The organism is Paenibacillus silvestris, from assembly GCF_009882985.1.
GTDB lineage: Bacteria > Bacillota > Bacilli > Paenibacillales > NBRC-103111 > Paenibacillus_E > Paenibacillus_E silvestris.
The window spans coordinates 1-107,853 of sequence record NZ_WTUZ01000017.1; the positions used below are offsets into that span (position 1 = coordinate 1).

The following is a 107,853-nucleotide window of genomic DNA, read 5'->3' on the forward strand; positions in this document are numbered from 1 at the left end:
CGATACATAGATTATTACAATCACAAACGTATCAAATCAAAACTAAAAGGCATGAGCCCGGTACAGTACCGAGCTCATGCCCAACAGGTTGCATAAAACATTTGTCTAACTTTAAGGGGTCACTTCAGTGTCCGGCTGCCGCGTTATTTCTATTTAGCTCTATTGTGTCCCGGATAACAAGCTTACTTCGACATCTCCTTGATTGCGGATGTACTACGCTGGAAAGAAAAATTCGGCAGCTTTAGTAGACCAGCGACCAGCAATAATAGGCATCCGTTGATGACAAACACGATGGGAATTGACAATTGGGTTGCGAGAAAGCCTCCAATTAGCGGACCCAGTAGCAGGCCCATTTGATTGGCCGACTGATTGAGGCTGAACGCACGGCTGCGAAAGCCCGGTTCCGTATGGGTAGCAATGAAAGCATTAAGCGCCGGGAATACGGCTGCGAAAAAGAGGCCGTAAACAAATCGCAGCGTTCCGAAACCGATCAGATCGTGAAACAATATTTGCAGTAAATTCCCGATCCCTCCGCCGATAAGACCGATGAACAGCACCTTTTCGTAGCCCACTTTTATGCCGATTTTGCCCCAGCGAGGTGCTGCAATCAAAGTAGCGACTCCTACCGCAGAGAAAATGATCCCCGCATGAAGTGATGCGGACGACTGACTGGAACCCAGCTTCAGCACATAGATCGTTAACAGCGGCTCCAAAATCATGATCGAGGTCGATGTAATAAAAACAATGAACAGCGCGGATACAAGCGTTCGATTGGCCGCCGCTTCCTTAAGGTCATTAAGAACTGCGGACCGCTTCGCTTCTGATTTAACGAAAGAAGGTTCCTTTACCCAAACCCATGCGATAACGAAGGCAATTAGCACCATCACGCCCGCCAGCAAAAAGGTTTCACGCGTGCCGATGAGGTGGCTTACTACCCCTCCCAGAAGTGGACCTAATATGGAAGCAGCTGCGCTGGAAGTGGAGATAATTCCGAGTGCATAACCGACGTGCTTCTCTGGCGTATTGGTTGCTACCAAAGCGATGGCTGACGGGATATATCCCGCGAGCAATCCTTCCATAATTCTAACGAGTATAAGCTCGTATGGATTTTGCACGATGAAGTATAGAAAATACGCGATCGACAGACAAATCGCGGCGCGAAGCATCATAGGCTTCCGGCCATACTTATCGGCCATGGATCCCCAGAACGGAGCGATTAAAGCTGCAGCAAGAAATGTAATGGCGAATACAACACCCGTCCATAATTCGAGATGGCTTTGTACACCGAGATCATTCTGCAAAAAGAGAGACATAAACGGGATCGATACCGTATAGGCCATACTAACAAGGAAAGTCCCTACCCACAGTACGAAAAGATTACGTTTCCAAGAATTATCTCCCAAGGAAGCACTCCCTTTTCTTCATTTGACTCCTATCATACCATTGATATGACATGGCTTTTGATAAAACGTTTTTTTGGGGTTGATAAAATGTTGTAATGAATGCTACGCTTGCGAGATCTTTTGCTCATAAAAAAACTGATATCTAAATCCTTTTCTTATTGGATTACTTTGTGCTACAAACCCTCTACTATTTTAATAGCGCGAATTATCATTTCAGAAGTGATAGGAAAGTTCATATTCCCCATTGTGCTTTCTGGAAGAAGCGATATCCTCGAAATTTCATTCAATTCTTCCTGAGATAGTTCGCGATTGATACCAAGCTGATTTAGCTTAAGTGGCAGCCCGATCAATCTGTAAAAATCACAAAGTTCCTTAATCTCTTCCTGCGGGCGATCTTCAAGAACTAATTGAACGAGGATTCCGTAAGCTACTTTTTCTCCATGATAAGCTTTGTGTGTTTCCGGGATGACCGTTAGACCGTTATGAATGGCATGTGCCGCCGCAGAACGGCAATTATCCTCCCCGAGTCCACCGACCATTCCGCTGAATAGTAGGTTTGCATCGATAACACGCTGCAACGCTTCGCTCGATATGCCTCTTTCGGCATCCTTCACTGCTTGTTCGCTATATTCTATTAATGTGTCATAACAGAGTTTAGCCATTTGCAGCCCGCCAAGTGTTGCTAGATTTTGCTTTTTCCCGGATGCGGACATTGGTGCCTCGATCCATTTCGCAAGTGTATCTGCGATTCCAGCTGCCAAGAAACGAACTGGAGCTTTGGCAATAACCTCGGTGTCGACTAGACAAAGCAGCGTTCCGCGTACAAAAACGGGAAAATTAATGTAAACGCCTTCTTCCGTATACATAATCGATAAATTAGCCACAGCTGCGCATGTTGCAGCAAGTGTTGGTATGGCAACAAAGGGCTTATTAAGCTCATTCGCAAGAGCTTTAGCGGTATCCATCACTTTCCCGCCACCGACACCACAAATCAATTCAGTTTCTGTTGGTGTGAGATTTTTCAATTGGGAAACTTCCTCGTATGAGCACTCCCCTCGATATGTATGTACATCGTAATGAATACCAGTTTCATCTAAACTCTCTGTTAATTGATGACCGCAGCTATTCCACGAATTTGTTCCTGTAACGATAAAGACGGATTTGCCATACTTGGCGATCCACTCTCCTGCTTTACGCATGATTCCCGCTTCCTGAATATAGGCATTCGGCGACCCCAGCACAAAATGTACACCATCCATAGGTAACACTCTCCTATATTAATTTCTTAATCATTTCACACTCGGTAAATTTTAATTCAGTGATGTAATTGAATCGACTTCGAGCTTGACGGTTGCGTAGTACTTTAAATTGCCGGAGAAGACACATTCCAATGAAAAAGGTATCCCTTTACTAGGATTGTCTGCATCGGTAATCACTTCAAGAGGGACTGTTCCCATCACTTGACCCTTGCGATCCGTGAAAGTGATTCTTCCTTTCACTTGATGTGCTCCCTTCGCATCAAGCTCAAACTGCCCATTGATAATGCTGAATTCTCCATCCTGTCTCACACTCACATTTCCAATTCGAAATTTGGGCTGCTCAGGATCGACGATGTCCATTGGTGCAGAAGCATCAAGTTCAGGGGTCTTTTTATCGTTCAGCCTAACAATCTGTACCGTTGAGTAAACATATCTTTGATCCAAGCTGCCATCCACCAATAAATCAACAGAGTTCTTCTCAGCACCGTTTAGCTCAACGCGACCTGTTCTAGAGGCGGCGACTTGCTCACCTTTTTCATTATACCAATTGAACTTGAAATCGACAGTCGTAGCTTCCTTGACTTCACGCCACTTCGGTCCAAGCTTTACGTCTACAGAGATATGTGTCAGCTTAGGATCTTTTTCATCTATGTGCCTATAGCCAAAGTTTACCTCCAGAATGTGGCGTGCATCTACCGCCTCCGCCTCGTACAGCTTAAACCAGACAGGCCCTAGCCAGGAATCGATTTGATGCCAATTTCTCCATACTTCTTTAACCTCAACAGATTGCGCTGATAGACTGGAACCTGTTTCCAAACCATAAGGATGTCGCATCAGTGGTGTGAGATTTAACAATTCCACTTCCTCCTGAACTTCTCTTATCCCTTCTAAAAAAGGATATATAGGACGAATCCATTTGTCCCCAGATCTCGTTTCTATTAAATAATGATGATCCCATTTTGCTTTCGTGGTCACAATTTGAGGCGCCAATTGCCCGCCTGTTGGCTCTGACAGCTGAGGATCATTATAAAGTGATTCGATCCCACTGAGATCGAGCTTCTTTACGAATGGCTGCGGATTCCCCAGCAGAGAACGGTTAGGAGCAATCCATCGATCACCAAGCCATGTGGAGACTAAGTAAAGTGGTCTTTTGTAGCCTTCCCCATGTCCCCATCGAGCCTCTCGCGTCTCTAGAATTTTCAACGTCTGTGGCCCCAGCACCCCTATCTCCTTCAGTTGATCACCGTAAACAGAAGTATTCTCCAGTAAAGTGATCGTATCCTCACCTGGATGAGGAAGCTCTAAACTAGCCTCCGCCCGACACCGGTCATCCAACATAACGAAACTGCAAACTAATAGCATCACAGCAATCCATCGATTTCTCATGATCTTTGCCTCCATCTCGAAATTCCTTCTAAGTCTTTAGACTATGGAAATCAAGAGAAGTTGTCATTATTTCCCAAAAAAGTTGTTCAATGCTGACAGCCTTTGGCAATGGAGTTGAAGACGGATGGCTTAATTTACATCCCCTTGCCCTATGTATGCGTGAGCTTCACTTCATCCAAAGCTCTCTGTGCCAATCCGTTAACCACGATGTCGTCCATCGGCGGATTATGCAGTCCTGCCCGCACGTCGCGGTACATCCGCTCCAATGGCAAACTGCGTGACAAACTCGCAGCACCGACGATACGCATCGCAATATCTACAATCGAGATAGCTTGATTCGTGGCCACATGTTTGGCCAAGCCCAGCTCCGGCTTTAGCGCTTTGCGCCGCTCAGGCTCCCTGTCCCAGCGATCGGCAACTGAGTAAAGCACCGTACGCGCCGTTACAAGCGCGATTTCCATTTCGCCGATTTGACGTCGAATATTCGGTAACTCAGCGATCGGTGTGGTCAAGCTGTTTGGTCGATACTGCTGCGCGAAGTTAATCGCAAAGCTCCTAGCCGCATGCGCAATCCCGATATAACAAGCGGGAATATGCAATAGCCAGCCTCCTTCATCGGGCCTGCGCTCCTCGCGTGGTGCTCCCGAACGATGAACAAGCTGATCATCTGGGACGAAGACGTCTTCAAGTACCACATCGTGGCTCCCCGTAGCGCGCATACCAAGTGTGTTCCATGTTTCTTCTACACGTACGCCAGATCCGGAACGCACAAAAAACTCCCCGGTTTCCTCCGTGCCCTCAATCGCCGCCGAAACCGTAAAACATGTGAGTATCGGACTCAGCGTACTGTAAGTTTTGCGTCCACTCAGCAGCCATCCGCCCTCTGTGGCAACGGCCTTCGTTTCCGGTCTTCCCCCCCGACTCGGGCTCCCTGTTGCCCGCTCCGTCGCAAAATGATTAATCAACGCACCTGTTTCCACTGTCTCACGGCAAAAACGTGCGTACAATGATTCCGGCCAAGCATTCGTATAGCGCAGCTGATGCAGCAAACCAACGCTCCAGCCCACCGCAAGCGCTGTAGAACCATCGCCTCGCGCGAGTCGTTCCTGGGCAAGTACCAATTCGTATAGCGACGCTTCCTCTCCGCCGTAAGCTCGCGGCACTGTCAACTTCAAGTAGCCTGCTTCACGAAGATCCGCGAAATTAGCGAACGGAAAGCTTCCCTCTGTATCGTGATGCGCCGAACGATCTGCGAAACGAGCGGCTAATCGATCAGAACGTTGCGCAATCTCTGCCTCTCGTTCATTACGAACATATATATCTGTTCCTATGCTATCAGTCATTTCTTTCTCTCCTCTGCGTGTAAATATAGTAAAATACTCTGAATTAAATCGAGAATGCTACCACTATACTCTAAAAAAAAAGATATCCATATATTCTGCCCGCTTTTTTCCGGACTCATGTTGTCTTTTTTACACTATCAAACCGAAGCCGTAAAGATTATATTCGTGAAGTGATTGTACTATCCTGCCAATTTCCTCAGTTAACATAAAGAAGGCAAACCTACATCTTTTTAAGAATGTAGGTTTGCCTTGTAGATTCCTTTTGTTCCGTTAATTTGAGTTCTATTACATTCCTGGATAACGTCCACCGAAAGCTTCTGGGCTAATAGCATCAATATGTGCCAGATCTTCGGAAGTAAGTTCAATATCGACGGCAGCAATATTTTCTTCAAGATACTTGCGGCGTTTTGTTCCCGGAATCGGCAATGCGCCTTTTGCTATTGTCCAAGCTATTGCCAGTTGAACCATGGAGCAGTTCTTTTCTTTGGCGATTTCGTTTAGTTTATCGACGATATCAACGTTTTTCTGGAAATTCTCCCCTTGGAAACGCGGTAGATTTCTGCGAATATCATCAGCTTTCAAATCCTCGAATTTACGAAGTTCACCAGTAATAAAGCCTCTGCTTAGAGGGCTATACGCCACAAACGTGATTCCCAGTTCGTTGACTGTAGGAATGATTTCTTCTTCAACATCACGGCTCCAAAGAGAGTATTCCGTTTGTAGAGCGGTGATTGGATGTACGGCATGCGCCTTGCGAATGTTCGGAGCATCTGCTTCGGATAAACCAAGATAACGTACCTTACCAGCCTTAACGAGGTCAGCCATTGCCCCCACTGTCTCTTCAATGGGTACATTCGGATCAACGCGGTGCTGGTAGTAAAGATCAATATAATCAAGATTAAGGCGACGGAGGCTCTCATCAATTGCTTTCTTAACATAATCCGGATGCCCACCGATGAACTCCCAGTTCGGCCCAAAAGTGAACTTCGTTGCAACAATCGCTTGTTCCCTGCGACCCTTGAGCGCTTTGCCGAGAAGTTCCTCATTATGTCCATTTCCATACGTATCGGCGGTATCTAGCAGTGTCACACCAAGATCCAGCGCGCGATGAATGGTCTTGATGGATTCTTCATCATCAATCGTGCCATAAATACCAGGTGACATCCCCATCAAGCCTAAGCCGATAGAAGAAACGTCAAGTCCAGTATGACCAAGCTTTCTTGTTTTCATTGTAGATAACCTCTCTTTCGTTAAATAGCCTTCGCTGAGCATCATAACACATCAAACTAACAAGGTAAACAAAAAATGCATTTTATGTCTACTTTGTAATTGATGTATGATGTTTTACGCATAACAGGTATAATAGATGCGAGGGGGTAATGTTTTGAACACAGATAAAAAACAAGAGATCCGAGCTAAGCTCGTTATGAAATTGATTCCCTATTTGCGAAAGAATGGACTTCAATCCATACGGATGGAGGAAATCGCCAAAGTAATGGAGGTTAGCAGGGCGACTTTATACAAGTATTTCTCGACGAAAGAAGAAATAATCGGTTTCATCGTAGCCGGTTTTATTGAATATATGAATGAACTAACCAACTCCCACTTTGATACGGATCAAAGTTTCGGTACCCGATTTCAGTTAATATTCGAGCAGTCCGTTTCACTTGTCGAATATTTCACGGATATCTTTATAAAGGAACTCGAAACCAGTTATCCCGAATGGTACGATCGATTTAATGAAGGCATGAAGAAGCGAGAACAGTATCTATTGGCTTTCTACGCAGAAGGCATTCAAAAAGGGATTTTCAATCCAATTAGCGGCAGGTTGCTTATCGCACAAGATGAAATTCTTCGTGGTATGTTCAACGTGAAATACCTCATGACGAATCAATTAACAGTTCAGCAGATATTGACTGATTATTATCAATTAAAGAAAATTCAGCTGTTTAAGCCTGATAAGCTAACGGTAATTGACGATGCCGTCATTGAACAGAGAATTGCCTATTTGACTCAAAAGATCACCAAAAATCTGTATTAACGACAAAACAAACAAAAGAGGCTCCTAGAGCCTCTTTTGTTTGTTCCTGCCAAGTTTAGCCGTTCGAGCTTACTACCAGATAGCACCCAGAGCTCATTCATGTTGGGACATTACATTTATTAAGAATTAAAAGCATAGAATGCTGATAGGTCTTTTGACGGTGTAACGGTGTAACGGTGTAACTCTAATCACCTAGTCAAGTAATATATAGCTCATAAATCAATAATTACAATTGGAGGAGTAATAAATGGGAAAGCGCAAGAGAAATTCATCTGTAGTGGTGTCCCGAACAAAAGCAGCGAAAAAAGTAAAAATTAGTTCCACGCCTAATGCTTCAATTAGAGAAGGAGCCTCTGGATCTTACAGTAACAGCGCAATTGCAATGATGCCGCCCGGTCAACCGGTCCCTGCATCGAAACAGGAACAAGCCCTTGCTATTAAAATTACGAGGGCGATGCTCTCCGGTCCACGGCACATCACCAAAGATGCAACCGTTGCAGAAATGTGTGAAGATGGGAGACTACTCATCCTACGCCAAGGCAGCAACAATTGGATATGCTTTCCTGGGGATGAGAATCAGATCGGCAATCCCCCAATGTGCGCCGATCCGATGGGACTGCAATGGATGATGGATCTCTTGGCCAAGAAACCGAGACCCACGAATACAACGCCAGGCCTCATCTACATGCTGTGCGGAGCCACGCAGCATAGCAACACCGATCCGTTCGATACGACAAGCCCGGCAATACCGATTGGTCCGCACTGGATGATCATTTGGCCTTTCGACGCCATGAAGTCCGGACTGCCCAGTACAGTCAGAGATGCAGGTGCCTGGGTGATGTTCGATGGCACACCTTACGCATATCTGCACATCTGCGGCACACCTTGGGTCGGCAATGTGTACAATGAGAAGAACCCGGGCGATCAGATCCCAATCTGGACCATGGAATATGGCTTACGATCATAGCCTTATATAAAAACTATACTCCGTTTCGTACAACAGGCAGCCAGTAACGCCGGCTGCCTGTTGATTTTGTCCAGCATCCATCAAATAACACCAAATTTAGTAAGGGCATCGTATATGCCATCTTCACTTGCTTTTTTGGTAACGAAATCTGCTTTTTGCTTAAGATGTTCCTCACCGTTGCCCATGGCAATACCGAGGCCTACGTACTCCAACATATCTAAATCATTGCTGCCGTCACCGAAAGCGATAGAATTGCTAGCGGCAATGTTGTAATAATCCAATACTTTTTTGATTGCGTCCGATTTAGAGACCACTTGTTTCTCAAGAATGTTTATTACATAACTATGGAAACGAACAAACCGCAGATGCGGAAAGTTTTTAATAAACTTTTGAGCTTCACTCTTATCAGCGTACAAACACATACAGTAAATCTCTTCAAAGAGTGTGTCTAATTTTTTGGGATAATAGTTAAGACCTAGGGTCTCTAATAGTGCCCTTCTAACTCGTGTTTCCTCTACTCCTATTCCGTTCATTGCAATCGTATCAGTAAAATAGGACAGACTGTGACCATTTAACTCCGCAAAACTTGAGAGTTCGTGAACCGTTTTTGCGGAAATCGCTGACTTATAAATAACATTATTTTTTGCTTTGATAAGTGCTCCATTTGCTGATATTAAAGTATCAATGCCGAGTGCAATTAGTTCATGACACAAATTATGTGGCCTCCCCGTTGCAACAACGACCCTAACACCTCTATCTCGAAGCCTTGTAATAGCCAATTTTGTGCTTTCAGGTATTCTTCTATCCACTTCACTTAATAGGGTCCCGTCAACATCAAAAAACACGATCTCGTACACTGAATTATCCTCCCCATTACTTTAAATCCGAAATCACATTGTTGTTTAATTATATGTCATATGAACCAGTTACATAAGTGCTGTGAGAGGATCAGGCAATCATTTGGGAGGAATGGGATAACGATCGTTTTGTCATTTGTTGCATAATAAGGTTATTCCCCATTAACAAAGGAGCATATCGACAATGAAATATGTGAAACTTGGAAATACTGGCTTGGATGTGTCCCAGCTTTGCCTTGGCTGTATGAGTTTTGGAGTAGCAGAGCGGTGGCATCATCCATGGATACTTGATGAGGAGCGTAGTCGTCCTATTATAAAAAAAGCCCTCGAAGTAGGTATTAATTTTTTCGATACGGCAAATGTGTATGCAGATGGAACCAGTGAGGAAATTATTGGGCGAGCTCTAAAGGATTATGCCAGTCGAGATGAAATTGTTCTTGCAACAAAAGTGCACGGACGTATGCAACAAGGTCCGAATGGCGCAGGACTCTCTCGAAAGGCAATCATTAGTGAGATTGATAAGAGCCTCAAAAGACTGGGTACCGATTACGTAAATCTTTATCAAATCCACCGCTGGGATTACACCACTCCTATTGAAGAAACGATGGAAGCTTTGCATGATGTTGTGAAGGCTGGTAAGGCCAGATATATTGGGGCTTCTGCGATGTATGCCTGGCAATTTCTTAAAGCGATACATGTAGCCGAGAAACATGGATGGACCCGGTTTGTATCGATGCAGAATCATTTAAATCTCATCTATCGTGAAGAGGAGCGGGAGATGATGCCACTGTGCAAGGAAGAAAAAATCGGGGTCATTCCGTATAGCCCGCTTGCATCAGGAAGATTGTTGCGTGATTGCTCGGAAACAACACTGCGTTCAGAAACGGATTATATGCAAAAAAAGAAATACGACGCTACAGCCGATATCGACCAATTGGTCGTTGAGCGAGTTGCTGCCATTGCAGATAAGCACGGTATTCCCCGAATCCATATTGCGCTAGCTTGGTTGCTTCAGAAAGAATCGGTCTCTGCTCCAATAATCGGGGCTACGAATGTCGATCAGCTCCAAGAAGCCATTGGGGCGCTGTCGTTCACGCTATCACCTGAAGAAATTGTGTCACTGGAGGAGCTTTATGTCCCCCATCACGTAGTTGGTGCGGTTTAATAAGGTAATGATTGCAAAAAGCAGAAACAGGCTGCCAGCACATCGGCAGCCTGTTCAGATCAATTCAAAGCTGAATAATCAATTCTTCGATCTTTGAAGTAATACGCCTTATCGTGATCAGAAACTTCTCGCAGCACCTTACATGGATTCCCCACAGCGATTACGTTAGATGGAAGATCTTTGGTCACAATGCTTCCTGCTCCGATAATGGTATTTTCACCAATCGTAACATCTGGAAGCAAAATGGCACCAGCGCCTAACCAGCAATTTCTCCCAATCGTAACAGGCGCATTATATTGATATCCTTTTTCTCGCAGCTCAGGTAGAATCGGATGCCCTGCAGTGGCCACCGTAACATTCGGCCCAAACATGGTATAATCTCCAACATAGATGTGCGTATCGTCAACCAACGTTAGATTAAAATTTGCATAAATGTTTTTGCCAAAATGAACATGCTTGCCACCCCAGTTGGAATGAAACGGAGGTTCGATATAACACCCCTCGCCAATCTCAGCAAACATTTCTTTCATTAATGCTATTCTTTTTTCATAATCCAGCGGGCGTGTATGGTTAAAATCATATAGCCGATTAAGACAAAGCGTTTGTTCCTTTGCCAGTTCTTCATTACCAGGCAAATACAAACTGCCGTTGTGAAGTTTTTCTTTAATGCTCATTTTCACACTTCATGCCGATCATGTCGACAACCTCCATTAGTTGTTCTTACTAAACTATAGTTTCTCGGAGCTTAGGATCAATGGATAGCATGGTTAATTTAGAACCTGCCCGATTTAAATATCGAAAATAGCAGCCAGAGACTCATTAATGATGCCAATACGAATCCAACTTCGATGGTTGGCACGTTCAGCAAGAAATAATGCTTCCGGCCAACAATCGAAGAACCTATGATGAGTCCCATCATGATGAGGCTGAAAGATAAGAGAACGATGCCGAACGTGATTCTATTGCCAATGCGATCTAGCTTGCGCAGGAAATCGTAGGCATCAGGGACGCTTATATTCATATGCAGCTTCCCTTTTTTCATCAGTGAAAAGAACTCTCGGGACTGTCTTGGAAAATCAATTAGCAAGTGCCCATAATCCGTGACATCTTTGAGTAAACTTGATGTCAGATTTTTCGGGCGTAGTCGTTCCAACAGTAGTTGGAGACCGAATGGTTCTGCTATTTTTACGATACTGATCGTAGGATCTAGCTTTGTGACAACCCCTTCAATCGTTATAAACGTTTTTCCTAATAAGATGAAATCCGCCGGAATGCGAATATGGTACTTGTACGCCACCTCGAACAGATCGTTGACGACTCCCCCCAAGCTTACACGACTAAGAGGCACTCTGAAATATCGCTCTCTAAGCTCCTCAATATCAAAACGCAGCTCCGCCATATCGAGTTCCTCGTCAATAAGCCCGATCCGATAGATCGCCTTAATCACTCCATCGGTGTTCTGACGCATAAGAGCAATAATCAGTGAGGAAAAATGAAATTTTGACTCCACCGTGAGTCGGCCTACCATGCCAAAATCAAGTAAAGCGATAACTTCGCCCGGCTGTATGACGATGTTCCCAGGATGTGGATCTGCATGAAACAAACCTTCAACGAATATCTGATGAAACAAGGCTTGAATGAGCCGATTGGCAATTCGGGCTCGGTCGTACCCATATGCGTTGAGTTGATCCTCTTGGTACAGTCGAACCCCTTCGATATACTGCATCGTCATAACTTTTTTCGAGCTGTAATCGCTATAAATCAGCGGCACATAGATATGGGCGACATCCTTGAACTGCTCAGCTATCTTCTCCGCATTCCTAGCTTCTTTGGTATAATCCAGCTCATTTAAGAGCGATTTACCAAATTCCGCAATGAGGACCTCCATTTGAATCCGCCGCGCCCATGCAAAGCGTCGCTCGGCTATCGCAGCCAAGTCCGCTAGAATCTCGAGATCGATCCGGATTGATTCTGCAGCTTGAGGTCGTTGGATTTTGATAGCCACACGTTCTCCGGTGTGGAGCACACCAAGGTGCACTTGCCCGATGGATGCCGCGGCATGTGACTGCTCCTCGAAGCGCTCATAAACCGTCGCGATACTTTGTCCTAGTTCAGCCTCAACGATTTCCTCTACCTGTTTGTACGGGATGGGCTTCACATCATCCTGAAGTTTCTCCAACTCCTTAACAATGTCTTCCGGCAGGAGATCACTTCGGGTGCTGGCGATCTGTCCCAATTTAATGAAGGTTGGTCCGAGCTCTTCAACGACATCCCTAATTCGCAGTCCAATCGATTTACGGTCTGTATCGTCATCCACCTGAAATCTTCGAATTGGAATACGAAGACGCTGCAGCAGATCTGACTCTTCTACCAAGAAGCCGAAACCATGGCGAACCAAAGCAATAACAATATCGCGGTATCGTTGTAACTGCCGTATCCTTTTCCTCATAATCGACTATGCCTGCAGCTTGTGTTCCATTTGGTCGATGCGCTGATCTAGCCGTTTAATATCTTCCTCTGTCGCCAGGTGTAATTCAACCAGCATCTTCTGTAGCTGTACGCGTACGATTTCTTTAAGAGCGTCCTGCTGCTCCTCCCCCTTCTTGATCAACTTTGCCACCAGCGCCTTCGACTCTTCAGGGGCAACTTCTCCCTTTGCCACAAGCTCCTTGACGTAGTTTTCCAGTTTTTCTTTGGTCGCAATCGTAATTCCCAGACCGAGCGAAACTGCATTCTTGATCAAATCACTCATCTCTAACACTCCTCTACAAACAATAATTAGGCATTATGATTTCCAATAGGTGCCAATGGTATGTACGCGGAGCAGAAATCAATGATAAAATGATGAATTGTTATTTTTGATGAGGCCTAGTATCGTTAACAAGCGGCCGCTTATCCGTGCAATGTTTTCCCGAGAAGAAAAAAAGGTTGCCCTACAGATCAACTTTTTGACCTTAAGTGACAACCTTTTCTAGATTAAATTAGTTTGGGTAGACTATCTTTCCGCCAGGAAAACTCTCGTTATTAATGCACGCCGCCGGATGCGCTGATTCTTTCACCCGTTAGCCAAGCGGCGTCATCTGAGGCAAGGAAAACCACGGTCGGGGTTATATCTTCCGGTTTCCCAAAACGGCCACCCAGCGGCGTAGCCGCAGCAAGAGCCTTTCCAGCCTCACTGGTGACGAAACCGGCGTTGCCCTCCGTATCCGTAAAGCCTGGAGCAACAGTATTGACGCGAATATTCCGCGGAGCGAGCTCCTTCGCGAGTGCCAGCGTCATCGTATCTACCGCACCTTTACTCGAAGCGTAAAGCATAGTAGTCGGAACCGGGTTTTTAGTCGCAATCGTGCCGATATTGATAATGCTTCCGCCTTCTGTAGGGAAATGTTTCAATGCTTGCTGCGTGGTCAGAATTGGTCCAAGCACGTTAATGTTATACTGGCGGTGGAACAACTCCTCCGTCACTTCCTCTAATGGCTGGAATTCGAAGATGCCGGCATTGTTGACCAGGATGTTCGGCGTACCAAGTGCACTTTTCGTCTCCTCGAACAGTCGTTCAACGTCCGCGGCTTTGGACATATCGCCCTGAACTGCGATTGCTCTGCCCCCTCTTTCGGTAATTTCTGTTACAACACGATCCGCCCCTTGTCTGCTGGAGGAATAATTAACGACAACGGCCGCACCGGCCTCTGCCAATCCTTTTGCTATGCCAGCACCGATTCCCTTCGACGCGCCTGTTACTATTGCCACTTTACCTGTTAAATTTGCCATGATATATATTCCCCTTTTCATAATTAAAATAATATATTTTTTGAACTTTTCTGTTATTAAAATGATGCCTAATTATCCAGTAATACGAGTTGTTCCTCGTAAAATGCAAGATTATTGTGTTAATACTCTTTTATATGTGGATAAGATTCCGGCATGCAATCCTTCATGGTACAGGTTGTAACGCAGAGATTGCTCAGGAGTTACCATAAGGAGTCCCGTGGAAGTATTAATCGCGTCTACACTTTCGTTCAAGCGATCCATTGGATACTGCTTGCGGATTCTATCTAGTTGTTCTGTCAATAGGATTTTCAGCTCTGGCAATGTCGGTTTTGGAAGGGAATCAGGGTAATCCAACGGTCCCTTACCTGATCCAAACCGTTCAACAAACCCTTCCGGCAGATTCATCGCAAGTTTCAGCTGCGACAGCGTCAAGTGCTCTGTAACGAAATAGATATGACCAAGTTGCCAACGGATATTATTGCGGCAACCAGGGGGAATACGATCTATGAGTTCCTCAGTCAGGCCTTCCATTGCTAATAGAGTTTGTGCTCTAATTATGCCCATGTCTTCGAAAATCGTTGTTTTCATTGTATCGCTCCATTATGTTTATTAACTATCTATTTTAATTCACAACGGACTGCATGTAGCTTTCTTAAGCACGTTTTGGATATTATTGCGATTTGTGATATGTCTGAAATCCGATTTTGCCGCGACAACCTAATTAGGTTATCACATACGACCATAATACCCCGTTACATACTTTGAATTGATTAGCTTCATCTTGGGTAACCTACGTCTCCTTCTACCGCAGTACCTCAAGTCTGCCGTATTCATGCAATCGTGTGGCCTTCATTGAATCTCTATATATCTTGCTTTCTCCTTACATGCAGATGAGTTATACTTACCTGAGCAGTGTTCCACATAAAAGGATCACTGTTCCGTTTATGATTATACGGAGCACCGCTCCAGTTGTCAAGGAGGGAAAATATGCGAGCCGATGCGAAGAAAAACTATGAACACATACTGGCAGTCGCAAGCGTAGTTGTAACCCAACATGGCGCCGATGCATCCATGCGTGATATCGCTCGTAGGGCTGGCGTCGGGCTAGGCACATTGTATCGTCACTTCCCGACCAGAGAGGCGCTGCTAGATACATTGCTCCGCGCAGGCTTCGATGAGCTCACGGCAAAGGCATGTGAGCTCGAAACTGCGAGTTCACCAGATGATGCACTTGTGTCGTGGCTACATGACGTCGTTACATTCACGGGTAACTATCAAGGGGTTGTGGCAGCAATGATTGCAGCCATCGAGGATACCGATTCCGCACTCCATGCTTCGTGCGTCACATTGCGAACGGCAGGCGCTCGGCTTCTCACTCGCACTCAGGCTGCGGGACTTGCGCGTAGCGACATGAATGGTGATGACTTGTTCTCGCTAGCTGCTGCTCTCGCTTGGCTAGGTGACCAGCCCTCATCCGCACCACGAGCTGAGCGTCTCTTCCGTATTATCGCGAGTGCGATCATAACGAATAGACCAAGCAATCTATCGCTCCCCGCCGATTTTCAGATGAATCAGAATCCATAGAAGTACATCCCAAGTCCGCTCCCGCCGCTAGGTGGGGGCTATTTGACGTCGACCATTTGCGACGACTTCTAAACATATTGTCATTTATTGGCGGATAATTTTAACAATGGACAACAAGAAGCCGGCATCTTTTGAAGATACCGGCCTTTAAATTATTTTAAAAATAATTAATCAAATTTAGATTTCAATCATCTCGACTATCTCCCACTCACACATTTCTCCCATCCCGATGAAATCATGTAGACTTAACGCAGGACTCGCTCGATGATGAAGCCGATCGCATCATTTAAATCTAACGGATGACGCAGAATAATACTTAGCCACAAAACGGCACCTATAGTTGTGATTGAAAGGAAAACTGTAGTCTCTTTACCGTTATATCTGCCGAATTTTCGCATCGCATATCCGACTCCGATAGTTAGGGCATAGACGGCGACCAAAATCGTCATGCAGATCCGTCCTTCTTCATCCGACGCCCGTTATTTCTCCATTTGGCCGAGACGATGAAGAGGATGGGAAGGAGTACGGCGAATAAGAAGTAGTATTCGAACAAATATTTTTTTATCCAATCGAGATTCTCGACGTTATTCATAAACAGCATCGAATACGCAGATATGACCCAAATCATCGGATAAATCACGCTGGTTCGCTTCTCAATTTTGAGCAGCTGGCAGACTCCCAAAACTGCGCAATAGAATAGTATGCACAGTTTAATAAATACTACCAGCACAATATTCACAGCAAGAATCGCTTCCAAATGCTCGATGAAACCGGTAAATCTCATTTCGCGGAACATCGAAAAGATTGGGTAAACCAATTGTTGGCCGCGATACACACCAAGAACCCCAATCGAAATAAAGACGCAAGCGGTCAACATTGCGCCTGCGACAGCAATTCCCGAAATAAACGAGATATTCACTTTCCTCTGCACGAATGGAATAAGCATCAAGAACGCCACCGTCTCCATAAAGGGAAACGCCAGTACGAATCGGGTTTGAATTACGACATCACTCAGCTGAAAAGGGTAGGCGACGTGAAAATAACGCCACTTCCACTCCCGTAGCATGATGGCAATCGGAACCCAGAATGCTGAATAAAGGTAAGGCACCAATAGTTCGTTCACCAAAGCAATTGATTCGATCCCCTTCGACACGGCATACGCACTGACGAGCAATATCATGATATGGAATATAGAAATTGGTGTGAGTGGCATGAGGTTAATATGCATGAAATCGCCAAGATTGTGTGTTACCCAGGATGCGATCTGGATGAAAAAGACGATATATAGTAAAGAGACGAGACCACCGGCCCACTTGCCGAATGCCTGCAAGGCGATCTCGATGAGTGTCTTTCCTGGATACAGCTTTGCAAGGTACAAGTAGCCGAAAGCAAGCACCAGTCCATACAAGGTCGCCCAAATGACGACAATCCAACCATATTGTTTTGCACTCGCGATGATCGGGCCGGGAAGTAAAATAAACGCAGTACCGATGACATAGATTTGCGTCAACAAGTGAAACTGCCACGCGCTCAGCCGGACGGAATCCATATGCGCTTTACCCCTCCTTGCCTTCCATGGTATAGGGATCCCTCTTGTTGCCGGTCGTCGTAACGTCAGATGTGACCGAGAAATTTACTGACGTCCCCCGCCATGAATCCGAAGTAGCACCTTCATCCTGCAAGCCCAATAGATCCCAGTTCTTTAGTCTTCCCAACTCAAGCATCTTCTCTGCTTTGTCCGCTACGACGTTATTAAACGCCTTTTCGATCATATGTACGTTATGCAACGTTAATTTGCTATCTTGTTGGTTGTTCAATATGCGGAGATCAGCATGAATAAGGATGTTGAGACGATTGGCCGATCGATCCCATTTCCGTTTCACTTGGACATTATTCGTCTCTACGTCGACGTAACTTCCGCCTACTTTAACCGTTTCTGTGAATTTACGATATCTCGTATTCAAGATGTGATAATAGTATTTATTCTGACTGTCCAAGCGTCCTTCCATGCGTCCTTTGAAGAACACCGCGCTGTCATCAAAAAAGGATGGCGCTTGTTTGCTGGCGTCAATCTGCTCCAATCTCTCAGTAGTTTCCGCCGGTTTACCGCGGTAGTGGATCATCGGTATAAGTGTCGGCAATTGGAATTCCATACCTGTCACGACGTCTTTGACACGGATTGGCTCTACGCCCCCCGCAAAGGACCCCCGCGAAAGAACGCGAACAAGCGAAGTGGCATGGCGACCGGGCATCTTTTCAAGTGTCGTAAAGCTGTTCATTACAGTCTGTAGAGGGGAATCCGTCACAAACAGATAAGCGTTCATGCGCCATTCCGGAGTCGTTTCCAAGTAGTTGAGAATATCAATGATTCCATGACGGGCCACCTCTTCGGATAAGATATAGCAATGCAAATGTGAGGTGAAAAGCAAACGCGGCATCATCGTGCTCGATTTTTGAATAAACCGGCCCAGGCTATATTCCTTAAAACGATACGTGTATACCGATGCTTTAGATCCACCACCTTGCCTCGAGGAGAGGGCCGGTGGGTTGATCACTTGGTAATAAGCAATATACATGCCAGTCGATGGTTCCCGGTCGATGCCGATTGAGGTGACAATTGCCAGTTCATTGATTTCCTTCTTGTCCCAGCAACCTGAACAGAAAAGTAATGCGACTAGTAAGCTCAAGAGCCATAATTTTCGCAATGTTCGCCCCCCTATTTCTTCCTAGAGAACATCTGAGGTTTTCGATTCATCCAGAACCGAGGTACACGCAGGATAGTGTCTTTGAAGTCAGACAGTATCAAAGGCGCTATGGGAGACATGTACTTCACACCGAAAGAACGCAATGAGACTAGATGGATCAAAACAAACAGTGTTCCGCACAGAATACCGTATAATCCCATAAAGCCGGCCAGGAACATGAACACGAATTGTAGGACCCGCTGGGCAATACCAAAGCCGTAAACTGGCGACACGAAATTGGAGATTGCCGTTATTGAAACTACGATTACCATAGCCGCTGAAACGAGTCCTGCTTCGACCGTTGTCATGCCAAGTACTAGCGCACCGACGATGGAGATCGATTGACCTGCAATCCGAGGCATCCGCAAACCGGCTTCACGTAAAATCTCGAAAGTAACCATCATAATCATTGCTTCCAGGAACGCCGGGAAAGGTACAGCTTCCCTTTGCGCAGCTAGGTTAATCAAGAGCGAAGTCGGTAGTAACTCCTGATGAAATGTGACCACTGCTATATATAAAGGAGGGATAAAGATCGAGAGCATAAAAGCGAACATTCGCAACCATCGCGATAGTGTAGCGATATCCGGCCTTTGGTAATAATCTTCTGGTGAAGAGAAGAGTTGAAAAAAAGTCACTGGACCTATCAATGCAATCGGAGTGCCGTCGGTGAGAAGCGCTACTTGCCCATCCAACAGTTTGCCAGTCACCGCGTCCGGCCGTTCTGTCCCGATGAGTTGCGGGAACGGTGAAAACGTCTTGTCTTGAATCCAATCTTCCAAATAAGAACTTTCCAGAATGCTGTCAGCATGGATGGATTGCAGTCGACGACGGAATTCTTCTACGACTTCAATGGGGGCTACGTCGGGCAAATAGGTCAAATAGACTGTGGTTTGTGTTTTAGTTCCTATGGTCATTTGTTCAAAAACTAAATGTTCACTTTTGAGCCGTTTACGGATGAGCGCCACGTTCCGACCGATGTCCTCGACGAAACCTTCCCGTGGTCCGCGTACTGTGGCTTCCGACTGTGGCTCGGTTATACTGCGATAGTCACTACGTTTGACGTCAAAGCTTAGGAAATGGTTAACGTGCGTTGGTATCAGCAGGCACTGGCCCTCCAGCAGCAGGCGCACACCCTCATCGGCATCAGTCCATTCCTTGTTTTGGACAAAGGGAATGTGGCGATGAAACCAATCCAGATCGTTCAGATCGTATTCCTCTTCCTCTTCGATTGGAACAGCGGCAAGCATGGGTTTAACGACAAACTCATCAACGAGAGCCGATTCCACAATCGAGGATAGATAGAGGCAAGTGAATGACGAAGATCCACGGAAAGGGAACGGCCGAATAACGAAGTCAATAGCCCCCTTCATACGATTTTGGATTTGATCCTGCATCGGCTCGGTAACGGATAGTTTATGCACTGTTGCCCCCCCATCATTGAGTTATTGTTTACAACCATTAGTAAAATATACCAATGAAGCTAGCCCAGCTCTTATTCCAGTTTTAGTTATTGTGTATAAACATTAGAAAAATATACCACTGAAGCGAGCCCATATCGTATTAGCGCTACGGATCCAAGTCACCAATGCAAAAGCAAAAGGGTACAAATTCCTTGAAATAGAGAATCTCAAGAATTTGTACCCTTTGCATTGAGATGGTAGGTTCCTTCCCACCTCTTATCAAGGTATTATTTAAATTTGCGCAGCTCCCTGAGTCCATTTCGTAATTCATCCACAAAGAGCATCGGCTGTTCCCACGCCGCGAAGTGTCCTCCTTTGTCGAGGTTATTGAAATAAATAAGATTCGGATACGCCTTTTGTGTCCAGTTCTTCGGAGCTTCATAGACCTCGTCGGGAAATACGCTCACAGCAACGGGAAGTTTGACACCCTTAATGCCAAAGAACGGATATTTATTCTCCCAGTATAGGCGAGCTGCAGAAATAGGCGTATTGGTTAACCAGTAGAGCGTAATGTTGTCGAGAACATCGTCTCGTGAAAGGCCTCCAGGTTGTCCATTAAATGCCTGTGAGATCAGCGAAAGGCTTTTCGCGTCATGGTCCAGCATGAATGCCGCCAAACCTACAGGTGAATCCGCGAGTCCCATAAGCGTCTGCGGGCGAGTTCCCATAATCTGCGCGTATGCAACACGCTTGTAGAAGAAGTCCAGCTGCTCGCATGCGCGTTTTTCATCACCTGTAAGACCAGGCGGACAACCCTTCCCAGCCTGAATAGCCTTCTCGAGATCGGACGGAACTACAAAGGGCAAGTTAGTGTGAATGCCGATTAGTCCACTAGGCTGTTGGACACCCATTACGTCTGCAATAATGGCTCCCCAGTCGCCGCCTTGCGCCACATACTTCTTGTACCCGAGACGAGTCATCAGCTCTCCATAAGCACGAGCAATGCGGTCAGGGCCCCATCCGGTCGTGGTCGGCTTGCCCGAAAACCCATAACCAGGCATTGACGGAATAACGACATCGAAGGCGTCCGATGCCTTCCCACCATAGGCTGTGGGATTGGTCAATGGGTCGATTAGCTTCAGCTTCTCGACAATCGAGCCGGGCCAGCCGTGCATAAGGATGACTGGCAGCGCATCTTTATGCTTCGATCGAACGTGAATAAAGTGAATGTCCTCTCCATCGATATTAGTGACGTACATCGGCAAAGCGTTCAACTTGGCCTCAAATTTTCGCCAGTCGTAATTGTTCGCCCAATAATGTGCTAGGTTTTTCATCGTTGCAAGCTGCGTGCCTTGCGCTTGATCCAACACCGTTTCTTTGTCCGGCCATCTAGTCGCAAGTATACGCCTCCGCAAATCGGTAAGCTCCGACTCCGGAATATGTACCTGAAACGGTCGAATGGCTTTCGACTCTATTTTGGATTCAAGCGGAACTCTATATGAATTAGCGCTAGTTTTCTGTGCAATCGTGCCGAATGTTGTCAATTCCAAGGATAAGACCACAATCATAGTCAAACGAAACCAGAACTTACGGCTAGATAAATTCAATTGCAATAACTCTCCTTTCTTAAAGTACAAAGGATCAAATACACCATAACTTCTACGCCAATGGCATCTTCCTCTTATCCACCGCGCCATTTAGCTCTTCGATTTCGTAGTTCTTGAAGCTTTGCCCATACTTGTTGGTAGATCTGACCTGTGCTGCTTCCGCGTTTACAAGTTTTTCACTTGGTACAAGCATTCTTAGCAGACCCACGAACCCCCGAATTGTAAGTAAGGTGAAACTGATGCACGCAAAAGTATGCAGGATCGTCCATGACTTCCACTCAAATAACTTCGTTTTCTTTTCTAGCGCCCACTGCAGCACCGTCATCGGCACGCTGAAAAATAAACTTCGGATCAAAAGTTCTGCAGGCTTGCTGTTGTAGCTCATTCTTACCCATACCACACTCAGCAGCGGGTAAAACAATAAGTCGAATAAGATGTTCGTTTCAAACGTCTTGGAAAAAGGTCTCACTGGATAAGAAATCATCTTTCTTTTAATAAAAAATGAATCCATGAGTGTACAAATCACACCTTTTGCAAAAAATACGGTTAAGAGCATAAGCAAGTTTTTTCGTTTCAAAACATACGGGGTTGAGGCCACGGAAACCAGAAGCAGCACCCTTAGCAGCAGTTTTTCCAACATAATTTCCTCCTCGATAGGAAAATCTCTTACCCATATTGTGCTTTCAAATGCTTTCATATATGAAGGATGATATTTCCTGCTTTCAATTATTTTCCTAACATAAAAAGCCGTATTGACAAGGTTTTGTCAGTACGGCTTACTTTTTAAATGACGGAGTGAAAGCAAAATCTTCTGGAAGAAAATACTTTAATTCTCGTCCGGATATGTGGGAATGCTTCAATCATAGCTGCGTTTTTCGACGGTAACCCTCATCTAGGATTTGTTTTAAACCCTCAGCTCTTTTATTCATATATGTGGTCCAAAATAACCTTCCTTTTTCAGCAAGTTCTTCCTGTGAATATTTTCCCACCTCAAATTTCCCCCAACAACCATCTTGAGTTAGTTTATCCCAACCTATGTAATCCGCATAAAGACGGTTTTCCAGTGGTACGTCTGATCCCATTGAGCATGATTTAACCAGTTCAGGACAAAGCCACATTGCCGTGCAAACAGACAATAATCCACCGTGTATTTCGTTTAAGCCTTGTAAACCTGACGTTTTAAGTGCTTCTTCCCAAGCGATATGATTGTTATGATTTGCTGTGATTAAGATAATTTGAGGGTACTTGTAATTAATATGTTTGACGAAAGCCCCCTCCCAATAAGAGCCTCCATGTCCACTGCAGACCAAGAACTTTTTGAAACCTTGTTTGATCAGGTTAGTAATGACTTCTTCCAACAAGGATGTTAATATATTGGGGCTTACAGTAACAGTTCCCTTGAAATTGGCATGCTCCTCGGAGGTATTAAACGGAATTGTAGGTAAAATGTAAGCATTTAATTCTCTTCCATAAGTTTCAGCGAATAGCTCTGCGATAAGCGTATCTAAATGCATGGGTAAGTACGGTCCGAACTGTTCCGTTGCTCCTACCGATAGAATAACTGTATCAATGCCGCTATTTGAAATTTCCGTTGTTGTGTTCTTAAAACTTAGCATAATAACACTCCCTAAATACGTACAGTTTTTCATACCATAACAAACTATATTACTCGCATGGTGTTGACAAATAAGCCTACTAATTGCTTAAGATCCCTTTAAAAGCGTAAAGCTAGCTTTTTTGTTCAAGTAGCCAACTATACAGCTCTTGATTGCTCAATGCTGCACGCATTATGTCATGTCCTTGATCTGGATATATAGTAAGTCTAGCTCTCCCTTGATGTTGCTCTATAGCGTTTATCATGTTTGTCATGTGTTCTACTGGTACTATATTATCTTTCGCCCCATGAAATGCCCAAATTGATGTGTTTTGGAGTTGCTCTGCTTTTGAAATTTGGCCGCCTGAACTAAGGGGCACAATTGCAGCAAACTTTTTTGGATGATGGATAGCTAAATCCCAAACTCCATATCCTCCCATACTATATCCAATCAAATATATACGTTTTCGATCTACGCGATGATCAGCTACAACCTCGTCTATCAGAGCTGTAACCGCATCACGCTCCATATTCCAATAAGACTCATATGGACATTGAGGAACTACAACTATGAAAGGTAGTGATAATTCACCCTCGTTCATTATTTCAAGTAGTCCATAATTCGATAATTGGGATATGTCTTCACCCCTCATATCCATTCCATGTAAAAAAATAATGAGTCCCCACTCACAATTTAAGTCTGCATATCCCTCTGGATGAGAAATGAGATAATCAATCTGTACTTTTTTTGTAATTTCCACGCATAGCTTACTAGGTTGTATTGTCATTCATATATTCCTTTCATTTAGTAAACGTTTCTCTAACGCCTAACATTGGGAATGAAACCACGCTTAATTACATGCTTTTTCATATTTGCATCATAGACTTGTGAAATCCAAGTCAATATAAGGAATATCATTTTCTAAATTATTAATATAAAAAGTTAGTGCTTCCTTATTCCAATCACTCCAATTATCAAAGTTATCCATATCAGCACTGCGGTGTATAAGACCAATAACGATAGCTTGTCTTAAATTAATAAATAAAGGAATGGCATCTATTGCACTACGACTTAGTGTATTTTCTTTAGAGTATCCTTGAAAAAAATTCGAGAAAAATCGTTTTGTTATTGTCTTTCGTTTATTCACATCTGTAATAATAAATGGTATTGGAGTTTCATGAAATATCGATGTTGCAATTTCAGAAGCAAACCAACTGTACTCGCATTGATCAAAGTCAATGATGCTCGGGTGATCTTCATGATTCAGGTAATTTCCCGGACTAATGTCTCCATGAATAAGCCCAAACGAATCTCTGTCTCTGGATAATGATTGAATTTGACTTATTATCAACTCAAGTTTGTGTTGGAGCATCTCATTAGGTACATAATTTTGAAATTTTGTAACAGCTGCATTGTCAGTCCAATCGTATCTTTTTTGAATAGGTGAAAACTCTTTTGATAACTTATGCATTTTTCCAGTAAACCTACCAATTCGTTCATAAAAGATATCACTTTCGACGCAAATTTCAGCCCTTCTGCCGGGAGCGAACTCAAAAACAGTTGCAATAAAACAGTTATCAACTAGTTCAATAACTTCAACATATTCACCTCGATTAGAAAGTAAGGCTTTAGATACAGTCATTCCGGAATCGGCTAGATAAGAAATAAACTCGATCTCAGCAAGCGTCATATCCTTACTCCTGTGTGAGCTATGAGCAATCCTTAATATCACATTTTTTGATTCACGCTTCCCTAAAAACACAAAATTTTGAAAACCGTCAAGTTTTATAGTATCTGCAAAGTTAATTCCAAATCGGCTCGCAGCCTCTAAAAAAATTTCTTTTTTAAATTTGTCTTTAATAGAACTTTCGATATAAATCTCCTCCAATTAAAAGCAGCGATTAGAATCCACATTTTTTAATTCCCTTATTAAAAATAATAAGTAATTAATAATAAATTGGTAGATAATAATTGATTATTGTTAAATTATCCCTTTCTCCGTTAGTCCGTTGCTACGCCCTTTCCTCTCGAATGGGATGAAACTGCTAGCCAACCAATAATGTAGCTCGATGCATTTGATGAGGAAAACAATACTCCACCAAGTAAGTTTGACCCCGGTGAACCATCATTCTCTCGTACACAAAACGCTATACCTCGATTAACATTTTTCTCTAAAGCTTTCATAAAACTTGGGTCATCCACCATTGGACCAAAAAGGTATTCTACCTCAGTCTCTAGTTTCAACCATCCCATTATGTTTTCATTTGTTGCGTTTACGACATTCGTCATTCAGCTTCCCCCCAAGAATCAATTACCTCCTAAACTTACCGCAGTATACTGTCCGTTAACGAATTGAAGGTCTACCAAGTGGTAGACCTTCAGATATTTCCCCTAGTGTAGTCCGATGGAGCTTAACAAAACATCTTCCTTGAGGAGGCTAAAAATGGTAATACTCTTTTCACCTTCGTTATCACATTGATTAAGTATATACACATAATGTTCTTTCGTCTCATCCATGCTAATTCTCTTACATCTGTAAACCTGTTTACCATGCTCAGANCATTCCATCCCTGGTATTATCAATGGTCCAAGTGACTTCCCTGCCGTTTGAATGAACATCATGTATAGAGTAACCACCGTCGATAATCGGTGGAATGAGCATGAGATAGTCACCTTTTCCTTCTTTATGGCGCTGAACCATCTCATTTAAACGGTCTACATCCAACATATTGAAATTGTGAAGGATTATGCTTTTTCTGTCTGTTGCAAAATTTAAAACTAAGATCATTACCAACACTCCGATAATACCTAGTAGTATTCCAATAGTTACCTTTATTCGAATAATGAATAGACCCCATTTCCTAACACATTAGATGTACGCAAACTCTATCTCGTAATGTATTTTTAACAAGCTACCCCTTAGCCCAATCGTTTTTACTAAGCTTGTAATAATTGTATCTTTCGTTATTTAATTCGATAACACCTTGATAAATGAACCCGCTTTTTTGTATCACCCTATTGGAAGGTACGTTCGGTATTAGAGCAATTGCATTAATCACTTCAACGTTTGTATTCTCAAATAAATACTTCGTTAACCCTTCTGTAGCTTGCGTGGTATAACCTTTACCTCTATGATCCTTTGAGATTGCAAACATGATCTCTCGGTTTGGAGTCGGCAATTCCTCTTTTATACCTGTACAGCACCAACCAATAAATTCTCCCGAAGCTTTCAATATGATACCTAACCGAAGTCGAAGTTCACCTATGACCCCACCTTTAGATACGGCATTTATAAATTGTTTGTTTCCAGGTATTTCATAATTCTTTAACCACTCTTCCCTCTGTTCTCTAGATACGTTCCAACCAGGCAGATAGTCATAAATTTCAGGTTGCATTGTTAGAGAGTGAAATTCATCCAAATCATCAAGTAAGTACTCTCTAAGGTAGACATCCTTACAATCAATACCAAAGATATTCTTTTCGCTCAATGTTTCCACCCCATTTTCTGGTGTTACCCATCATCTGATGTATGGTCTTACATTCGTGTTTTTTCATTAAGATTCAATATAAAGGTATAAATAGATTCTTCCATTATTTTTCTTTACTACATTCACTGAACTTAGATCTAGATCTCGAAGATCGTGCCCCCAGATGCCATATTTACCGTTGGTTTCATTCCTGTTTTTAAGTTTACTTCTCTCTATTTCTGGAATTGTTTTAATGCTGGATGTTTCTTCTTCTTCTTGATACACAGTATGATAAATTTTACTAATCTCATTGATTAAGTCTGATCTTACTATTCTAGAATTTTTTATTTCAAAAACTTTCGGCTTTTTTAATGGGTAGTTTACGACCACATGAATGCTATTATAATTTAAAACAACTTCGCTCTTTTTTCTCAATCGTGTCAATTCATCTTCTGGTGATTCTAAACTGATCCAAGGGATTATTCCGTTAGGGAAAACATGCAAATCATCTTTTTTCGCTTTGACCTCGAATGTAATCTCTTTTAATAATTCTCCTTTATTTTCGTCGAGTTCATCAGAAATACTTATGTAAGAACCACTTAATATAGCTTTAAAATTCTTAAAGTATTCAAATAATTTCATTAGGTTCTTCTCCTATTTTTTCTTCTTTAGTACCATAATCAAACCGGAATATTCAACCTGACAATTGAACTCTCACTCTGAGATAACTTAAAATCTAAAACTCTGGCATTGATCAAAAACTCTTTTGCTGGAATGCGCCTTTCACAACCTTCTATGTTTAAAAAGCTAACCTTTCGTGTAAATCCCCCAAATACAGTTTGAAAATTCTCCAGCTGCAAAGAGAATTACTTCGCCATTATCTTTTTGAACTGACCAAACGGTAAAATACTTCTTAACTTTATATATCGGGTCTATCACGGTAGCTATCTCACTCGTGTATTCCCATTTTTTCTTAAAGATATCTATCCCATTTAGCAAAAATGATTCATTAGCGGTACTTCCGATAAAGACCCAATCCATTGGTGCCCTCCTCAAATTGTTCTAAGTGCAAAAGATTTAACTTCATTTCCATCTCGTAACAAAAGGATATATTCATCCTCAGCCGGTCCCTTCCCTAAACGGAAAGTAACCGTTCCAATTTTTTGTATCGTGACCGATGTGATTTGTTGAATTTCATCAACATTGAATTCACAGCTCTTGCAGAAAAAAATATATTTTGCTACCAGTCCACCATTTAATGTCCAGTAATACCCCTTCATGTAAAACATGCTAATAATAAAGAACACCACGAAGAAGATTAAAATAGGTTTGTTGATGCCAATCATTACATGAACAATTATCAAGAAAATTAGAAACACAAACGGATATATGATAAGAATCTTCTTGAAACTAAATTCCAACTTGGAATCCCTCAACCTCATTCGTTCAGTCCCTATTCCAAATCTATGCAATATCCATATGTTACCACATTTATTCGCTGAAGTTGCCCTAAATTAGAACAGGCTGCCGATTATTCCGGCAGCCTGTTCTAATTGTTAAAAAGCTTAACTATCCCTAAACCCCACTCTATTACGCAATTACTCCAATATCTTCATCGCAACTGCTGTTAAATCATCGATGTCTATTAAACCGTCTTTACTCACGTCACCGGCTTTAAATTGATTCCAGTCACTGTCCGTCGACTTTTTGCCATACCCCGCTGCTACAATCGCCAAATCTCCGATGGTTACTTTAACGTCACCGTTAACATCTGTGGAAATTCTGGATGATTCGAAGGCGGTAATGGCCAATGTTAAGTTGGTCACTGCTTGATCGATCTGCTGTTGAGTTACCAATGCTTGATTGACAACCGTTTGGGCTTGATTAATCACCGTCTGCAGTATAGCCTTCGATCCGGCTACATATTGACCATCGGCCTTGCCTTCTACTGCGGCATTAACTTTGGATTGCGCTAAGCTAATTAATGTCTGAAGAGCAGCCGTATCGACTGGTTGATTCTGTACGTTGAACGAGAAGGAGGATCCCGGTACATGTAATTCCTGACCCATACTGTTGGCAATGATTACATTCCCAACTGCCACTTCAGCTTTAACTGGACCAGCGTTAGGTTTGGCAACGAATGTAAAACTTACGAAATTGCCATTGGGCGGAGTCACTTGGTCTTTAACAAGCGCAGCTGTCAGGAATCTGATATTCCCCGGCGATAGCTCTTTCGACTCAATAACTTCTAAACCTTCCGTCAGTGCTTTTGCTTTTACGAACGTCAGTACATTAGGATCGAACTGTATCGTCAGATCTTGCGCATATACTTCTTGATAAACGCTTTCGGACACTGCACTGATATTGAAGTTTAAATCAAATGGTGTACCTGGTACAACGGAAGCCGGACCGGTTAAAGAAGCTGCTGCCGTTTCAGTCCCTGCTTCGTAAACAGCGATGGAATCCAAGTAAGTCGTCATAACTTGACCTGTAGTATCCTCACTCAGAATGACTACGTCAAGGAAAGCGATCGTGCCATCATTCTTTGTGGGATCGTAAACAAATTCCAAGGATTGCTCAGCACTAGTAGCTTTATTCTTGTAGGTGACGGTTATCTTCTTAGCTGTCTTATCCACAAGTACGGTTACCGTATACCAGGCGAGTTTATCGCTGAATGTAGTATTTTTAACACTGGTATAATTATTTTTTGGACGGTTGAGTTGCGTGTACGCTCCCAGATTGGTGTTGTGCCTGTTTGTTAGTGCAACCAATATGTCGCCGTTGCCGTCCAATAAACGCAGTTCGGCACTTTTGGCAGCACTATTGTTTCTTGGCGGAGCGGGATACCAGTCAAATACGACCATCATTTTGTCATTATCGACAGGTTTAGGTAATGCCTTCCGCATGGCAAGGTTAACTACGTTATTCGCATAAAGCTGAAACTTTTTGTTAGTGTTCCCGTCTATATCGACATTATCGACCTGCGCGAAGATATGTCCCGGTTCCGTTCTATCAAATCCCCAGAGCGAGTCGTCCTCAAAGTCGGTATAATAAAGTCCTTTATAGCCCTCAACTGGAGGTACGGCACGGGAGAGATGGTCCATTGCCTGCTGCAGATTGTTCCTGGCTGCATAAACCGTATTCTGAGTGGCACCAGTATTAGCCATGACTGCATTAGCTGCGCTCAGAGCCTTTGTAAAACTATCCCAGTTCTCTGAATTGTAATCGCTTTCGTCGAATGAACTAGCCGTCGAGACTAACTCTTTAAGCGTCGTTTTGTTGATGCCCGAGCCATTCGCCACATTTCTAGCGCTGATGGTCAGCAATTCTTTATAGTCGCTTCCTACATTTTGTGTATCCAGCAGCGATATAAAGCCGGCAAGCGCACTGCTGAAGTTAGCGGCGTTAGTATCAAGATAGTTATGAAGCGCAGTAACAGCGGTAGCTGTAATATCGCCCGCACCCTTTCCGCTATTAACAAGTTGCTTCAGCGAATCAATATTGCCCTGTTCGTCTGTGGTCAACATGATGGTATCATACATAACCGAACCGCGGTAGAATGGCGGTGGATTCGTGTCAATAATAAGGTCTCTCGACTTATTCGTAATGGTTATCGTGTTTGTGCCATTTGTAAGCAAGCTCGCGTCAAATATGATATCCTCGCTGAGGTAGCGTCCGCTGCGGTTCGCACTGCGATATATGGTCTGGTCGTTTTTACCTACATAATTCAGCACTTTAACAACGGTTCCGTTGACCTTTATTTCCAGTATGGGCTGATTAGACACCGCCGCAAAGGCGATACGCAGGTGTGCGTCACCCGTATATGCTTTAGTTGAATTAAAATCAATCTTCCATGCACCGGTTTCGGCCCATGGACCGGTGCCGGGCCATGCTCCAAAAGCGTTTGCAGTCGATGTCCATATATTGGGACTGGAGCCGACGGTTTCGGTTTTTACCTGAGCGTAATACCAATCTTTTGTAACACTGGTGTTCACGTTATAGGTTAAGTTCGCAGGTGCGTCGCGCATAAGAGAGTAGTTTCTCTTTTCGTCGCTGCCTCGGAAGCCTACCGTGGAATGGCTGGCCTTGCCGATTTGGAACAAATAGTTGTTGTCTATCGTAGGAGACCAGGATAAGGTTCCGAGTTCTTTTTTTATTCCTCCATCCGAAGCTGTAATATTTACGCCTTCATGCTCAAGCTGCCCTATTATGGAACCGTGCTGTGGGAACACATACAATGTATAGTCTCCAGGTCGCACATTAGGAATACTGAAATTACCGTCCGCGTCGGCGTAAGCATAGAAGTAATATCCATTGACCTGGCGAATTACTTCTACACCTGGCTCGGAAAGGATCACCATGGCGCCTCCCAAGTCCCTGCCGTCAGAAGTTTCGAGCTTACCTGTAACGGTTGCTCTCTCGTCCGCCTTAGGATACAGTCCCGGTGTATTAGAAGTATCGGTTACGAAATTATAAGGCCACTTCGCTTTTTCCTCAGCCGCTTGCCTCTTAGCGTCGGCAATAAGGTCGCCACCGTCAACGGATGCTGCATCATTAAAATAAATCAGCCAAGGGCCGTGAATCTTCTGCCAGCCGTTAGGCGGGTCCATATTAGCGCCCCCCATGTGGCCGCCTGTAAAGTAGTTAAGGATCAATGCGTCATCTCCGTGTACCAGCAATTCCTGTTTTAACGGACCGCCTGAGAAGTACTCAGAGCTGGCGTTAATCATCCAGGCACCGTAATTGTCGCCATAATGGCCTACAAGGGGATTCTCTGCGTGATAACCTACAAAATCGTATTTGGAGTAAATAGTGTCTGAATTAGGATCCTTCCATGTGGTATCCTGAACTACCGGCTTCCAGAGCGGTATCTCTTGGTTCATTTCGCTATTATAGCCATTGGGAAGGAGATCGTGTTTAAAACCATACAGCGTTCGAACTTCCGCAGCTCCGCCCCTTTGTTCCGGTGTTGACAATATGACATAGTCATATAGACCATTGACACCCCTGCGCATGACAAAATGACGCTCCGCTTTGAACCTTTGAGTGGCAGTCGTATAGGCATATGTCAAAGCGATATGTACCTCGTCCGCCGTATCGAGAACATCTGTCACTTTTGTTACGGTAAAACTGTCTATGTTATTAGTAATCGTGAACGGATAACTAGGCGCCGATAGTGATGCACTTCCGTTGATTTTAACATTGCTTATTTGTCCGTTAGTAGTCGATATATCCATTGATAATGTACCGTTGCTTAACCTCCAAGTGTTGGCAATGCCTGGACTTTTATTCAGCACGACATCATTACTCAAAACAGTCGCAACCGTTTCATCAGCCTCTCCATCTGCCGCCAATGCCGAAAGCTGAACGAGGGCAAATGATAAAATAAGCGCCAATAGTAGTGCGAAAGACAGCTTCAACTTAACCATATTTTCTATCCTCCCAAAACTTTAATATACTGCAAGATCTCTCAGCTCAGCGATATGTGGGTGTACAGACTCATTAAAACGGGAGGCTGCCCTTGAAATACCTGCATTGGCCTGGAACTCCATCGTGTAAACGTTTCCAATTCATTCTAGTATTCAACAAACGTTTTCCCTTCGAGCTCACCACAGAAAAACTAGAAAAGCGACAATCGAAGCCATCTCGACCTTGGCCTCTATTTTCCAAAGCCTCCTCCTCCTCCTCTGATTCAATAATCAAACGAATGGCTCATACCTCTACACTTAACGATACGTTATGTATCGATGTAAAGCTAGTTTAAAAAACATAGCTTTTTGTTCAAAAATCAGTGGTGCCGCTAGAAAAGGGCCGATAACTCTGCCCCTCCTCCTTTTAGACGGAGCATAAAAATAAAAAACAGCGAGAGTCATGGACTAGGAATATAGTCCTTGACTCTCGCTGTTTTCTTAAGCTGTTCCTGACTATTAATCATTACTTATTTATTACCGAGTTTCTCCGCCAAACCGACTAGAAGTCCTTCACTTCCGCGAATGTAGCAGAGCCGGTACGAGTCCTGGTACTGAACCACTTCACCAACGAGCTGAGCACCATGCTTAATGAGTCTGGCTACCATTTCGTCAAGGTCTTCAACGGCGAACATAGCGCGTAGATAACCCAGGGCATTTACAGGAGCAGTTCGGTGATCTGATATCGTAGGCGGTGTGAGAAATCGTGAAAGTTCAATTCGGCTGTGGCCATCTGGGGTAACCATCATCGCAATTTCTACAGACTGTGAACCTAGCCCAGTTACGCGACCAGCCCATTCACCTTCGACAGTAGCTCGTCCTTCGAGCTTCAAGCCAATCTCCTCGAAGAAAGCAATAGCGTCATCAAGAGATTCTACAACGATGCCAACATTGTCCATTCTTAGTAAATTATTTTTCTCCATAGTTTCATCTCCTTATATGTTCAGATTACTTACCTGACCATCTTCAGATTTATTCTATCAACAATTACTGATTTCTTCCAAACAGTTAAAAAAAAGAAACCCGCTTTTTAGCGCGGATTTCTCTATTTGAAGTTCACTTATACAGCCATTCTTCTAACTATTAACCTAAATGTATACCGATCGAAGCATTATCTTCAGGCGTTCCAAGCCAATAGCCATATGCAATCGCTACTTTAACAAAATGTTGTAATACTTCTAGCGCAGGCGGGCCTGGTGGAACAGTATCAGCGGGACGACCAATTTCATTAAAAAATTCACCCATTTTCACTGTCGATACTACCAGTAGTTTTACTGTCTCGCTAGAGGAATTTCTCCAAGCGTGCTTTACATGTCCTGGAATATCAACTGTTTCACCAGCCCTAACGGTTTTCCAGCTGTCTTCCGTGAAAGCTTCAAGCTCCCCTGAGAGAACTACAAAAGTCTCACGGTCATCATGACTATGCACAGGAACGATAACACCTGCTGGAACTTCAGCTTTCATAAGGGAATAATCTTTATTTACCGTTAAATCAGTAACGAGTTGAATACGTGGACCCATAACATCTAATACGTTTGACATCTATTTTTCCTCCTGATTTATAATGTTATTCAATGATTGCAGCAACAGCGGCTAGTAGACAATCTCTCCTTGTCTGCTCCCCTAGTATAGAGCTAACCGTTCATTCTATTCTGTAATCTATCTTACAGGAAACTAAGTTCTGTCTATCTCGAATCAGTTGTTACTTCACGTTTAAATTATGTAAGTTTTAATCGTTCTTCCGCCATCTCTAGCTGAACCATGATTGATTTTCTACCAGTAATAATAACGCCTTCATTGGAAAATTCTTGTAAAATAAGTGACACTGATTCTCTAGTAGCACCAATCATGTTTGCCAGTTCCTGATGGGTTAGGGGAATTTCTATTCTTTGGTACCCATTTTCTTCTACGCCGAACTTTTTAGCTAGTTTAGTCAGAAAAAAAAGAACTTTACCGCGAAGATCACTTAACGCCAGACGCTCCAATACTTCGTCCCTGTCTCGTAATCGATTACTGAGCTCCTCTAACAGCTTTAAAGCGAGTTCTGGACGCATGCTCAAAAAGTGGTCGAATTTTTCTTGATTAATAGAACAAATAGTTGTATCCACCATGGCTTCCATATAATTACCATTCGTTCCAAATGAGTATGATTTGCTTTCGCCATACATCCCACCTGTCCCTAGTATACCTACGGTATATTGCTTTCCATCAGCATTTGTTTTGAACAATCGAAGTCTTCCTTCAACAACAATAGACAAACCTTTACTATTAACTTCTGGTGTTTGAATTAGAGTACCTTTTGGGATAGACGTGAAATTTGTACTGGGCGCCATTTGATCAATGTGCTCTAAATCTTCCATTGGCAGAGTTTCAAATAATTTGAACTCCGACAAACTCCATGGTTTTTTAGTGTCCTTCATTAAGCATCTCCTTCATTCTAATCTAAACAGAAGACCACTAAATTAAAGTATCCCCTGTTTTTAGATTAGCATTAGAACATTTTTACTAAGTAACACAAACTAATCATTCCTACGATTTGAGGGCAACCTAAAATTGTCTATACATTTACTTTAAGGAGATCATTGACATGAACAAATCCAGAGCATTAGAGATAGCCGCATCCCCAGAAATGGCGCATGTGACTTATAATGAAATTCCAATTTACATTCAAACGGTTGATGAAAAAAATGATACGGCCATGGTCTACACGCTCGATCAGCCAGAACTTGAGCAAGAAGTACCTCTAATCAATTTAATTGAGCACTAAAAAAAGAGGATCCCCTCAGTCAACTTTATGACCTTTGGGGCATCCTCTACTTGACCTACCTAGTTAAATGGTTTCACCTAGCAAGTTGTTTCATTTCATGTAGCGATATTCAAGAAGATTCTTCAAATTTGAAATTTTCTGCAGCATCTTCTCCCCGACATTGGTTTCTCTCACGAGCTTCCGCTCCAGTTCTTTGTCCACCAGCCTTTTTACAGACAAGACATCCGTTCCGTTACATAACACATCTTCTTTGGAATTAAATTTCTGATGAGCAACGAGCTGCATCCCAAAGGAATTATACAACAAGGTATATCCAGCGATGCCTGTTGTAGATTGATAGGCTTTGGAAAAACCACCGTCAATAACAACCAATTTCCCGTTAGCTTTAACGGGGTTTTCTCCACGAATTTCTTTAACTGGCGTATGGCCGTTAATGATATGTCCATGATCTGGATTCATATCAAATTCCAGCAGGATTTTCCTGCAGATCTCCTCATTTTCACGCAAATGGTAATAAGGGTTCTTTCTCTCTTTATAGGCATCTTTATCTTGGATAAAGTATCGTTCAAAGGTGGTCATTTCCCTCTTTCCAAAGAGCGAGGAACATTCCCCTGTCCAGATGTACCATACCATATCCGTAGCAAGATCATCCGTCTCTTCCGGATGCGCAAAGGCGTAACGTAAATAGTATTCAAAAACATCGAGCAGCTTACGGCCCGAATACACTTTGTCTTCAATCTGCATTTCTTCCATGTTTCCTTCTTCATCTAAAGGAATACAGCCGTGAAATAACAAATTCCCGTTGTATTTCAGATAAAGGCAGCCTTGTTTCATAAAAAAATTCATGTGTCGAGCCAGCTTTTCGGAATGCTGAACGGAGAACAGCAGCTTTTCCATTACCTGCTGTTCTTCTTCCAGCAATTCTTCAGGCCGCTGCGGATTTACGGTTGAAAAACAAATGTTTTCCAACGGGTACGTTTTTTCGCCGATCTTGATTTCAGTTTTGTCGTAATCGATTTGCTCAAGCAAAAGTCTTTCAGACATATTAAAGTATGGACGTCTCTTGATAATAGGGATTTCAAGCTTAAACTGGATCATTGTAATGGCTTGATGAATTTTGGTAATCTGCAGGATTTCCTCTTCCGAACCGTTATGGTCGGTCTGCAGTTTCGGTCTAAAGGCCGGATTGTCCTCATAATATTTCTCCGCTAAGTTCAGCAGTGGGCGAAGATTGATTCCATATACGTCTTCGATGATGTCTAGATTGTCGTATCTGGCACAGATGCGGATAATATTCGCAAGGCAGACCAGAGAACCCGCATAGGCGCCTATCCACAGGACATCGTGGTTCCCCCACTGAATATCTACAGAATGGTAGTTGATTAGCGTGTCCATGATTTTATCGGGCTCAGGCCCGCGGTCATAGATATCTCCAACCACATGAAGATGGTCAACCACCAAACGCTGGGTCGTGTAAGCAAGGCCGGTAATGAGCTTGTCCGCTTGGCCTAAGGAAATAATTTGTCGGTATATTTCCTCATAATAAGGGTCCTTATTGTTGGTGGAATCCGTCTTGTATAGAAGCTCTTCTACAATATATACAAACTGCTCTGGAAGAGCTTTACGCAATTTCGAGCGCGTATATTTGGAAGAGGCAAAGGAAATGAGCTTAAGCATTTGTTCAATCGTTTGTCTGTACCATTGATTCAAGGCTTGTTTATTGCACAGGTCACCTTTGACCAGCTGTATTTTTTCTTCCGGATAATAAACTAACACCGTGAAATCAGTGATTTCATGTTCCGTCCAAACCTCACGGAACAAAGCTTTGATCTTCTCTTTTACGGTACCCGAGCCATTTCTTAGTACATGCTGAAAAGCCTGGAACTCCCCATGCAAATCACTGACAAAATGTTCAGTTCCCTTGGGAAGATTGGAGATCGCTTCAAGGTTGATGATTGCTGTCACAACTTGTTCTTCCGTATCATATCTCTGGGCCAATAAATCTAGAAACTGCTCGTCCAAACAGATGTCCCCCTTCAAGGAAATAGGGTGATGCATAAGAGTTACTTACAGCTATTATAACTAAAACTTCCCAGTCTATCCCATTAATTCAATAAACAAAGTAAGATCTGCATCAGAACCATGCACCCCCCGACCACAAAAAAAGCCCGCATCTGTAATCACGGGCTCCACTGTCATCTATATTACGAGATCGAAGCTTCGTATATGGACCGAATAGATCGAGTCAATATCTCGTTAAACTGCTCATCCGTCTGTTGATCAGACAAGCCTTCAGCCAATGCGCGTGAGAAGCTGGCAATCAAGCCATGACTCCGGGCCAGCCTTTCGTTGGCTTCTTCCCGTTCATATCCCCCAGATAGTGCGACGACCCTTGCGACGTGTGACTCGTCCATCAGATCATGGTAGAAATCGTCCTCGGTTGGGATCGAGAGCTTCAGCATAACAGTCACATCGGGTGCAAGAGCGGACAGCTGCTTGAAGATTTCGTCCTTTAAGATCTTTTCCGATTCCCCCTTGTCCAAGCTGTTAATGTCGACTTCAGGCTCGATGATGGGAACAAGTCCTGCGGACCAAATTTGCTTACCGAGTTCAAACTGCTGCTCCACTACTTTGCGAATCCCTTGCGGATTAGGCTCGTGAATGACCGAACGCATCTTAGTTCCAAAGATGTTACGCTCGACCGCTCGCCGGAGCAATCCGTCCAAATCGGGAATCGGCTTTAGTATTTGCACGCCGTCCTCTGAATCTGCCAATCCCTTATCGATCTTCAAAAAAGGCACGATGCCTTTCTTCTCCCATAAGTAGTCAGCCGTGAACAGCCCATCGATCTTCCGGTCCATGGTGTTCTCGAACAGAATGGCTCCTAGAATGTATTCCGCATCAAACGAAGGACTCTGGATAATGCGTGTCCTCATTTCATGCACGAGCGTAAACATCTCCTCTTCGCCAGAATAACGGTTCGCCTCAATACCGTACTGCTGCAGTGCCTTCGGCGTACTCCCTCCACTTTGGTCCAACGCTGCTATGAACCCTTGCCCCGTGCGAATTCGTTCCAACTGTTTCCTGTTCATATACGGAGTTCCTCCTTGAAATGCTTTTTTCTTATATTGTACCTCATTACGGTCAATATTAAAAAAAAATGAGTGGTGCCCATTGGACAAAAAAACTGCACCTTCAAATGTTAGACGCTGTCTAACATTTGGGGTGCAGTTCATCCTCTTAGCGAAATTACAAGCAAGCGGAATTCTTATTTACTCCAAAATAAGGATAGAGGGACGTTTAGTCATAAAAGGAATCAAGTTCTTAACATCTTCAGAAACCGCTTGTCCTTCCGGGCTTGCCATCGCTGCATGCAGATCTTCGCTGTTCATAAATTCAACCTCCACGACCAAGTACGGCTCATTGTCCGTATGCTGGGCGCCAACGACGCGATGCACGGATGCCCCGGTTAACTTCGGGAGTTTTTTTGCAAGCGGAATATGAACGCCAAAGTAATGTTTCTCGAAATTTTCGATATCTTTAGGTTTTTCGTGGATGATAATCATTTTGCTCATGAGTTCGTACCCTTTCTAGTCGTGTAATAACCTTCCTGATAGGCTATTACGTTGTGTTGGAATGTGTCTGTATTTTCGAAGTAATCGGCAGTCTGTTTACGTTATTCATGTATCGTTTTTTATAAATCTCTCAGGATCAAAAGAACTTCGTTACGCCTAGAATCACGTTGACTATCACTCCGAAGTGAGCGATGTCCAACAAAACCCCAATTCGGCGGACCGCAGCGCGGGTTTCATCCGTTACTTTTTGATCTTTCTCTATGGCCAATTTGATATGAGCGGTGACTTTGTTCAGAAGTGGATTAATGAAGCCAAACCCAAACACCATGAGCGCAATCATGATATACACTTTAAGAGATAGCCAGCTCCAATGAACGAACCAACTGAATGATCCTTGAGCGTTAATTAATATCATCGCTAGACCGGACAAGATGAGCAAGGCGGTTACAACTTTAAAGTAAGGCACCGCTTTAAGCATAATTTGTACCATGCGGGCTTCATAGTTCGTTCCCTTCGCATAATCGACTGCTCTCAAGACGAAGAAACGCTCGTAAATCGCACCGCCTACCCAGGCGCAAACCGCCATTAAGTGTATTAACAATAATATGTTCATTCTCTATTTCCTCCATGCCTTTCAAAAAAGGGCTAGCAAGCATCAAGTGACAGATGCCCGACCCATTCGTTATGTGAATGCTAGATTGTTGGTTTATACTCATTTCTCATAACGAATACCCGTATATGTATGCCGCTTCGTTCCCGTCACTTTTACAAATTCAGCTTCAACTGTGTTGAAGTGAAGATTTAAGTACCATTTTACTATTGCCCTGGTTTCCTCCAATCCGATACTGTTTTGCAATATAAAGCTTCAATCAAAAGTCCGACCTACATGTCTTATATAGCGGAAGCCTTTCTTAGTAAGCAATAACCACATGAATGTAGTTTATAAGTCAATTAAATAAAACACCAATTACAAAATAATAAAACTAACATAAATGAATTTATGTTAGTTTTTATTGGGTAAGCACTCGTGTCCTTGGACATGTCGCTGCATACGATTCTAGTTATCATTTAATCTTTTTGTATGTTGAAAACCTGATCAATCATCCAACCTATAGCTTTATTCAAATCAATGGGTCGATGAATCTTTAGGCTGACCCAGAGTGCGAGACCAATACAAGTAATAACGACAAAAATCCATTTTTCATGTCGGGGAGATTGTATTCTTCTCATAATCAAGAATCCCCCTATGATAAACACGGAAAATATCCCTAAAAGTAGGATCATGCGATTTGCTTCTCTCTTTTTCCCATTTTACGCAACCAGGATACCGCAATCAACAGAAACGGAAAGCCGATTGCGAACGGTACATAATAAATAAACAAATAAGTATGAACCCAAGCCGCGTTTTCGGAGACATTTGAGAACAATGTAGCATAACCGGAAATCACCCAGGCCAGCGGATAGGCTACTAATGCACGATTTTGAACTGAAAATAACTGACAGATGGCTGTAACGGTAAAATAATAGATGAGGCTAAGTTTCACATAGACAACTAAGATGGTGTTCACGGAAAGAACCGATTCGAGATGCTCCAAAAAACTAGAAAACTCCATTTCCCGAAAGACAACATACTCCGGGTATAGAAGATGGGATGACCGATAGACACCTAGTATTCCTATTATAAATAATACAGAAATGGCAATTTGAAGGCCTGCGAAAACAGTTCCACCTAAAAAAGCGGTCTTGAGCTTCTGCCGTATCAAAGGGAAGATCATCATGAAGGAGATCGTCTCCATAAAAGGAAAGCCAAGTGCATACTTTGTTTTCGCTACCGTTGGCCACAACGGAAAGTCGTAAGGTGGAATCGCAAAGTTCCTCCAATCCCATTCCTTTAACATAATCGTGAATGGCACCCAAAATGTAATGCAAATGAAAGGTACAACAAGAATGCTGACCAGTGCAATTGTGCGGATCCCTTTCACGACAGCATACGCGCAGACGAATAGAGCAACAATGTGAAAAACGGTTTCAGGCGTTCTCGGCATTAGGGTGACGTGCATGAAGTCGCTTATGTTCCGAGTGACCCAAGAAGTGATCTGGAGAAATAGGATGATGTAGCAAAGCGATATGAATCCACCAACATACTTCCCCATGACTTTTCGGGATATTTCTACGAGTGATAGTCCCGGATGCTGGCTTGATAGGTAAATCCATATGGCCCCGATTGCCACCCCGAACACTGTACTCCATAATTGAACGATCCAGCCATACTGCTTCGTATCCATAATGGTTGCAGTCGGCAGCAAGAGAAAAGTTGTTCCCACCACGTAGCATGTTGTCATAAAAAACATTTGAATCGTACTAATTGATGTTTTCTCCAATGGAAGTCCCCTACTCATATGGTGTAATCAAGTTACCCTTAGTTATGACTTTCGAATGAACTTCAAAGTCCACAGTGATATCTTCCCATTTCCCATAGCCTCGTCTTGTATCCCCTATCCCAAGCAAATCCCAATGGTGATCCTGAGAGTACTGGACAAAATTATCGCCTGTTTCTTTATAATACTCATTGAAAGCAGTTGAAATTTCGTTGATATTCTTTAGCGTTAATTTTCTTTTTTGGTTATTGTATGTGATTCCTAGCTCCGTATAGATGCGAATAACCATCGTATTGCTGGACTTCCATTTCCGATCGATTCGGATATTATTCATCTCCAAATTAACGCTCTCGCCATGTAAAGTGATCACTTCATTACTACGACGTGAAAACCCATTTAAGGCATAAAACAATTTACTCATTTCGTTATCCAGCTTTCCTACCATTTTCGCATGCAGAAAGACGGCTCCTCCTGTAACTCCGAAAATATCCTCGCCAGCACTGATATTTTCTAACCGCTCCGATCTTGCAGCAGGTTGCTTCCCAAAATAACGAACGATAGGAATAATATTTGGCCTACTAAACGGAATGTTTAAAATGATATCTTTTATTCTGATTGGATACACGCCCATATCCCAGCTTTTTGCTTGTAAATCGAGTATCCTACGGATACTCCTTCCTGGTATTCGGTCAAGAAGTGTAACTGAATTTGTTACCCTCGATAATGATTCGTCTGTAATGGCGAAGTAAACGTTCGTTCGACGATCAGGGAAATTATCCAAGAAGTTAGATAACTCCATTAATCCGTGTCTAGCTTCTCTTTCCGTGGAGATGTAACACTGCAGATGTGATGTATATAGCTTTCTTGACATCCGCCCGATGGTTCTCTCCGTTATTAGCCCTGGGTTGAGTGCTTCGAATTTATACGTATATACCGCAGCTTTAGTCGGACCGCTATTTCGAGCCGCAAGCGAAGTTGGATTCAGAACTTGAAAATAGGCATAGAATTCTCCACGATCATCCCGATCTATCCCTATCATGTCCACAAGTGCCAAATGGTTAATTTCCTTCATATCCCAACATCCTGGACAGATTATTAATACACTGAATATCAATATGAATCGTTTGATCATGACTTCTCAGCCTCATCTTTTTTCGTTTTTCTTACTCCCTTTCATTAACTGTCTAGGAACACGAATCAGCGAATCTCGCCAATCGGATTTTCGAATAGGAGCCAGTGGCGTGAAGAAAGGAACACCGAACGGTTCAAGAGAGATGACATGAAGCAAGAGAAAAAATACAGCACTCACAAGTCCGTAAAACCCCAAAAAACTAGCTGAAATCATAAAAACAAATTGGATAATTCGCTGTGCGATTCCAAATCCATACGTCGGCGCCACAAAATTTGCAATGGCCGTTATAGATACAACGATAATCATCGCAGCTGATACAATTCCAGCTTCGACAGCTGCTTGACCAAGCACCAGGGCGCCTACAATGGAAATCGCTTGACCTGCAATACGAGGCATACGCAGACCTGCTTCACGAATTATTTCAAAGGCAAACAACATGAGAAATGCTTCAATCGCTCCTGGAAAAGGAACCCCCTCCCTTTGCGCGGCAAGGTTAGAAAGCATCACTCCAGGAAGCAGATCTTGATGAAAGCTGGCCACGGAAATATACAAGGCAGGTGTAAAAATCGAGATAATAAATGCAGACATGCGGAGCCACCGCAATAATGTGGCGATATCTGCCCGCTGATAATAGTCCTCTGGTGCAGAGAATAATTGAAAGAACGTAATCGGTCCTGCTAAAACGATGGGAGTGCCGTCCGTTATAATAGCTACCTGTCCCTCTAATAATTTCGCTACGATTGCATCCGGTCTCTCGGAGGCAATAAATTGGGGAAACGGGGTCAAAGTATTGTCCTGAATAAACTCCTCAATATAAGAACTCTCTAGAATGCTGTCTGTTTGAATCGCTTTCAACCTTATCCTAAATTCATCTACGACTCCCTGAGCTGCGATTCCGCGAATGAACAATAGGCATACCGACGTATTGCTTTCCGTTCCGATGATCATTTTCTCAATGGCGAGTTTCCCATTCTTCACACGCTTCCGTATTAGCGATACATTCCGAGACCAATCCTCCACGAAGCCTTCTCTAGGTCCCCTGACTACAGACTCCATTTCGGGTTCTGTAATGCTGCGCTGCTCCTGTTTACGAATATTTATAGACACGCCTTCCCCTACATTCGGAAGGACTATACATTTGCCTTCTAACATTTCTTGCATACAGGCATTCAACCCATGTACTGGCTTTACTTCTAATTGAGCGAAAGTGTTTAATAACCATTGAGCAACAGAATCTTGATTTTCAGGCAAGGCATGTCGTTGCGATAATATATTACAAAACACGAGTTCTTCCATTTGTTCCTTATTGATTAATGTCGTTAAATAAAGACAAGAGAGTTCTAATTTTTCACCAACGGTGAAGGATTTTATCATAAGATCGGGTGGATCTGAGAGTTCCATTTTTATTTTTTCAGGTAATTCTGAATGTAGAGTTTCCACTGCATATCCTCCTTGATTAAAACTTCCCCAATTTTTGGAGAAATTATTCTCGTAAGGAGACGTCCGACTGTCGGTATCCAGTAGGATTCCAACTTCTTCATTGATCTTTTATTTCAGGATGCATCTATTACATCTTAGGATGATAATCTTACATGTTAGTTTAAAGCGCTTCCATTCGAGCGAAACCTTGTTATAATGACCTTACTACCATGAAGAGAAACTTAATTTCATGGTGAATCCAATGTTGGATTAACAATAGTGGAGGAGGATAACACAATGACTCAATCCATTGAACGTGAAAAGTCGCGGAGAATTACAGCTAACATCTTCAAAGGTTCAGTTGGAAATCTCATCGAATGGTACGACTGGTATGTCTATACGGCTTTTGCAGTGTACTTCTCGTCCCAGTTCTTTCCCAAGGGAAGTCCGACCAGCCAACTATTAAACACAGCAGCGATCTTCGCAGTTGGTTTTTTAATGCGTCCAATAGGGAGCTTGCTTCTTGGCCGCTACGCGGATCGCCATGGCCGGCGTGCAGCACTAACGCTTTCCATTACTGTCATGGCCAGTGGTTCCCTCATTATTGCTTTCACCCCGAGTTATGGCAGCATTGGCGTCCTGGCTCCTATTATTCTGGTTTTAGCTCGTCTCCTCCAAGGGCTGTCGCTTGGTGGAGAGTATGGAACCTCAGCAACATACTTATCCGAAATGGCCAGTAGTGGCCGCCGCGGCTTCTACTCGAGCTTCCAGTATGTCACACTAATTGCTGGTCAGCTGGTGGCATTAGGAGTTCAAATCATCCTACAGCTAATGCTCAGTGAACCTGATATGAAGTCTTGGGGCTGGCGTATTCCCTTTGTCATTGGTGCTCTAGGAGCTTTAGCTGTACTATGGCTCCGGCGCTCGATGGACGAATCGGAGCAATTCTCGAAGATGGATTCCAAAAGCCGGTCTAGAGCTGGAACGGTTCGCGCCCTGATGAAATACCCCAAGGCGGTGCTTACAGTAATTGGACTAACCTTAGGTGGGACGGTCGCCTTCTATACTTACACGACCTATTTACAGAAGTACATGGTAAATACGGTAGGACTCAATAAGGAAGTCGTCTCTTGGATCAACTTTATTGCCCTGCTCGTATTTGTCGGACTTCAGCCACTTGCTGGCATGCTGTCTGACCGGATCGGACGACGCCCGTTATTAATCTGGTTCGGGATTCTCGGAACGTTGCTTACCGTGCCATTGTTTATGATCCTGGAGAATACAAAGAATCCTATCGGTGCTTTTTTTCTCATGCTGGCGGGTCTCATTATTGTCACAGGTTATACTTCTATCAATGCGATCGTTAAAGCCGAACTCTTCCCGACTGAAGTCCGTGCTCTTGGAGTAGGTTTTCCTTATGGCGTCACCGTCGCGGTATTCGGTGGGACTGCAGAATTCATTGCATTATTGTTCAAGAGCATTGGGTCAGAGTCGCTTTTCTACTTTTATGTAGCTGTCTGTATTGCTATTAGTTTCATCGTCTACTGGCGGATGGGTGAATCTTCAAAAGTCTCTCAAATCGAAGCCGAGAACGACTCAATAATAAAGAGAAAATAATTAAATTTTTCGTTTGAAATATCAATCGAGTTGCAAGAGTTTTGTCTAATTCTTAAAAATGAAAAGCAAAAAAAGTAAAAAATCCCCTTGCAAGATGAGGTGTCTTAGTTCATGAATCCATGAACCTAGACACTACCCAGCTTAAGGGGATTTTTAACTATTCTATCTATATTTAATGTTTGAATGGTTGCGTCTAGGCAGTAGCTTCGACTTCCTCATGCACGGTTTTGATTTGAATCATAACCGTATTCGGATCCGTCAGCACTTCAATACCATCCTTGAAAATCAGGTCGGAAACGATAAGTTTGTCGCCAACATCAAGGCCACTAATATCCACTTCCATCGAAGTAGGCAAATTACCTGGCATACAACGAACCTCTACTTCATACATTTCAATTTGCAGAACCCCGCCAGATTTAATGCCAATGGCCTCTCCAGAAAACTGAATGGTCACTTTGCTGTCCATGATTTCAGACATATTTACATGATGAAAGTCGATATGCAGCAGATTGCCAGACATAGCATCCCTTTGAACGCTCTGAACGACGACTGGAATTACTTTTTCATCGGATGTATTTCCTTGCAGAATAGCTCGCGGATTTTTTCTCAAAATATCCAGCATTTCTTTTTCATTTACTTCTACTGATAAAGTATCTTTACCAATCCCATATAACACAGCTGGGATGCGTCCCTGTTTTCTTGCTTGATTGATTTGAGACTTTGTTTCACCAGTGCGCTTGTTCAATTGAATAAATTTACTCATTTGTTTGTTTCCCGCTCTCTTTGACCATAAATTCTTGTCAAAGCGATTATAACATGACCATAAAATCTAGTCAAATTTTGATGGAACGCACTCGTTACTATTCATACTCCATAAATGGATCAGGGATCTCAATCTGATAAGCCTCTGCATCACTAACGCCAACAGAAAGTACGGCTCGCCCATTGCTCAGCCGTATAAGCCCACCGCTAAAAATAACATCTTCAAGATCATGCCGTTTGCCAGGACCTCTTGGAAAATCACTTCTAACTGCAATAATTTTCATTGGTGTCTTCTCACAGGTCTCGGGGTTTAGCGAAAAGACCATGGAATAATAATGTTTGTTTCCCACTGTATCAAAGCAGGCTACATGTCCCAGAACACCTACATGACCATTCCCCAGTAAATGGGCTTCGTTCGCACCGCCCCATTCTTCAGAGACAAATTGTTCTCGTAGAATTTCCGCATTAATGAAAGTTTGCTCATTGAGCTCCTCCAGCGAGTTAATGATTGTAAACCCGATTTGCCCTCTCCCACCACGTTCTCCCTGTGGTCTAGTAAAGACACCAACTCTACCATCGTTAAGTTCAATTAGACGAATATCCTTCATCGTACCAGGTCCAGATGAGAAGTGACATAATGAATCAATTTGAAAACCACGATAAAATTGGGTTACCCACGACACAATTTTACTCGGATTATCAGCAGCCGTGATGACTTCAACTCCGCCAACTATCAATTCACCTTTGATAATGGTCATACATGGATCTTGCAAGTTATAGGTGTGTGTATGTATTCGGGGACTCCAAACCTGGTTTTTGCACGTAAAAAAGAAGACTTGAGAGAACTCACTATCCCGTTCCTCAACTCTTCCTAGGATAACTTCCTCCCCGTCGTACTGAAATGGGGCCGTTATATTGTAGACATCGCGATTTCCGACCCCAGAGAAGGTTAGTTTCTGCACTTTTGTTAATCTAGGGTTAGCAAAAAAGGTTTCCAGAAGCTGTTTACAGCTCTCTGTTGTTCTCGATTTCCTTGTCATTGCTGTCCTCCTGATAATGCATCGATGTATCTATCTTCCAATCACTTTCTACATCCATTTCGATGCCAATGAGCTGTCCAGGTTGGACATTAAAATACAGACAAAGCTTTAGTAATAAATCCCTAGGATACTGTACCATCTCATCCTTATACATACGCCGAACGGAATCAAAATGATAGTTAATCTCTTTAGCGAGCTTACGAATAGATAATTTGGGATCGTGATTTTCCATAACTTCTTTTAGTTTACTGCGTATGACTGTCACACATACACCTCCATCTTTAATATATAGGGTAAGCAAGGGTGAGTCAATAAATTGACAAGAAAAAATGGTCATGTTATAGTGATAGCAGGAAATAATTTTTGAATTTTCTGAAAATAAAATACCCCATTCCCAAAAAGAATTAAAGATCTATCTTTATATTCTTTTTTTTGTGTTCCAGAAATCGCGATCCAACATGGAGGCTCATTATATGAAGTATACAAACAGCAATCGGAATATCGTTTTTTTAAGTACTAGCCTGCCGAGAGAATGCGGTATAGCTACGTTTACACAAGATTTATTAGATGAACTACAGCACATCAAAGGTTTTAACAAGCCTAGTATCATTGCAATCAATAACAAGGAAACTTACAACTATGAAGACCAAGTGATAAGGGAAATTGATCAACACAAACTGTCGGATTATATAGAAACAGCCGATTATCTTAACACATCAGATGTTGATCTCCTCGTTATTCAGCATGAATTCGGTATTTACGGCGGAGTAAGCGGTGAATATTTGATTCCATTCGTCGAGAGATTGGCTATACCTTTTGTCGTCATTTTTCATACTGTGTTAACAACACCATCTACCAAGCAGCGGCACATCATGAATCGAGTTGCAGAGCTAAGTGTTAAAGCTGTCACGATGGCGCAATCTACAGTAACCGATTTAACCTCCATTTATGGCGTTGATGCCGCCAAAATCTCATTCATTCACCATGGTGTGCCCCATGTCCAAACCGGATCGAGATCAGAGCTTAAAGAGCAATATGGCTTTGCAGATCGGAAAATTTTATCCACCTTTGGCTTTTTAAGCCCAGGCAAAGGAATTGAATACAGCATTGAGGCCATGCGCGGAGTGGTCGAACAGCATCCGGATTCTCTCTACATGGTTTGGGGGAAAACACATCCGGTCGTTAAACAAGAAACGGGCGAAGTATACAGACAAAAATTGATGGATCTTGTGGACGAATTTGATTTAACGCGTAACGTTCGCTTCGTCGACAAGCTTCTAACGCAGGATGAAGTTATTCAATCCTTAGTCATGTCAGACATTTATTTGACTCCTTATTTAGGAAAGGATCAAGCTGTTAGCGGAACGTTGGCGTACGGAGTCGGTTATGGAAGGGTTATTGTCTCTACACCTTACCGATATGCCGAGGAAATGCTGGCGAATGGCAGAGGCTTACTGGCTAATTTCCGCGATTCAGTCTCCTTGGAAGCTTGCATCCTTCTATTACTGAATAATCCTGCTAGAATAACGGAAATGGAAAATCGTACGCTCGAACTGGGAAAAACCATGCTTTGGAACGAAATTGCCAAAACGTATGCCGACATCTTTCAAGAAATAATACAAGATTCAGAGTCAACTACAATAAAACACTTAGGAGTGATTTAATGCAAGTGCAAACGAAACTGCAGTTTAAGGCCGAATACATGCGTACGTTAACGGATGATACAGGCATTTTTCAACATACTAAGTTTGGAGTACCTGATCGGTCGAAAGGATATACGACGGATGATAACGCACGAGCATTAATAGCAGCCGTTTTATTGTACAGTAAGCAAAGAGATTCCATCTCATTAGATCTCATTTATACTTATGTTTCCTTTATCCACCATGCACAGAATACCGATGGATACTTTAGAAACTTCATGGATTACAATCGTTCATTTACAGAGGATAGTGGCTCTGAGGATTGTCAAGGACGCACACTTTGGGCATTAGGATTCGCGATCGCCCATGCTTCTTGTCTGCCTGATAATGTACTTAATACCTGCCGATATTTAATCAATCAGGCATTACCGCATATTGAGCAGCTAGGTTCTCCCCGTGCTGGAGCCTATGCGATTATCGGTCTAAGTTATTTACTAGAAACCCCTGATGCCTTAACTTACTCCTTCCCCTATCTCCATATACCAAGTACCGCAGAAGAAAAAGCTTTTCTACCAAGAGCATTCATCATTGATGTGATTGAAAAAATAGCGGTCCGACTTCATAATCAATATGTTCACAATAAGGGTAACGATTGGAATTGGTTTGAAGATAGTCTTACCTACGGAAACTCCATGCTGCCATGGGCACTTTTAAAAGCGTCATATATCTCAAAAACAATTAGTTTAAAGGAAACTGCTAAGGAAAGCCTGGATTTTCTAGTATCCAAAACCTTTACTAAGGAAGGTTATTATAAGCCGATTGGCAGCCATGGCTGGCAGTTGCGAGGTGATCCGGCCGCTCTCTACGACGAACAGCCCATTGAGGCCTGTGAAATGCTACTTGCTTGTAAAGAGGCCGCAATTGTGCTCCATGATCCCGCTTATTTGAAGATAGCAGCCTTATGCTATGAATGGTATTTAGGCCATAATTCATTAAACCTCTCTCTCATTGACCCTCAAACCGGAGCTTGTTACGATGGCATCCATGCCACAGGGCTGAACCTTAATCAAGGTTCTGAGAGTATTATTTCCTTCTCCATTGCCCATTTAGTGATGCATCATGAATAAATTTGCTACCATCCTCGCTGGTGGGGGCGGAACTCGCTTCTGGCCGCTCTCTAGACAGGAGATTCCTAAGCAGCTTCTAAACATTAGTGGAAATGACATTATGCTGAATGATACAATCGAACGATTCAAAGGCATTATCCCACAAGAAAATACCGTTATTGTTACGAACCGCTCTCAAGCAGTTCTGCTCGAGAGCATTATGCATAGCAGTGTTTCGAAAAGCAACATTTTGATCGAGCCCGTTGCCAGAAACACAGCTGCAAGCATACTTTTCGCGGCGTTATCCATAGAAAAATCACACGGTAATTCCTTAATGGTCGTCTTGCCTTCTGATCATTATATTACCGATGAACAACAATTTCGGCTTACCTTAGACGAAGCCTGTACAGTTGCAATGAAGACAGACAAAATCGTTACCATTGGAATTAAGCCGACATTTCCATCGACCGGGTACGGTTATATCGCCTTTGATAAAGAACCTATTTCTTCAAATCCTGTTGCTGTATACGAAGTAGCTGAATTTGTAGAAAAACCGAACTTTCAGAAAGCGCAAGGCTATCTTTCATTAGGTAATTATTTATGGAATAGCGGAATATTCATTTGGAAAACTTCCGTCATTATTGATAATTTCAAGCGATACTTGCCTCGGCTGTATAAGACAATGCTGCCGATCAGCGATTATTTGGGCACAAATCAGGAAGAGGAAGTTATTAATAACATTTATCCCACGCTTCAAAATATTTCGATTGATTACGGAATCCTTGAGCGCTCGGATGAAGTCGTTGTTCTGTCTGGCCAATTTGGCTGGAATGATATCGGCAGCTGGGACGCGCTCGGCGCGATCTTCCCGCCGGATCCATCGGGAAATATTATTAAAGCCAATCATATGGGCATAGATACACGAAATTCAATCATATACGGAAATGGTAGGCTAATCACAACAATTGGTGTAGATGGCTTCATCATAGCGGATACTGGAGATGCACTTTTGATATGTCCCAAAGACAAAGCGCAATCTGTTAAGGATATCGTTGATCTATTGAAGGAAAAAGGAATGACTGAGTATATCTAACTCTTGAATTTAAAACCCTTACCACCGTGGTAAGGGTTTTTGTTAACATCTATTTCATATTGCTCTACCCTGGTTTCTTCTAAACACAACTTAGAATAAGTCTGTAACAGCCCCTTTGGATGCAGATGAAACTAATCTTGCGTATTTACTGAGAACACCTGTCGTAAATTTCAATTGTGGCTGAACCCATTCATTCTTACGCTTCGTAAACTCTTCTTCTGAAACTTCAAAGGAAATTTCTTGTGTTTCACTATCGATGGTAATGTTGTCTCCCTCTTGCAGAAATGCAATTGGTCCTCCTACTTGCGCTTCCGGCGCAACATGACCGACTACAAAACCATGTGAACCGCCTGAAAATCTACCATCCGTTATGAGCGCAACATCTCCACCAAACCCTTTCCCGACTATTAAAGCGGTAACTGAAAGCATTTCCGGCATGCCCGGTCCACCTTTCGGTCCGCAGTACCTAATAACTAGCACATCTCCTTTACGGATCTGGTTTTGTAAGATCGCTTCCGTAGCCTCGGCTTCGCTATCATATACGCGTGCAGGGCCAGTGAAGCGAGATTTTTTCATCCCAGACATTTTGGCAATTGCGCCCTCTGGAGCCAAATTGCCCTTGAGAACGACCAACGGTCCACTCGTTTTCAAAGGATTATTGAACGGACGTATGATGTCTTGATTCTCATGCAACGGTTCTGATGCTGCTAAATTCTCTGCTAACGTTTTACCAGTGATCGTCAAACATTCACCATGAAGAAGACCTTGTTCAAGAAGAAGCTTCATCACGCCGGGAACGCCGCCAATATCACTTAGATCCTGCATGACGTACCTTCCACTCGGCTTAAGATCTGCAATGTGTGGCACTTTTTCACGAATACGTTCGAAATCATCATAGGTTAAATCCACTTGAACAGAGTGTGCAATCGCAATTAAATGTAGGAAAGCGTTCGTTGAGCCCCCCAATGCCATTACAAGTGTAATCGCATTCTCAAATGCTTTCTTTGTCATAATATCACGCGGATAGATCCCCTTCTCAAGTAGCTCGAGTACCTGCTTACCGGCTTCTTCGCATTCCAGTGCTTTTAGCGGCGATACCGCTGATGTGGAGGATGATCCAGGAAGACTCATGCCTAAAGCTTCTGCAGCAGATGCCATTGTGTTAGCTGTATACATCCCTCCGCAAGCTCCGGCCCCAGGACAAGCGTTGCACTCAACCCTGTGAAGCTCCTCATCATTTATTTTACCATCATGATACAAACCTACTGCTTCGAAAGCACTAACAATGTCTACGTCTTTACCATCTAGCTTCCCAGGCTGAATTGTTCCGCCGTATACATATACCGCGGGTAAATTCATTCGCCCAATGGCCATTAAACATGCAGGAGTATTTTTATCGCATCCGCCAACAGCAACAAGCGCATCGAAGCGCTCTGCGTTCGTAACAATTTCAATGGAGTCTGCAATAACTTCACGACTTGGTAAGGAGTACAGCATCCCGTCATGTCCCATCGAAATTCCATCTGAAACCGTAATGGTGTTAAAAATCAGAGGAGCGCCACCATGAAGCTGAATGCCCTTTTTCGCTGCAAGCGCCAATGAATCAATATGCATGTTGCATGGGGTTACTTCACTCCACGTACTCGCTACACCAATCATCGGCTTCTTGAAATCCTCATCTTGAAAACCTACTGCCCTTAGCATAGCGCGATTAGGGACCCGATTGACTCCTTCACTTATAACTTTACTTCGAATTCTTAAATCTTTATGAGATGACATTCATATCGATCCTTTCACTATTAGATTAGGGCATACAGTTCATGCATAGGCTACAAGACCTTGCCATTTATTCCCTTTAATCGATAAGATTATAACCTCACATGCATGCAAACAGTCTATCCATTGAAAAACATTAAATTCACCATGGGATCATGGCATCGTTGCGGTAATATAAATTCAATCTGTGATTAACTCGGTCTAGTTTCCTATGTCGTGGGTATTACTACTATATACTTTTCGTCATCAAAAGAATCAGTTATCTGTCCGCCATTTTTGAGCATGATGTTAACTGTTGGAATATTGTTTTTGTATGGGAATAACTTTATTTGGTCATAACCAAACGAGATACATTTCTTTAATAATTCGCGAAATAGAATGTTCCCGTAACCCTTACCGCGGTGCAGTTCACTAATTGCATATCCCAAGTTACCAACACCTATGCTTTCTAAATACTTGCTAGACTTGTGTCTAATTCTTCCTATGCCAATAGGCTCGTCATCAATAAATAAGAAGAAAGTTGTCTGAGGAATCCAACTTTCAGGTAGATGATTTCCTTTTGAATAATCGTCTTCCCTTTGAAGCCACAGAAGATACTCTTTGTACGACATTTCAAATACGGGATTATAAAAGCCATTTTCGTTATTCCTAATGGTTTGTAGCATGTCATACTTTTCCTTACAATCGTTTAGAGATAATTGTTGAACTTCAATTTTCATACCTAATCTCCATTTCAAGGTTTCATTTTAATTTCTATATGTATCTAATAATGATGAAGGAAATAGTATAAAAATGGAAGTTATAATTTAGTTATGAATTGAACTATGCCCGTTAGCGTGATTTAGCAAAAGGGGTGGCTAGCCTCCGTCTTCTTGCACCACCGTACGTACAAGTCTTCACAATAAATAACGGGACAGTTCAGATTGAATCCTGAACTGTCCCGTTTCTCTTTGTTTAAAATTATGATATGAAGTTCAAAGGTTATTTGGATTGCTGAAGAATTGGAGGCCCAATAATCAGTGTGTCATTCTGCTCCGCCAGTCGCCCAATTTCCTCAAGTGAATGTCTGCTGATCTCGGGGAAGAAATCGTCAATACCGCCGGGTGCGAAGGTGAAAAGGATACGCCCCATTTCGGATCCGACGTTAGCCCACGCATGAGGTACGCCACGAGGAACCACGACGCTCGTTCCGGGAGTAGCCTCAAATTCCTCCTCTCCGCATTGGAAACGGAAAGTACCTTCAAGAATCTCGAAAACCTCTTCACGTTCCTTATGAATATGCTTCGGTGGGCCAATCAAAGCAGGTACGCGCGCTTCGATGACAGTTATCGCTCCCCCAACTTGATTGCTGTGGATGCGGATGGCCATTTGTTCGCCTGGCATCGTGTCGAACCATTCGAGATCCTTCGCGAAAGTAACGGCTGCCCCGGTTACGGCTTTATTTGTATGCTCCATTTTATATTCTCCTTTAGTCCATCCGTTTTTTTCTACAAGCATGAGATATTCTAATAAATGCTAGTCACGAGCGTTCTGCTGCCTTCGCATTTTCTTTTTATATTGCAAACTTTAAACCTATCAATTGTTCACTAAGGCTCCAGAGTCGATCGGCTGCCTCGGGATCTACCGCATATGACATCACGCCGGAGTCCGTTAATGTTGAATTGTTATCCAACTGAAATTCGGACTCAGCGTCCTGTCCAAGAACTACGATATCGCAGTTCTCGCAATAGACGCCACCCATATTTTCAAGCTGTGGGTTCGTCGCACACCATACGCTGGTTGCAGCCCCTTGCCCTACCGTCTTGAGGTTCTTCGTCGGGTCGAGGACTGGCTGCCCGTTCTCATCAATGACGCCAGCGGCAAGCAGCTCCTCCTGCGAAAGATGTTTTTCAAGACCGGTGCCAACGATGCTGCCCGGATGAAGGGAAAAGGCGCGCACGCCATCGGCCTGACCACGTTTGTCTAGCGCAACCGCGAAGAGAATGTTGGCTGTCTTCGACTGGCCATAGGCTCCCCAGCGATCATAGTCACGTCGTTCGAAGTTAGGGTCATCAAACACGACAGGTGAAAAATGATGTCCCCAGGACGAAACTGAAACCACCCGCGCACCAGTCGCCTTACGCAATGCAGGCCAAAGCCGGGCGACAAGCTGGAAATGGCCAAGATGATTCGTCGCGAATTGCGATTCATAGCCTCTCGAATCGCGTGACAGAGGAGATGCCATAATGCCTGCACTGTTTACTAGCATGTGTAGCGGCTGGCCAGAGGCAAGAAAATTCTCTGCAAAGGCATCGATCGAGGTAGGATCAAGCAAGTCCATCACTTCAATTTCAATGCCTTCGATGTCCGCAAGTGCGGTCTCGGCTTTGTTGCGATCACGTGTCGGAACTATGACTTTGGCGCCAGCTGAACGCAGCACACGCACAGTCTCGAGACCGAGTCCGGAATAACCTCCGGTGACGATGGCAATTTTGCCGGAAAGATCAATACCTTTAATAACATCTGCAGCTGTCACAGAAGCTCCAAAGCCAGAGCCAATTGGTGTTTGTTTTGTTGTCATTTAACTTCTCCTTCAAAGGTTAGTATATTAAATGTCTTGTCTCGCGTTTGCTACCTATTTATTGGATCAGAACCTCAATGTCCACTCAATATATTTACAACCCTTGCTTAACTTTTTTTGTTTTATGCTGTGATCATCACTCCAGGGCTCCTCGTTTGATATTTAGACGTTTAATGTAAAATGTCTATGTGTCTACAATAAACAACTAGACAAAGTTTGTAAAGTGTATAATTATTACATAAATAAAAACGGCAGCTGATCCCTGATCAGCTGCCGCGGTATTTATAAAGTTATGAATGTAATAAAATCTGTTGGCTGCCATTGTTTAATGAAAGTGAATATCATCTCATGTACGCGCACCGGATTTTGATGTTAGTTTTGTTCTTGCTCGCAGCTCAAAAGGTTATGCAATAGACTCGAAATAGGAACGGGAGAGTCCACTTGTTGTGACGTTTTTTTGAAGATACCCACATCCTTCAACGGGATCTTGTTCTGTGTGAAGAGATGAGATTCTTTATCGACAACCATTTGTCCATATCTCTTATAGATAGGAGCATTAAAGAGAGTTTGAGTTAGCATATCAATCACAGCTTTGGGATCGCCCCCGTTCTTCTCGACCATCGTGAGGGCTTCTCTAATTGTATAGACAGCTGAAGCAATCATGAAGTTTCCAACAAGTTTAACTTGATTTGCCGCCCCTACTTCCTCACCAAAGTCGTATATATTCAATCCTCCCATCGCCTCCAGAATTGGTCGAATGCGTTCTTTGGCCTTCTGCGCTCCTGCCATTGGGATAGAGAGTTCACGGCCGACTGCTGCCTGTGGCACTCCGAAGATCGGAGCTTCCACCAGGATACTGCCATGCTCTCCGTGAAGAACTGCAAGCTTCCTTGATGTATCCGGCGATAACGTACTCATAGAAATATGAATACCTTCGGATCCCAACTGCTCTAAGAAGCCATCGCTCTTGACGATGCTTTCCACAGATTCATCGTCCCATAATATCGTGACGACAATTCCTCCAGCCGTTACAGCATCAACTGGCCGGGACGCCAGACAGGCCCCTTGAGCAACTAGTGGTGCGGCTTTACTTGCAGTTCGATTGTACACCGTGAGATCATAACCAGTATTTAAGAGATTGCTAGCCATAGGTAACCCTAAATTGCCAAGTCCGATGAATCCGATGGTTTCTTTCATAACTTTAACCTCTCCTATTAAAGATTATTGACAAACATAACGTTAACGTCATGTTTGTCATAAAAAAAATTAGTGCTGCTCTCTTTCCTTAAACCATTGCTCGAAGCGTTCGATATTGGCCTTTATATCAGCACGAAATTGCTGTAACCCCTCGATCTTCTGGTCAGCCTCTGCGAGATGCTGCCGCAGGATAGTGAGGACTTTCTGTTTAGGTTGTACACCACTTTGGTCATAGAAATAGAGATCAATAATGTCTCTTATTTCCTCTAGGCTGAGTCCAAGCTTCTTTAATTGGTCAATTTTTCGCAGGCGAGCAACCGTTTCTTCTGTATAGTAGTGTTGGCCGTTGCCTTCTCTCTCTCCAGATGGGATCAGTCCTATACTCTCATAATATCGAACCGTGCGGTGAGTTACCCCGGCTCGTTGGGTTAAATCACCTATGCGCATGCTTTCTTTCATAACTCGCTCCTAAACATAACGTTAACGTCGTGTTCATAGAATATCATCCTAAATTGAGATTGTAAAGAAGCGACTAGCCCGAGATCATGTTCATTGCTTCAATTTCTGTCGACAAATTGATGCTACCCTTAGTGACCTCTTTGGCTGTCGATCACATTTATTTGGAGAGTTCCAGGATTGACCCAAGTCGCAAAAGATCTTCGCTAACAGTCCAAAGCTTTTCGGCCGCTGATTGGTCGATGGCCCATTCACGTACACCAGTCATAAGCTTGCTGTCCGGAGGAACAATAGCCGCGATGTCACAGTTCTCACAGTAAACTCCGCCTTTTCCCTCTAACAGCGGACTCACTGCACACCAAATAGTCGTGGCAGCGCCTTGCTCGACGGTTTTGAAGCCTGCCGGAGAAATGAATTCACCATTTTCTCCCCTTCGTACACCCCAAGCAGCTAATTCCTCATCAGTCATGTGACGAGTCAAACCGGTGAGAATAGCACCGGGATTGACGGCAAACCCGCGAATCCCATGTTCTTTGCCTCGTTTATCAAGTTCGACCGCGAAGAGTGAGCATGCAGTCTTCGATTCTCCGTAGGAGATGTCCTTGTTATACGGCCTCTTAGTGAAATTCAAATCGCTGAAATCGATAGGCCCTACCATGTGACTAATCGATGAAAGTGTAATTACTCGGGAATTTCCGGATTTTATTAATGCTTCCCATAGCCTAGTCGTCAGTTGAAAATGCCCTAAATAATTCGTCGCGAACTGGGTATCGAATCCGCGATCGTCTTTAATCACCTGCGGGTTTGCAACACCTGCGTTATTTATAAGGATATCAAGCGCTTGGTCAGACTTCAAAAACTCGGCGGCGAACTGATCAACGGATTTAGGATAGGCCAGGTCGAGCTGAATAATCCTGACGTTTTTCATTGCCGAAAGCTTGTCTTGTGCCTTATTAATATCACGTGCACCAACGATGACGGTGGCTCCTGCATTGGACAGAACTCGCGTTGTTTCTAATCCGATACCTCCGTGCCCCCCTGTTACTATCGCAACTTTTCCTCGGAGGTCGCGGCCACCAAGTGCTTCTTGGGCGGTTGTTTGAGACCCGAATGCCGAATCTAAAGGTTTTTGGGCTGATGTCATGGTAATAAGTCTCCTTATTTATGGTTTTGATATAAAAATCCGCCGACCACCCTAACAGCCCGATCCAGATAAATTGGCTCATATTTAAACAAGCCCATCGAGCGGGTTCAAAATTGTTGCCAGAAACTCGCTTGAGCTTCGTTAAATGATAGAAGACTTGCTCAGAATTATTCTTACCACTTAGATGATGAGTGATTCGTCTTAAGATGAAACAAAGGCTGCCAGCTATTGGCAGTCCATCGAAAATCACAAACATTATCATCAAAATGTATAGGGAATTGCAACGAACAAATTATGCTATATTGTAAATCTCATCTGTAATGTTACATATTCATTCGCACTGGAGGTGATCATCGGTGATCCCTATATGTTTATAACATAAATCACGGTTTCTGATTTCATAGATGAAAAATATTTAACAGGGAGATGTTTGACATTGGGTATTACGAATCGAAATCCATGGTTTGCTATTATTGCAATTGCATTAGGTGCTTTCTCAATTTCTCTTACTGAGTTTTTGCCAGTTGGTCTACTTTTTGAAATTAGCCGAAGCTTTGATGTTTCGGAAGGTACTGCCGGAATTACAGTGACGTCCACTTCTATCCTAGCGGCCATTGCGGGCCCTATTGCTACGATCACTATCGGACGTCTGGATCGGCGGATCGTGTTTCTCGGACTGTCATTGCTGCTTATTCTATCTGGGGTACTTTCGATGATTACAACCCATTTCTTCATGCTAGTCATTGCGCGAATCATCCTTGGGATAAGTGTTGGAGGATTCTGGGCTGTGTCTCTGCCTGCTCAAGCAAAGTTAGTTCCGCAAGAGAAAGTAGCAAAAGCAATCTCGATTGTTCTAGGAGGATTTGGGATTGGCACGGTTTTAAGTGTTCCATTAGCGTCTTTTATAGCCGCACATTTTGATTTGAGAATCGCTTTCACGATAGGATGCATACTTGGGATTGCTGTTTTTATCATCCAACTCATTCTGCTTCCGAGAATTCCGATGGAACAAGGGGTGCTTGGTAAGGATTACTTGAAGCTGCTAAAGATGAAGGAAGTTAGAGCGGTATTTGTCATTGCGATTCTCTTTGTGGGTGGTCAATTTGCAGCATACACGTATATCACACCCTTTTTCCAGCAAGTGACTGGAATGGGCCCGAATCTGCTCAGTGCAATACTACTAGTCTACGGGATTGTTTCCTTCATAAGCAATTTTGCCGCTGGCTTCATAGCCGGACGCAGCATCAAGGGATTGATAGTGTTAACAGTAGTGTTAACCCTTCTTCCATTACTGGGTATTTCACTGTTTGGACATAACGTTGTTATTTCAATCATTGCTTTCATTATTTGGGCTATCGCCTGGGGAATGGCTCCTTTGGGCCTGCAGCTATTGGTTCTTTCAAAAGCCCGGAATGCTGTAGAAGCAATAACTCCGGTCTATGTAGGTATTTATCAGTTGGCTGTCAGCTTGGGAGCTTTAATAGGCGGTTTGGCAGTTGATATGACCAATGTAACCGGCGCGATGTGGCTGGGAGCGTTCTCGTTCGCTTCGCTACTCATCCTTCTTACGGTTACATGGAGAGTCAATAGCCGTAACCTAGTCAGTCAAGCAGAATAACGCAATAAATGTTGAAGGCGATCGCGCTTATATCCCTTAGGGAAACGCGATCGCCTTTATTAATGTTTAGGCGCTTACTGCTTGATTTGGGTGAGTAGATAAAATATCTACGAATTCTTGAAGGGATGACGATACCCGTTTGTTTTTGTGCAGAATAATTTGTGTATAAAAAGATGGAAGAAGCTCATCCTTCAAAGTAAAGAACGATAACTGATTCTTGGCAATCTGTTCTTGAACCGCGATCAATGGGACCAAAGCAAGCCCCATGCCATACATGACACACTGTTTAACGCACTCAATGCTGCCCATCTCCGTAACAATTTGATAAGAAATATCGTGCTCATCCAGTATTCTTTCCAGCGCTGTGCGGTATGCACAATCTTTCTCGGTCAGTATGAAGGAACTGTTCTGCAATACCGAAATATGAAGATTTCTCTCCCCACTCAATGGATGTTCCGGCTGGCAAACAATGACAAGCTTTTCCTCACGAATTTGTATCGTTTTCAGCTCTGGATCAGAAAAATAAGGACTGAGAATGAGACCCATATCGAGTTCATTCTGCTTCATCTTCCGGATCACATCAAGCTCGTTACTAGGATAAAATGATAGGTTTCGATCCATATATTTTCTATGATAAGCTTGATAATAGGGGGGCAAAAAATAAGTCGATAAGGCTTCTATTGCTCCTATTGCAGGGTTTGTTTCTGGCTCCTTGTTGAAATGCTCTTCCGCGTCGAAGTAAGCATTGACGATCGAATCCGCGAACTGAAGCAGTTGCAAACCGGATTCGGTCAGTTTAAATTTATTGGTCCGATCAAATAACTTTAAATTGTAATGTTTCTCTAACGTTTGAATTTGAATACTGACCGTTGATTGCGCATATCCAAGACGCTCAGCAGCTCGTGTTAAGCTTTGACAGCGTGAAACTTCACGAAAAGTAATAAAATATTGGATGTCCAATGGAATCCTCCATTCTAGTATCAATTTTTATTAGTGGACTTGTTACTACATTATCGTGTTATTCTATACATTTTCAGTATATCAGAAAACTCACCTTGTCCCTATCGTTCGTTCGACATCTCTATCTTCCCAATCTATTGACTTTGAGAAATGACAAGAGTATGTTCCGAAAAATAAAAAAAGCCGCCATAATGGCGGATATTTATAGTATATCCAGTTTCTTCGGATTCTCGCTCTTTCGTCTCAACAAAATCTTAAAGCGACTAACCGCTCTTCCAGTAGCAAACGCAGCTCATCAGGAATCCGCTTATATTCGACCCCTTTCCCCAAAAACAACAGCCAATCCGCATAATAAGCAAGCGTCTCAGCATCGGTCACATCCAACTGAACATTGAAAACCCCGCTCGACTGAAACATCCCGGTTAAGGACAGAATGATCCCAGGCGGGTGCATTCGCTTAAAGCGCTGAATCCCAACTGTATCTAGTTTCACAACAAGATTGGATTCACGTGCACGAAGCAGTTTCATGTTTAAGATCTCTAGTTCAGTCCACTTCATCTCCTGCTCAGAAATTACCGAATCCCGCAGCATCGCAACAGGTAAATAACGAAACTCATCCGTATCAAAATCATAAACCTCGACAAGCCACTGAGCGTTCGAGTTAAATATATGCAGCAAAAAAACGTCCAGCAACTGCGGCCAGCCAAGACTCAGTTCATAAGTCACGCGCAAATGTTTATCCCGCACAGCAAGCGAAATCAGCTGGTTCAGCTCCGCAGGCGCCGCATCGTCGAGCTCCAAGAGATTTGGATTCGCTGGGTTGGTATTTTCGAAAAGCAAGATATTATTCAGCTCGATCAGCTCGTCTTGCTGCGTTTGCGACGCAATGCCGATTAGTTTTTCAGTGATGGATCGACGATTTTGCAGATAAGGTAGCTGCGAATTCTTCGAGGCGATAAAACTGATAAAAATCGCCTTCAACTCTTCTGGCGTGAAGCGGGCGGCGGGCAGATATTGATTTTTCATAACAAAATAACCGCCACCTCGTCCAGGCTCGGACGTCAATGGAAAGCCCATCTCCTGAATCTCGTTGATGTCACGGATCGCCGTCGCTCGGGAAATCTTGAACTCTCTCTGAATCTCAGCAATCGTAAAATGCGCGCGGTTGTTGATGTACCGCATGATCAGGTTCACTCGTTCTGTTTTTTTCATGATTTTATTATAACAAAAATGTAGCAGAAAATGTCAGCAATGACCGATTACAAGTTGAATTTTCATTTTTCAATAAACAGTATCATTTTTTGATACATTTGGCTTATAGAATCAGTCTTGTAAAGAATATATCCCACAAAGGAGAATACAAATGACAAACTACTCTATCAAAACAATCTCAGAAAACTACAAAATGACTGCTTTCGGTGTTTCATTTGATGACTACAACGACTGGGGAGGTAATGCGGCAAAAACGGCAGAGAAAAAAGCTGAAATCACTGAAAACGGCAAGCTTGCTGAACTTCTGGCTCTCGCTGACGAGCAAGAATATCAAATCAACTACATCCTCGACGGCAAGCCATGGCGCGGCTTCGGCGTAATGGGAGAGTTCAACGTGGAAGGCACGGTCGTACTTGATTTCCTCGCTGGCGATTACATTGTCGTGCCTGGGACTGGCGCTGATCAAAACCGCCTTGCTGACGAAATTACAGGCAAGGTCTTCGGAGGCCTGATGCAAGAAATTACAGATTACAAATATGTTGGTCCTGGTAATTCAACGTTCGTTAAAGCAAATGAATCAGGTGAATGCTACGGCGAAATGTGGCTTCGTGCAGATAAAGTCGCAAACTAATCCTTATCCCATTTGACTAAATCTAAAAACCAGAAGTTATACTACTTAAAAGGAGCATTCAAATGACAAATTATACGCTTGAACACAAAAAATCATTCACATTAACGGCTTATGGATTCTCGATCCAATCGAATTTTCAAGACATGCCAGCTATGCAAAAAGAGAAAAACGAGTTTTGGGACAAACTCAAGTCAGATGGGCGTTTTACTAAGCTTAAAGACGCTGCAAAAGATGATCGTGAATGGTCAGTCAATGAGGTTTATCAAGGAAAACCGTGGAATTATTTCGCAGTAGAAGCTGGTAAATCAGTGACTGACGCAACGCGCTTTATCGAGTTTCCAGATAGCGAGTACATCGTGGTCGCAGGAAATGGTGATAAGGAAACTTTATTTGATCAGCTGACTTACCGTGCTTTTGGTGAAGTCTTATCCCAAATCACTGATTATGCTTACATCGGAGGTCCAAATGCCACTTATCGTAAAGATAATGGCGACGGCACTTTCTACGGTGAATTTTGGGTACCAGTGGTAAAAAAATAAGGATTCTATAGTAGAACAGGCAGCCGTCATTAAGTCGGCTGCCTGTTTCTTTCGTATTTTAACCTTCCACTTGGATGTGAATGAGCTATTTATTTTCATAATGTACGAAGACGTAGTTCAAAAAAATACTGAACAATTGGATGCTTTAACTTCATCTTCTCGGTCATGTTTAGAATTCGTTTTTTTCCAACTCGTCTGTCAACCAGAGCTAGAATATTCAATAAGATATCATTACTCTCTATGCTTTCCTCTATAGAAGTGGATAAAAACTTAGTAGCAATCACGCTAAAATTGGATTTACTTAATGATGCTTGGGCTGACATAAGCTCCTTTGCATGCTCCGATATTTTTCTACTTCTTGCTATTACTTTTAAACGATCCTCTGGAACACTCCCTTTGGTATCTTTTCTGACCGCTTCAATTTCATCATTGCTGATAGGAATCTGAATATCTGAATCATTCTTAATTTCTAACTCCGTCTGATACCATCTGATTAAGGAATCACTCATATTGAATACTTTCTTTTTATCTGCCGCCATATAACAAAGTCCTGCTTTATCGGGTAAATAGCGGTAGCTGGTTGAAAGGTATTCGACCCTTCCATGTAGCGCAGGACTGAGAAAACTCTCCAGCTGTTGTTTCAATTTGCTCCAGGCCATTTCATCCTCCTATGATGTTTCCCCGATTACGAAGTAGTTCTTTTGACATCCCGGATCAGCACCTTCCAAATAATATACTATTTCAATAAAGAATAAGCCACTTCTTAACTCAAATTATCGCAAGAAAACGTGAGAATAAATGCTTAATTTGTGTGAAAACATATGTAGTGGTAAAACTGCTGCTGGATTTGAAGAATGATTGCACTCAAGAAGATATGAATGTGAGGAGAAATGACAATGGATATTTCCAAACAAGTTGCCCTTGTAACAGGTGCTAATCGAGGTCTAGGTCGTCATCTTGCACAAGAACTGCTTTCAAGAGGAGCTAAGGTTTATGCAGGTGCCAGAACTCCCGAATCCATAGATCTTCCGGGGGTGACCCCTCTACGACTAGATATTACGAACGAAAAGTCAGTTGCTGCCGCAGCCGAGATTGCTAGTGATGTAACTTTACTCATAAATAACGCAGGTTCAAGTACTGGTGCCGATCTTTTGGACGGTGATATGGACAGTATTCATCTGGAGATGAACACGCATTTCTTTGGCACACTATCGATGATACGAGCTTTTGCTCCCATTCTAGAGAAAAACGGCGGTGGAGCAATCCTCAATATTTTATCAGTTCTTTCTTGGTTCAGCATGGGTGGTGCTAGCGCGTACTCAGCGGGTAAATCCGCTCAATGGAGCTTGACGAATTCGTTCCGATTGACCCTGGCTCCAAAGAAAATCCATGTTTCCGGTCTGCATGTAGGATTTATGGATACTGATATGACCGCAAATATTCAAGCCCCAAAAGTGAACCCAGCTGAAATTGCGAAGCTTGCCATCGATGGCATTGAAACGGGCAGCTATGAAATTGTGGTTGATGAAACTAGTAGAAAACTACTGCAGAAATTGTCAGGTGGTGTACACGCGGTATACCCTCAATTGTTTACTAAATAATCGCCGTGGAACACAAAAGCAAGCATTTGCCAATTGACATTTGCTTGCTTTTTACATTGGGACTATAAGAATAAATTTGCAATTTATCAACCACTGGTCTTTTTATCTAGGGAGATTGAGTTGCCAAGAAACTCCGAAGCGGTCATTTAACCAACCAAATTTTCTACTGAACCCATAATCATTTAGCGGCATAAGTGCTTTTCCACCTTCACTGAGCTTCTCATACAGAATATCAAGTTCTTCTTCCGTACTACAAGTAAGGAAAATTGAAAAAGATGGAGTGAAAGCGAACTGATGTTTGACAGAACTGTCAAAACACATAACTCCTTTCACTATAACTCATCTTTTATGTATGTATCTTCTTCTACTTTTATTTGACTTGCTCATCGGCCGTAGGCCCATAGAAGCCGGGCACCGGAATATCAAGAAGCCGCAAATAAACCCCAAGTTGCGCACGGTGGTGGACCATATGGCTTAATCCGAAGGTACGAAGCGCAATACCCCGAGGTTGGCGTAGGATAATATGGTCGCCATTCCGCAAAGTCCACTCCTCGCTAAGCGTCTTCTCGTCGCATCCGGCTAACAGTTTTTCAAGCTTGACGATATTCGCGTCGAATTCCCCCAGCATGTCTTCGCGTCTTTCCAAAGCTTCCCTCCTAAGAGGCACGGTTGAAAGATCGAATTCCGGGTATTGAAAAATCGCAATTTGCCAATTCAGCAGGTTGATAAGGTGCGTAGCCAACTCACCCAACGTCATAGATTTCACGTGCGGCTTCCAGGACATATGCTCTTCGGGCAAGCACTCCAAGATGCGGCGCGTGGTGGTCAGTTCATGCATGGCGTCTCCGACAATCAGTTGTTTCACCATAGATTTCCACTCCTCCTAATGTAAATGTACTCCATTATATACTACCATATATTGTTAGTGTTCCTGTCTGGAAGATTTACGCCTGGTCAAACCCCAGGCTATTTAAATGACAAGGCCCGCATCCTATTGGACGCGACCCTTTTTATATGACAGGAAGAAATGATTGTGCGCCCATTGTCGCGAGCATCGCGGACGACTCTATCCAACAGCTGTTTACCCAGTTGACGACCACGGAAGCGCGGATCCACGTAGGTATGATCGATCACCCAAGCTCCGGTATTTTGAATCATTCGCTCGTGCTCCATTACCCTTCTAACCATTTACCAGAGATATAAATCGTTCCCTTTAAGCTTGAAAATAGCTTCCATGAAATAGTAATCGCCATAAATTATCGCATGATGATGGTTCGCCGAGTGATAGGATCCTGAACCGTATTTAATGATACAATCATCATTCGTTGTCCAATCACTTCTAGTGCTATCCAGTGTTCGTAGCAGTTTTAACGCCGCTTCCAGATACAAATTCTTTTCATGCTCGCCTACGACTTTCGCAATTTCTATCAGACCGCAAGCCGCAATCGCTGCAGCTGTATCATCCTCACGCTTCGGTTCTTTGGGCTGTCTGAAATCAACCGGAATCACACCATCGGCAGGAATGTTCGCGATAAAATAATTCGCTATCCGCTTCGCAGTTTGCAGGTAGTCATCCTTGTGCGTATGCATATAGCTCATCATGTATCCATACAACGCCCAGGTCTGCCCCCTCGTCCAAGATGACCCTTCTTCGTAGCCTTGACCCCCATACGTCCGTACAATGCCGCCATCAAAAGGGTCGAATTCTACGATGTGATTGACAGACCCATCTTGGCGAACAAATGCTGTCATCCCCGTATCGGCATGCTTCATCGCGATTTGTTTGAATCGGGGGTCGCCAGTTTCTTCCGAGGCCCAGTACAACAATGGAATATTAAACATGCAATCAATAATGGCCCATCCGCGGGTATCCGTATGATCTATATCGTTCCAAGCGCGTATAAACCCGCCTGCCAAATTAAATCGACCAGCTAGTAAATTAGCGGCATGCAGCGCCCTTTTGCGCGACTCTGGATTCTGCGTCACTTTATAATTCGCAACACTGGTTGGCAGCCACATAAATCCAACATCATGATGCAAGCCGTAAAACTCTTCAAAGCAACGATCTAATTCTTTTTCGGAAATTTGCGCAATTTCTCTATATTTCTCGTTGCCGGTTTCATGGTACATCAGCCACATCATGCCGCCCCAAAAGCCGTTCGTCCACCAATTAATTTCATCGGTTACCGTACCAGAAGGATTATCCACGATCCGGTTGTCATGTGTACCATTAATGGTCGTGAAGGGAATTTTATATTTCGATTTTTCACTTACCCAGTCCATTTTTGTTGAAATTTTATCAATGACTTCGTTTAACCAAACTTGATCTTGACCTGTTAACATATGTTTCATGCCCACTTTCTACCGTATAATATCAACCTTTTGTCGCTCCCGCTGCGACTCCTTTAATGAAATATTTTTGCAGCGCGATAAAAGCAATGAGAACTGGTACGATAGACATGGCCGTACCCGCAAACACCATATCCCACCTGGACGCATATTCACCTACAAAACCAAATATCTCAACTATCATCGTTTTGGGCTTATCAGATGGAAGTACTAGACTTGGCATTAAGAAGTCATTCCAAATACCGAGACCTTGAAGCACCACCATACTAGCTGTACATGGCCCTAAAAGTGGGAATACAATTCTCCAAAATATGCCGTACTTGGAGCAGCCATCGATTTCTGCTGCTTCTTCAATCTCACGGGGAATCCCTTTTAAGAAACTGGTATACAATAGGCATCCAAAACCAACGGAACCAGATACATAGATGAGAATGGGAGACCCCAAACTACCATATAAACCTAGTAATTTCATCTCCTTGAACAAAGGAATCATATACACTTGGAATGGAATCATCATTCCAGCTAAAAAGTAAACATAAACAAGATAGGTCCACATCTTATTCGCTCGTTCGATTGCATATGCTGCCATTGGGATGATCCCAATCATGCCTACAATTGAAACGAAAGTTAATAAAATACTGTTCAACATAGCACGAGGAAAATCAGTTTTTGTTAATAAGTACTTAAAGCTTTCAACATAGATGCTGGTTGGAAATGCGATCGCATCCCGCAAGATCTCTCCATTGCTTTTGAAGGCCGAGATGAGTGTAAAATAAATAGGGAAAAAGAAAATGACTGCGATGATGAACGTGACTGCAAAGAGGAGTAGATCTAGCCCGTTCAGTTTTTTGTTAATTTGCATGTTACATCTGAACCTCCCTATTGCGTAGTACCTTAATTTGAATAACCGATAATAGGAGGATTAGAAGGAATAGGACAAGCGATAGTGCCGTTCCATAACCCTGTCTGAGTTCACCAAAACCTACTTTATAGATGATGTAAGTCAATGTCTCTGTTGAAAATCCAGGACCACCATCGGTCATAACGGCAATTTGATCGAATATTTTCAAAGATCCAATCATCGATAGCATCATACAAACCGTAAAGGCTCCTGCAAGAAGAGGGAAAGTGATATGCCTGAATTGCATCCAGCGGTTCGCGCCATCCATACTTGCCGCTTCGCTCAACTCTGGCGGGATCCCTTGCAGACCAGCTAAATAAATGATCATATAGTAGCCAGATGCCTTCCATATCGTAAATATGATGATAGAAATGAGTGCATAATTTGGATTTCCAAGCCAATCAAGCTTTAAAGATGTTAATTTTAACTTATCAAGAATTTGCGTAAGCACACCGAAGTTATAGTTCAAAATAATGGTCCATACGAAGCCCAGCACGATACCGCTTAGCAAAACTGGTAAATAAAACACGCTTCTAAATAGGTTTCTAAGCCATTTCACTTGATCAACTAACATCGCAAGAGCTAAAGCAACTGCATTTTCTAAGACGACCAATACGATGGAAAGAATGAGTGTATTTTTAAGGGCGTTATGTACGCGATCACTATGCCACATTTCTACAAAATTATCGAAACCAATGTAACGGATTTCATTACTTATGCCATCCCAAGAAGTAAAACTAAGATACACACTACCGAAAGTAGGAACAATAACGAACATGGTGTATAAAATAAAAGCTGGTAACAAAAACAATACAGTATAGGAAATCCACGTCTTCTTTTTCTTCACTTGTTGTAGGGTAGTTGCCATTCTCTCACGCTCCGACCGACTTAGAAGGAGAACCTCCGCTGTGGGCAGAGGTTCCTCCATCGAAAGCCGCATTTTATTTGTTCATTGCTTTAATAGCAGCATCCCATTCCGCATCCGCTTTTTTCATATAATCTACGCTGAAATCACCTTTAACTAACCAGTCTTGCGCCAATTTATAAAACCAGTTGCGCCAAGTTGGCGGCATTTGGTCATCACCCCAGAAACTATTAATCTGCAGCGTTTTAACGACTTTAGGATCTGCCATCATGGTAAGAACTTCTTGCAGTTGCGGACTTGCTTCATACGTAATTTTCTCTTTCGTAGATGGAATTGCACTTGCTATTTTCAAATAGTTCGCATACTGATTTTTGCTGAAGAAAAATGTGATGAACTCACTGATTGCCGCTGTTTTCTCAGGATCCTTTATCGCATTCGCTGAGAATGACCAACCGGATGGCTGTGCAAGACCGACAACATTGACGACACCATTTTGATCAGGAACTGGGTACCAGCCGAAATCAAACTTCGGATCTGCTTGTGCGATCTGTGGGAACATCCAAGGACCAGAATAAAGACTTGCCGCTTTACCCGTTACTAACATCGATGCTGTTTGGTTATCAGCAGTACTCATAAATCCTTTGTCTACATATCCCTTGGTGAAAAGTTCTGTAAATAAGGTCATCGCTTTCATCGGACCTGCGTCTGTGAAGCTTGCTTTACCTGCTGAACGTTTGGAATTCCAGTGTGGGTCTTGAGCAAGCATTTCGTCCATAAAGAATTTATTGATCCAGAAGCCCCAATGGAAAATATCTTTACCGCCTACAACGATTGGTGAAATCCCTTTTGCTTTCAGCTTCTCTTGTGCGGCAATAAAGTCAGCATACGTTTTGGGCTCTTCTGTGATGCCCGCATCCGCATAAGCTTTTTTGCTATAAATAATACCTTGTGGTGCCGGCAAAGAAATTGGTGCATTGTAAACCTTACCGTTTACTTGAGGTACTGTGTCGAACAAGCTTTGCAAATCTTTAGGTAATTCAGCGATTTTACCGCTATCTGCAAACAATTGTGTATCACGCATTTCAATTAAATCCGGGAATTCCCCAACGGCATCCTTCGTTTTTATGAAATCTAGATATGAAGCCGTTGTAGTTTCACTCAGATCTTTAATTTTGATATGAGGATTAGCTTTGGTAAACGCTGTTATGGAATCGGCGACTGCTTGTTTCGTTGCTGGATCACCTGTCGCATAAATAACACTGAATGTTACATCTTTCTTCGAAGCCGCAGTTGCTGCCGTTGTGCCAGCCGGTGCAGTGCTCGAAGTTGAAGTAGTGGTATCACTGCTGTTACCGCAGCCAGCCACAATGAGTGCTAAAGCTGTCGATCCAACGAGTACTTTAGAAAAAGTTTTAACCATGATTGAAAGTAACCTCCCTTTAATATGTAGCTGTTTATGAACAGCGCGAGCTGTGTGTTTTTGACGCATCAAGTACTGTTCTGTTTCTTGATTTAAGACTAACATACGCCCAAATCGTTTAGAATGAAGTTTTTTAAGTTCGATATGCATGAATTTAAGAAAGTGAAACGGAATTCAAACGCTTACACCAACATGGAAAAACAGCCCCACTACGCTTCGAATCGAAGCTAAAGCAGAAGCTGTCTCCAGGAAAACCAAAAGTTTCGTCACTTTACCCTTTGATTTGGCTCTTATATTCTTGCGGAAGCTTGCCATAGCTTTTCTTGAACATGTCACTGAATTGCCGTGGATTATGATACCCGACCTGCTCAGCAATTTCGTAAACGAGCAAATCCGTTTGCAAGAGCAGACGAACGGCGTTTTTCATCCGAATATTCGTAACGTACTGCTTGAAATTCTCATGCATGTGCTTCTTAAAAAAGCTGCTAAAATAATAGGGATTCATAAACACTTGGGAAGCCATGCTTTCCAGCGTTATATTTTCACTATAGTGCTCCTCAATATATTCCTTAATCATCTTCATTTGTTGTGCTTCACGGCTGCCGCCTGCGGTGTTTACTTGATCCAGTATGTCCATAATGCGGGCCGTTATGAATGCGATAAGATCACTAAAACGGTAAAATTGATGCATCTGTTGTTGCCAGTTTTTCCGTTGCTCAGCAGAAACCTGAAGGTCGAGCCCAACAGAGGACATCTCCTCCATTAACTCCTTTAATAAAGCATATACGAATAATACGGCTGATTCTTTGCGACCATTCGCGTTGGTTGCAGCGTGCTCAAAGAAGCTTTCCAAAAGTACGAGTGCCTGCTGCTTTTCCTTGGCAATGACCGCTTTCATTACAGCCTGTTTGGCATCTGCCAAAATCTGTTCTGAGCTGTCAGGCCGCTTGTTCTGAGACCAGGACAAGATCGCCCCTTCCTTTTCAAAATAGCTATAGCTCATCGTCTCCACGGCTGAAAGATAGGATTTCCTGATGTCCTGAAGGCTGATGACCGGCATACCTATACAGATCGTCATATGAATTTTCAGATACAATAAAACCTTATCCCGCATTTCGCTCGCAAGTCGCTGCAAATCATCTTCTACAACCATGTGGTTCACAATAACGCATAAATTTTCACCTTTTCGAATGACGAGACCGTTGCCGTATAGTTGGATCAGCTCTGTCAACAAATTGGATACAGCAAACACAAGCAGACGCTTCTCATGCTCCCCCCACCTGCCATCCTGGAGTTGTACATGCTCAAGCTCTGCACACAGCACGCTGAAACATGTGCCCGGAAATGGTGTGTTCAAAGCTTGCAGCTTACGCTGTGCCTCATCCCACCGAATATCCCCTTGGGTAAGCCTGTCGAATAACTCCTCGAGCTGCGTCTTTTTATCTTTTTGTTCATAAACAGCCAGCTTGCCTTTCGAGGATTGTTCTTCATTCGCTTCCTGCAACTGCGTCATCGCTTTGCCTACAGCCTCGAGCAGCAGTCGCTTTTCAATCGGTTTCACCAAATAATCGACCGCGCCGAAGGCAAGCGCATCTTTCGCATAGGAAAACTCTTGGTAGGCGCTGATGAAAACAATTTTCGTACGCAGCTGCCGTCTTTGTACTTCTTTTATGACATCGATACCCGAGCCGTCTGGCATACTTATATCCGTGATGACAAGATCAGGCTGAGTGTCTTCAATTTGCTCCATCAAGCTTCTGCCTGTCATCGCCTCACCCACGATTACAATCCCTAGCTCTTCCCACGGAATGAGCTTTTTTAACCCTTTGATAATGATCGGTTCATCATCAGCTAGAATGGCTTTCAACACGGATATTCACCTCTTTCGTTAAAGGAATGACAAGACGAACGGTAGTCCCAATATGTTGACTGCTATTGATCTCAACGCCATAATCTTGCCCATACAGCGCCACAATGCGCTCATGAACATTAATTAACCCAATACTGCTCCCCGTATCCAGCGCGCTGCCCACAGCCAGCTTCTGACGAACAAGTTCAAGCGTCTCCTCGCTCATCCCAATACCGTCATCATCCACTGTGATACTTAACAGGTTGTCTGGCAGCTTTTCAATCGAAATACGAATTGTACCTTTCCCTGACTTTGGCATAATACCATGATATATGGCATTTTCGACGATGGGCTGCAGCGAGAGCTTCGGAATAGCGCAATCCATCAAATCCGCATCGAACCGGAAATCAAGGCTTAATCTATGCTCGCCATACCTGATGACCATTAAGTGGAAATATTTCTCCAGATTTTCTTTCTCAGCCCGGATTCCAACGGTTTCTTCGCCGTAATCGAGTACATACTTAAGCTGATGGGATAACGACAGAATCATGTCTCCCACTTCATTAGCATCATCAGCAACAGCACTCATCCGAATCACTTCGAGGGTATTATACAAATAATGCGGTCTGATCTGACTTTTTAGTGTGTTCAGCTCCGCTTGCTTCTGCTTAATCTGTGCAACATACACAACGTCAATATATTCTTTCAAACGTCCAACCATTTTATTAAAACCATGCGACAGAAGCCCTAGTTCATCCGCTGTCCTGACGGTCACTTGTGTATTGAAATTGCCTGACTCCACTTTTGCCATTTCTCGCGTAATACTGCGAATCGGTTTAGAGAAGCGGTTAGAGAACCAAACTGCTACCACAATTAAAGAAATCATACACAAGCCTATGACGATTGTAATTGTCCGAATGAGCTGCTCTACTTTGAGAAAAAGTTCTTTTTTATAGAACTCACCGACAATTTGAATGCTATTCTCAGCTGTTTCCTGCTGCAGATGCAAGAAGTCTTCCGATGTATTCGCATGATAAACAGTGCCAATGTGCTCTGTCTGGTTGCTGTACAGGATAATTCCTAGTTTATCAACAACGTAAACGGTATCCTTTTTATTCAGAACCATTTGCTTAAATATTTCATTAAATACACCTAAACCTACGTCCATATAGAACGTCCCGACAATTTCGCCTTCGACCTTAGATGACCCCAAGACATCTGTTAAATTACGGCTAAACGTCATGACTTGATCCGTCGTCCCCATATAATAATCTTGCTTATGCGTTGAAAAAAAGCCGAGACCATTACGATTAAGCTTCATTTGCTCCTTCCACTCAACCCTCGGGAATTGATATTGGTAATCCAGAGCAACATTGTTCTTGGTCATGCTTTGGAAAGTCCCGTCCGGCTGAACAAAAAAGACATTTTGCAAGTTACGTTCGGTATATAAAATCGTTTGTAAAAAATCATTGATCGTCGTCGTTAAACGGTAATCCTTTTCCTTATTTTGTGCAGCAATGGCTTGCCCTAATTGCCCGTACTGCCCACCAACACCGTAAGAGTACATGAGTTTAGAGATACTGTTGTACTTAACAAACATATCGTCCACATTTCGGCTCGCAAACAGCAGCATCTGCTCATAGTTGTTCGTCGCATAACGCTCCATAAAGCCACTGAACGTCTGCAATGAAATATAACTGAGAATAAGCAGCGGAATGAGACCTACCGATATGAAAGAAAGTGTAAATTTGGAAAAAATGCTTTTGTGCAAACGAAAAGGGTTCGATGCCATTAGTGAACCGCCTCATTCTGTGAATTTAGAATACGTCTATTTTAACAGAATTCGCACGTTATACTACCGTTGTAATTTAATGTGGATGTGTGCTTTTTTAAGACATTTAGGAATGAAACGAAATTTCCTCTTTCAACAATAGCGGCAACGAAGAAAATACCGTCAGAGCACGAATGCCCTGACGGTTAATAAGCCCACAACTTAATGCAGCAGCGCCTTCAACTCGCTATTTAATTCTAGCACGCGCAGAAGAATTGTTAGCACTTCAGCCCGTGTCGCCACTTTTGCCGGAGAGAAGCTACCTTCCGAAACGCCTTCGATAATCCCCATCTGCGCCGCAGCATTAATCTGCTCTTTGTTCCACGCGCCGTCGATGTCAGTGAATCCAGCGTTAGTAGTTGCCGGCTTCAAGTTTGCCAGCTTCGCTATGATCGCGATGATCTCTGAGCGCGTAATCTCTTGGTCCGGTCTGAACGTACCGTCACCGTACCCACTAATAATACCAGTTCCCGCCAAGGCATTGATGGCTGCAGAAGCCCAGTGCTGTTTCACATCAGACAGGGGTGCCGGCGTGCTAGTGGTTAAACCGAACAGTTTCGCAATGACAGTCGCGAACTCTGCGCGAGTCATGCTCGCATCTGGTCGGAACGAACCATCGGCGTAGCCTTGAATAACGCCTAGCTTCGTAAACACGCTCACGGTATCCAGTGCCCAATGCTTGCTCGTGTCATTGAACGCCGGCACGCCGCCGTCCTGCTGCGCAAGTTTCACCTTGATAAGCTCTACCAGCGTTTTCTCGTCTATGATTCGGGAAAAAGTAGTTTCCGCTTTAATCTCAGGCTCCTTCTCCGGAGTCGTCTCTGTCTCAGGTTCCCTACTCGGTGGCGCCGCTGTGTCCGGCGAATTCGGTGTATCCGAGCCGTTACTTTGGTGCGATTGCACCGTCACCGTTTTCGTACCTACGACTTGCGAACCGTCCGTCGCTGTCGCTTTAATCGTCACGGTGCCTGCACTTCTTGCCAGGAACACACCTGTCACCGGATCAATGCTCGCCTGACCGTCCACAGAAGTGACAGACCAGCTTACCGCTGGATTGGTCGCTTCAACCGGGCTAACCAAAGCCACCATTTGCAATGTATCGCCCACATAGACAGCATTAGTCACACTAGAAATCTGTATACTGTTTACCAACACATCCGGCACTTCGATCGGCGCTTCATTCACATCAATGACACTGCCATGGAACCTAACTTCCGCCATATTGCCGAACCAAGAGGCGGAATTATATAACCGGATATATCGGTAAGGCGTCGTGTTGCTGATCTTAAAACTTTGCCATTCAGAGGTAGAAGCAGCTCCTGACGTCAAATTCGTCCAAGTCGCATTATCGTTCGAGCCCTGCACCACCATGCCTTTGATTCTGGCTACTTGATCTTGTCTAGCCATAATTTCAACCATTGACAATAAAGCCCGGAAGTCTTGTTTATAATCAAATGTCACATAACCCCCGGCACCATTCGAGCCGTTACGGAAATCGGAAGACGTACTGGCATTCGCATCAAATAAGTAGTTCGTCTGTTTGAGCGTTTCCGCCGTATTGCCTGGCCTGCCAGTTGTGGTGGTCGGATCAATCAAATACGTAATTCCTGTCACATTGTTCAGTAGCCTCGAATCGTCCACAAGAAACAGCTTGCTGTTGTCCGTTGTCAAGAAAACCGTATCTCCATCGCTGCCATCCTGTTGCTTGAAGTTGATGGCGAACTTCACGGTGCCAGTCGGCATCACCGCATTCGAAGCAAGTGTAGCCGTCCAGTTCACGTTGTCCGTAGAGCTTATAGCAGCGTCTAGTCCGCCTATTTTCACAGTCACCTGAGATATCGGCTCTTTCGCTTTCCAAGACAAGTTGATCGTGTTGCCTGGCACAATCCGGTTCATAAATGCCTGCGGTGAGCTCAGGCTAACCGATTCTATTTGGCTAACCGTTTCATACCGCTCTCCGTACATTCTGAATTCGGCGACTTCCAGCATATTCGTCGGTGTCGTCGTCGTGCTTGGCGGCGGCTGAATCACCTGCATTTTAATAAAACGGAACTTCGTATTCTTGTACGCCTCTTTCACGTTCAACCTTTGCAGATCCTCCGAATTGTTCGTCAATCCGTCAGTTAACCGCGTCCATGTCTCACCATCATTGGAGCCAAATAACGTCAGTCCCGAGATCCTCTCCGGAAAGCTTCTTCTCGCCTGAATCTCGAAAGCGCTTGCTGCCACTTTGAAACTCGAACCAAAATCAATGGTATGATACAAATCCCCTGCCAATTGGTACACCGAGAAAGTGTTATCGTTATTATCGATCAGATCAGTAATCGAAGTGCCGAAAGTGGAAGTGACCATTTTGGTGTAATCAAGACTGCCATCACTTAGATGAGGCGTTAACAGCTGAAGACCGACCACCGCACTCCGCAATGTTTGCAGCTTCAGATAAAATTCAGCATCCGTCGCTGTCCCGATTTGTGCCATTGCGTTATTGTAAGCATTCTGATACGTTTCTAGTGACGTCGCCACATAACCCGCAACAGGATTGTAAGCTATAATCGCCGCATCCACCGCACTTTGACGATCATTCGTCACGACAAGCTCAAGCTCCTTCGTTGACACTGAGGTTCCATCACTCGCAACTACGATTACCGTGCTGTTCCCCGCTGTTCCCGGTGTCCACGTAAACGCGCCGCTGCTTGTATCCAGCTTGGCACCCGCTGGCGCGTTCATCATCTCATATGTCACCGTATCCGCCGGATTGCTGTCAGTCGCAGAGAAATCCAGCGAGATAGGCATCCCTATTGAGGCGATAATTGTAGCCGCCGACTTGCCGCTTTTGAACGATGGTGCAGATAGCTGCGTTCCCGCCTTCACGTTAAAATGATCGAGGTCCACAGTCGTGCCGTCACCTTTTACCGTCATGTACATGATGCTGTATACGCTGTCAACTTGACTATAGGTGACTTGACTAATGCCCATATCATAGAGCATATAGCGCCATTCCCCGTTCGTATTAGGAAGTGTTACGTTATAAAATGGCGCCGAATTCCTCTCTTTGCTGAGATCTAATGTAGCTATACCGTTCGTCCGAAACTTAATCCCGATGATCCGGGACGTCGAGCGATCAGCGTACGAGAAGTTCAGTGGAGCAATCGTACTCCCTTCCGACGTTGCTGTCACTTCTACATAGGAAGTCGTGCCTTCTTGCTTCGTTTCCGAGTGATGGTCGAAGGACGTGTACCGATCCTCCAGTTCAACGATCGTATCGCTGGTCATCTCCTTTGGCAGATAAGTCGCCCCTTCGGCTTCCGCCGCCTTTGGTGTATAGATCCAGAAATCACCTCCGCCATCCGGGCTTTCCCAAGCCTGACTAAGTGTACCCTGATAATAATAATTGGATGGAATGCGTTTCGTGAAGGCTTCATAGAAGTACGGTGCCGCCTCTGCGACATTAATCCCTTTTACATACGTGTAGTAGTAATAAATATCCCAAAACTGCGTCGACGTCATTCGCCCTCGATAGGAGTCAGAAATAACACGATAAATACCTTGCGTAACGCCGTTTTCATCTATTTTATAAGGAACCGGTGTCCATGGCGTTTCGTACCCCAGCATATATTGCCAGAAGTAATTGGCTGTTTTTAGAATCCGATGATCCAAAAAATCAAAACAATCCACCGCATTCGCCGCTGTCGATACTGTACCGTCTACTGGATCTACCTTGGTACCCTGAGCATTTAATAACCGCGCCAAAATTGCTGCATTTGTCAAATCACCGCCGCCATGCGCCTGATCCCTTCCCATTTCTACGTGCTGGATAACCGGTTCTTCCAAATGCTCACCTGTCACTGCGTTCGTATCAACAGAACGGAACAACTGCTTGATCGAACCGTTTATGCCTTGATCTGCTGCAGTTTTATTCACGGTGAACCATTCAATCCCTTCATTGTAACGCGCCCGGTTATCGGTAAAAATATACCCCGACATCGCCCCGAGCAGTGGATAGGTATGTTGGTTCATAAAATAGTTGTTACCATGCAAAAACGTTTCCGTTACTGGCACGATTAAATTGTTCGTGAAATCGTCCGTATCCTTCGCCGTCCACTGCAAGGCAGGTGTTTGCGTGCTCGAATAGCGTAAAATTTCGGCCGCCGTGACCATCCGGTTGAGCGGAATACCCATATGAATATGAGAGTCGGTAAAGTACGTATACTTCGTAGGGTCCATTTGCTCCCAAATCCGGATAATCTGCATCGCATTGGCCCTATATACCTCGTCACCAGTGATATAGAACATGAGCGCTTGTGTATACGCTTTCAATCCATCTGCAACAAACGCGCCCTTCCCGTTGACCTCAACGGATGCCGGTTTAGATGGATCCGTTGGCATTGCGTTACTCGAAGTGACCGTCGTCGATGCGTTGGACGACACCGTCATTGCTTTGTAATACGAATACCAAGGCTCCTTCTGGTCGATAACCTGCTGCCTCATATTATCTAATATCTGCTTTGTCAAACCAACACCGGGATGAGTAAATCCATTGCTGCCTGTCGTTTCCATAATTGTGACCGTATCCGTTGCTGTCGGCACCACAGCTGCATGCGCTGAAACTGGCACAAAATAGGCCAAGATGATGACCGCCAAGAAGGCAGCCATCATCCTTGTGCCTGTGCCAACCCGCTGCCGTTGAATTGCGCTTCTAAACTTCATTTCGAACCTCCTCATATTTGCGATAATGGGTAACCTTGCGAACCTCGCCCTCATTATAAACAAGTTACCTCCTTTTGGGAGTGCGGAAATTTAAGACGTGAGTGCACTTTTTAAAGCGATGTGGAAGAACCGTCTTGCGCTTGCTTTATTGGCACGTAAATGAAACAAAAAAAGAGCTCAATTGCAGTAATGATTGCAATTGAGCTCTTTTATTTTCGTAGATAGGCACGTTACAAAATCATTTCTCTCGAAGCAGCAAAAGTTGTATCGAGCTTCGAAGCAGCGCTAGCATTCCTTCATGAAGCAAGCCCTCTATGTTATGAGCTGGCGTTAGACAGACCACTTTTCCGCTACCATAAGCGTGTGTCCAGCCACCAATGGAGTCACCGTCTACAGAATGTGATCTAAGAAAAACGGTAGTATGCTCCTCATCACAATGAACGAAATAATGTTCATCCATAATGTCTAGCGATATTTCTCGGGATTGATCCGAAGGTAATGTGCCTTGATAACTGACCATTTGATGCTTCGATGGGTGAAATTCAAAATATCCTCGCAGCATTTGGACAAGTGCAGATTCCGGCGGATAGGAAGCTAACCCTGAGTGCCAGGCAAGCAAACCACCGCCCCCTTCAACATAACGGGATATCGCTACCGAAACTTCTTCGGTTAACCAATGCTTTACGTCCGCATCATTTGGGTTTAGTCTATCTTCTTTGAACAAGATTACAGCAGCAGGCGCCTCATCTAAACGTTGAACTAAATCTTGAGCAGAAATGTACGCTAGCTGATATTGACCGCCTTCTGTAAGAGGTTCCAGCGCCAGGTTCAGAGCTGTTTGGATAGGTTTTTCAGCATGATAATAATCCCCAACGATTGCATAGATGGTTTTCATCCGTTGTATTCCTCCATAATCTGCAGCGTGCTAGATTGGCATCGGTTCACCTTTATAATTGATGAAAAAGTGATCTGGATCGATCTCCTTTTTCATTTCCAGAATATCCATGATCCCCGTTGCGCTTTCCACTGGATCACCGGGCGCCTTATCACCGCCCATATCCGTCTTGATCCAACCGGGATGAAGTGCGAAGACACGTATTTCTCTGCCCTTTACATATTTTTTGAGCTGCTTAGAGAACATGTTGATGGCTGTTTTCGAGATTGCATAAGGATAATCACCGCCATATGCATTAGACAAGCTGCCAGCTTCTGAAGAAATGTTGATGACAGCCCGCGAACTGCCACTGGGCATCAACGGTAGTAGATGCTTAATGATCCTCATCGGTCCAAACAAATTAATCTCAAAGCTCTGAGCAACGTCCTCCATCTGCAGTTCTTCAATAGAAACGCCTCTGCCCAGCAGTATGCCGGCATTATTAATGATGGCATCTACCGACTGCCCTTTCGCAGTTAGCGAATTGGCTAAGCGATCAACCGTCTCTTCGCGGCATACATCTAGCTCTACCGCCTCAATCTGACCAGGAAATCGATTTATCAAGTCCAGCAATTTCCCATCAGGATTTTCGGACCGAATTCCAGCAATAATCTCGTGTCCTCTTTGTGCAGCTTCTGCTGTCAGTTCATATCCAAGCCCACGGTTGGCACCGGTTATAACTATTTTCATACATGGCCCCCTGACTGCGGCATGACAGGAGTATCCGTTGGAGCGCCAAGCTCCTGAAGGCCAAGCGTAACTCCGAGTTTAGCTATTGTATCAAAATAACTGTATCTCCCTTTGCCATATTCCCCCTTATGGGTTTGCGGGAATCCTTTACTTTCCACGAAATCGATATGCTGCTCAAAGCCGGGAATCGTGAACGTAATAAAATGAACACCCTGCCCATATTGCTGCTTAAATTCGTTCCAAGGCCCTGGTTCATCATAGGCCTCCAGCAGTTCTACAGTTACTGGGCCCATTTGCATATTGGCGATCTTGACTCTACCCGGTATGAAAGTTCCCCGATACCACGTATATCCGCTCTCTGAATGCTGCGGAACATGGTTCAGATCAGGAATGCGAATGACGGGCTTCTCACTACCAAACAATTCACAAAAGTGTTGACTCGCCTCTTCAATGTTGTCTACGATAATGCCGATTTTCATCAATTGATTATTTTCAATATGATCCATGTTTGATGCTCCTCGTAATCATTATTTCTTATCGTTTTCCAATAGCTCAACAATAACTTTTAAGGTGTCAAACGTATCGATATAGGCGTATCTTCCACCGGTATACTCCCCTTTTTGCAGAAGAGGCATTTGATTACGTTCCAGTGTTGTGACTTTATCTCTCATTCCTTCAATCTTAAAGGCAATATGATGCGGACCTTCGCCGTGCTCATCCAAATATTCACGCCAAGTGCTAGGCTTCTCATCTGGCTCAATTAACTCCAATTGCAGCGAGCCCATATTGAAGAAGGCCAACTTTGCTCTGGCTTCCGAAGGCTCTCCTCTATACTCGGTCTGTGCCACATCTCTTGCACCAGTAAGGGACCAGCCTGGATTATTCACTCCAAAGAAGTCAGCATACGCCTGAGATGTTTTTTCAATATCATGAACTAAAATACCGATTTGCGTAATAAAATTAGTACCCAACAAGTTCTTTTCCATTTTTTTTAGCTCCTTTTATTTGCTTTTATTAGCCCTTTACAGAGCCTAGCAGCATACCTTGATTGAAATATTTTTGTAGAAAGGGATATACAACGAGCAGTGGAATTGCGGTGAATACAACCGCAGCCATGCGAACTGCCGGACTAAATTCAAGCCCTTCTTGTGTTGCTCCCATATTTTCACTTGGCTGTATCAGCATTTGACGAAGAAATACTTGGAGTGGCATTTTGTCAGCAGAAGTTAAATAAAGAATAGAGTTAAAATAGGAATTCCAATAATCAACCGTGTAAAAGAGCGTGAAGGTTGCTAAAACCGGCATCGAAAGTGGAAGCACTATTTTCCAAAGCAACTTGAATTCCGAACACCCGTCCATGCGTGCAGATTCTTCAATTTCACTTGGGAAGTTCTGAAATGAGCTGCGAATGACAATGAGATTGAATGGAACAATAGCACCTGTCAAAAACAAAGACCAGTAAGAATCAAGCAGGTTCAAACCTTTTACAAGCAGATATAGCGGTATAATGCCACCACTGAACAGCATCGTAAACAGAACCATGAAATTTAGCACCTTGCGACCCTTTAACCATGATTTGGATAACCCATAGGCCATCAAAGTTGTGAGCACCATACTGATCGTCGTACCAACTACGGCAATAAAGACAGAGTTTTTAAAGGATGTCAGGAAGTTTTTATTTTCCATCAAGTAAGCATATGCATTTAATGTCCAAACTTTGGGTATTAGGAAAAAGCCTCGTGTTAAAATTTCCTGTTTGGTCGCAAAGGATGCAAAAACAACATACATAAATGGGATCAGTACGATAATTAAGACGAGAACCAGTAGCGAATAGACCACGGTTTGGTGTAGAGGATCTCTGCCTCTAAAATCATGCGACTTCATTTCAATAGACCCCTTCCTCCCCGATTTTCTTGGCTACACGGTTCACAATTAAGATTAAACTTAACCCAATAAAAGATTTGAACAAGCCTACTGTCGTGGTATAGCTAAAGTCTCCCTGTAAGATGCCCACGCGGTATACGTAGGTATCAAAGACGTCAGATAATTGCAGGTTAGTTGGATTCTGCATCAGAAGGATGTGTTCGAAACTGGTATCCATTAAGTATCCTACTCGCAGAATGAATAAGATAATGATGGTTGTTCGTAATCCTGGCAGCGTAATATGCCACAATTGTCTCCATCTATCGGCGCCGTCGACGACTGCCGCTTCGTATAGAGTTGGATCTATGGATGCTAATGCCGCAAAGAAAATGACAGCACTCCAACCCGCTTCCTTCCAAATGCTTTGCGAAACGTAGAGGAACCGGAAATAATCACTATCCGTTAATAAAGCAATTGGCGGAAAATCCCAGTTTACCAGTAGCTTGTTAATCCCCCCTTCTTGCACGGAGAACAAGAGAATGGTGAGACTTACGACGATAACCCAGGACAAAAAGTGAGGCACATAAATAACGGTCTGCACAAGCTTTCGAAACCATTTCAATCGAACTTCATTAATAAGTAAGGCTAATACAATCGGTGCTGGAAAAAACAAAACTAAATTCATGCAGCTTAGCAACAATGTGTTTTGCAGAAGCTTCAGAAAGTCTTGTTCTCCGAATAGTTTTCGAAAATTATCCAAACCTACCCAATCACTCTTAAGAAATCCTTCAAAAGGATCAAATTGTTGGAAAGCAATGACGATTCCCGCCATCGGCATATATTTAAAAATAATAAAATAAATCAGCCCCGGAAGTATCATTAGGTAAAGCGGAATTCCCCTCTTCCAAGTACGGAGAGCGCTTCTGCGCTCAGTCGCTATCAATGATTGTGTTAACGGCTCTTTCCCTTTTAGACTGATCGCTTTCATAAAAGCACTTTCCTTTCTACGAGCATGAGGTTCTTCTCTTATTTGCTAAGCTTATATTGTTCATTCATTTCCTCTATTATTTTGTTGCCACCGTCTTTCTTCCAAGCATCAACGGCTGCATCGATGGCATCAAGAGGTTTCTGTCCCATAATAATGGCCACCATCTCACCCATCAGCTTCTGATCCAAAGTAGCCCCGGATTTGGTATACGTTTCAGAGAATAGTCCAGCACCTTTGTCCTTAACCAGATATTTCTTATTTTCATCAAATAAGGCTTGAACCTTCTTCGGCTTTTCTTGATCCTCCCATGGTCTGACCGTATTTAGCGGATCAAATCGATGGAAAAACCAGAAGTTAATCAGCATAGGACGGTCCGCTTCGAAGGCAGGGAGAACCTCATACTTATCACCGGTTTTTTTGTAGTGAATACCTTCAACTCCGTAAGTAATAAGGTTATGTCCCTCGTCTGTGACCATATAATCCATCAACGCCATAATGCGTTCCTGCTTCTTCTTATCGATTTTGGCATTAATGACCACTTTATTCGTTGTCGCGTAGGTTGTATTCCCTTGAAGTCCAGTAGGACCCTTCGGAGGTGCTAACTGAAGTACTTCGGCTGTTGGCACAACCTTCTGGAGATTCGGCAAGCCAGTATCATAAATATTCGTCGCAGGAATATCTGTAAAACCAACCTTATTAGACTCAAATTTAAAATCAGGATCCTGTTGTTTATTAATGGCAAAATCCTTATCCAAAAGTCCATCGGCATACATTTTATGTGTAAATGCTAAGAAGTCCTTTAATTCCTTCGTTTGTGCCTGCCACGGAATAATTCCCCCGTCCGACTCCTTCCACCCATTGGCTAAGCCGAAAGCGAAGCGTAGAGGATCTGCCCCTCGCGTAAAGCTTCTGTTATTGGCTATGGCAAAGGAGTATCCCATGGTGTCATCCTTCCCGTTGCCATCAGGATCATTTTTCGTAAACGCTTTGGCCACTTCATAAAATTCATCAAGCGTTGTTGGTGGCTTTAAGTTCAGCTTTGTTAACCAATCCTTGCGGATCATCATCGTTTCCCGGTACTCCGGATTCCAATTGGGCAAAGCATAGGTTTTGCCTTTTGGATTTCCAATCGCAAGTGTCTCAGCATCCATCGTTTTCACCAGGTTCGGATACTTACTGAGCATAGGCGCTATATCGAGAAAGACGCCTTTATCACGCCATTTAAGAAACTCGGGGCTGTTAATACGAAATACATCAGGAAATGTATTGGAAGCAGCCATCACACCCAATTTTTCCGAGAAATTATCGGCAGGGATCCATTGGATTTTCAAATCAATATTGAGTTTCTTATTTAATTCGTCGATAACTGGATGTTTATCTGACCAAGCGCCGCCTTCATAAGCGATTGACATCATATTAATGCTTATTTTTTCATTTTGCGTATCTGCGGTGTTTGATGCTGCCGGCGTTCCCGAGGCTTTCTTCTCGCCTTCGCTTGTTGAACAACCTGCCATTAAGCTAGCTGAGATAGCAATTACTGCTGAAGACTTTATCCATTTTCTCAAGTCGATGTTCCCCCTTAATGAATGTGAATCTTACCTCTTTAACATAAAGCAATTAGTAAGCGATTACATTATCAGATCTTACGATTTCATAACCAATCATAAACACTTCTTCTGATTCCTGTTCTAATCTTCTTTAGGACTATGAGAAACATACAATCTATTCAAGATAAATGGGGATACGGATAGAAATGACGGTTCCCCTTCCGGTGAAGGAAGTTAACTTAACGCCATAATCACTTCCATACTGTAAAACAAGTCTCGCATGAACATTAGCAATGCCAAGGGATTCCTGCTGAGCTTCGTCCTGGTCTAATGAAGCTGAAATTCCTTCTAGCTGATCTTGAATACGTTCAAGCTCATTCTCTTCTATTCCCGGACCGTTGTCTGCCACCTCAATGACAAGATCCGAACCGTCATTGTAGGCACTAATAATCACAACGCCAGCGCCACCTCTCGGTTCAATCGCATATTTGACGGCGTTTTCCACGAGGGGCTGTAGAATAAACTTCACCACCCGACAACTGATAAACTTATCATTAACTAAGAATCGACTTTGAAAATGTTTAGGAAAACGAACATGAATGATTTCCAAATACTTGCGCAGCTGCTTTAGCTCATCTTCAAGCTTAACCTCCATATCCGTAAATTTGGCTGTGTATCTGTACACGTCTGATAAGTTGCGTGCCATTTTTTCAATTACCGGTACTTTCTCTAGATAGGCCATACTCGAAATAATACCTAGGGTGTTGTACAGCAAATGAGGATTTATTTGATTTTGTAAAGCTTTAATCATCGCCTCCTTTTGTTTAAGCAAAGCTTGCATTTCTTTTATTTTCAGTCTTGAATTCGTAATCATTAGTTCATCTAAACGCTTTACCATGACATTAAAGCTATGGAACAGTTGTTGCAGCTCATCCTGTCCAGGCACGGGTTCAGTCTGTACACTTAGATTTCCCCTGGATACTTGTCTCATCAGGCCGCTTAGGTTCAGAATCGGATTGACGAAACGATTCGTTAATATCGGTACAATCCATACCACAAGTAAAGTAATAATGCCGAGCACCCATAGCATGGAGATTCTTGCTGAGCTTAATCCCACAGCAACTTCGGCGAAAGGGACTAGCGAAACAATTCGCCAACCAGTTACGGATGATCGAGAGCTGCCGATTAAGTAATCAATTCCTCGAAACTTTTGAATGGACGTTTTTGTGTCCTTTGGAATTCTCAAAGCGGCGAGGTCCGTCTGAGACTGGGGAAGACCATTCCACTCTTCATTCGGGTGATAGACGATGGAATCATTGTCAGATACAATGAAGAAGGTCCCCGAGCCTCCCAATTTTGAGACCTTAAACGATCGATCAATTTCCTCTAAGGAAATATCAACCGCGAGCGTCCCAATCAGATCAATCGTTTCTTTATTGTAGATAGGAAGCAGTACCGACATGACTGGCCTTCCATATGCACCTTCATATTTAGCGATATGGGTAGGCAGAATGACAACATTTGATGTAGCAGCAACACCATACCAAGGCTCGTCTACAAAACGGTCGAGCTTACCGAAGTATTGTGCCATAGATACAATTTGATTAGATTTCGATATGAGAAACATGCCCTGTATTTCCGAATAATTCAGCGCGAGGTATCTTCTCATTTCCTTCTCAACGTTCTGTATGTCAGCATTCGTATAGCTTTCACTAGTGAGCCATTCCTGAACAACATCATTCTGGATCAATGAATGTGTAGATTGTTTTAGTTGCTGATAATAATAATCCAAGTGATAATTTAACCGTGCTGTTGCTTCATTGGAGATGGAAAAAAACTCCTTCTCAGCCGCTTTACTGTAGTAATAATTGGAAAGAAGGCCTAAGAGTAAAACCGAGAACACGCTTACACTAAGAAAAGCCAGCACCATTTTCTTTTTTATCGATAGTTTACGAATCGAATTGTAAGCGATCATAGGCCTAATCGCTTTCTATATTCCACAGGAGTTAAGCTTACGATTTGCTTGAAAGTTCGATTAAAGTAAGGCAAAGAAGAGTACCCGACCATATCAGCTATTTCATAAATTTTTAAATCAGGTTCTTGCAAAAGTTCTTTGGCTTTGGTAACGCGCACCATATTCAGATAGTTTAAACAGGTTTGACCCGTTGTCTTCTTGAAAAGCATACTAAAATGAGAGACGCTCATATGAGCAAGATCTGCCATCTGGGCTAGAGAGAAATTTTCAAAGTAATGAAGCTCGATATACTCACTTACTCGTTTGATTGAGGACTTCACATTCTGATTCGTATATTGGGGGGAAATAAGCAGCCATTCCTCCATCAGCCCGGTAAAATGCTTAAGGATTCCTGCTTCATCTTCTGCAGTAAGTAATTTAATGGGGTGCTTAGGATTAACTGCCTGAAGTAAACCGTTTAATTTGGATGACAATATAGCCAGCATGCTTTTGCGCATACCTGGAGTGGTTACACGAAGCTTCAGAATAGAGGCTAATAACGATTTTAATTCCGTAAAAAGGGTCGTATTACTCAACTCGGATAAATGTTCTACGAAATATTGAATACGCAGCACTCCTTCGTGAATTTCCGACATCCCTTCCAGTTTTTTGATCGATCTTTGCAGGGCTGCGTGCAATTCCTCTTCATCTACTGGTTTCAGCAAATATTCCGTTATACCGTAACGCATGACTTGTTTTGCATATTGAAAGTTGTCATAACCACTTACAATGATAGTAACCAAGGGCAGCTGCGCCTCATAAATTTGCTCACTTAACCAAATGCCATTTTTGTGGGGCATCATAATATCTGTAATGACAATACTAGGCCAGTGCTCCCGTATGAAATCCCAAGCTTCTTCACCGCTACTAACCTCACCTGCCACACTAAAATGGGGGTTAAGCCTATCCACCATTTCGGCGATTGCATCACGAATCCATAGCTCATCTTCTGCTACTAGTACCTGAAACATAATCAACCTCCTATGTATTGTTCACAATGATATTCAGAAACTCACTTAATATTAGCTCGAGTGAATTAAAAATATTGTCGTATGAAGTCGAAAATTAAAATAACGAGGCTACCTTTATAAACTGCTTTCTTTTCATCGCCCAATCAACCTTCATCCATCATCCATATGATTACATATCACAATGATTATGGAAAGGAAGACATTCATGGGTTCTACTTTTTTGCAAGCGTTTAAGCTGAAAGCTCGAATTTGGCGGAGTATGCTGGGGAGACCAGGAGTAACTGGTATTGGTGTCGGCTTCGCTGACCCGAACAAACGTGCCAAAGGTGCAGCTATTATTTTATATACCGATAAAAAAATGTCTGCGGCAACAAAGTCCGGTTTGTATGAAATAACGGGTAAATGGAGCAAAGCATCATCCGTGCCTTTTCGAGTCATTATGACCGGACAATTCAAGGAATCTTCCGCCTCTCCAACTCAAACGGGGCCTCGCGAGAGATGGCGTCCCATCCCTGGAGGTGTCGGTGTAGGAACTACGGTGCCAAGATCTGCTGGTGGAACCGGTGGGCTAATCGTCATTAAAAATAATACCCTTTTTATTTTGAGCAACGCTCACGTGCTGATTCCGGATAACACAACGGAGTTCCATAATACGATTCAGCCTGCTCCGGCAGATGGCGGTCGAACAGCCGATCAAATCGGTAGAGCTTTTCAATTCGTGCCACGAAGGACGACAAGCGCAAATTTTCAAGATTCCGCCATTGCTGTCGCGAACTCAAACAATTTGCTGAATCCAAGGTATTTGATTAACGAAAGCGGATCTCTGATCACAGTCCCCGGTCATTTGCTTTCTTACCGGGTAGGAATGACGTTCAAAAAAATGGGTAAAACAAGCGGCTTCGGAAGAGGTGTCGTAGAAGCGATCGGCGTGGAACGAATGGTGACAGGCAATCTAGGTACGCTGCTTTACCGCGACCAAACGGTTGTACGATTTACAGAAAATCGTTCCCGCCCGGGAGATTCAGGTTCCGTATGGCTCAACGACAGCTCGGATCGACTGAATAATTATGCGGCTGCCGTCCATTTTGCCAGCCCTACCGACGGGAGCAGATCCGTCTGTTATCCGATAGAAAGAGCGATGAGAACCTATGGCACATTGGTCGCTATTCCTGCAGGTACAGCCCGATTCAAAGCCGGAGCCGTCGGTGGACGCGCACCGAGAAATAACTATACTTATGTTCGTCCACTTACAGTGAAACAATTGTCCCTCACTCCTGTCTTTAACGTTAGAAGGAAGAAATGAAAAAGATGACTTCTGTAATGAACAGGAGTCATCTTTTCATCTTGAACCCAAACCCAATATATGGTAGAGTACATTATTATTCTCAAAACACAAAATGATAGATTCATTTTTAGCTTACTAAATAGTGAAGGAGATCCATGATAATGCTGAACATTCGCCAAATTCAACCCTATGAACTTGCAGCATTTGCCGCAATTGGCAATCATGCTGAGGAAGCAGTTCTGGTTCAGAGCTATTTGGAAAAAATGATTGGACTCGGTTCTATACGCCTGGAGTGGTGCTATGTCATAGAAGAAGACGGTCACCTGTGTGGACGCATCGCCTTCTGGACTATGCCAAAAGTAGGGAAACCGTTAGCGATGGTTTTGCTGGAGTTACCATGGGATCAAGAGAATTATATCTCCTTCGGTACTACGTTACTTGAGAAAACCCTACCAATTATGAAGACGTATGGTGCTGTGAACATCGAACACGTGTTGGACACCCCTCCCGTTAACCCACAGTTTCAGCGACATGCTGAGAAACGGATGAATTTTCTTTCTCACTTGGGATTTCATGAAATTCGGGAAACCAAACGCTTTGAATGGCAGGTAGACCCTATATCCGCAACCGCTTCCACTCGTTCGTTATCGTTCCTTCCATTGTCAGAAGCTGGAGAGGATGCTTTTGTCGAGGCCATCATGAAGGTTTCCGCGCTAACGCTGGATCAACGAATTAATGATGAGCGCAATGAAGTAGGAGCAAGACAGCATGCTTCCGAGTTGTTTGAAGAACTGAAGGAGATGGAGTATGAACCAGACTGGTGGCAGCTTGCGTATGATGCAGCTGGACAGCTTGTAGGCTTTGTTATGCCGGCCAAAGCCCCCGCCTTCTCGACGATTGCCTATATCGGCGTCGTCCCAGAGCAGCGAGGGAAAGGTTATATCGATTCTCTCCTCAATCAAGGCACTTCCCTATTACTTGCGGCGGGTGAATCTTTGATTCGTGCAGATACAGATGTTAGTAATTTTCCGATGGCCCAAGCATTTTTACGGTCCGGGTACAAACAGTTTTCAACACGTAAAGAGTACAGCTTGAAGCTTGATGATCATTAGTAGATTTGCATTGAGAAGGCTGCCGACAAATGAGCGTCGGCAGCCCTCTTATGTTTTGTTTGGTTAAACAGCCCCAATTTCAGGCCACGCGAGTTCGATGCCATTCGCCGTCAGTAAAGCTTGAAGTTCTTTGAGCTTTACTGCGTCAGCGCGAACCATACTTGGGGTCATCCCTTCGTTCAAACAGAAAGCAGCTGTATAGCCTGCGGACTCCCCGATATTCCATTCAACGGGATGCAGTCTGTAGCAACCATTGGTAATATGGGTTGTTCCTATATTTTTGCAGGCAGCTAGCAAGTTCGTAACCTGTTTGGGAATCAGACTCCCTAATGGAATTTGAAAAGGCAACGATGAAATATCGAGGAAATTCCGTCCGCTCATACTCGGATGCAAGTCGATCCGGTAACATCCGATGCCTACGCTGTCCGGGAACTCTACCGCTCCTTGATCACCTCGTATGGCTGTGCTTACATGCTGTTCCATAATCGTGAACTCCGCTTTGATCCTACGCGATTCCCGTATATACGGCGCTTGGGCCATGCCATCAGCAGTCCCAACGACGTCCGGACGCAGCCTCAGCCCCGGATAGCCTACTCCCCCGTCAGGCCGAGGAGCTTCTGTCTGCAGCCAGTATAACAAAGAAAAGCTCAGTTGTTTCGCTTGATGAAGATGCTTTTCGGCCAACTGTTCTGGTACATCGTAAACATTGCCAAGAAAGTAATCATTCTGCGCCCAATTGACTAACGAAATATCTGACGAATATGTCCCAGCTGCGAAATTCGCTCTATCCACTATCCGGCGATAGATAAACAAAGGATATTTATCCGTACCGGGAAATAACGTTTCTTCTGTTGGTTCCAGCGTCTTCGGATCGGGCGAAACCCAATTCAACTGCGGATTCGGCCAAAATGGTGCTTGAAAAGAGCGCCAGAACTCGTAATCCTTGGGTTTATCAATGACATGATTCTCACCTTCGTTGTAATCCATTGCAAAGCAATAAGTAAAAGCCTGTATATCATGAGGATCAGGGGGACCCTCCAAGGCATGAGGTTCATTAGTTTCTGATTTTGATTCTGCCCCTATTACGTATTCGACATCCGCAAGTGGCAAGACATCCCCGCATTCTGTTGCATCAAGAAAATAAGAGGCGTAAACAGTCAGCTTTTCTCCGTTTTCGCGTTTGATAGTAACTGCTTGAATCTCGTTTCCATGTCTATGCGCCTTTACGATTTTACTACGTGTGTGGATGGTAAGTTTCCTGCTGTTAATGAACGGAGCGAGCATTTGCTGCAATACGGCATGTGTTACGCGTGGTTCAGCGCATAGCCGGCTTACCCCACCATTTCCTGGATTCAAATAATAGGCCGAGCGCCCATACTCTGATAGCGGATAGTGTTCATGGTAGTATTCTCTGACCTCGTCGCGGAACTTGCGGTAGCTTCGCGTACAGCCGAATTGCTCAATCCATTTATGCTCGTCAGGCGGCACTGCCTGGCTCGTCAACTGACCGCCAATCCAGTCGTATTCATCGGTCATGTACACATTTTTCCCCATCCTACACGCGGCTAGAGCTGCAGCGCACCCTCCTACTCCTCCGCCTATAATTGCAACATCTGTGTGCAGATCTCTTTGCAAATTCACCATTCACCAATTACCTCCTTCATCCACATTAGTAAATTAAAGCCTATTCAATAGACGAAAGGCATCTTGTGAAAGTTGCAAAATTATAGTCAAATGAAAAAGCCTCGGAGATTTTCCCCCGAGGCTTTCGTCTTACTGCTTTATATCTGCTTCCTGTTGACTAGCTAGGTAATTGGCTAGTTGCTCGAACGTGCCTTCGAACCCTTGGCCAACCATTGGTGCCATCGCGTCGAATGCTTCCTGTTCCTCTGTAGAAGCATTGATCGGTCCGCCTTGCAGTGTCAAAACCGTCGTTCCCTCGTTTTCTTCGAGCGTTAATATATTCAGAATCTCAAGCGGCCAATTCGGATTGAACGGAGCGCGAACGATGTTTCCTTCTTCATCGGAAAAAGATTGAACCCATACCAGTCTCTCTGGCGCTTGTACTTCCTGGTAAACAAACTTGCCCCACATGGCATGCTGCCCATCTGGAGACTTCTGACAACCAAGGAACATACCACCTGGACGGACATCCATCTTTGCCACTTCAAGCGAGAAACCCTTGGGTCCCCACCAATTGCCAAAATGCGTCGGATCAGTCCACACCTTAAATACCAGTTCTCGAGGGGCATTAAATTCACGTTTTAGTAAAAGTCCTTGATGGTTGCTCATTAGATTTCCTCCTTGGGATTCAGGGACGAACCTGATCTTTTCAAATGATTGAGATAATCGGAAAGACGGTCAAAACGTTCTTCCCACATACCGCGAAACGATTCGAGCCATTCATCCATTTCCATCAAAGGTTCCGTACGCAGTCGGTAGATCCGCCGGTTGGCGTCCGCTCGTACTTCGACAAGACCTGCTTCACTTAAGATTTTCAAATGTTTGGATACCTGGGGCTGACGAAGGCACAACCGATCCGCAATCTCCCCGACCGTAAGTGGACCTACGCGCAACAGTTCGATCATCTGTAATCGGTTGGGTTCCGCGAGCGCGTTCAAAGTTGTTGTATTCATAGGCCCCTCCCGATGATTACTTTTACAGTGTGCTGGAAGCTTGCTTCAAAAGGCCGGACAGCAGAGCAAGATCTGGCGTGTCGCCTTCCCGCAATTTGATCCACTTCCGTTCGGCGGGCCCTTCGAAACCTTTCGGAAAGTCGATGCCGTTTGCATTCATGATCATGAATGCAATGGCGTCCTTTGAAGGTGAAATAACCGCTGCATAATGTCCATTTTTCAGAAAATGTGGTTTCTTGTATTGAATGCGTTCTTCAGCTTCCAGAATCGTCTCATGAATCATGTCCCTTAGGGTCGAACTGATACCACCCTGCCATTCTGGCAGATTTTCAATGTAAGTCGTAACTTCCTGATTCATTTTCTTTCCTCCTATTTGAATGGATCATTGCTTATAAAGAAATATACCATTTATGGAATATTCCCGTCAAGGAATATTTAATCCGAACTGAACTACTCCCGCCCGCAACAAAAAGAGGCTGTTCTAATAATAGAACAGCCTCTTTCACCGGACATCAACCTATTCTTTTGGCAACAATTTCTTCACTCATTTGCTCAATAATCGCTGCAACACTTCTTGCACCAAGATCCCCTTCACCCCGTTTTCTTACAGACACACTTTCTGAATTTTTCTCGTTCTCACCGAGAACGAGCATATACGGAATTTTTTCGAGCTGGGCTTCACGAATTTTATACCCGAGTTTTTCATTCCTCACATCTACTTCGACACGAATCCCAGCTCTTTCAAGCGATTTTTTCACTTGAAAGGCATAGTCTAGATAGTTCTCCGAAACTGGCAATAATTTTGCCTGGACTGGCGCAAGCCATAGCGGGAAAGATCCTGCAAAATGTTCAGTTAAAATGCCGATAAAGCGCTCAATCGATCCATAAAGAGCACGATGTATCACGACAGGGCGGTGCTTCTGATTATCCTCTCCGATGTAAGAAAGATCAAATTTTTCAGGCATCTGAAAATCCAGTTGAATCGTCCCACACTGCCAGTTCCGTTTAAGTGCATCCAAAATGTGGAAATCGATCTTAGGTCCATAAAATGCACCATCGCCTTCATTGACATCATAACGAATACCGAGTTTGTCCAAGACATTTCTCAATGACTGTTCGGCCAGGTTCCATAGTTCCTCTGAACCCATCGAATCTTCTGGCCGAGTGGATAACTCGACTTTGTATTCGAAACCAAGAACTTGATATACGTGGTCAATCAGGGAAATGACACGGCTAATTTCATCCTCAATTTGTTCGGGTAATACGAAAAGGTGTGCATCGTCCTGGCAGAATGTACGGACCCGCATCATCCCATTAAGCGCTCCTGAAAGCTCGTGGCGGTGCACTTGGCCAAATTCGGAAATACGGATAGGTAATTCCCGATAGGAATGTAAGCTATTTTTAAAAATAAGCATGTGTCCTGGGCAGTTCATTGGTTTAAGCGCATACTTTGTTTCGTCCACATTGGTGAAGTACATGTTATCCTTGTAATGATCCCAATGTCCCGATTGCTCCCAAACCCGATTATTCATCATAAGTGGTGAACGCACTTCATCGTAGTCGCGCTGTCTCTGTAACTCACGCGCAAAGTTCTCAAGCTCAGTACGAATGGCCATCCCTTTCGGAAGAAAGAATGGCATTCCTGGCGCTTCTTCAGAGAACATGAACAATTCAAGCTCTTTGCCAAGTTTGCGGTGATCACGCTTCTTGGCCTCTTCAAGAACATGCAAATGTTCTTCAAGCTGCGCCTTTTTCGGGAATGAAGTCCCATAAATACGCTGCAACACCTTATTATTGGAATCTCCACGCCAGTAGGCTCCCGCCACGTTCATCAACTTAAACGCCTTTATACGGCCAGTAGACGGAAGATGCGGTCCTCGACACAGGTCGAAAAACTCACCCTGATCATAAATGGTAATGACGGCGTCATCTGCTAGATCTCTAATAAGCTCTAATTTTAACGGATCTTCGAGCGCTTCGAATGTCTTAATTGCTTCTGTACGGCTGACAACGCGGCGGATAATCGGCAAGTTCTCTTGAATAACGTTTTCCATCTCTTTTTCAATAGCAACAAGATCATCTATAGACAGTGGTTTTTCTATGTCGATATCATAATAAAATCCATCTTCGATAACCGGTCCAATTCCGAGCTTTACTGCTTTATCCCCATATATGCGTTTAATTGCTTGAGCCATTACATGTGCTGTACTGTGTCTGTATATCTCAAGGCCCTCTTTACTTTCAAGAGTAACAACTTCAATATGACTATTAGGCTCTATCGGTTGATTAAGATCAACGAGTTTGCCATTGAGCTTTCCAGCTACTGCGTTTTTCTTCAAACCAGTACGAATAGATACTGCCACTTGTTCGATTGTCGTGCCTGCGGGATACCTCCTAATTGTTCCGTCTGGCAGTGTTACATTGATCTCCATGATTTAACCTCCATTTCTCTTTTTCTATATGTTTGAACGCAAAAAAACGCATCTCTTCCACAAAGGGACGAGTGCGTTCAGCTCGTGGTTCCACCCTAATTTGACCTACATGTACGTTCTTTGGCTATTCACCAAATTAGCAGATGCAGGGTCCTTATTAGTATCCGGTATCGAGGATAAGACGGTGACGCTTACTGCCGCGAAAAGCAGATCGACGGGTTCAACGACACGGCTACAAAGGGGTAATTTCGCAACCGGTTACTGGAGAAGCTTTCAGCCTAAACTTCTCTCTCTGGACAGTTCGTGAAGGAAATCATGTCTTTGGTCAATGCCTTATATGTGCTTACTGGTATAATGTTACCTAATAGTGTTCATGAAAGTCAAAGGAAAGAATTATTATATAAGACTATAAAACAATCCACGGAAACCTGATTACGGCCAAATTTTAACCATCGGTACTTCAACGTTTTCCGGTTTGAATGAAGTGGTCAAAGAAAGTGCGAAGTGGGTTTTTCTCGCCAGTTGGTGACTGGAATCGTTCCTGAATAGCGCGAAAATCAGTATTGTCACTGATTTGGTCAATTCCACCTAACCTAAAGGCAGCAAGTTTGCGTAGTGATGAATCCTGTATCTTAGAAATCAATGCTTCTGCAAAACGATTGCCATCGATTACCGAAAACGGTCGATCGAAGAAGAACTTTACCTTCGCTTCAATGGGTTCGGTCACTTGCAGTTCGTTATGCTTCTGTGCGACGATTTGATACGTTGTCGATAGTGCTTGCTCTCGCTCTTGCCACTCTTTTGCATCTTGTGCTGCTTTTAGATAAGGCAATAACTCGTTTGCACAAGTAAGTTGTCGGAAAGCGCTGCCAAACCATTTGGGATAAGGGGCATAGCGTCGTTCCATTAGGAAGCAAAGACTCATGACGTCCCTAATGAGTCGAGAAGCAATAAGACCTGCTCCCAGTTCATCCCCCACGAAACCTGCTCGGGGCATCAGATGCTCTTCCTGTGCGATACGGTTCCATATTGAAGCCATCAGAAAAAGCCATACGTCCTGCGGATAATAACGCAAGTGATCCCGAACGACTGTCAGCTCACCGATATCATCCCGGAAGACGGTTCCACTTGTAAGTTCTGCCAACGTCTGAGAAGGGATAGTCAGCCAATCAAGCGGATCCAATCCCTCGAGTAATCTAACGGGAGAGAGTCCCAATCGTCTGCCGTAATAAATGCTAACTGTGGTAACAAGCGTTTGATCGACTTTAAGCGAAAAACCATTAAACGTTGAAGGGGCAGCCATAAGGAGTGCTTCAATAATCGCATCACTTAGAGAAACGTCATCTTCTCGCAGGAATATCTGCACACGCGGCCCCCAATCGTGGTCGCGTGACATGGGTGTATCGAAACCCAGAACTTCACTACCTGGGCCAACAATCGCTGATGCATACGATAATGCGGGCATGGCAGTCGAAAGACGAGGTACAATATAGTCTTCATAAAACTTTTGACTTAACTGAATTCCAGTAACATGGTCGCTCACGATTTGAATCTCCTCTCAGCAAGTGGTTTCCAGAAAATGTATGAATCCGACCGCATCACGTACGATTAGCGTAATGGCTCGCCGTAAAACACATGAAAATGAAGATGTCGTCATCTAGATTAGTCCATCACATATTTCTTTATATTTTGTATATTTGATTAGTGTTTCCATTTCATTCATCACTCGTGCTTTACCCTTTTCGTTTGTCCACCAATTATCTGGTCTTGTATTGATATCAAGTGCACCACATAAACTATATTCAATCCACTCCGGCATAAACGTTTTCATCGAAAGCAAACAACGCCTTAAATGAAAGAAATTTGTAACCAGAATTATTCGATTAATATTTTTTAGTCCAAATAATTTATCAATCATGTTCCTAGAGTAGATAACGTTTTCTTTCGTATTCCTAGAATTTGTTTCTATAATTATATCTGATTCTTTAACTCCTAGTTTAATCGCTGCTTCTTTCATAACAACCGATTCAGGAATCACTGATTGACCTCCTGACATTAAAATCTTGTTTGCCCTGTTAGAATGATATAATTCTACTGCTTTTGGAACCCTATATTTTGAAGCAGTTAAACTACCAAAAACAAGAATAATATCACCAGTTAACCCATCATCATTTAGATTCTCAAAAATGACTTTATTGATGGTTTCGAGTTCTAAAGTTTCAAAGTCTAGCTGTGAAATAAACATTACAGTTCCTCCTTAGAGATTTAACTATCATGCCTTGTTATAGTAATATATTAAACTCGAACACCAATTGTTCCCATACAACTTAGACTTCATCTATCTAAAATGGTTGCGTGCTGTGTTAACGAATGCTGTCGTTACTTCAATCTATAAGAAAAAGGAGCTGCCTAAGGCTGCTCCTCAACTAGTTAAATATTCATTAATCTGTTTAAGGTGATGAGAATCATGGTCTACAAATATTTTCAAATACTCATCAATTGTAAATTGACGTTCCCCTGTACCAATTGTGAACTCTGCATTGTTTTCGAGTTCAGATGTCTTTTGAATTAATAGCTGTCTATTCAGGACAAATTCATCTATTAAAGAACAAGTTGTACTATAAACGCTTATGTATTCAATGCCTTCTTTATTATGCGAGTCGTGATCTGGGAAGGCACTCAATTGGGCACCGCCAATCATGAATGGCACATGATGCTCTAAAATAAACTTATCCCAATAATATAGATGGCCTATAATTTCTCTAACAGACCATTTGCCTTCACTAATCGGTTCGAGAAATTGTCGTTCATCAATCGCTTTAAGTTTCACTATTTCTTTTATCATTTTTTCATAATCCAAATCTGATTTATTCCCCATATTAAACCTCCGTTCTTTTTCGTTAATGTTAATTATATCCACATTTAATAAACCTGTAAAGAACGTATGTTCTTATTTCGAATAATACTTCCCTTATCCTAATAAAAAAGGAGCAGTTGCCGCGGCAGCACACTGCTCCTGAATCGCTGAACTAACGTTAGTTTAATGCCTATCCCATTTCGAGTAATAGTGATTTAAAGCAATGTTAAAGCCTCGCGAACGTGATGTAATCGACTTGGGCAGGCTCTGCCGAATCAATCCGAAGTGCCCGGTTGATCTGTCCTCTGTGATATTGACCATGTAAGATGACCTGCAATAATATATCTCGAACAGATGTTCGGAACTGAACCCCGCTCTGGTTCGAATAGTCGATCATCTCGTCCAACTCGGATTCCTTGAGCCCTTCGATATAGACGCGATATTGCTCGGCGTTTTCTTCGAACATCGTACGGACGGCTGTCAGGTCTTCCGCTTCCTCCCACAATGCATAATGTTCGGTACCCTTGCCCAGCAATCGGGATAGCCAGACTATTTCCGCAACCGCGACGTGCCGAACTAGCTTCAGAAGGTCCTTGTTCTTCGTCGCACTCTTCTCGAGCGCGTCCAAGATGCGTCCGTCCGCCCAGTACAGATGATTCATCATGCTTTTGATCGTCTTCATTTCGGATTCCTCCTCCTCTTCGTCCCACCGCTTACTTAAACCCACTATGTTCCATCACATTTTATCGATGTTGTTCATATCTATTCAATCGGGTCAATTTCTGTAGCTGGATAACCTCTTCCTCCCTTAGGGGAGGGGCCTCTGCGCCGTCGATGTTCTGCATGAATTGGTTTAGAGAGCTAGCTCCTGGAATAGTCACAGCAACCGCAGGATGCGATAGAGCATAGCGAATTGCAAGCTGACTTAGATTACGACCATTTGAATCTGCGAAATTCTGCAATTTAGAATGAAGGGTGCCCAGTGATTCCCCTGTGTAATCAAGGTATCCTTCCTGGAGTCGTTGTCCACCATTCGACGACAGTATTCCTCTAGCCACTGGACCACGAGCTATCATACTGATTGAATGCTCGGTTAGCCAAGGCAGTACCGCTTCCTCCGGCCGTCGATCTAATAAACTATATTGACTCATGACGCTAACAATCGATGATCGGCTTGAATATTCACGAATGACATTAGGTCGAATCGAGGATATACCATAATAGCGAATGACTCCCTCTCGCTTCAACTGTTCAAAAGCTTCGATCGTCTCGTCGATCGGATCTTCAAGCGTACCTCCATGCAATTGATATAAATCAATGTAATCCGTACGCAGTCGTTTCAAACTTTCTTTAACCGCGGAGAGTATGTATGCCTTGGAGGCATCCCATATCCAGCCCTCTTTGCCTGGGATTCGTCTATTCCCTACTTTTGTGGCTATTATGAGATCCTCACGATTACGTTCATGAATCGCTGCACCTACGATTTCTTCGTTAAGACCTGCATCGTACAAATCTGCCGTATCCAGAAAATTGACCCCACGTTCCAATGCTGCATGAATTATAGGGATTGCAACCTGTTGATCTGTGCCTAACGACATGCAGCCTAATCCTACTTCGCCTACCATGAGCTCTGAAGTACCTAATCTGTTTCGTTTCATCCTATGTCCCCCTCTCCAATACAGTTCTAATACAAAGCAATTAATTTAGATGGATCAATATTATTAAATTCTAAATCAATTGAGATTACATATACAAGCTTTTTGCCCTCATAAATAATCCGACTGTCGTGTAAACAATGTTTTGATGAATAATTACATAAGTTTCCAACCAAAATAACAGCAAATCGGATGACGGGAACGAATAGCCATGCCTAATAATCAATTGAAGCCAATCTCAATGAAGGATTTCCTCGTGGCTTGCCAGCAGTCAAGTGACTTCGTTACGATAGAACTCTCTTATATGATTGCTCCGCAAACAACCTTTAAATTTTCCTACTATAAAACGTTAATCGATAAAGAGATGTTGAACCTATCCATTCGATCGCTTCAACAGTTAGATCCTTCTCACTCCTTAGCAACAATTGAAGAAATCGTGTCACATATTCCAATTGAAGGAACTTATAGTACCGATCAGAATGAAACAACTCAATCAAGTGTGTTAAAGGGTCTTGTACTGATACACAGTGATGAAGTTCCGGATAGGTATGCACTTATTCCAATTACAAATCATGATGGTATTCGTACAAGCAATGATGCGGATGAGGAATTTAGCGTCGTTGGACCAAAGGTTGGCTTCGTCGAAGATATGGATATTAACCTGAAACTTATCCGCCTGCAGCTAAATACTCCTGATTTAATTATTAAAGAAACTACAGTTGGGACCATTTCAAAGACCAAGGTATCTCTGCTGTACCTTAAAAATGCTGCAAATCAAGAAAATGTAGCCAAAATAGAAAAACGTATCCGCGCATTAAATTTTGATGTTGTTTTTGATACAACTCAGTTGGATCAATTAATTGCGGATAATTCATTAACTCCATTTCCACTTTTTATAACAACTGAGCGTAGGGATCGGGTCGTATATTCGCTTGTATTGGGTCAAGTAGCGGTGATCTGTGATGGCTCGCCTTACTTTATTACCGGACCGACGAATCTGTTTGACTTTTTTCTGTCTCCGGAAGACTACTATACACCATGGCTGCTTGCATCATTTTTTCGCTTAATTAGAATTTTCGGTGTTGCGTTCTCTCTTCTTGCCACTGCTATGTATGTAGCGATTATCACTTTTCATTATGATATTATTCCTAAGGAACTGCTTGGGCGATTGATTTATTCTAGGCAAAGCGTCCCCTTCCCGCCAATCATTGAAGCACTATTCTTAGAAATTACTGTAGAATTTCTGAGGGAAGCAGGGGCTCGCCTTCCGAGTCGGATCGGTCAGACACTCGGAATTGTAGGAGGCATTATATTAGGTCAAGCTGCAGTTGAAGCATCATTAACGAGTAATGTGTTAATTATTATTATATCTTTGTCGGCTCTTGCTTCATTTGTTACGCCAATCTATAAAATGTCTAATGCTATTCGATTTTTAAGGTATCCAATCATTATTCTTGCCGCCATTTGGGGTAGTCTCGGAATTGCACTTGGCATTTGCTTCTTGTTTGTACATTTGACTCAACTCCGTTCGTTGGGATATCCCTATTCGGCTCCTTTCTTCCCATTGCACACGAACGATCTTAATGACAGTGTAGTCCGTTCCTCATATACACGGATCAATTCAAGACCAAGCTATCTCAAGCCTGTGACAAGTATTCGTTATCAACCTAAAAAGGCAAAGGTAAAACTTGATTTTGATGAGGAGTGACTTTCGTTGGGTTTCTATAAAAAGTGGCGTAATTCTTTGCTTTACTTGGCTTTGAGCTTCCTCCTTGCGTCATGCAGCGATGGACAAGTCATCAATCAAATTGAACTCGTTCAAACTGCTGGCTTTGATTTGGATAACCAGAAGGTTTTAACCAGTGCCCTTATTGGAGAATATAAGGAGAAGGAAAAAACAAATATCAAATTGTTAAGAGCCACATCCGATAACAGCTATAACATGATCCAGCTTCTGAATCTCAAGTCTTATTATCCAATTAAATACGGGCAAATGAGAATGATGCTCTTCGGAGAAAATTATGCAACGCACAATATTGGTCCAATACTGAAGTATCTCTCTCAAGATGTATCCATTTCAGGTAACCTTAATCTAGCAGTATCAAGAAATAAAGCATCTGAATTGTTATCGGCCACAATTTCAGCACATGATCCATTGTTTTTAATGAAAATGATCACACAAAACTCAGATACGGCGAACTTGCCACACACCGATCTGCAAACCACACTGTACAATTTTTTTGATGAAGGAAGAGATACTTATTTGCCACTGCTCTCTTGGGATGCGAATAAAAAACCACAGGTAGATGGCATCGCTCTATTTAAGGATGGTAAGAACGGCAAACTCATCTCACAACACGGAAACCAAGACGCTCTTTGGCTCAAAATGCTTGTTGAAAACAGTAAAAACGGCACCTTCATGTTTCCCTTGGAAAATGCAAAAAGCGAAAATGAAAAGTTCGCTTTAGTGCAAGTCATGGAGTCTAAGACGAACTTCATATCTAAACCTGCCAACGCTGTTTCACAGCGATTACACGTTTTAGAAATTCATATTAATACGAAGCTACAAGTAAAAGGTACACTACTAGATACAGAGAACAATCAATTACAAGCCAAGCTCGAAACATACATATCCGAAGAAATAAAACACTTCATCCAACCTTGCCTCAGTGCCAATGTTGATCCAGTTGGGTTCGGCAGCTTCTTCCGGAGTAAAACCCGAGGCTGGAATGCCTCCGAATTTTACGAAGCATATCCTTCCATGAAGACCAATGTAACCACGAAAGTGCAACTTGTTAAGGCTGGCATACAAAAATGACAAGAACGGAGATAAAATTACGTGAAAGGAGTCGTCAGCGATAAATTTTCAGTTTCACCCATCCATTTATTGTTCCTAATGTATGTAAGTTTAGTGAGTACTGGGACAATGAGCTTCCAACATGATATCACTTTTGGCGCTGGCCATGATGCTTGGTTCGCTGTCATTCTAGCTGCTCTCTTTATCGCTTTGCTGGTCTGGATGATGTATTTTATTATTTATCGACAGAAGCAGGAACAAGCCAACCTAGTCTCTATTAACAACCGATATTTCGGAAAAATATTGGGAACTGTCATCAATGTTATCATGGTTATGTTCTTCATATTTGGCTCATTTGTTACCTTCAGGAATTACCTCCAAATCATCCATATATGGGTATTCCCACAAACGCCTATTTGGCCTATTGGATTATGCATTTTGTTTATCGTGTACTACGCCATTTCCGGAGGGTTTCAATCCATCGCAGGGTTGTGCATGGGGGGAACAATCAGTATTTTTATTTTTATATTGCCTCAGATATTCATTGCAGCCTTTTCTCGCCTTCATCCGGATAATTTTTTTCCGATTTTTGATCATTCCATCACACAAATCGTCCAATCATCCAGACAAATGACACATGAATTTGCTAGATGCGAAACACTATTGGTTATCTACCCCTTCATCAGAAATCCAAATAAAGCAAGACCATGGGCTTTCTGGGCAGTTTTGGTTAGTGGCCTCTTATACTTAACGTTATCTTGTATAGGTATCATGTATTTCAGTCAAGGTCAGCTCCAACAAATTTCTTGGCCAACCTTAAGCTTGTATTCGACACTTGACTATCCGATTATGCAGCGAATGGAAACCTTGCTCATTACCGTATGGATCGTTAAGATCTTGGCCATTATCTCATTAGGATTGTGGGCAGCTTGTCACTGTATGAAACAGACGACACGAATGAAGCAGCGAACAAGTCTAAAAGTGTTTATAGGGCTTATTATCATTGTATTTTTCCTTATTAGGGATGACGAGCATGTTCAAATGAGTTTTGATTTATACGCGAAATTTGGTGAATATATGATGTTTCTCTACATCCCCTTACTATTTGTGATCTCTTTATTTATAAAAAGACCAGAATTGTCAGCCGATAAATTGAATTAGAATTTGATTAAATCGGTCACGTTCTTCCAAGAAAGTACCATGACCACTGTAATGAAATGGAACTAATTGTGAATGTTTGATAAGCTTATTTGTTTCCTGACCATTGGTGAACGGGACGATCTTATCATGGATTCCGTGAATAATTAGTGTAGGTACGACTATTTTACCAAGATCACTTTGCACATTCTCATCCCTTAGTGTAGCCATAATAGCCGCAGTCGACCAGCCGGCTGCTTGTAAGCCAAGCTGAAAAAACCAGTCCGACATTGGTTTCGTTATATACTGAAAGAAAAAGAGATCAGTTAACCCTTGCAACATTTTAGGACGATCATTGTTGGTTTCTGTAATGAATTTATTTGCTAAATCGGCAGGAACACTACTTGGAGACGCTGCATCGATAAGCACAAGTTTAGAAACTCCGTAATTCTGATGACGAGCCAAATATCGAATCGAGATCGCGCCCCCTGTGGAGTGTCCTGCTAATATGATATTTTTGAGCTGAAAAGCCTCAATGACAACTCGAATATCATCAGCTAGTCTATCATAGTTGTATCCCCTGAATGGTTTATCCGAATTACCGAATCCTCTCCAGTCAATCCCGATGCATCGATATCCCATTGCCGGAAGAACATTATATTGATATTCAAACTGCTTATGGTTAAGAGGCCAACCATGAATAAACAGAATTGTCTTATTTCCTTCCGGGTTTATATCTTCTACAAATATGTTTACACCTGGTTCAACAGTAACAAAATATCCCACGCGAACCCCTCCGATTAATGAAATGCGTTATCCAAAATAAGATACTCACCTAGGGGTACTTAGGTGAAAGACTTTTATTTCATTACTGATTTACAGACCATTAACGCGGTGAAGGACTACCATGAGCGGCAGCCCTTCAGATGTTTAACTATAAGGAACGAGGATATTGACTGAGATTATGTAAAAGGTTTTTATCTATCGGAATATTCAATTGCTTTAACGCTAACAACACAGCACCTGCTACGGGAGAGAACGCGGGTTTAATTAGCGTATACTTCTTGTTATTACCATGACTCATTTGGGAAGCAAGCCTCGATTGGAAATAGTCACTATTAACAACACTGCCTACCAAAGAAACGTTGACTTCTGTATTAGAGAAATAGGATGCGAGCATTTCTACGCCAGTCATTATTTGATGGATCGCCCGGTCACAAACGAATTTAGCTAACTTGCTATTTTGAACAGCAGCTTGGGTGATTAAGGGTGCAATGAGAGCAAACTTTCTATTTCGTTCTCTCTGATCTGTAACAAAGCCCTGTAGCGCGAGTTGAGATAACTCTTGGACAGAGGAAAGTTCCCAAAACATTAAGATTTCACTGACTAAATCATAATCGCTATCATCTATGTTGCCTGCAAGTAGTTCGAATGTGGCGTCATAAGCAAGAAATCTAGCTGCACTTGCTGCATAATGATGTAAATCGTAATTCCTTATCTGCTGTCTATCTTCGTTTATTGCATAAATAATAGACCCTGTTCCTGCAATCACCACAATTCCCGGCTCTGTAAGAAGCGCTCCGCTGTGAGCGACAACTGCATCGTTGACATGTTGCTTCAAGCAATCCAATCCCTCTACTTCTGTCAATGGGAGTACCCATTCTAGATCAGTATTTGAATCGAAACCAGCAATTCCTGCAGTTACTGCCTGCACTTGCTTCACGTTTCTGCCCGCCTGTTGCAATGATTCTTCCATTGCCCGATGTACATTTTCCCGCGCTTGTAAATCTTTATGTATGGAAGATGCACCTTTCTCAACATAGGATAACACATTTCCTGCGAGGTCTACCGCCATTACCCGCGTGTGAGTGCCGCCACCATCAATTCCTATAACAATGCCATTCGTTTTCTGGACTATGATCTATCACTCCTCGTACTCAGTGAGTTGATTTACCTCTAAACATGTAAGATGTTTACATTCGATAAACCATTCCAAAACCCTGCACATTCTTAAATTGACTACTGGGAGATAAAAGCACTGAGACCAAGTGCAGCGGCGGTTGTTAGTACGATGCTCCAGAAGACGATCCCAATCGTCATCCAAATAAATAGTTTACGCGGTTCAGCACCAAACGAAATTCCAATCGCGGCACCGAGCGGCGCACCGGTAAGGAGCGGTGATAAAAAGCCGAGCCCGGGAATACCGTATTTGTCCCATATTCCGCTCATTCGGCCACCTCTACCGCCGGCTTTGCTTTGAAATCGCTTGATAAGCCAGTTCCTAAGGGAAGTTCCGAAGAAAATAATGATCATCGCACTTAATATCGATCCTATTGCACTTAGAAATCCAATTGTTACCGGATGAAGATTTAACGTGAAGCCAAGCGGAATAGCTGCCCATAGTTCCAATAACCCGGCTCCTATGACAGAAGCCCATGAAAGTAAACTATTCATTATTTTATACCCTATCCTTTCCTCCTGATTTGATTTCGCAGGTATTCGTCTTTACAATAATAGTAATTCTTACGTATCAGTAACAACTATGTTTCGCTTTATCAAATAAAAAAGTTTTCGACTACAAAACCGATGACCCCTTTTAAAGGTTTCTGGAATTAACAAATAAATGGTGTGCTGATTAGCACACCATTAGCTTGGATTCAAAAGCGGCAGTAAGCCCGCTACTATCATTAGCGTTTATTTACTTCGCTTTGGCGGATGATCTCGTCAACGACGTGCTCGATCGGTGCGGTGGCGTCAATAATATTGCCATTTCTCGGAATATCTTCTTTCGTTTGGTGCAAGCGCGCAATGAATTCCCGTTCCGCTTTCTTCCCGCCCCACTCATTTTCAGGTCGCAGTTCAAGCCGCCGATTCAATGTATCAAGGTCAACCTCGAGAACAAACACGCCGTCAAATAGATCTATAAATTTTGAAAAGTTCCTAGAACCACCGCAGAAAAATGTTGCCGCTTCATTCTGGCTCGCAACCAAAGCTTTTACTTTATCTACATCCCAGATGTGGTTCTCGTGCGTGGCGCTGTCCGTGCATGTACCTGTTTCTGGATCTCCTTGATAAGCCAATTCACGATCACCATGAAGGGCATGGTAGCCACGCCGCTGCAATTCTGTGCAGACCGAAGTTTTGCCAGTGCCGGAAACGCCTTCAATCAGATAATTTCTAATGCCCATGGCTAGACCCTCCAGTCAACTCTTCAATGAAATTAGGAACTGCATGATGGTGTGGCCTCGTCGTTTTTGTACTCCAAAATATCACCTGGCTGACAATCCAACGTTTTACATATGGCTTCTAATGTTGAAAAGCGAACCGCCTTCGCTTTCCCATTTTTCAGAATGGAAAGATTCGCCATAGTAATTCCAACTCTCTCCGAAAGTTCTGTTACGCTCATTTTCCTTTTTGCCAACATCACATCAACATTGATGATAATCGCCATGAGATTCACCTCAGATCGTTAACTCATTTTCTGATTTAATATGAATAGCTTCTTGTAAAAGTCTTTGGAGAACAGCTGCAAAAACGGCGATCACGATCGAGGAGAAAATAATAATCCATCCGATGGGTATGAAACTTGGAGGGTCAACTCCTTCTGCCATTAGATAGTAAAGTGGCATACCTAGCAGGTACAAGGTACTGATTGTGATGGCACAGTATTTAATGCTCTGTAAGGCCTTTACCGATAATTCTGAGAACGCTTGGTTCTTATCAATATAGCTTAAAAGTTTAAAAGCTTGATACAGAGCGAAGTAAAAAGGGATCGCTGCTGCGTACATATCGATTAAAACGAGAGATTTCATATAAGCAATATTCAGATACACCTCTCCAGCAAAATTCCCGATCTTAGGCACCAAAAAAATGCACAATGCAAGAATTGGGACTCCTAAAAAAATCACAGCAAACTTTAAAAAAAGTGTCGTAATTTGTTTCATGAAAAGCACCTCACTGATTAAATAATAAAATGACTTTACCACATAATATATCGTTATACAATAAATAAATATTGTTTTTTATTATATTATTATTGTTATTTCCCATTTCGCATATTTCTCAATATAAAAAAATGCTCTTCCGTTTTCCCGATGGGAAGCGAAAGAGCCTAGATGGTTATAGTTATAGGAGATGCTATTAAGAGAGCTTAACGATGGTCAGCGCAGCGCCGGCTGCACCGTTAGTCAGTGTTGCGGCACCGAGTAATCCAAAGAATTGGAGCGTGATTGTGCTACCTGCAGTAAGAGACAATACGACCATGTTGTTAAACTCGGAAATAGAGAGTACAGGTGCAATTATAGAAGGTGTAGATGGTGTTCCGTTAATTAACAATCGCGTACTGAGCAACAATGCAGCTGTTAAATTTGCTTGATATGAAATCATATAGCTTCCGGCAGACGGTACCGTAAACGTATCGTTAGCACCGTTGACAGTAATTCCGCCACTAAGCAGTTGATTGTCCGGGAGTGAAACGTTAGTTCCTCCAAGGAGAACGGCGATGATGTCGCCGCCAGTATTCGCGGCAAAGCTGTTAATGTTCGTGAAAACCGGACCTGTTGCTCCGGTAGAACCCGTAGCTCCCGTGTCACCAGTCACGCCCGTTGCTCCCGTTGCACCTGCTACGCCTGTACTTCCAGTTGCTCCTGTTGCACCGGCAGCTCCTGTTGCACCAACTGCTCCTGTATCACCAGTCGCGCCTGTGGCTCCCGTTGCACCTGCTACGCCTG

104 protein-coding genes and 1 pseudogene are annotated in these 107,853 nt (G+C 43.3%); 20 read left to right on the top strand and 85 right to left on the bottom strand.

From position 1 onward, the window contains the following. Positions 1-96, top strand: a 96-nt coding sequence (locus tag GQF01_RS14090; protein ID WP_161405452.1) for an IS3 family transposase, incomplete at its 5' end; no start/stop codon positions are given. Positions 97-182: 86 nt separating this feature from the next. Here the strand turns inward: GQF01_RS14090 and GQF01_RS14095 are convergent. From GQF01_RS14095 to GQF01_RS14115, 5 genes are all read right to left on the bottom strand, one after another. Then, positions 183-1,403, bottom strand: coding sequence for an MFS transporter (locus GQF01_RS14095; RefSeq protein ID WP_161407452.1), 1,221 nt, complete (start codon positions 1,401-1,403; stop codon positions 183-185). Between the two features lie 173 nt (positions 1,404-1,576). Next, entirely contained in the window at positions 1,577-2,662 is a 1,086-nt protein-coding gene (locus GQF01_RS14100; protein ID WP_161407453.1) for an iron-containing alcohol dehydrogenase family protein, read from the bottom strand. Positions 2,663-2,713: 51 nt separating this feature from the next. Continuing rightward, positions 2,714-4,048 (bottom strand): hypothetical protein, encoded by a 1,335-nt coding sequence (locus tag GQF01_RS14105; RefSeq protein ID WP_161407454.1) that lies wholly within the window; start codon positions 4,046-4,048, stop codon positions 2,714-2,716. A gap of 149 nt (positions 4,049-4,197) precedes the next feature. Further along, positions 4,198-5,391, bottom strand: a complete 1,194-nt coding sequence (locus GQF01_RS14110) for an acyl-CoA dehydrogenase family protein (RefSeq protein ID WP_161407455.1) — start codon at positions 5,389-5,391, stop codon at positions 4,198-4,200. A gap of 285 nt (positions 5,392-5,676) precedes the next feature. After that, on the bottom strand, positions 5,677-6,621 hold the full coding sequence (locus GQF01_RS14115) for an aldo/keto reductase (RefSeq protein WP_161407456.1): 945 nt from the start codon (positions 6,619-6,621) through the stop codon (positions 5,677-5,679). Positions 6,622-6,775: 154 nt separating this feature from the next. Between GQF01_RS14115 and GQF01_RS14120 the strand changes: the two genes are divergently transcribed. Then, positions 6,776-7,432 carry a TetR/AcrR family transcriptional regulator gene (locus GQF01_RS14120; protein ID WP_235959694.1) on the top strand — a complete coding sequence of 219 codons (657 nt, stop codon included), beginning with the start codon at positions 6,776-6,778 and terminating at the stop codon, positions 7,430-7,432. Between the two features lie 247 nt (positions 7,433-7,679). Continuing rightward, positions 7,680-8,399 (top strand): hypothetical protein, encoded by a 720-nt coding sequence (locus GQF01_RS14125; RefSeq protein WP_161407458.1) that lies wholly within the window; start codon positions 7,680-7,682, stop codon positions 8,397-8,399. A gap of 80 nt (positions 8,400-8,479) precedes the next feature. Here the strand turns inward: GQF01_RS14125 and GQF01_RS14130 are convergent, their stop codons facing one another. Beyond that, positions 8,480-9,256 (bottom strand): Cof-type HAD-IIB family hydrolase, encoded by a 777-nt coding sequence (locus GQF01_RS14130; RefSeq protein WP_161407459.1) that lies wholly within the window; start codon positions 9,254-9,256, stop codon positions 8,480-8,482. Between the two features lie 184 nt (positions 9,257-9,440). Between GQF01_RS14130 and GQF01_RS14135 the strand changes: the two genes are divergently transcribed. Further along, positions 9,441-10,421, top strand: a complete 981-nt coding sequence (locus GQF01_RS14135; protein ID WP_161407460.1) for an aldo/keto reductase — start codon at positions 9,441-9,443, stop codon at positions 10,419-10,421. Positions 10,422-10,480: 59 nt separating this feature from the next. Here the strand turns inward: GQF01_RS14135 and GQF01_RS14140 are convergent, their stop codons facing one another. The 5 genes from GQF01_RS14140 to GQF01_RS14160 form a co-directional block, all read right to left on the bottom strand. Beyond that, positions 10,481-11,095: a sugar O-acetyltransferase gene (locus GQF01_RS14140; RefSeq protein WP_161407461.1), complete on the bottom strand. Its 615-nt coding sequence runs from the start codon at positions 11,093-11,095 to the stop codon at positions 10,481-10,483. Positions 11,096-11,193: 98 nt separating this feature from the next. Next, positions 11,194-12,870, bottom strand: coding sequence for an ABC1 kinase family protein (locus GQF01_RS14145; protein ID WP_202556358.1), 1,677 nt, complete (start codon positions 12,868-12,870; stop codon positions 11,194-11,196). A gap of 6 nt (positions 12,871-12,876) precedes the next feature. Continuing rightward, on the bottom strand, positions 12,877-13,173 hold the full coding sequence (locus tag GQF01_RS14150) for a phasin family protein (protein WP_161407462.1): 297 nt from the start codon (positions 13,171-13,173) through the stop codon (positions 12,877-12,879). Positions 13,174-13,445: 272 nt separating this feature from the next. Continuing rightward, the gene (locus GQF01_RS14155) at positions 13,446-14,192 is read right to left on the bottom strand and encodes an SDR family NAD(P)-dependent oxidoreductase (protein ID WP_161407463.1); all 747 of its coding nucleotides are present in this window, start codon (positions 14,190-14,192) and stop codon (positions 13,446-13,448) included. 111 nt (positions 14,193-14,303) lie between these two features. Beyond that, entirely contained in the window at positions 14,304-14,780 is a 477-nt protein-coding gene (locus GQF01_RS14160; protein ID WP_161407464.1) for a DinB family protein, read from the bottom strand. 399 nt (positions 14,781-15,179) lie between these two features. On the opposite strand from GQF01_RS14160, the gene GQF01_RS14165 reads away from it, so the two are divergent. Continuing rightward, positions 15,180-15,776: a TetR/AcrR family transcriptional regulator gene (locus tag GQF01_RS14165; protein ID WP_161407465.1), complete on the top strand. Its 597-nt coding sequence runs from the start codon at positions 15,180-15,182 to the stop codon at positions 15,774-15,776. Positions 15,777-16,021: 245 nt separating this feature from the next. On the opposite strand, the gene GQF01_RS14170 is transcribed toward GQF01_RS14165, so the two are convergent. The 17 genes from GQF01_RS14170 to GQF01_RS14255 all read right to left on the bottom strand — a co-directional run bounded on the left by GQF01_RS14170 (position 16,022) and on the right by GQF01_RS14255 (position 34,477). Beyond that, positions 16,022-16,225 carry a hypothetical protein gene (locus GQF01_RS14170; RefSeq protein WP_161407466.1) on the bottom strand — a complete coding sequence of 68 codons (204 nt, stop codon included), beginning with the start codon at positions 16,223-16,225 and terminating at the stop codon, positions 16,022-16,024. Then, complete coding sequence (locus GQF01_RS14175) at positions 16,222-17,325, bottom strand: GerAB/ArcD/ProY family transporter (RefSeq protein ID WP_161407467.1); 1,104 nt, start codon at positions 17,323-17,325, stop codon at positions 16,222-16,224. The genes GQF01_RS14170 and GQF01_RS14175 overlap by 4 nt, the downstream gene beginning before the upstream one ends. A 7-nt stretch (positions 17,326-17,332) precedes the next feature. Next, entirely contained in the window at positions 17,333-18,481 is a 1,149-nt protein-coding gene (locus tag GQF01_RS14180) for a Ger(x)C family spore germination protein (protein ID WP_161407468.1), read from the bottom strand. 11 nt (positions 18,482-18,492) lie between these two features. After that, positions 18,493-19,941: a spore germination protein gene (locus tag GQF01_RS14185; RefSeq protein ID WP_161407469.1), complete on the bottom strand. Its 1,449-nt coding sequence runs from the start codon at positions 19,939-19,941 to the stop codon at positions 18,493-18,495. 266 nt (positions 19,942-20,207) lie between these two features. After that, positions 20,208-21,527 carry an epoxide hydrolase family protein gene (locus GQF01_RS14190; protein ID WP_235959696.1) on the bottom strand — a complete coding sequence of 440 codons (1,320 nt, stop codon included), beginning with the start codon at positions 21,525-21,527 and terminating at the stop codon, positions 20,208-20,210. Positions 21,528-21,579: 52 nt separating this feature from the next. Further along, a complete protein-coding gene (locus GQF01_RS14195; RefSeq protein ID WP_202556360.1) occupies positions 21,580-22,167 on the bottom strand; it encodes a CBO0543 family protein in 588 nt (195 codons plus the stop codon). A gap of 220 nt (positions 22,168-22,387) precedes the next feature. Further along, a complete protein-coding gene (locus tag GQF01_RS14200) occupies positions 22,388-23,143 on the bottom strand; it encodes a creatininase family protein (protein WP_161407470.1) in 756 nt (251 codons plus the stop codon). Between the two features lie 112 nt (positions 23,144-23,255). Next, the gene (locus tag GQF01_RS36850; RefSeq protein ID WP_161407471.1) at positions 23,256-23,882 is read right to left on the bottom strand and encodes a carboxylesterase family protein; all 627 of its coding nucleotides are present in this window, start codon (positions 23,880-23,882) and stop codon (positions 23,256-23,258) included. Between the two features lie 117 nt (positions 23,883-23,999). After that, positions 24,000-25,010 (bottom strand): phosphotransferase enzyme family protein, encoded by a 1,011-nt coding sequence (locus tag GQF01_RS14210; protein ID WP_161407472.1) that lies wholly within the window; start codon positions 25,008-25,010, stop codon positions 24,000-24,002. Positions 25,011-25,123: 113 nt separating this feature from the next. Beyond that, complete coding sequence (locus tag GQF01_RS14215; RefSeq protein ID WP_161407473.1) at positions 25,124-25,411, bottom strand: hypothetical protein; 288 nt, start codon at positions 25,409-25,411, stop codon at positions 25,124-25,126. A gap of 623 nt (positions 25,412-26,034) precedes the next feature. Next, complete coding sequence (locus tag GQF01_RS14225; protein WP_202556362.1) at positions 26,035-26,610, bottom strand: GNAT family N-acetyltransferase; 576 nt, start codon at positions 26,608-26,610, stop codon at positions 26,035-26,037. 66 nt (positions 26,611-26,676) lie between these two features. Continuing rightward, a complete protein-coding gene (locus GQF01_RS14230; protein WP_161407476.1) occupies positions 26,677-27,231 on the bottom strand; it encodes a hypothetical protein in 555 nt (184 codons plus the stop codon). A gap of 165 nt (positions 27,232-27,396) precedes the next feature. Next, complete coding sequence (locus tag GQF01_RS14235; RefSeq protein WP_161407477.1) at positions 27,397-27,630, bottom strand: hypothetical protein; 234 nt, start codon at positions 27,628-27,630, stop codon at positions 27,397-27,399. 557 nt (positions 27,631-28,187) lie between these two features. Further along, on the bottom strand, positions 28,188-32,018 hold the full coding sequence (locus tag GQF01_RS14240) for a polysaccharide lyase family protein (RefSeq protein ID WP_161407478.1): 3,831 nt from the start codon (positions 32,016-32,018) through the stop codon (positions 28,188-28,190). A 509-nt stretch (positions 32,019-32,527) separates the two neighbouring features. Then, positions 32,528-32,980 (bottom strand): VOC family protein, encoded by a 453-nt coding sequence (locus tag GQF01_RS14245; RefSeq protein ID WP_161407479.1) that lies wholly within the window; start codon positions 32,978-32,980, stop codon positions 32,528-32,530. Positions 32,981-33,140: 160 nt separating this feature from the next. Further along, complete coding sequence (locus GQF01_RS14250; RefSeq protein WP_161407480.1) at positions 33,141-33,599, bottom strand: cupin domain-containing protein; 459 nt, start codon at positions 33,597-33,599, stop codon at positions 33,141-33,143. Between the two features lie 176 nt (positions 33,600-33,775). After that, positions 33,776-34,477, bottom strand: a complete 702-nt coding sequence (locus tag GQF01_RS14255; RefSeq protein ID WP_161407481.1) for a Crp/Fnr family transcriptional regulator — start codon at positions 34,475-34,477, stop codon at positions 33,776-33,778. A 167-nt stretch (positions 34,478-34,644) separates the two neighbouring features. On the opposite strand from GQF01_RS14255, the gene GQF01_RS14260 reads away from it, so the two are divergent. Then, entirely contained in the window at positions 34,645-34,824 is a 180-nt protein-coding gene (locus tag GQF01_RS14260; protein WP_161407482.1) for an H-type small acid-soluble spore protein, read from the top strand. Positions 34,825-34,914: 90 nt separating this feature from the next. On the opposite strand, the gene GQF01_RS14265 is transcribed toward GQF01_RS14260, so the two are convergent. The 8 genes from GQF01_RS14265 to GQF01_RS14300 form a co-directional block, all read right to left on the bottom strand. Beyond that, complete coding sequence (locus tag GQF01_RS14265) at positions 34,915-36,882, bottom strand: fructose-1,6-bisphosphatase (protein ID WP_407945407.1); 1,968 nt, start codon at positions 36,880-36,882, stop codon at positions 34,915-34,917. 146 nt (positions 36,883-37,028) lie between these two features. Beyond that, positions 37,029-37,916: a fructose bisphosphate aldolase gene (locus GQF01_RS14270; RefSeq protein WP_161407484.1), complete on the bottom strand. Its 888-nt coding sequence runs from the start codon at positions 37,914-37,916 to the stop codon at positions 37,029-37,031. Between the two features lie 180 nt (positions 37,917-38,096). Continuing rightward, positions 38,097-38,399: an EthD family reductase gene (locus GQF01_RS14275; RefSeq protein WP_161407485.1), complete on the bottom strand. Its 303-nt coding sequence runs from the start codon at positions 38,397-38,399 to the stop codon at positions 38,097-38,099. A gap of 136 nt (positions 38,400-38,535) precedes the next feature. Further along, complete coding sequence (locus tag GQF01_RS14280; protein WP_161407486.1) at positions 38,536-39,012, bottom strand: hypothetical protein; 477 nt, start codon at positions 39,010-39,012, stop codon at positions 38,536-38,538. 455 nt (positions 39,013-39,467) lie between these two features. Continuing rightward, a complete protein-coding gene (locus GQF01_RS14285; protein ID WP_161407487.1) occupies positions 39,468-39,629 on the bottom strand; it encodes a hypothetical protein in 162 nt (53 codons plus the stop codon). 50 nt (positions 39,630-39,679) lie between these two features. Continuing rightward, entirely contained in the window at positions 39,680-40,780 is a 1,101-nt protein-coding gene (locus GQF01_RS14290; protein WP_161407488.1) for a GerAB/ArcD/ProY family transporter, read from the bottom strand. A 10-nt stretch (positions 40,781-40,790) separates the two neighbouring features. Further along, the gene (locus GQF01_RS14295) at positions 40,791-41,849 is read right to left on the bottom strand and encodes a Ger(x)C family spore germination protein (protein ID WP_161407489.1); all 1,059 of its coding nucleotides are present in this window, start codon (positions 41,847-41,849) and stop codon (positions 40,791-40,793) included. 72 nt (positions 41,850-41,921) lie between these two features. After that, complete coding sequence (locus GQF01_RS14300; RefSeq protein WP_202556366.1) at positions 41,922-43,349, bottom strand: spore germination protein; 1,428 nt, start codon at positions 43,347-43,349, stop codon at positions 41,922-41,924. Between the two features lie 276 nt (positions 43,350-43,625). On the opposite strand from GQF01_RS14300, the gene GQF01_RS14305 reads away from it, so the two are divergent. Continuing rightward, positions 43,626-44,945: an MFS transporter gene (locus GQF01_RS14305; protein WP_161407491.1), complete on the top strand. Its 1,320-nt coding sequence runs from the start codon at positions 43,626-43,628 to the stop codon at positions 44,943-44,945. Positions 44,946-45,138: 193 nt separating this feature from the next. Here GQF01_RS14305 and GQF01_RS14310 read toward each other — a convergent pair whose 3' ends face one another. The 3 genes from GQF01_RS14310 to GQF01_RS14320 form a co-directional block, all read right to left on the bottom strand. Next, positions 45,139-45,708, bottom strand: coding sequence for a 50S ribosomal protein L25 (locus tag GQF01_RS14310; RefSeq protein WP_161407492.1), 570 nt, complete (start codon positions 45,706-45,708; stop codon positions 45,139-45,141). A 97-nt stretch (positions 45,709-45,805) separates the two neighbouring features. Continuing rightward, positions 45,806-46,747: a DUF1861 family protein gene (locus GQF01_RS14315; protein WP_161407493.1), complete on the bottom strand. Its 942-nt coding sequence runs from the start codon at positions 46,745-46,747 to the stop codon at positions 45,806-45,808. Beyond that, the gene (locus tag GQF01_RS14320; RefSeq protein WP_328803462.1) at positions 46,713-47,012 is read right to left on the bottom strand and encodes a helix-turn-helix domain-containing protein; all 300 of its coding nucleotides are present in this window, start codon (positions 47,010-47,012) and stop codon (positions 46,713-46,715) included. The genes GQF01_RS14315 and GQF01_RS14320 overlap by 35 nt, the downstream gene beginning before the upstream one ends. Before the next feature lie 208 nt (positions 47,013-47,220). On the opposite strand from GQF01_RS14320, the gene GQF01_RS14325 reads away from it, so the two are divergent. Genes GQF01_RS14325 through GQF01_RS14335 form a run of 3 tightly spaced genes read left to right on the top strand, consistent with a single transcriptional unit; the run spans position 47,221 to position 50,589 of the window. Next, positions 47,221-48,411: a glycosyltransferase family 4 protein gene (locus GQF01_RS14325; protein ID WP_161407495.1), complete on the top strand. Its 1,191-nt coding sequence runs from the start codon at positions 47,221-47,223 to the stop codon at positions 48,409-48,411. Beyond that, positions 48,411-49,517, top strand: a complete 1,107-nt coding sequence (locus tag GQF01_RS14330) for a glycosyltransferase (protein ID WP_161407496.1) — start codon at positions 48,411-48,413, stop codon at positions 49,515-49,517. Before GQF01_RS14325 ends, GQF01_RS14330 begins: the two co-directional genes overlap by 1 nt. Continuing rightward, a complete protein-coding gene (locus tag GQF01_RS14335) occupies positions 49,510-50,589 on the top strand; it encodes a mannose-1-phosphate guanylyltransferase (protein WP_161407497.1) in 1,080 nt (359 codons plus the stop codon). The genes GQF01_RS14330 and GQF01_RS14335 overlap by 8 nt, the downstream gene beginning before the upstream one ends. 90 nt (positions 50,590-50,679) lie before the next feature. On the opposite strand, the gene ilvD is transcribed toward GQF01_RS14335, so the two are convergent. The 7 genes from ilvD to GQF01_RS14370 all read right to left on the bottom strand — a co-directional run bounded on the left by ilvD (position 50,680) and on the right by GQF01_RS14370 (position 57,722). Continuing rightward, complete coding sequence (ilvD, locus tag GQF01_RS14340; protein ID WP_161407498.1) at positions 50,680-52,368, bottom strand: dihydroxy-acid dehydratase; 1,689 nt, start codon at positions 52,366-52,368, stop codon at positions 50,680-50,682. Between the two features lie 206 nt (positions 52,369-52,574). Further along, positions 52,575-53,084, bottom strand: a complete 510-nt coding sequence (locus GQF01_RS14345; protein ID WP_161407499.1) for a GNAT family N-acetyltransferase — start codon at positions 53,082-53,084, stop codon at positions 52,575-52,577. Positions 53,085-53,346: 262 nt separating this feature from the next. Then, positions 53,347-53,820, bottom strand: a complete 474-nt coding sequence (locus GQF01_RS14350; protein WP_161407500.1) for a cupin domain-containing protein — start codon at positions 53,818-53,820, stop codon at positions 53,347-53,349. A 97-nt stretch (positions 53,821-53,917) separates the two neighbouring features. After that, positions 53,918-54,925, bottom strand: coding sequence for an oxidoreductase (locus GQF01_RS14355; RefSeq protein WP_161407501.1), 1,008 nt, complete (start codon positions 54,923-54,925; stop codon positions 53,918-53,920). 372 nt (positions 54,926-55,297) lie between these two features. Next, on the bottom strand, positions 55,298-56,122 hold the full coding sequence (locus GQF01_RS14360; protein WP_161407502.1) for an NAD(P)-dependent oxidoreductase: 825 nt from the start codon (positions 56,120-56,122) through the stop codon (positions 55,298-55,300). 69 nt (positions 56,123-56,191) lie between these two features. After that, on the bottom strand, positions 56,192-56,581 hold the full coding sequence (locus GQF01_RS14365) for a MerR family transcriptional regulator (RefSeq protein ID WP_161407503.1): 390 nt from the start codon (positions 56,579-56,581) through the stop codon (positions 56,192-56,194). A gap of 157 nt (positions 56,582-56,738) precedes the next feature. Then, positions 56,739-57,722: an SDR family NAD(P)-dependent oxidoreductase gene (locus GQF01_RS14370; RefSeq protein ID WP_161407504.1), complete on the bottom strand. Its 984-nt coding sequence runs from the start codon at positions 57,720-57,722 to the stop codon at positions 56,739-56,741. Positions 57,723-58,158: 436 nt separating this feature from the next. On the opposite strand from GQF01_RS14370, the gene GQF01_RS14375 reads away from it, so the two are divergent. Then, complete coding sequence (locus tag GQF01_RS14375; protein WP_161407505.1) at positions 58,159-59,340, top strand: MFS transporter; 1,182 nt, start codon at positions 58,159-58,161, stop codon at positions 59,338-59,340. 66 nt (positions 59,341-59,406) lie between these two features. Here the strand turns inward: GQF01_RS14375 and GQF01_RS14380 are convergent, their stop codons facing one another. Together GQF01_RS14380 and GQF01_RS14385 are read right to left on the bottom strand one after the other, a co-directional pair. After that, the gene (locus GQF01_RS14380) at positions 59,407-60,300 is read right to left on the bottom strand and encodes a LysR family transcriptional regulator (protein ID WP_161407506.1); all 894 of its coding nucleotides are present in this window, start codon (positions 60,298-60,300) and stop codon (positions 59,407-59,409) included. 243 nt (positions 60,301-60,543) lie between these two features. Then, positions 60,544-61,512 (bottom strand): helix-turn-helix transcriptional regulator, encoded by a 969-nt coding sequence (locus tag GQF01_RS14385; protein WP_268894358.1) that lies wholly within the window; start codon positions 61,510-61,512, stop codon positions 60,544-60,546. A gap of 151 nt (positions 61,513-61,663) precedes the next feature. Here GQF01_RS14385 and GQF01_RS14390 point away from each other — a divergent pair, with 151 nt between their 5' ends. Together GQF01_RS14390 and GQF01_RS14395 are read left to right on the top strand one after the other, a co-directional pair. Next, entirely contained in the window at positions 61,664-62,143 is a 480-nt protein-coding gene (locus GQF01_RS14390) for a hypothetical protein (RefSeq protein ID WP_161407508.1), read from the top strand. 62 nt (positions 62,144-62,205) lie between these two features. Beyond that, positions 62,206-62,682: a GyrI-like domain-containing protein gene (locus tag GQF01_RS14395; protein ID WP_161407509.1), complete on the top strand. Its 477-nt coding sequence runs from the start codon at positions 62,206-62,208 to the stop codon at positions 62,680-62,682. Positions 62,683-62,777: 95 nt separating this feature from the next. On the opposite strand, the gene GQF01_RS14400 is transcribed toward GQF01_RS14395, so the two are convergent. After that, positions 62,778-63,341: an SF0329 family protein gene (locus GQF01_RS14400; protein ID WP_161407510.1), complete on the bottom strand. Its 564-nt coding sequence runs from the start codon at positions 63,339-63,341 to the stop codon at positions 62,778-62,780. 237 nt (positions 63,342-63,578) lie between these two features. Here GQF01_RS14400 and GQF01_RS14405 point away from each other — a divergent pair, with 237 nt between their 5' ends. Next, positions 63,579-64,283, top strand: a complete 705-nt coding sequence (locus tag GQF01_RS14405) for an SDR family oxidoreductase (protein WP_161407511.1) — start codon at positions 63,579-63,581, stop codon at positions 64,281-64,283. A gap of 102 nt (positions 64,284-64,385) precedes the next feature. On the opposite strand, the pseudogene GQF01_RS14410 reads toward GQF01_RS14405, so the two are convergent. The 19 genes and pseudogenes from GQF01_RS14410 to GQF01_RS14500 all read right to left on the bottom strand — a co-directional run. After that, a pseudogene (locus GQF01_RS14410) lies at positions 64,386-64,604 on the bottom strand (VOC family protein); the annotation flags it as partial. Between the two features lie 49 nt (positions 64,605-64,653). Then, entirely contained in the window at positions 64,654-65,151 is a 498-nt protein-coding gene (locus tag GQF01_RS14415; RefSeq protein ID WP_161407512.1) for a DinB family protein, read from the bottom strand. A 98-nt stretch (positions 65,152-65,249) separates the two neighbouring features. Continuing rightward, a complete protein-coding gene (locus GQF01_RS14420; RefSeq protein ID WP_161407513.1) occupies positions 65,250-65,471 on the bottom strand; it encodes a GNAT family N-acetyltransferase in 222 nt (73 codons plus the stop codon). Further along, positions 65,472-66,626, bottom strand: coding sequence for a glycoside hydrolase family 88 protein (locus tag GQF01_RS14425; RefSeq protein WP_161407550.1), 1,155 nt, complete (start codon positions 66,624-66,626; stop codon positions 65,472-65,474). It lies immediately after the preceding gene. Between the two features lie 31 nt (positions 66,627-66,657). Further along, entirely contained in the window at positions 66,658-67,494 is an 837-nt protein-coding gene (locus GQF01_RS14430; protein WP_161407514.1) for a carbohydrate ABC transporter permease, read from the bottom strand. A 1-nt stretch (position 67,495) separates the two neighbouring features. After that, the gene (locus GQF01_RS14435; protein WP_161407515.1) at positions 67,496-68,401 is read right to left on the bottom strand and encodes a carbohydrate ABC transporter permease; all 906 of its coding nucleotides are present in this window, start codon (positions 68,399-68,401) and stop codon (positions 67,496-67,498) included. A 73-nt stretch (positions 68,402-68,474) separates the two neighbouring features. Next, entirely contained in the window at positions 68,475-69,818 is a 1,344-nt protein-coding gene (locus GQF01_RS14440) for an ABC transporter substrate-binding protein (protein WP_235959698.1), read from the bottom strand. 271 nt (positions 69,819-70,089) lie between these two features. Continuing rightward, a complete protein-coding gene (locus tag GQF01_RS14445; protein WP_161407516.1) occupies positions 70,090-71,688 on the bottom strand; it encodes a response regulator in 1,599 nt (532 codons plus the stop codon). Beyond that, positions 71,666-73,459, bottom strand: a complete 1,794-nt coding sequence (locus GQF01_RS14450; RefSeq protein ID WP_161407517.1) for a cache domain-containing sensor histidine kinase — start codon at positions 73,457-73,459, stop codon at positions 71,666-71,668. The genes GQF01_RS14445 and GQF01_RS14450 overlap by 23 nt, the downstream gene beginning before the upstream one ends. 201 nt (positions 73,460-73,660) lie before the next feature. Next, positions 73,661-78,205: an S-layer homology domain-containing protein gene (locus GQF01_RS14455; protein ID WP_161407518.1), complete on the bottom strand. Its 4,545-nt coding sequence runs from the start codon at positions 78,203-78,205 to the stop codon at positions 73,661-73,663. A gap of 238 nt (positions 78,206-78,443) precedes the next feature. Continuing rightward, positions 78,444-79,100 carry a ThuA domain-containing protein gene (locus GQF01_RS14460; RefSeq protein ID WP_161407519.1) on the bottom strand — a complete coding sequence of 219 codons (657 nt, stop codon included), beginning with the start codon at positions 79,098-79,100 and terminating at the stop codon, positions 78,444-78,446. Positions 79,101-79,130: 30 nt separating this feature from the next. After that, positions 79,131-79,829 carry an SDR family oxidoreductase gene (locus GQF01_RS14465; protein WP_161407520.1) on the bottom strand — a complete coding sequence of 233 codons (699 nt, stop codon included), beginning with the start codon at positions 79,827-79,829 and terminating at the stop codon, positions 79,131-79,133. Continuing rightward, entirely contained in the window at positions 79,826-80,335 is a 510-nt protein-coding gene (locus tag GQF01_RS14470) for a VOC family protein (protein WP_161407521.1), read from the bottom strand. Before GQF01_RS14470 ends, GQF01_RS14465 begins: the two co-directional genes overlap by 4 nt. A gap of 21 nt (positions 80,336-80,356) precedes the next feature. After that, the gene (locus tag GQF01_RS14475) at positions 80,357-80,815 is read right to left on the bottom strand and encodes a VOC family protein (protein WP_161407522.1); all 459 of its coding nucleotides are present in this window, start codon (positions 80,813-80,815) and stop codon (positions 80,357-80,359) included. 28 nt (positions 80,816-80,843) lie between these two features. Beyond that, positions 80,844-81,713 carry a carbohydrate ABC transporter permease gene (locus GQF01_RS14480; protein ID WP_161407523.1) on the bottom strand — a complete coding sequence of 290 codons (870 nt, stop codon included), beginning with the start codon at positions 81,711-81,713 and terminating at the stop codon, positions 80,844-80,846. 1 nt (position 81,714) lies between these two features. Then, positions 81,715-82,680: an ABC transporter permease gene (locus GQF01_RS14485; protein ID WP_161407524.1), complete on the bottom strand. Its 966-nt coding sequence runs from the start codon at positions 82,678-82,680 to the stop codon at positions 81,715-81,717. A gap of 38 nt (positions 82,681-82,718) precedes the next feature. Further along, a complete protein-coding gene (locus GQF01_RS14490; protein ID WP_161407525.1) occupies positions 82,719-84,245 on the bottom strand; it encodes an extracellular solute-binding protein in 1,527 nt (508 codons plus the stop codon). Between the two features lie 157 nt (positions 84,246-84,402). Then, positions 84,403-86,202, bottom strand: coding sequence for a sensor histidine kinase (locus GQF01_RS14495; protein ID WP_161407526.1), 1,800 nt, complete (start codon positions 86,200-86,202; stop codon positions 84,403-84,405). Further along, positions 86,199-87,212 carry a response regulator transcription factor gene (locus GQF01_RS14500; RefSeq protein WP_161407527.1) on the bottom strand — a complete coding sequence of 338 codons (1,014 nt, stop codon included), beginning with the start codon at positions 87,210-87,212 and terminating at the stop codon, positions 86,199-86,201. The genes GQF01_RS14495 and GQF01_RS14500 overlap by 4 nt, the downstream gene beginning before the upstream one ends. Positions 87,213-87,417: 205 nt before the next feature. On the opposite strand from GQF01_RS14500, the gene GQF01_RS14505 reads away from it, so the two are divergent. After that, on the top strand, positions 87,418-88,515 hold the full coding sequence (locus tag GQF01_RS14505) for a S1 family peptidase (RefSeq protein WP_235959700.1): 1,098 nt from the start codon (positions 87,418-87,420) through the stop codon (positions 88,513-88,515). Positions 88,516-88,658: 143 nt separating this feature from the next. Further along, entirely contained in the window at positions 88,659-89,609 is a 951-nt protein-coding gene (locus GQF01_RS14510; protein ID WP_235959703.1) for a GNAT family N-acetyltransferase, read from the top strand. 63 nt (positions 89,610-89,672) lie between these two features. Here GQF01_RS14510 and GQF01_RS14515 read toward each other — a convergent pair whose 3' ends face one another. The 5 genes from GQF01_RS14515 to thrS form a co-directional block, all read right to left on the bottom strand. After that, the gene (locus tag GQF01_RS14515; protein ID WP_407945408.1) at positions 89,673-91,253 is read right to left on the bottom strand and encodes an FAD-dependent oxidoreductase; all 1,581 of its coding nucleotides are present in this window, start codon (positions 91,251-91,253) and stop codon (positions 89,673-89,675) included. 129 nt (positions 91,254-91,382) lie between these two features. Beyond that, a complete protein-coding gene (locus tag GQF01_RS14520; protein ID WP_161407529.1) occupies positions 91,383-91,901 on the bottom strand; it encodes an SRPBCC family protein in 519 nt (172 codons plus the stop codon). Next, complete coding sequence (locus GQF01_RS14525) at positions 91,901-92,245, bottom strand: ArsR/SmtB family transcription factor (RefSeq protein ID WP_161407530.1); 345 nt, start codon at positions 92,243-92,245, stop codon at positions 91,901-91,903. Before GQF01_RS14525 ends, GQF01_RS14520 begins: the two co-directional genes overlap by 1 nt. Before the next feature lie 22 nt (positions 92,246-92,267). Continuing rightward, a complete protein-coding gene (locus GQF01_RS14530; RefSeq protein WP_161407531.1) occupies positions 92,268-92,603 on the bottom strand; it encodes a DUF1801 domain-containing protein in 336 nt (111 codons plus the stop codon). Positions 92,604-92,757: 154 nt separating this feature from the next. After that, on the bottom strand, positions 92,758-94,677 hold the full coding sequence (thrS, locus tag GQF01_RS14535) for a threonine--tRNA ligase (RefSeq protein WP_161407532.1): 1,920 nt from the start codon (positions 94,675-94,677) through the stop codon (positions 92,758-92,760). 109 nt (positions 94,678-94,786) lie between these two features. Between thrS and GQF01_RS35930 the strand changes: the two genes are divergently transcribed. Continuing rightward, complete coding sequence (locus tag GQF01_RS35930) at positions 94,787-94,984, top strand: hypothetical protein (protein WP_235959712.1); 198 nt, start codon at positions 94,787-94,789, stop codon at positions 94,982-94,984. Between the two features lie 153 nt (positions 94,985-95,137). Here the strand turns inward: GQF01_RS35930 and GQF01_RS14540 are convergent, their stop codons facing one another. From GQF01_RS14540 to GQF01_RS14560, 5 genes are all read right to left on the bottom strand, one after another. Next, positions 95,138-96,220: a DUF4037 domain-containing protein gene (locus GQF01_RS14540; protein WP_161407533.1), complete on the bottom strand. Its 1,083-nt coding sequence runs from the start codon at positions 96,218-96,220 to the stop codon at positions 95,138-95,140. 114 nt (positions 96,221-96,334) lie between these two features. Continuing rightward, positions 96,335-96,922, bottom strand: a complete 588-nt coding sequence (locus GQF01_RS14545) for a YdcF family protein (protein ID WP_161407534.1) — start codon at positions 96,920-96,922, stop codon at positions 96,335-96,337. A gap of 177 nt (positions 96,923-97,099) precedes the next feature. Further along, complete coding sequence (locus tag GQF01_RS14550) at positions 97,100-97,555, bottom strand: DinB family protein (protein ID WP_161407535.1); 456 nt, start codon at positions 97,553-97,555, stop codon at positions 97,100-97,102. Positions 97,556-97,760: 205 nt separating this feature from the next. Next, positions 97,761-98,216 carry a DinB family protein gene (locus GQF01_RS14555; protein ID WP_161407536.1) on the bottom strand — a complete coding sequence of 152 codons (456 nt, stop codon included), beginning with the start codon at positions 98,214-98,216 and terminating at the stop codon, positions 97,761-97,763. A 61-nt stretch (positions 98,217-98,277) separates the two neighbouring features. Continuing rightward, a complete protein-coding gene (locus tag GQF01_RS14560; protein WP_161407537.1) occupies positions 98,278-99,192 on the bottom strand; it encodes an aldo/keto reductase in 915 nt (304 codons plus the stop codon). A gap of 208 nt (positions 99,193-99,400) precedes the next feature. On the opposite strand from GQF01_RS14560, the gene GQF01_RS14565 reads away from it, so the two are divergent. From GQF01_RS14565 to GQF01_RS14575, 3 genes are read left to right on the top strand one after another with little or no spacing between them, the layout of a single operon-like run. Beyond that, the gene (locus GQF01_RS14565; protein ID WP_235959715.1) at positions 99,401-100,897 is read left to right on the top strand and encodes a spore germination protein; all 1,497 of its coding nucleotides are present in this window, start codon (positions 99,401-99,403) and stop codon (positions 100,895-100,897) included. A gap of 6 nt (positions 100,898-100,903) precedes the next feature. Beyond that, positions 100,904-102,007 carry a Ger(x)C family spore germination protein gene (locus GQF01_RS14570; RefSeq protein WP_161407538.1) on the top strand — a complete coding sequence of 368 codons (1,104 nt, stop codon included), beginning with the start codon at positions 100,904-100,906 and terminating at the stop codon, positions 102,005-102,007. A gap of 21 nt (positions 102,008-102,028) precedes the next feature. Further along, positions 102,029-103,147, top strand: a complete 1,119-nt coding sequence (locus GQF01_RS14575) for a GerAB/ArcD/ProY family transporter (RefSeq protein WP_161407539.1) — start codon at positions 102,029-102,031, stop codon at positions 103,145-103,147. On the opposite strand, the gene GQF01_RS14580 is transcribed toward GQF01_RS14575, so the two are convergent. From GQF01_RS14580 to GQF01_RS14610, 7 genes are all read right to left on the bottom strand, one after another. Further along, the gene (locus GQF01_RS14580) at positions 103,127-103,909 is read right to left on the bottom strand and encodes an alpha/beta fold hydrolase (RefSeq protein WP_161407540.1); all 783 of its coding nucleotides are present in this window, start codon (positions 103,907-103,909) and stop codon (positions 103,127-103,129) included. The genes GQF01_RS14575 and GQF01_RS14580 overlap by 21 nt on opposite strands. A gap of 148 nt (positions 103,910-104,057) precedes the next feature. Next, positions 104,058-105,044: an N-acetylglucosamine kinase gene (locus GQF01_RS14585; RefSeq protein ID WP_328803464.1), complete on the bottom strand. Its 987-nt coding sequence runs from the start codon at positions 105,042-105,044 to the stop codon at positions 104,058-104,060. A 98-nt stretch (positions 105,045-105,142) separates the two neighbouring features. After that, positions 105,143-105,577, bottom strand: a complete 435-nt coding sequence (locus tag GQF01_RS14590) for a small multi-drug export protein (RefSeq protein WP_161407542.1) — start codon at positions 105,575-105,577, stop codon at positions 105,143-105,145. 233 nt (positions 105,578-105,810) lie between these two features. Then, positions 105,811-106,311, bottom strand: a complete 501-nt coding sequence (locus GQF01_RS14595) for an AAA family ATPase (RefSeq protein WP_161407543.1) — start codon at positions 106,309-106,311, stop codon at positions 105,811-105,813. A 32-nt stretch (positions 106,312-106,343) separates the two neighbouring features. After that, positions 106,344-106,574: a helix-turn-helix domain-containing protein gene (locus GQF01_RS14600; protein WP_161407544.1), complete on the bottom strand. Its 231-nt coding sequence runs from the start codon at positions 106,572-106,574 to the stop codon at positions 106,344-106,346. 10 nt (positions 106,575-106,584) lie between these two features. Beyond that, entirely contained in the window at positions 106,585-107,067 is a 483-nt protein-coding gene (locus GQF01_RS14605; protein ID WP_161407545.1) for a DUF2975 domain-containing protein, read from the bottom strand. 196 nt (positions 107,068-107,263) lie between these two features. Continuing rightward, the coding region (locus GQF01_RS14610) for a BclA C-terminal domain-containing protein (protein ID WP_161407546.1) at positions 107,264-107,853 on the bottom strand (590 nt) is incomplete at its 5' end.

Coding starts and splice junctions, on each gene's coding strand:
- GQF01_RS14100 (WP_161407453.1), bottom strand. CDS start 2,662: ATGGATGGTGTACATTTTGTGCTGGGGTCGCCGAATGCCTATATTCAG.
- GQF01_RS14105 (WP_161407454.1), bottom strand. CDS start 4,048: ATGAGAAATCGATGGATTGCTGTGATGCTATTAGTTTGCAGTTTCGTT.
- GQF01_RS14110 (WP_161407455.1), bottom strand. CDS start 5,391: ATGACTGATAGCATAGGAACAGATATATATGTTCGTAATGAACGAGAG.
- GQF01_RS14115 (WP_161407456.1), bottom strand. CDS start 6,621: ATGAAAACAAGAAAGCTTGGTCATACTGGACTTGACGTTTCTTCTATC.
- GQF01_RS14125 (WP_161407458.1), top strand. CDS start 7,680: ATGGGAAAGCGCAAGAGAAATTCATCTGTAGTGGTGTCCCGAACAAAA.
- GQF01_RS14135 (WP_161407460.1), top strand. CDS start 9,441: ATGAAATATGTGAAACTTGGAAATACTGGCTTGGATGTGTCCCAGCTT.
- GQF01_RS14140 (WP_161407461.1), bottom strand. CDS start 11,095: ATGAGCATTAAAGAAAAACTTCACAACGGCAGTTTGTATTTGCCTGGT.
- GQF01_RS14145 (WP_202556358.1), bottom strand. CDS start 12,870: ATGAGGAAAAGGATACGGCAGTTACAACGATACCGCGATATTGTTATT.
- GQF01_RS14150 (WP_161407462.1), bottom strand. CDS start 13,173: ATGAGTGATTTGATCAAGAATGCAGTTTCGCTCGGTCTGGGAATTACG.
- GQF01_RS14155 (WP_161407463.1), bottom strand. CDS start 14,192: ATGGCAAATTTAACAGGTAAAGTGGCAATAGTAACAGGCGCGTCGAAG.
- GQF01_RS14160 (WP_161407464.1), bottom strand. CDS start 14,780: ATGAAAACAACGATTTTCGAAGACATGGGCATAATTAGAGCACAAACT.
- GQF01_RS14165 (WP_161407465.1), top strand. CDS start 15,180: ATGCGAGCCGATGCGAAGAAAAACTATGAACACATACTGGCAGTCGCA.
- GQF01_RS14170 (WP_161407466.1), bottom strand. CDS start 16,225: ATGACGATTTTGGTCGCCGTCTATGCCCTAACTATCGGAGTCGGATAT.
- GQF01_RS14175 (WP_161407467.1), bottom strand. CDS start 17,325: ATGGATTCCGTCCGGCTGAGCGCGTGGCAGTTTCACTTGTTGACGCAA.
- GQF01_RS14195 (WP_202556360.1), bottom strand. CDS start 22,167: ATGTTGGAAAAACTGCTGCTAAGGGTGCTGCTTCTGGTTTCCGTGGCC.
- GQF01_RS14200 (WP_161407470.1), bottom strand. CDS start 23,143: ATGCTAAGTTTTAAGAACACAACAACGGAAATTTCAAATAGCGGCATT.
- GQF01_RS14215 (WP_161407473.1), bottom strand. CDS start 25,411: ATGACGAATGTCGTAAACGCAACAAATGAAAACATAATGGGATGGTTG.
- GQF01_RS14230 (WP_161407476.1), bottom strand. CDS start 27,231: ATGAAATTATTTGAATACTTTAAGAATTTTAAAGCTATATTAAGTGGT.
- GQF01_RS14235 (WP_161407477.1), bottom strand. CDS start 27,630: ATGGATTGGGTCTTTATCGGAAGTACCGCTAATGAATCATTTTTGCTA.
- GQF01_RS14240 (WP_161407478.1), bottom strand. CDS start 32,018: ATGGTTAAGTTGAAGCTGTCTTTCGCACTACTATTGGCGCTTATTTTA.
- GQF01_RS14245 (WP_161407479.1), bottom strand. CDS start 32,980: ATGGAGAAAAATAATTTACTAAGAATGGACAATGTTGGCATCGTTGTA.
- GQF01_RS14250 (WP_161407480.1), bottom strand. CDS start 33,599: ATGTCAAACGTATTAGATGTTATGGGTCCACGTATTCAACTCGTTACT.
- GQF01_RS14255 (WP_161407481.1), bottom strand. CDS start 34,477: ATGAAGGACACTAAAAAACCATGGAGTTTGTCGGAGTTCAAATTATTT.
- GQF01_RS14260 (WP_161407482.1), top strand. CDS start 34,645: ATGAACAAATCCAGAGCATTAGAGATAGCCGCATCCCCAGAAATGGCG.
- GQF01_RS14265 (WP_407945407.1), bottom strand. CDS start 36,882: ATGCATCACCCTATTTCCTTGAAGGGGGACATCTGTTTGGACGAGCAG.
- GQF01_RS14270 (WP_161407484.1), bottom strand. CDS start 37,916: ATGAACAGGAAACAGTTGGAACGAATTCGCACGGGGCAAGGGTTCATA.
- GQF01_RS14275 (WP_161407485.1), bottom strand. CDS start 38,399: ATGAGCAAAATGATTATCATCCACGAAAAACCTAAAGATATCGAAAAT.
- GQF01_RS14280 (WP_161407486.1), bottom strand. CDS start 39,012: ATGAACATATTATTGTTAATACACTTAATGGCGGTTTGCGCCTGGGTA.
- GQF01_RS14285 (WP_161407487.1), bottom strand. CDS start 39,629: ATGAGAAGAATACAATCTCCCCGACATGAAAAATGGATTTTTGTCGTT.
- GQF01_RS14295 (WP_161407489.1), bottom strand. CDS start 41,849: ATGAAGGAAATTAACCATTTGGCACTTGTGGACATGATAGGGATAGAT.
- GQF01_RS14305 (WP_161407491.1), top strand. CDS start 43,626: ATGACTCAATCCATTGAACGTGAAAAGTCGCGGAGAATTACAGCTAAC.
- GQF01_RS14310 (WP_161407492.1), bottom strand. CDS start 45,708: ATGAGTAAATTTATTCAATTGAACAAGCGCACTGGTGAAACAAAGTCT.
- GQF01_RS14315 (WP_161407493.1), bottom strand. CDS start 46,747: ATGACAAGGAAATCGAGAACAACAGAGAGCTGTAAACAGCTTCTGGAA.
- GQF01_RS14325 (WP_161407495.1), top strand. CDS start 47,221: ATGAAGTATACAAACAGCAATCGGAATATCGTTTTTTTAAGTACTAGC.
- GQF01_RS14330 (WP_161407496.1), top strand. CDS start 48,411: ATGCAAGTGCAAACGAAACTGCAGTTTAAGGCCGAATACATGCGTACG.
- GQF01_RS14335 (WP_161407497.1), top strand. CDS start 49,510: ATGAATAAATTTGCTACCATCCTCGCTGGTGGGGGCGGAACTCGCTTC.
- ilvD (WP_161407498.1), bottom strand. CDS start 52,368: ATGTCATCTCATAAAGATTTAAGAATTCGAAGTAAAGTTATAAGTGAA.
- GQF01_RS14345 (WP_161407499.1), bottom strand. CDS start 53,084: ATGAAAATTGAAGTTCAACAATTATCTCTAAACGATTGTAAGGAAAAG.
- GQF01_RS14350 (WP_161407500.1), bottom strand. CDS start 53,820: ATGGAGCATACAAATAAAGCCGTAACCGGGGCAGCCGTTACTTTCGCG.
- GQF01_RS14355 (WP_161407501.1), bottom strand. CDS start 54,925: ATGACAACAAAACAAACACCAATTGGCTCTGGCTTTGGAGCTTCTGTG.
- GQF01_RS14360 (WP_161407502.1), bottom strand. CDS start 56,122: ATGAAAGAAACCATCGGATTCATCGGACTTGGCAATTTAGGGTTACCT.
- GQF01_RS14365 (WP_161407503.1), bottom strand. CDS start 56,581: ATGAAAGAAAGCATGCGCATAGGTGATTTAACCCAACGAGCCGGGGTA.
- GQF01_RS14370 (WP_161407504.1), bottom strand. CDS start 57,722: ATGACATCAGCCCAAAAACCTTTAGATTCGGCATTCGGGTCTCAAACA.
- GQF01_RS14385 (WP_268894358.1), bottom strand. CDS start 61,512: ATGAAAAAAACAGAACGAGTGAACCTGATCATGCGGTACATCAACAAC.
- GQF01_RS14390 (WP_161407508.1), top strand. CDS start 61,664: ATGACAAACTACTCTATCAAAACAATCTCAGAAAACTACAAAATGACT.
- GQF01_RS14395 (WP_161407509.1), top strand. CDS start 62,206: ATGACAAATTATACGCTTGAACACAAAAAATCATTCACATTAACGGCT.
- GQF01_RS14400 (WP_161407510.1), bottom strand. CDS start 63,341: ATGGCCTGGAGCAAATTGAAACAACAGCTGGAGAGTTTTCTCAGTCCT.
- GQF01_RS14405 (WP_161407511.1), top strand. CDS start 63,579: ATGGATATTTCCAAACAAGTTGCCCTTGTAACAGGTGCTAATCGAGGT.
- GQF01_RS14415 (WP_161407512.1), bottom strand. CDS start 65,151: ATGGTGAAACAACTGATTGTCGGAGACGCCATGCATGAACTGACCACC.
- GQF01_RS14420 (WP_161407513.1), bottom strand. CDS start 65,471: ATGGTTAGAAGGGTAATGGAGCACGAGCGAATGATTCAAAATACCGGA.
- GQF01_RS14425 (WP_161407550.1), bottom strand. CDS start 66,626: ATGTTAACAGGTCAAGATCAAGTTTGGTTAAACGAAGTCATTGATAAA.
- GQF01_RS14430 (WP_161407514.1), bottom strand. CDS start 67,494: ATGCAAATTAACAAAAAACTGAACGGGCTAGATCTACTCCTCTTTGCA.
- GQF01_RS14435 (WP_161407515.1), bottom strand. CDS start 68,401: ATGGCAACTACCCTACAACAAGTGAAGAAAAAGAAGACGTGGATTTCC.
- GQF01_RS14440 (WP_235959698.1), bottom strand. CDS start 69,818: ATGGTTAAAACTTTTTCTAAAGTACTCGTTGGATCGACAGCTTTAGCA.
- GQF01_RS14450 (WP_161407517.1), bottom strand. CDS start 73,459: ATGGCATCGAACCCTTTTCGTTTGCACAAAAGCATTTTTTCCAAATTT.
- GQF01_RS14455 (WP_161407518.1), bottom strand. CDS start 78,205: ATGAAGTTTAGAAGCGCAATTCAACGGCAGCGGGTTGGCACAGGCACA.
- GQF01_RS14460 (WP_161407519.1), bottom strand. CDS start 79,100: ATGAAAACCATCTATGCAATCGTTGGGGATTATTATCATGCTGAAAAA.
- GQF01_RS14465 (WP_161407520.1), bottom strand. CDS start 79,829: ATGAAAATAGTTATAACCGGTGCCAACCGTGGGCTTGGATATGAACTG.
- GQF01_RS14470 (WP_161407521.1), bottom strand. CDS start 80,335: ATGGATCATATTGAAAATAATCAATTGATGAAAATCGGCATTATCGTA.
- GQF01_RS14475 (WP_161407522.1), bottom strand. CDS start 80,815: ATGGAAAAGAACTTGTTGGGTACTAATTTTATTACGCAAATCGGTATT.
- GQF01_RS14480 (WP_161407523.1), bottom strand. CDS start 81,713: ATGAAGTCGCATGATTTTAGAGGCAGAGATCCTCTACACCAAACCGTG.
- GQF01_RS14485 (WP_161407524.1), bottom strand. CDS start 82,680: ATGAAAGCGATCAGTCTAAAAGGGAAAGAGCCGTTAACACAATCATTG.
- GQF01_RS14495 (WP_161407526.1), bottom strand. CDS start 86,202: ATGATCGCTTACAATTCGATTCGTAAACTATCGATAAAAAAGAAAATG.
- GQF01_RS14500 (WP_161407527.1), bottom strand. CDS start 87,212: ATGTTTCAGGTACTAGTAGCAGAAGATGAGCTATGGATTCGTGATGCA.
- GQF01_RS14505 (WP_235959700.1), top strand. CDS start 87,418: ATGGGTTCTACTTTTTTGCAAGCGTTTAAGCTGAAAGCTCGAATTTGG.
- GQF01_RS14510 (WP_235959703.1), top strand. CDS start 88,659: ATGCTGAACATTCGCCAAATTCAACCCTATGAACTTGCAGCATTTGCC.
- GQF01_RS14515 (WP_407945408.1), bottom strand. CDS start 91,253: ATGGTGAATTTGCAAAGAGATCTGCACACAGATGTTGCAATTATAGGC.
- GQF01_RS14520 (WP_161407529.1), bottom strand. CDS start 91,901: ATGAGCAACCATCAAGGACTTTTACTAAAACGTGAATTTAATGCCCCT.
- GQF01_RS14525 (WP_161407530.1), bottom strand. CDS start 92,245: ATGAATACAACAACTTTGAACGCGCTCGCGGAACCCAACCGATTACAG.
- GQF01_RS14530 (WP_161407531.1), bottom strand. CDS start 92,603: ATGAATCAGGAAGTTACGACTTACATTGAAAATCTGCCAGAATGGCAG.
- thrS (WP_161407532.1), bottom strand. CDS start 94,677: ATGGAGATCAATGTAACACTGCCAGACGGAACAATTAGGAGGTATCCC.
- GQF01_RS35930 (WP_235959712.1), top strand. CDS start 94,787: ATGTACGTTCTTTGGCTATTCACCAAATTAGCAGATGCAGGGTCCTTA.
- GQF01_RS14545 (WP_161407534.1), bottom strand. CDS start 96,922: ATGTTTATTTCACAGCTAGACTTTGAAACTTTAGAACTCGAAACCATC.
- GQF01_RS14550 (WP_161407535.1), bottom strand. CDS start 97,555: ATGGGGAATAAATCAGATTTGGATTATGAAAAAATGATAAAAGAAATA.
- GQF01_RS14555 (WP_161407536.1), bottom strand. CDS start 98,216: ATGAAGACGATCAAAAGCATGATGAATCATCTGTACTGGGCGGACGGA.
- GQF01_RS14560 (WP_161407537.1), bottom strand. CDS start 99,192: ATGAAACGAAACAGATTAGGTACTTCAGAGCTCATGGTAGGCGAAGTA.
- GQF01_RS14565 (WP_235959715.1), top strand. CDS start 99,401: ATGCCTAATAATCAATTGAAGCCAATCTCAATGAAGGATTTCCTCGTG.
- GQF01_RS14590 (WP_161407542.1), bottom strand. CDS start 105,577: ATGAATAGTTTACTTTCATGGGCTTCTGTCATAGGAGCCGGGTTATTG.
- GQF01_RS14595 (WP_161407543.1), bottom strand. CDS start 106,311: ATGGGCATTAGAAATTATCTGATTGAAGGCGTTTCCGGCACTGGCAAA.
- GQF01_RS14600 (WP_161407544.1), bottom strand. CDS start 106,574: ATGGCGATTATCATCAATGTTGATGTGATGTTGGCAAAAAGGAAAATG.
- GQF01_RS14605 (WP_161407545.1), bottom strand. CDS start 107,067: ATGAAACAAATTACGACACTTTTTTTAAAGTTTGCTGTGATTTTTTTA.